Here is a 114,868-nt window from a genome sequence, read left to right on the forward strand (position 1 = left end):
CACCACGACGTAAAACATCGGCACGAAGAAGATGGCGAGGAAGGTGGCGGTGATCATCCCGCCGACCACGGCGGTGCCGATGGAGTGCTGGCTCCCTGCGCCCGCGCCGCTGGAGAGAGTCAGGGGCAGTACGCCAAGCACAAAGGCCATCGAGGTCATGATGATTGGACGGATACGCAGTTTGGCCGCTTCCATCGCCGCTTCCACCAGCCCTTTGCCCTCTTTCTCATGCAGCTCTTTGGCAAACTCGACAATCAGAATGGCGTTTTTCGCCGCCAGCCCGACGGTGGTCAGCAGCCCCACCTGGAAGAACACATCGTTCTCCAGCCCGCGCATCAGCACCGCCAGAATGGTGCCGAGCACGCCCAGTGGCACCACCAGGATCACCGAGAACGGGATCGACCAGCTCTCGTACAGCGCCGCCAGGCAGAGGAACACCACCAGGATTGAGAGGGTATAGAGCGCGGGCGTCTGCGAGCCGGAACTCTGTTCTTCATACGACAGGCCATGCCACTGCACCTTGAAGCCCGCCGGCAGTTTGGCGGCAATCTCTTCCACGGCTTTGGTGGCATCGCCCGAGCTGTAGCCCGCAGCCGGTGAACCCATGATTTCTACCGCCGAGATGCCGTTAAAGCGCTCGTAACGCGGCGAACCGTATTCCCACTTGCCGCTGCCAAAGGCCGAGAACGGCACCATTTCGCCGCTGGTGTTGCGGAAGTACCACTTGTTCAAATCTTCAGGCGTCACGCGTGAACCGGCGTTGCCCTGCAGATAGACCTTCTTCACGCGGCCGTGGTAGATAAACTGGTTCACGTAGGTTGAACCCCACGCGGTGGAGAGCGTGTCGTTGATGTCTTCCAGACTCAGGCCCAGCGCCCTTGCCCGCTCGTCATCAATGATCAGATGGTATTGCGGCTCATCTTCCATGCCGTTCGGACGGGTCGCCATCAGGCGCTTGTCCTGCGCGGCCATGCCGAGGAACTGATTACGGGCGGCCATCAGCGCTTCGTGGCCTTTGTTGTCGGTATCCTGCAGGAAGAAGTCAAAGCCGGTGGCGTTGCCCAGTTCCATGACCGCAGGCGGCACCAGGGCAAAGACTTTGGCATCCTGCAGCGAGCCGAAGTGCGCCATGGTGCGCTGCGCCAGCTTCTGCACGGTCTGTTCGCTGTTACGCTGCGCCCAGGGCTTCAGCAGCACAAAGGACATCGCGGTGTTTTCCCCGCGCCCGGAGAAGCTGAAGCCGTTCGGCGAGAACACCGAGCTGACTTCCGGCTCGTTCTTCAGCAGCCAGGACTGAATATCATCCAGCACCTGCTGCGTTCGTTCGCTGGAGGCGTTGGCGGGCAGCGTGGTCTGCATCATCATCACGCCCTGATCTTCATCCGGCAGGAAGGAGGTCGGCACGCGGGTGAACAGATAGCCGGTGGCCACCACCAGCAGCAGATAGATCACCAGGAACAGGTTACGCTTGGCGATCACATGGCCGACGCTGTTGCTGTAATGCAGCGTGCCGCTGTCAAACTTGCGGTTAAACCAGCCCGCCAGCCCTGTGGTTTTGTGATCTGCCGATCCTGGTTTCAGGATGGTGGCGCACAAGGCCGGGGTGAAGATCAGCGCCATCAGCACCGACAGGGCCATCGCCGAGACGATGGTGATCGAGAACTGGCGGTAAATAACCCCGGTCGATCCGCTAAAGAAGGCCATCGGCAGCAGCACGGCCGACAGCACCAGCGCGATACCAAACAGCGCGCCCTGGATCTGCTCCATTGATTTCAGCGTGGCGGCTTTGGGATCCAGCCCTTCGTCGTGCATCACGCGCTCGACGTTTTCCACCACCACGATCGCATCGTCCACCAGCAGCCCGATGGCCAGCACCATGCCGAACATCGTCAGGGTGTTGATGGTGTAGCCGCAGGCCGACAGGATGCCAAAGGTCCCGAGCAGCACCACCGGCACTACCATGGTGGTGATCAGCGTGGCGCGCAGGTTTTGCAGGAACACCAGCATCACCACAAACACCAGCGCGATGGCTTCGAACAGCGTTTTTACCACTTCTTCAATCGACGAGCTAACCACCGGCGAGGTGTCGTACGGGAAGGTCACCTGCACGCCGTCCGGCAGCGAACCTTTGATGCCGTCAACGGTGGCGCGCACCGCGTTAATCGCATCCAGCACGTTGGCACCACTGGCCAGACGCAGCGCCATACCCGCAGACGGTTTGCCGTTATAGGTCGCGGAAATGCTGTAATCCTGTGGCCCCAAATCCACTTTCGCCACGTCACGCAGGCGCACCTGAGAGCCGTCCGGATTGACCTTCAGCAGGATGTTTTCGAACTCTTTCACCGACTGCAGACGGGTTTTACCGATGATGGTGGCGCTGAATTTCGCCCCCGGAATGGTCGGCAGGCCCGCCAGCTTACCGCTGGAGATCTGCACGTTCTGCTGGGTGATGGCGGTAGAAACATCGCTGGGGATCAGCTGATACTTATACAGTTTGGCCGGGTCGACCCAGATACGCATGCCGTATTCCGAGCCCATCACCATAAAGTCACCCACGCCTTTGGTACGGGAGATCGGATCTTCCAGCTTTGACACCAGCAGGTCGGCCAGGTCACCGTTGCTCATCTTGCCGTTGGTCGAGATCAGGCTGACCACCAACATAAAGTTGGCCTGGTACTTACGCACGTTGATCCCTTGCTGGGTCACTTCGGTCGGCAGCTGAGATTCCGCCAGCGACACCTTGTTCTGCACCTGTACCTGAGCGATATCCGGATCGGTGCCCTGATCGAAGGTGACGATGATGGTGGCGCTGCCGTCGCTGTTACTCTGCGACTCGATATAGCGCATGTTATCGATGCCGCTCAGTTGCTGTTCGATAACCTGCACCACGGTGTTCTGCGCGGTTTCGGCGCTGGCGCCAGGATAGGTGACCTGAACCGAGATCGCCGGTGGCGCAATATTGGGATACTGGTTAATCGGCAGCTTGAGGATGGATAATCCACCGACCAGCATCACAATGATCGCCACCACCCAGGCAAAGATGGGGCGTTCAATGAAGAATTTAGACATCAGATTTCCTTACTGCGCTGAAGGATCGGTGGTGGACAGATTGGCCTGAGGCGCGGCTTTGTCCTGACTTTCGCTGGCATTGACCTTCGCGCCGGAGCGGACGTTCTGTAAGCCATCGACGATCACCCGGTCGCCCGCTTTCAGCCCTGACGTCACCAGCCATTTGCCGTTGATCATCTCGCCGGTGGTAATGGTTTGCTGCGCCACGGTGTTATCCGCGTTGACCACAAAGACGTAAGGATTGCCCTTGGTGTCATGCATGATCGCCGGCTGCGGTGCCAGGATGCCGCTATCGGCCACGCCCTGCGGGAAGCTGGCGTGGACATACATGCCCGGCAGCAGCACCCTTTTCGGGTTCGGGAATGACGCGCGCATGGTCACGCTGCCGGTTCCCTCATCCACCGTCACTTCCGAGAACTCCAGCTTGCCCTGCCCGGCATAGGTCGAGCCGTCTTCCAGAGTCAGCTTCACCGCTGCCGCATTCTCGCCAACCTGCTTTAGCTTGCCGTCGGCCAGCGCCCGGCGCTGACGCAGCAGATCCTGCGAGGATTCGCTGACATCGACATAGATCGGGTCCAGTTGCTGAATGGTGGTCAGGTAACTGGTTTGGCCGTTGGTCACCAGTGCGCCTTCCGTCGACAGCGAGCGGCCGATATGCCCGCTAATCGGCGCGCGTACCTCGGTGTAATTGAGATTCACCCGCGCCGTTTCCAGATCTGCCTGCGCTTCACGCGCGGCAGCGACCGCATCGTCATAGCTCTGGCCGCTGATGGCATGCGCCGCCGCCAGCGGTTTATAGCGCTGCGCCAGCTTGCTGGCATTGGTTAAGGTCGCCTGCGCTTTGTCATACGCCGCCTGATAAGTGGCCGGATCGATCTGATACAGCGGCTGCCCGGCTTTCACTTCCGCGCCTTCGGTATACAGACGTTTAAGGATGATACCGCTGACTTGCGGACGAACTTCGGCTGTCCGCACGGCAGTGGTCCGTCCCGGCAACTGGGTGAACAGCGTCACCGGCTCGCTTTTCAGCGTGGTGACACCAACCGGCGTCGGCGTATTGCTGGCAGCACCGGGCGAGGCATTCTGGTCGCAGGCGGCCAGCAAAAAAATCAGGCTCGCTGAGAGGATCTGTAAGCGCATGGTGAATTCTCAAGGTGAAAGGAAATAGAAATAATAATGAGAGTGATTATTCTCACAAAAGAGGGCAATTATAGGGAGGTCACCCGGTGAGAAGTGTTAAGTTTCCGCTAAGTTATTTATCAAAACGCTTCCGATAAGCTTTCCGTGCTTAATCCCGTGCTGACGGGCGCGCAAACGATTCCTTTTGTGCTTTTTTGGGACTGAATGCGCCCCTTTCAGCGCTACCAACAATGAGAGGGGCTGGCACGCGCCGACGGAATGCGGTGTCGGATCGTGATGGCTTACCTTACCGTGCGAGCACGGTAATGGCTGTTTAGGGAGTGCAAAGAGTCGGTTAAGAGATGTGAGCAAGTTCGGCAAGTCGCGCGGTTTTTGTGCGCTATGAGGTTAAGCCTGGGGGCATCAGAGAGGGTTTCAGGGTGTTGAAGGTGATGAAGGTGATGAAGGTGATGAAGGTGTTGAAGGTGTTGAGGGTGTTGAGGGTGTTGAAGGTGTTGAAGGTAATGAAGGTAATGAAGGTAATGAAGGTGTTGAGGGTGTTGAGGGTGTTAACCGGAGCGTGTGCGATGCAGGGCAGAGTGCTGCCCTGCATCGCCTGAAAGGATTAATCGCTGTGGGTGGAGTACAACGCGTCCGGCGCCACGTTCATATGCTTCAGGACCGGGCCAATGATGTTACCGAACACCGGCGCGGCAACCGAGCCACCGAAGTGATCGCCTGCGGTTGGGTGGTTAATCATAATCACCAGCGCCACCTGCGGATTACTGGCGGGCGCGACGCCGGCGGTGTAGTTGATATAGCCGCCGTCATATTTTCCGCTGTCGCCCATCTTCTCTGCCGTACCGGTTTTAATCGCCAGACGATAGCCCGGCACCGCCGCACGCACCCCGCTTCCGCCCGGCAGCGCATCGCTCTCCATCATATGCACCACCGAACGCACGGTCTCTTCATCCGCCACGCGGTTGCCGATCACCGGCGGCGTCACCTTGGTGATCGACAGCGGGCGATAAATGCCGAAGGAACCGAGCGTGGCGTATTCACGGGCAATCTGCAGCGGCGTGACGCGCAGGCCATAGCCAAACGAGAAGGTGGCACGTTCGATATCCGCCCAGCGCTCACGGTGCAGCGGGAAGTAGCCGACGCTCTCACCGGTCAGCCCGAGGCCGGTCGGTTTCCCCAGCCCGAACGAGCTGAAGGTGTTGACCAGCACTTCGGCAGGCATCGCCAGCGCAATATGCGACACGCCGATATCGCTCGATTTCTGCAGGATGCCGGTCATGGTCAGGCGCGGCCAGTGGCCAACGTCGCGGATCAGATGACCGTTAACCCGGTATGGCGTGGTATCCAGCACCGAATCCGGGCGAACCAGTTTGCGGATCAGCCCTTCCATCACCACCAGCGGCTTCACCGTGGAACCCGGCTCGTAGCTGTCGTTAATGGCGGTATTGCGCATCTGGTTGGCGGAAACGTTGACGAAGTTATTCGGGTTAAATGACGGGTAAGACGCCATGCCGAGGATTTCGCCGGTATCGATTTTGATCAGCACCGCGGCACCGGAATCGGCCTTGTTCAGCAACACGCCGTCACGCAGTTTGGTGTACATGGTGTACTGATCGAATTTATCGATGCTGAGCTGCACGGTTGGCGGCTGACGCGGCGGTTCATAATTGATCATCGCCACGATATTACCGTGCGCATCCTGGCGGTATTTTTCCACCCCGGCAGTGCCCTGCAACACCTTATCAAAGCCCTTTTCTAACCCGGTCAGCCCGGTGTTATCCGCGCCGACAATGCCGAGCAGCGGCCCGGTGGCATCGCTCATCGGATAGAAGCGGCTGTCGTCATAAACGGTACTGATCCCGGCGAGGTGCAGCGTGGCAATATCTTTGGCGATGCCCAGCTCGATTTTGCGTCCCAGATACAGGAAGCGGCGTTTCGGGTTGGCGTTGATTTGCGCGGCAATCTGCTCAGGGCGTTGATCCAGCGCGTGGGCCAGATACTCCCACTTGTCGCTGGTGAAATCCGGATGGGCTTCCAGCACGCGTTGCGGATCGGCAATGATATCGCGCGACGGCACGCTCAGCGCCAGCGCCTCGCCATTGCGGTCCAGCAGCGTTCCCCGGTTGGTGGGCAGCGTGACGGTACGCAGCGAACGCTCATCCGCCTGCTTTTCCAGCATCGGATGGTTTAACAGCTGTAAATTTCCGACCCATATCAGCAGCAAAACCAGACAGCCGAACACCCCGAGGCAGATCAGACGGAAACGGACAGGATGAAACGGTGATTTTGCCTGGTCTTTTGCCAGTATCTTCTTTAAGCGCGACATGGATCTTCTACTGATGAGGACAGGATAACTGACTGGGAGTTATACAAAAAATGCCGGGGAGATGACAGGGAAACTGTGTTTCAGATCGTGAGTGAACTGTTGCGAGATTCAGAGCATTATGCGCATTTTCAACAGGTTATCCAGACAACCCCGTTTTACAGGCAAAAAAAACCTGCGCATCTGCGCAGGTCGGTGAAACAAAGCATAAAAAATCTTTTTGATGTTCACCCATCAATACCTCTGGGACTTAGACTGTAGCAATCTGGCCGCGTCACTCGCCAGCCAGCATTCGCAACAGTTCTCCGCAAACTGTAACCAGCTATGTGATTCTTAGGCAGTTTTGCAATCTTTCGCCTTTTTGATCTCCACCAGGCAGCTCATGGCGTTCGGCCCCTGCGTTAATGACGAGGTACCGATATCCAGCGTCAGCACGTTTGGGTTACCGGCGCGATCGTAAGGTTGCCAGGCTTTACCAAACCCAGGGTCGAACCAGGCACCGGTGGCAATCAGTACCACCCTTGGGCTGATGCCATCCGACAGCCTGACGCCCGCCAGCATCCGCCCGCGATCGTTACTGACGTCAATCACATCGCCATCGGCAATGCCGCGCGCCGCAGCATCGTCCGGGTGCATCCACAGCGTTTCATGCCCGGCGGTTTTATTGGCCTGCACCGACGGCGTGGCGTCCATCTGGCTGTGCAGACGGTCGCTCGGCTGAATCGAGATCATATGCAGCGGGAAGCGCTGGCTGACCTCGGCCCCCAACCACTCTCGTGGCGGCTGCCATTCCGGATGCGGCGCAAAGTCGGGCAGCTGATAGCCGGCGATGGTTTCGCTGAACAGCTCAATTTTGCCACTGGCGGTTTTGATCGGATGGGCAAGCGGATCCTGGCGAAAATCCTCCATAAACACGAACGGCTTGCCGCCCTGGGGCACTTCCACATGCCCTTCTTTCCAGAAGGTGTCGAAATCCGGCCAGTCAATGCCCTTACGCTGGTGAGCCCCTGCGCACTGCTGATACAGATGTTCGATCCACTGCGCTTCATTGCGGTTTTCGGTGAAGGTTTCACGGTAGCCGAGGCGATCCGCCAGGTCAGCGAAAATATCGAAGTCGTTACGCGCCTGATGCTGTGGCTTAATCGCCTGATGCATTGCCAGCACGAAGCGGTCACGGGACGAGCCGCCAATATCGTTACGTTCCAGGGTGGTGGTCACCGGCAAGACGATGTCGGCCATCTTCGCTGCAGGCGTCCAGACAATGTCCTGCACGATCACCGTATCCGGCCGCTGCCAGCCTTCCACCAGCCGGTTAATCTGCTGATGATGGTGGAACGGGTTGCCGCCTGCCCAGTGGATCAGACGGATCTCCGGGTAGGTGTGCATCTGTCCCTGGAAGTGGTACGGCTCGCCGGGATTCAGCAGCATATCGCTGATGCGCGCCACCGGGATCGCCAGATCGGCAATCGGATTGACGCCGGTCGACATCATCGGTGCCGGCCCTTCCACGCGCGGGTTACCCACGCTGTTCATCGAGCCATGGCCGAAGGAGAAGCCCGCGCCCGGCAGTCCCGGTTGGCCAAGCATCGACGACAGCGCAATCATCATCCAGTAAGGCTGTTCGCCACGGTGCGCGCGCTGAACGGAATAGGAACAGGTAATAAAGCTGCGTTTGCCAATTAGCTGCTTCGCCAGTTGCTCAATGCGCTGCGCCGGAATGCCGGTGATGTCGCTGGCCCACTGCGGCGTTTTTGGCGTGCCGTCGGTTTCGCCCAGCAGATAGCTGCGCAGCTGCGGATAGCCCACGCAATGGGAGCTGAGGAAGGCGGTATCCACCGCGTTCAGCCGTTCCACTTCAAAGCCTAACGCCAGCATCAGCGCGACGTCGGTGTTCGGCCGGATCGGGATCCACTCGGCGTTAACAAACTCCGGGCAGTCATCACGCATCGGGCTGATATTGATTACGGTGGTGCCTTTGGCCGCCAGCTCCAGCAGCGCGGGCTTCAGGCTGTGCTGGCCGGCCCCGCCCGAGGCAACCTGGCTGTTTTTCAGCGCCAGCCCGCCAAAGGCAACGAAGATTTCGCAATGTTCCACCACGTTTGGCCAGTCGGTGACCCGGCCGGTCAGCGGCATATAGGTGCCAATCACATACGGCAGGAAGAATTGTGCCGCGCCCCAGCTGTAGTTACCCAGCTGATCGATGCCGCCGCCGCCGGTAAAGTAGAAGCGGCGGATCAGCGTGCGGGCGTGGTTTACGCGGCCCGCCGACGACCAGCCGTAGGAGCCGTTGAAAATCGCCGAGGGACCGTAACGATCGCGCACCCGGCGGTTCTCTTCAGCCACCAGATCCAGCGCGGTCTCCCAGTCGACCTCAACGAAGTCTTCACGACCACGCAGCGTGCGGTCACTTTTTTCGCGCTTGGCTAACCACGAGCGGCGCACCATCGGCTTCCTGATCCGCTTATCCGAATAGACCAGTTCCGGGATGCTGTTGAGCATCGGCGACGGGTCTTGATCGGCGAAAAACGGCTCACAACGCAGCAGTTTCCCGTCTTCGACGACGGCAGTGAAGGCGCCCCAGTGGGCGAGGTGCGGCACTCTTTTAATGGTCATATGGCGATCCGGCAGGCAAACAATTCTTTTTGGAAGGCCAGAATAGCCTTTTTTTGGAAAGCTGAATATAAACACGCCAATCTCACCGCCAGAATGGACTGAAATATCCAGCTTTGCGACACCGCTGGCATTCTGTGTGCTTGAAGTAACAGGGATTTTCCGCAACACTGAACAGCTATGTAAACGCTTACCCTGGAAGGCTCTTACCGATGGCTACGATAAAGGATGTTGCCAGGCTCGCGGGCGTTTCCGTTGCAACGGTTTCCCGCGTTATTAACAACTCACCGAAGGCGAGTGAGGCGTCACGCCTGGCCGTTACCAGCGCAATGGATGAGCTGCAATACCACCCGAACGCCAACGCACGCGCCCTGGCGCAGCAGTCTACCGAGACCATGGGGCTGGTGGTGGGCGATGTTTCCGACCCGTTCTTTGGTGCGCTGGTGAAAGCCGTGGAGCAGGTGGCTTACGAAACCGGCAACTTTTTACTGATTGGTAACGGTTACCATAATGAGCAAAAAGAGCGCCAGGCCATCGAGCAATTGATCCGCCACCGCTGCGGCGCGCTGGTGGTCCACGCGAAAAAAATTCCCGACGCCGACCTGATCCCACTGATGAAACAGATCCCCGGCATGGTGCTGATTAACCGCGCCCTGCCCGGCTACGAGCAGCGCTGTATTGCGCTGGACGATCGCTACGGATCCTGGCTGGCCACCCGCCATCTGATCCAGCAAGGCCATCAGAACATTGCCTACATCTGCTCGACGCACCCGATTTCCGATACCGAAGATCGCTTGCAGGGGTATTACGATGCGCTGAAGGAACATAACCTGCCGTGCAACGACCGTCTGGTGGCGCTGGGCGAGCCGGATGAAGTGGGCGGTGAACAGGCGATGACCGAGCTGCTGGGCCGCGGCAAGCAGTTTACCGCCGTCGCCTGCTATAACGATTCGATGGCCGCCGGCGCGCTGGCGGTGTTAAGTGATAATGGCGTGCGGGTGCCGGAAGAGATGTCGTTGATTGGTTTTGATGACGTGCTGGTGTCGCGCTATGTTCGCCCGCGCCTGACCACGGTGCGTTACCCGATTGTCACCATGGCGCAACAGGCCGCCGCGCTGGCGCTGGCGTTAGCCAATAATCAGCCGCTGCCAGAAGTGACCAATTTGTTCAGCCCGACGCTGGTTCGCCGTCATTCGGTAGGCACGCCGGACTGATTAACCGGCAAGCGATCGCTGGTAAAGCCGGACAGACCGGTCCGGATAATCCAGCGCATCGCCAATATACTGCCAGCCAAAGCGCTCGTAATAATCCGCACAAGCCGCATACAGATACAGTTGATCGTCGCCGCGCCGGCGGCTTTCCGCCATTACCTTAAGCTGCAACTGCTCGCTCAATCCGCGCCCGCGATAGCTTTCGTCCACGTATAACGCGGCCAGCCACGGAGACAGATCCTGACGGCTGATCAGGTCACAGCGCCACAACCCTACGGTTCCCACCACCCGGTCGCCGTCTGTCGCCACCCAAGTGATCGGCAGGTCCGCGCCGCTCAGGCTGCTGGCCAGAATGCTGGCAAAGAAGGGCCGGCTGTTTTCGCTGCCAAAGGCCTGCCATAACCAGTCGGTGACCGTGTCGATATGCTGTTTCGCCTCCGCTAGCGGCACAATTTTCAGCGTGCTCATACCAGCTTGCCCTGAAAAATCGGCACCGACTCAAACAGATACCCGTCAAAATCTGGGGCATCGGCGTCTGACAGTTCCAGCAGGGATTTCTTCACGTTTTCCAGGTGCTGCCACATCGCCTGCCACGAGCCCATCACATCGCGACGGCGCAGCGCGGCAAGGATGGTCTGGTGATCGCCCAGCCACTTCAGGCGGTAGCTGCGGGTTTCAATATGGCTGCGCAACTGCTGCCAAAGCGGGTTGTTCTCATGATGTCGCCAGATGCTGGTAACGGTATCCAGCAGCATCTGATTTTGCGTCGCGCCCGCCAACAGCAGGTGAAACATCTTGTCGTTATCCTGGCTGGCATCGTTGACCGCAATCGCCTTCTGCTCCTGCTCCAGGATGCGCTTCAGGTTCTCAATGTCCGCTTTGGTGGCCATCTTGGCGGCAAAGGCGGCGATATTGCTTTCCAGAAGTTGCCGCGCCTGCAGCATTTCAAACGGGCCGACGTCGCTGCGGAAGAACGCTTCCTCTTCGTTGCTGATCTCAGAAGGAATGCGCATCACGTACACGCCGGAGCTTTGACGGATATCCACCGTCCCTTCCAGCTCAAGCATCAACAACGCCTCGCGCACGATGGTGCGGCTGACGCCCCAGGTTTCGGCAATGTTTCGTTCCGGCGGAAGTCGTGAACCAACGGGATAATGACCGTCGAGAATTTGCTGGCGCAGATGCTGTCCGATTTCCTGATACTGCTTCTTCTCTTGACCCGCCGCGCCCTTTTCCACGTATTCACCCTTAGCTCGTTAAACATCCTGCCGACCGTGCTTTCCATAATTGCGCACTCTCCTGCTGCGGTCGGCAAGGTAATCTGCCTAGTTTACCAAAGCCAGCGCCTGATCGAGTACTTTTGCTCCATTAAGCGTGCCATAAGCCAGGGTATCAATCACCGCGATAGGAATGTGATAGCTGTCGGTCAGCTTGCGGTTCTCTTCCAGCTTGAAGCGAACCTGCGGCCCCAGCAGCACGGCCACCACGTCCGGGCCATAATTTTGCAGCTCGTCGCGCAGATTCTGCTCAGGAATGGCATAAATCTGGTATTCCAGACCGCGCGCGACCGCTTCTTTTTCCATCCGCGTCACCACCATCGAGGTGGACATGCCTGCGGCGCAGGCTAATACGATACGTTTCATGGTCATTCCTTATTTCATTTCATCATCAAGGGAAAGGGTGAGCTGTCGGCTGTCACGGCGCTGGCGATACCAGTGCGCTGATTTTTTCAGGCGGCGCTGGCGGTCGTTCTCCAGCTCGATTTCCACCAGCCCGTAGCGGTTCTTAAAGGCGTTCATTGGCGAGACGTTGTCGGTAAAGGCCCACAGCATATAGCCCAGGCAGTTAGCGCCATCTTCACGCGCCCGCAGCGTCTGGTAGAGATGCTCGGCGATAAAGGCGATGCGATAGTCATCCTGGATCTGCCCTTCCGCGTTTTTGAATTGCGCTTCATCTTCGATGCCCATTCCGCTTTCGGCGACAAACCACGGAATGTTGCCGTAGTCGTTTTTGATGCGCATCGCCATGTCGTAGATGATGGTCGGCTGAATTTCCCAGCCGCGGGATTTGTTCATCCGCCGGCCCGGCAGTTCAAAATGCTCGTAATAGTAAGCGGGATGGAACGGCGTCTCGGGATGCCAGGCGCGGGATGGTGCTTTGACCCGATGCGGGTAATAGAGGTTGATGCCCACCTCATCCACCCGATACTCGGCAATCAGCTGCAGCTCTTCCGCGCTGACATCCCAGCTGACCTGATGTTTCGCCAGCAGCGCCACCAGCTCCGCCGGGTACTCGCCTTTGATCGCCGGATCGAGGAAAACGCGGTTGTAGAACAGATCGTACATGGCTGCGGCCTTCACATCGTGCGGCGCAGACGACCGCGGATAGGTCACTTCCGGATTAAGGATGGTGCCCACCGTGCCGGGATAGCCCTTCTCGCGGTACAGCTTGACCACTTTGGCGGTGGCCAGGTTTTTGTGGTGATTCCACTGCATCCACTTCAAGGTGTTTTGCTCATACGGCCAGCGCAGCGCATCAAGATAGACGCGGGTTTGCACCACAATCGGCTCGTTAAAGGTGAACCAACGGGTGACCTTGCCGGCATAGCGTTCAAAGACTTTTTCCGCATACAGCAGATAGAGCTCAACTACCCTTTTCGAGCCCCAGCCGCCATACTGCTCCAGCAATACCGCCGGCAGTTCGTAATGTTCCAGGCACAGCATCAGCTCAATGCCCTGCGCCTGCATCTCGGCAATCAGCGCGTCGTAATAGCCGGCGTACTCCTCATCCACCACGCCGTTTTCATAGTCGGTAAGGAAGCGCGACCAGTTAATCGAGGTGCGATAGTGGGTCAGTCCCGCCGCCTTCATCAGCGCCACGTCTTCCTTGTAGCGGTTGATAAAGTCGGTGGCGACTGCCGGACCATAGCCGTTGTGCCAGACGTGCCGGTCGTTCTTGTACCAGGCATCCAGCCAGGAGTCCTGTCCGTCTTTTTTCCCGCTCCAGCCTTCGGTCTGCCACGCTGATGCGGCCGCACCCAGCATAAAATCGTCAGGAATGTTGATGGTGACCTTACTCATTACGTCTCCTTAGTTTTGCGCGAATTCAGGTTGCAAGGCTTTCGCTTCAGCGGCTTCAGCACGGCGCGCGGCAATTTTCACAAACGGCACATAGATCACAATGGACACCAGAATGCAGATGATTTGTGTTACCACCGCGCCCATCGATCCGGCGGTGGAAAGCCAGGCATTGATGATGGGCGGCGTGGTCCAGGGCACCATCACCACCGCTTTGCCGGCAAAGCCCATCACCGTGGCGAAGTAGCCGATCGAACCGGTGATCAGCGGCGTGATGATGAACGGGATAGCGAGGATCGGATTCAGCATGATCGGCATGCCGAAAATCACCGGTTCGTTGATATTGAACAGGCCAGGACCGAAGGAGAGCTTGGCAATTTCGCGCATCTCTTTACGTTTGGTCGCCAGCATCACCGCGCTGAGCAGGCCAATGGTCAGCCCGGAACCGCCGATGCTCATATACACATCCCAGAACGGCATGGTGATGATGTTTGGCGCCTCTTTGCCCTGCTCAAAGGCGTTCATGTTGACCAGAATCGCCCCCAGCAGCAGCGGCTCACGGATCGGTTTCACCATCTGGTTGCCGTGAATGCCAATCACCCAGAACATCTGAGCAACAAACATCAGCAGCAGAATGCCCCACAGGCTCTGCACCACCGACTCCAGCGGCTCCTGCACCACTTTGTACACCGCATCGTAGAGATACATGCCGGTGAAGCGATGGAAGATAAAGCCGAAGGTGGCGATAACCGACACGGTGATGATGGCCGGGATCAGCGCCGAAAACGAGGCGGCGACGTTAGGCGGCACGGTATCCGGCATTTTGATTTTCAGCCGTTCTACGTTCTCCAGGCGGCAGTAAATTTCCACCGAGAGGATGGCGATAAACATGCCGAGGAACAGGCTTTTGGTGTCGGAGAACTGTTTCGCCAGCACATCGGTGACCAGATGCATCTGCCCGTCGACCAGCATGGTGAGCGTGGTTGGCGTCACGGCGATAAAACAGATGATCGCCAGCAGGCCGGGAAACAGCGTTTTTATGCCGTTGATTTTGCCCAGTTCAATACCGATCAGGAACACCGCGCCGATATTGAGAAAGCTCAGGGTGGCGTAGTTGATGCTGGTGGTAATCGGTTTCAGCTCGGCGAGAAAGCCCAGTGCCTGAATGCTGGCGAGGCCGTTTTTCCCGTCCAGCACCATATTGGAGATCAGCACCGAGAACGCGCCGACGATGATGACCGGCATCAGGGTAATGAACGACGACTTGATCGCCATGATGTAGCGATAGCTGTTGAATTTGGTGGCGAAGCTGCCTAAAGAGTCGATGAGTCGATCCTGTAGAGACATGCGTAATACCCTCAGAAGTAAGTGGTGAAGCGTCCCGATATTTTTTCGCCCTGCGGAAGTCCGTTCTTGTGGCATACCAAAAATAGCGAAACCGAACTTATTTTCTGTGACAAAACCCGCAGAAGTGCATATTGGCATTCCGATAGGATGTATTTTCACTATTTGGCATACCAATACCGGAGGCAGGAATGGATTTTGAGCAAACCATGATGGAGCTGTTGATCAGTGCAGGCGAGGCGCGGTCTCACGCGATGAGCGCGATTCAGTTCGCCCGCAAGAAGCAGTGGCAGCAGGCGGATGAGGCGCTGGCCGCGTCGCTGGAAGCATCGAAAGGCGCGCACCATATCCAGACCCAGCTGATTGGCGCTGATGAAGGCTGCGGGAAAGTGCCGGTGACGCTGATTCTGGTCCATGCGCAGGACCATCTGATGAATGCGATGCTGTGCCGCGATCTGGCGGAGGAAATTGTGTTGCTGCGGAAGGAGTTACTGGGTGGAGAGCGTCTGACCGAGGCCTGAACCCGGCCTGCGGTTAGCCGCCTGAAACCCAGGCGGCCGGTTCACAACGTCAGGGATGCCGCTTACAGCTCCAGCGCCAGCAGTTCCTGTATGGTTTGCGGGCGGCGGATCTCACGCGGCTGGCCCGCTTCAAACAGCACTTCCGGCAGCAGCGGGCGGCTGTTGTAGTTAGAGGACATCGACGCGCCGTAAGCGCCGGTGTCGTGGAAGACCAGGTAATCACCCGGTTTAACCTGCGGCAGCGCGCGGGTTTCCACCTTACCGCCTTCCAACTGAGTAAACACATCGCCTGATTCGCACAACGGCCCCGCGACCACGCTGTCGACGGTGTTCTGCTCATCCAGCGGGCGGTCATCGCCGGCGATGGCAGAAATATGGTGGTAGCTGCCGTACATCGCAGGACGCATCAGATCGTTAAAGCCGGCATCCACCAGCACAAAGTGACGGCTGCCCATCGCCTTCACCGCACGCACTTTGGAGACCAGCACGCCAGATTCCGCCACCAGGAAGCGACCCGGTTCAATTTCCAGCTTCACCGGGTGGCCGAGATGTTTTGCCACGCGCTGACGGGCCGCATCCCACAGACCGAAATAGTGTTCGGTATTGATCGCCTCTTCACCGAAGCGATAGGGGATCGACAAGCCGCCGCCCGCCGAGATGGCTTCCAGATCGTGACCTAAGCCAATCACCTGATTAACCATCGCATCACACACCTGCTCCAGGTGGGCATAATCCACGCCGGAGCCGATATGCATATGGATGCCGACCAGCTTCAGCCTGTGTTGCTTGATGGCTTCCAGCGCCAGCACCAAATCGGTATACCAGATGCCGTGCTTGCTGTTTTCGCCGCCGGTATTGGTTTTCTGACTGTGGCCGTGACCAAAACCGGGATTGACGCGCAGCCACACCGGATGGCCTTCAGACACCTCGCCCAGCTGGTGCAGCATATCGACGGAACCGGCGTTGACCGGGATTTTCAGCTCGGCCAGACGTGCCAGCGTCGGCTCATCCAGCACGTCGGCGGTGAAGACAATCTCGTCGCCGCCCGGTGTGAAGCCGGCCACCAGCGCACGCTCAATTTCGCCCAGCGACACCGAATCCACCTTCACGCCTGCGGCGCGCATCAGGCGCAGAATATGGATGTTGGAACAGGCTTTTTGCGCAAAGCGCACCACATCAAACTGCTGCAGCTGCGAGATACGTTCGGCAATGACGCTGGCGTCATAGGCCCAAACCGGTCCACCGTACTGGCGCACCAGCGGCAGCAGGTTGTCACGGGTTAAAGCGGTTTGGGTGTTGGTAAGTAAGCGTGGCATCGGGACTCTCCTGAAGATAATAAGGCTATTACGCCACAGCCTGAACAGGATGAAAAATATCTGTTTTAACGGAGTCTATTCATCCATGATATGACTTCAATCGTCTCCAGGATAAAAGTATGGCTGGCATTACGCTGCGACATATCGAAATTTTTCACGCCGTGGTCACCGCGGGCAACCTGACGGAAGCCGCTGCGTTGCTGCATACCTCGCAGCCCACCGTCAGCCGCGAACTGGCGCGTTTCGAAAAGCTGGTCGGCCTGAAGCTGTTCGACCGCGTGCGCGGCCGTCTGCAGCCCACGGTGCAGGGCCTGCGGCTGTTTGAAGAGGTTCAGCGTTCCTGGTATGGCCTGGACCGGATCGTCAGCGCCGCCGAAGGCCTGCGCCAGTTTCGTCAGGGTGAACTGTCAATTGCCTGCCTGCCGGTGTTTTCGCAGTCGCTGCTGCCGCTGTTTTGTCGGCCCTTTTTGCAACGCTACCCGGACGTCAGCCTGAACATTATTCCGCAGGAATCCCCGCTGCTTGAAGAGTGGCTCTCCGCGCAGCGCTACGATTTGGGGCTGACGGAAACCCGCCTGACGCCGGCCGGAACCGAGCGCACCGAGCTGTTTACCGGTAATGAGGTGTGCGTGCTGCCGGACGGTCATCCGCTGGCGGCGAAAGCCTGCTTAACGCCGGAGGATTTTGCCGGTGAGGATTACATCAGCCTGTCGCGAGCCGACAGCTATCGCCAGCTGCTGGACAATCTGTTTCATGAGCAGGGCGTGCAAAGGAGGATGGTGCTGGAGACGCACAGCGCGGCGTCGGTGTGTTCGATGGTCAGAGCCGGCGTCGGCGTGTCGATCGTCAACCCGCTGACCGCGCTGGACTATGCCGGAAGCGGCGTGGTGATCAGGCGCTTCAGTATTGATGTGCCCTTTACCGTCAGCCTGGTCAGGCCACGCCACCGCCCTTCTTCGGCGCTGGTTGAGGCTTTCTGCGCCCATTTACTTGAGCACATCAGCCTGGTTAACCAGCGCCTTGCGGCGTTATTGCATTAAGCGTTGACGGTCTGCGCCTGTCCACGTGACGGACGGAAGGTAATCAGACAGAGGATCAGGCCGCCGACCGCCAGCACGGCCGCCGCCACCGGCACCGCCGTCAGGCCATAACCGCTGCCAATCACCGCACCACCGGCCCAGGCACCAAAGGCGTTCCCGACGTTAAAGGCGGAGATATTCAGCGTCGACACCAGGTTCGGCGCCTCTTTACCGTGACGCACCACGTTGATCTGCAAACCCGGTACGGTGGCAAAGGTGGCCATCGCCCACAGGAACAGCGTCAGTTCGGCCAGCCACAGCGCATGGCTGGTCCAGCTGAAGATCAGTGAAAACACCGCGATCAGCGAGAAGCTCAGGATCAGGCTCAAGGACAGCTTGCGGTCCGCCAGCTTGCCGCCAAGAATATTGCCCACCGTTAACCCGCCACCAATCAGGAACAGCGTCCAGCTGACGCCTTTGTCGCTGATGCCGGTCACCTGCAACAGCAGCGGCGCAATATAGCTGAACAGCGCAAACATCGCGGCGGCAAAGAACACCGTCATCAGCAGTGACAGCCACAGCTTGCCGTTCGCCAGCGCGCCAATTTCGCTGGCAAGGTGCACCGGCTTTTCATCGCGATTGGTGGGCAGGCTGACAATCAGGCCAATAAATGCCAGCACGCCAATCACCGACACGCCCCAGAAGGTGGCGCGCCAGCCGTACAGCTGACCAAACCAGGTGCCCAGCGGCACGCCAAGCACGTTCGCCAGCGTCAGGCCGGTAAACATTAGCGCCACCGCCGACGCCTGCTTGCCTGGCGCAACCAGACTGGCCGCAACCACCGCACCGATGCCGAAGAACGCACCGTGACAGAGGGCAGTAACGACGCGCGCTATCATCAGCAGGTTGTAGCTATAGGCCAGTGCACAGAGCCCGTTGCCAATAATGAAAATCACCATCAGCAGCATCAGCGTGCGTTTGCGCGGCAGCTTCGCCGTCAACAGCGCCATAATCGGTGCGCCAATGGCCACACCCAGCGCATAACCGCTGATCAGCCAGCCGGCGGAAGGAATGGAGACGCCGAGGTCTCCCGCCACTTCCGGCAGCAAGCCCATAATGACAAATTCCGTGGTGCCGATAGCAAACGCACTCAGCGCCAGCGCCAGTAAGGAAACAGGCATGTCACACTCTCCAAATAAATAACGGTCAGGCCAGAAGCCCGAGGGGGCGTTCCCGGTTGCGGGGATTAAAAGTTTGATTCAGATCACATTAGCAATTAAAGCACAGCTTACCGGCGGCTTATAGATCGGGTCTGTCAAAGGTCTGTTGCTGATATCGCAATAATCGGCAAACTTTTCAGCAGTAAGTGTTATCCCGCTGAATTAACGGGTTAAAAAAACAGCGAAATTGCCATTTTTACGAAATCTTTATGGTCTATAATTTGCTTCATCCGGCTGTTACATAATACTTTCTGAACAATAGCTTCTAAGATTGATCTGACTTTTCCCGCTTCGGGCGACGACAGATTGCCATCTGAGTCAGAAGCCGTAGGCTTTGAGCCTTGTTCAAATGATTAAAGTTTTGCGATGAAGAGCCGATACCTCGAATGGATTCACGGGCGTTTCCTGAGCTGTGCTTGATCGATTCATTACCGAGGAAGAAAGATGCGACGCGCTGTTTGCCTGCTTGCCCTGTTAGCCAGTGGCTGTTCGGTAGGAAAATATGAGTACAGCAAAGAAGCCGAAAAGCGGGTGGATATGACTGTCACCGGCATTCCGACCGTGCTCGGCGTCGGCACGCTGGGCACCACCATTCCGCTGACCGCGGACTACAGCCTGACCGCCGCACACGTCGCCAAATTCTCCCTGTATCGCGTCAAATCCTACCATCCTGAATGCGACCTTGCGGTGGTTTACCATAAGAATGGCAACGTCCCGCCGCCGCATTTCCGCAATGGCCACATTGGCGACAAAATCAATCTGTATGGCTACAGCTTTATCTCGGCGATGCCGGTGGCCTCAACCGGCACCAACCTGGTCAATACCGGGCTGAAGAACGACTGGAACAAGGTCAGCTGCGTGGTGGTGGCATCCGATGCGGGCGTGGTGAAGGGCATGTCCGGCGGCGCGGTGTATAACGCCTCGGACGATTCCATTGGCGGAGTGATTGTCGGCTATTCCAGCCGCATCAACGACCTGAAGTCGGGCAAAGAGCTGTATAAAAACGTTTCCCTGTACGTGCCTTATGCCCGCTTTAAAGACTGGCTGAACGACGCGATCAAATCATAGCCTCGCCCACATCATCGATCGGACAGCATAAAATCAACTGCCGCAGCCGCATGGATCGCGGTGGTATCGAACACCGGGATCGGGCAATCTTCCGCCTGCAGCAGTAAGCCAATTTCGGTACAGCCAAAGATAATCCCTTCCGCGCCCTCGGCCACTAACCCGGCAATCACCTGTTGATAATATGCTTTCGACGCCGGGCTAAACTCGCCCAGACAGAGCTGTTCAAAGATGATGCGGTTTACTTCCTGCCGCGCGGCGGCATCGGGCACCAGGGTTTCAATGCCAAACTCGCTGGCCAGCGGCCCGCGATAGAAATCCTGCTCCATGGTGTAGCGCGTGCCCAGCAGCGCCACGCGGGACATCTTTTGCTGCTGAATGGCTTTGGCCGTGGCTTCCGCGATGTGCAGAAAAGGCAAACCGCTTTGCTCGACGATCGGCGCGGCGACTTTGTGCATGGTGTTAGTACAGAGCACGATGCCTTCCGCGCCGGCTTTTTTCAGCGCCAGCGCCGCATCGGCCAGCATCTGCCCGGCCCGATCCCAGTCGCCGCTGGCCTGACAGGCTTCAATCTCATGAAAGTCCACGCTGTACAGCACCAGCCTCGCCGAGTGCAGGCCACCCAGCCGCTGTTTGATCCCTTCATTGATCAGGCGGTAATACGGCACGGTGGATTCCCAACTCATGCCGCCAATCAGTCCCAAGGTTTTCATCATCGCGTCCTGGTGAAGGGCTAAAAATCAGTCCCTCACTATTCCGCATTCTTCGCTGCGGATCAATTTATCAGGCAGGAACCCACGGACCTTTTACTTCGCTATCAGAAAAACCTTCCGCCAGAATGCGTACCGTTGCGTCGCGCGGGGTGTTATCGCCCTGCCCCTGAATGCTGACGATATCTTGCGGGCAGGCGGAGAAGGCCACAAAGCAATCCATCTCGGCACGCAGCACGATGTAATCGCCCGGCCGGGTGACCACCGGTAGCGTTTTCAGGGTGAGGCCATCCGGCTGCACCTGAATATTCATAAAGATATTAAAGGAGGCCAGGTTGCCATGCGGCAGCGTCACACCCAGCTCGGCCATCCCTTCGTGCAGATTGTCATGGCAGTTACGGTGCGGCTCGGTACAGCCCAACAGCTCATAGCGACGGGCATCGCAGGCGGCCATAAAGGTATCGTGGACGCCAGGCGAGGTGTCGGCAACCACGGTCAAAATGGGATGGCGCTGGTTGGTGATAAAGCTGTCGCCGGTCTTCGGGTTCAGGCGCTGGTTCCAGACACGGGTCGCCTCCATACACATGTATTCGCTGACGTCATCGGCGTTATAGGCCCAGCAGTCGACAACCTGGGTGCCGTGGGTATTGATAACCTGCACCGCTTCGCCTTTTTTCAGGCGGAACGCTTTGCCATGACGCGCCGGGACAAGGTGTTCTTCGCGGCAGAGTGAGTCTTGTTGCATCGGATGCTCCTGGTTAGCCCGGCGAACGGGCGAGATAACGGGTCATCCGCCTCTCGGCCCGGCGGGCAAGATGATCGATAACGCTGCAAAGCAGCCAGTAAATCAGCGCCACCGCCAGATAGATCTCCAGCGGCGCGTAGGTTTCGGAAATCGCCTGTTTGGCGGCATACATAAATTCAGGCACCGACACCACCGACAGCAGCGCGGAGTCTTTAATCAGCCCGATCAGCAGCCCAACCAGCGGCGACAGCATCTGCGGCAGGGTTTGCGGCAGGATCACATCGCTGAAGGTGCGGAACCGTCCCAGCCCGAGAACGCGGGATGCCTCCCACTGACCGCGCGGCAATGCCTCAAGCCCGGCACGCAGGACCTGCGCGATATAGGGCGCGTAATACAATGTCAGTGCCACTACGCCCACCACCGGTGAGGAAAGGGTGATGTCGTATTCGGGCAGCACAAAATAGAGCAGATAAATCACCACCAGCAGCGGCAACCCCAGCGTAACCGAGCTGTAGAAACGCAGCAGCGGTTGCCAGAACGGCGCAGCCCGCATCAGTAACAGTGCCAGGGTTGAGCCGGCAATCAGTGAGGCGATCGCCGCCACCACGCACAGTTGCAGCGTCACCAGCATGCCCTGCCCCAGCGAAGGTGCAGCGGTAATAATTGCCTGCCAGTCCATTACGCTCTCCCCCGCTGTTCCAGCCAGCGCGCCGCCCGGATAAGCGGCAGCGCAATCAGTAAGTAACCCAGCGAAACCAGCAGCATCACCTGCGTGGCCTCATAGCTGCGGGCAATGACAATCTGCCCGGCATAGGTTAGCTCGGTCAGGGCGACCACCGATGCCAGCGGCGTGGTTTTCAGCAGGATGGTAAATTCATTGACTAACATCGGCAGGCTGGCGCGCATCACCTGTGGATTGATGATGTACCACCAGGTCAGCCAGCGGCTCAAACCCAGCGTTCTTGCCGCCTCCAGCTGGCCGCGAGAAACCAGACGCCGGTTTACCCGCAGGATTTCGGCGACATAGGCGCCGCTGTTCATGCCAATCGCCACAACGGCGGCCAGCAGAGGCTGGCCGCCCAGGCCTAACAACGGCAAGGTAAAGAACACCACAAAGAGCTGGACGATGGCGGGCGTGCCGCGCATCAGGCTGACATACAGTCGCCCAATCAGACGCGGCGGCCAGCTGCGGCAGAGTTGCAGGTAGCAGCCGATTTGGCCGAGTACCAGACTCACTAACGCCGCCAACGCAGTCAGTTCAAGCGTGACCAGTAAACCCCGGCCCAGCTCAGGCAGTCCTGCGGTGACTTCTGCATCCAGCCCCAACATCGCGTTATCCGCCCGTAAAGTCGTGAAGATTTTCCGCTACCGACAGCAGCAGCGGCGCCGGCTTATCGTTACCTTCAATGCCGGTACAGCAGGCCGAGGCGATAAACAGCGTATCCTGCACCACGCGGCAGGTAATGCTGTCGCCGGCTTGGGTCAGGTTCGGCTGTGGCCGAATGTCACCGTTGCGGGCCAGCTCAACATGCATAAACAGGTTGATCGGATCCGGCAGCTTCGGCACCGCCATCTGCAAACGAACCAGTTCCGCTTGTACCGCGTCATAGCAGCCCTGCTGCCCCTGATAGCCCTGCGCGCTCAGCCATGCCGTGGTCGAGGCGGGCAGCAGCAAATCGTGGCGGCGAACGCTGTCTTTCCCCAGCACCATCACCGGACGGCGGCGGTTGTTGACCATGCGCATCCCCGAGCCCAGCAGATAGCTGTTGCTGAACACGCGGGTGTGGTGGACCGACAGCCAGACATTCGGTTCAGCCAGGCTGAAACCATACAGGGACGCGACGGCACCGGCGTCTGCCGCAGCGATCCGCAGCAGCTGGCCGCGCAGCACTTTGATGCTGCCGACGGTTCCCGCTGCAACCCGGACGGGTTCAGCCAGGGTACGGGGAGTATCAGAGGCAAAGCCTTCTTTCATTAACAGCATTTCAGGCCTCGCTTAGGGTGTAACGGTCAGAAACGGTGATATCAATCGGGGTGACCTGCAGGCCGTTACCCGGAATAATGTCCTGCGGGCAGGAAGAGACGGCGCAAATGAGGTCGCACAGGGCTTCGAACACAATGCTGTCGCCGGCGCGGCTGTTAGGGTCGGTCACTTCCATCCGGCCATCGGCGGTCACCGGGCCATTCTGGAACAGGTTAAACGGCTCCGGCAGGCTGTAGTAAGTGATGCCAAATGGCTTCATGCCTTCCAGCAGGTTATCAACACAATTGCGGTGCCCTTCGACGCCGAAATCGATACTGAAACGCGTACGATCGCAGGCGGGCACGTTGGCATCGTGGATGCCAATGCTGTCCGAGACAATCTTCAGCATCGGCCGGTTTTCACTGGACCACAGCGCATCGCCCGGCTTAAAGAACAACGAGCGCAAGTGCTGACGGGTGTGAACCGGTGAAAGCTTCTCCTGGATATTCTCAGCGCTGACGGCGACAAAGTCGGCCGCCTGCTGGCCGAGGGTGTCGATAACGGTAATAAACTGGCCTTTACGCACGGTGAACGTCTGGCCGTGTCCGGCGGTAACATGGACATGTTGCTGGCACATAGTCTTATTCCTGCGGGATAAAGTTATCGGCAGGCACGACGATCGTGGTACCAAGGTATTGCTGCTGCAGTTTGGCCAGCTCGCCCGATTTCTGCATCGCCAGAATATGGTCACTGATGGCTTTGTTCAGCGCGACATCGTCTTTACGGGTAGCCCATGCCATCCACTGCGACGGACCCACTTCGCCCACCTGGCTCAGCTTAGCCGGGTATTTTTTGGCGACCGGGGCCAGCACCGCAATATCATCGATAACGAAATCGGCACGTTTGGTCATCAGGGCGCTGACCGTCTGATCCAGCGTATCCACGCTGATAATCTCAATCGGCTTCAGGCCTTTGCTTTTCAGCGTTTCGTTGAAGGTTTTCAGCAGCTGCTCGGGCACGCTGGTGCTTTTCGCCGCGCCGCGCAGGCCGGCCAGCGATTCAATGCTCAGCGGCTTAGCGCTGAATTTTCCGGCTTCATCTTTGCGGATCAGAATGCCGTTAACGGTTTTGCTGTAGGGAACGGTGAACAGCACTTTTTTTGCCCGCTCGGCATTGACGTTCAGCGAGGAGCCTTCGGCATTGAACGAGCCGGAAATCAGACCTGGGATGATGCCGTTGAACGCGGTCTTCTGAAAATCGAGTTTCACGCCGAGATCTTTCGCCACCGACTGCATGATCGAGACGCTGTAGCCGATGATTTCGCCTTTATCGTTGGTGTACTCATACGGCGGAAAAGTGGGGTCAATACCGACGGTCATTTTGCCGCTGGCTTTGATGTCCGCCAGAGTATCTGCCTGAGCGAGGCCGCTGGCGCCTAAGGTCAGCATTGCAGCGAGGAGAAGCGTTATTTTTTTCATTGGTGTTTCCCATGGTGTTGGTGAAGTGCCTGTCAGAGCTAATTCACCTTTCGTGCCAGTTTTGCGCTGGCCCGTTTTCACGGGAGAGGAGGAAATTCCTTTTTCCTTTAAAATCACTGAGAAACAATTGTTTCTTTAGTGGGTAATATTTTTTCTCGGGTTTCTTTGGCCCTGTTTTCGCCATTTTTGACGGTGATTGAGGTGAACGTTGACGGTGCAATAACGCGCGGCGATTGCACTAAAAGCGTGCAGCTATTCCAGTTCGTCGAGCCACTGGTGGATGTTTTCGATCAACGCCAGCCGATCGCTACTGGCTTTGCCTTTCTCACGGGCCACCAGCGAGCAGAGAAGATTGCAAATGCCTGACAGAGAGGCGGTGCTGTCAAAGATCAGGCTGCCTTCCGTGTGGCAACGGATGATCCAGCTGGCCTGCTTCGCCGGTTTACCGGAGAGCACATCCGACAGATAAAGCATCGGCACCTTCAGCTCATTTAAGGCGTTCATCGCGCTATTCAGAGCCGGCATACGACGCCGCAGTCCGACGCAAATCGCCACATCTTCCGGGCCTAATGCGGCCAGAGATTCCGCCAGTGAATCCCCTGCTTTTGGCAGCAGCTGTACGTCGCGATGAACATGAACCAGATCGCGGTAGATCAGCGAGGCGATGGTCTGGCTGTGCCGCCAGCCAAGCACCACTACGCGGCGCGCTTGAGCAATCGCGCTGACCACATCGGCCAGCTGTTGGGCATCCAGCGAACGGTAGGTATTAACCAGGTTGGCAATTTCGCGCTCCAGATGGCTCTGGATCAGCGAATCCAGGCCCGAGGTTGCCTGAAACTGTTGCAGATAAAGGGGCGATCCGCCGCTTTGCAGCTCGCGCACCTGACGACGGGCGGCGTCAAAGCTTTCGTAGCCCAGATGTCGGAAAAAACGGGTGGTGGTGGCTTTAGAGACGCCAGCGCTTTGCGCCAGTTCCGTTGCCGTGTTCATGGCCAGCTGACCGGGTGCCGCAAGGATCACATCCGCTAAACGCTGCTCATGGGCTGAGAGTTGATCCCAGCACTGTCTGATGCGGCTCTCAAGCGAGGCCTGTTTCGCGCTCATCTGTCTTCCTGATGAAAAAAACCATCCTGCAAAGCGCGTGCCCGCTTTTCGCAGGGATCTAAAAAAGGGGCGAATTGCTTCGCCCCTTTTGCTGTTTTTTACGACGACATTACTTGCCCGATGGACGCATTGCCGGGAACAGGATCACGTCACGGATGGTGTGGCTGTTGGTAAACAGCATCACCATACGGTCGATCCCGATGCCCAGACCGGCCGTGGGTGGCAGGCCGTGCTCCAGTGCGGTCACGTAGTCTTCGTCATAGAACATGGCTTCGTCATCGCCCGCATCCTTGGCATTCACCTGCTGCAGGAAACGCTCGGCCTGATCCTGAGCATCGTTCAGCTCGGAGAAGCCGTTACCGATTTCACGCCCGCCGATAAAGAACTCGAAGCGGTCGGTGATTTCCGGGTTCTCGTCGTTACGACGCGCCAGCGGGGACACCTCAGCCGGGTATTCGGTAATGAAGGTCGGCTGGATCAGATGGCTTTCTGCGGTCTCTTCGAAGATCTCGGTGACCAGACGGCCCAGGCCCCAGCTCTTCTCGATTTTGATGCCCAGTGACTGCGCGATGGCGGCCGCTTTATCAAAATCGTCGAGGTCGGCGAGGTTGGTTTCCGGACGGTATTTCAGGATCGCTTCTTTCATCGTCAGCTTGTCGAACGGCTTACCGAAGTCGAACTCCTGCTCGCCGTAAGGCACCACGGTGTTGCCGAGAATGTCCTGAGCCAGCGTACGGAACAGGCTTTCGGTCAGTTCGATCAGATCTTTGTAATCCGCATACGCCATATAGAGTTCCATCATGGTGAACTCTGGGTTATGACGTGGCGAAATACCTTCGTTACGGAAGTTACGGTTGATCTCAAACACGCGATCGAAACCGCCAACCACCAGACGCTTCAGATACAGTTCCGGCGCAATACGCAGGTACATATCGATATCCAGCGCATTATGATGGGTGGTAAACGGACGGGCAGACGCCCCGCCAGGGATCACCTGCATCATGGGGGTTTCCACTTCCATAAACTCGCGGCCAACCATAAAGCTGCGGATACCCGCCATGATTTGCGAACGAATTTTGAAGGTTTTACGCGACTCTTCGTTGGCGATCAGATCCAGATAACGCTGACGGTAGCGGGTTTCCTGATCGGCCAGGCCGTGGAACTTGTCCGGCAGCGGGCGCAGAGCTTTGGTCAACAGACGCAGTTCGCTACAGTGGATCGACAGCTCGCCGGTTTTGGTTTTGAACAGCTTACCGCGCGCGCCGACGATGTCGCCAAGGTCCCACTTCTTAAACTGCTCGTTGTAGATGCCTTCCGCCAGATCGTCACGGGAAACGTACAGCTGGATGCGGCCGCCGACGTCCTGCAAGGTGACGAAAGAGGCTTTACCCATGATGCGACGGGTCATCATACGACCGGCCACGCTCACTTCGATGCCCAGCGCTTCCAGCTCTTCGTTCTCGCGTCCGTCGTATTCAGCATGCAGCTGTTCGGAGATGTGGTCACGGCGGAAATCGTTCGGGAATGCCACGCCGTTTTCACGCAGCGCGCTGAGTTTTTCGCGACGTGCTTTCAGTTCGTTATTCAGCTCAAGTGCGACGTCAGCGCCCTGCGGTTGTTGTTCAGACATGTCAGTTCCTTATAGCCCTGCTTTCAAGCTTGCTTCAATAAAACGGTCCAGATCGCCATCCAGCACCGCCTGAGTATTACGGGTCTCTACGCCGGTACGCAGATCCTTGATACGTGAATCATCGAGCACGTATGAACGGATCTGGCTTCCCCAGCCGATGTCAGACTTGTTGTCTTCTAACGACTGTTTCTCAGCATTTTTCTTCTGCATTTCCAGCTCGTACAGCTTCGCCTTCATCTGCTTCATCGCCTGGTCTTTGTTCTTGTGCTGAGAACGGTCATTCTGACACTGGGTTACGGTGTTGGTCGGCAGGTGAGTAATACGTACCGCCGACTCGGTCCGGTTAACGTGCTGACCACCCGCGCCTGAGGCACGGTAGACGTCAATACGCAGGTCGGCCGGATTGATTTCGATATCGATATCGTCATCCACTTCCGGATAAACGAAAGCCGAGCTGAAAGAGGTGTGACGGCGGCCGCCGGAGTCAAATGGACTCTTACGCACCAGGCGGTGAACGCCGGTTTCGGTACGCAGCCAGCCGAAAGCATAATCGCCGATAATCCGCAGCGTCGCGGATTTGGTTCCGGCAACCTCGCCTTCGGACTCTTCAATGATTTCGGTCTTGAAGCCTTTGGCTTCTGCCCAGCGCAGGTACATACGGACCAGCATACCGGCCCAGTCCTGGGCTTCGGTGCCGCCAGAACCTGCCTGAATATCAATGTAGCAGTCCGCGCTGTCGTACTCGCCGGAGAACATGCGGCGGAATTCTAACTCGCCGAGCTTTTTCTCAAGCACGTCGAGTTCAGCAATGGTTTCGTTGAAGGTTTCTTCATCGTCGGCTTCGACCGCCAGTTCCAGCAGGCCCCTGACATCTTCGAGTCCCTGCTCCATCTGATCCAGCGTGTCGACGATGGCTTCGAGCGAGGAACGCTCTTTACCCAGCGCCTGGGCGCGATCGGGTTCGTTCCAGACGTCGGGCTGTTCCAGCTCGGCGTTAACTTCTTCTAAACGTTCTTTCTTGGCATCGTAGTCAAAGATACCCCCTGAGAACGCCACTGCGCTCAGAGAGATCCTGAATTCGGTTCTTTACCGGATTAATTTCAAACATGATTTTAGAATCTTTTAAGGACATGAATGTAACTAAGCAGTTTAACCGAATTTGCCTGCGGATTGTAGCGCTGAAGAGGCGGCAATTTCGGCCAGCGGGAGGAAATTTGCCGCTGGCCGGTGTCGGTGTTTACAGCGGCCAGAGATGATCGATGATCAGCTGCACGCTGCGGTTGCCGCGAAACTCGTTGATGTCCAGTTTGTAAGCCAGCTCAACCTGCCTGACGCTCGGGTCCGGCCACTGGGTGGTGTCGATATTAAAGGCGATACCATCCAGCAACGGGCCGCCGCCCAGCGGTTCGATCATCACCTTAAGGTGACGCTCGCCAACCAGACGCTGCTGGATCAGCTTAAATTTACCGTCGAACTGCGGTTCCGGGAACGCCTGTCCCCACGGACCCGCTTCACGCAGCAGTTCTGCGGTGGTAAGCGTCAGCTCCTGCGCCATCAGTTCACCATCGGACCAGACCACGCCCTGCAGCGCTTCCGCATCCAGCCATTCACCCACCAGATCGCCAAAGTGCTGACGGAACCGATCAAAATTCGCCTCTTCCAGCGACAGTCCGGCCGCCATTGCATGGCCACCAAACTTGATGATCAATCCGGGGTGCAGCGTATCCAGCCGCTCAAGCGCATCGCGCATATGCAGCCCGGCGATGGAACGACCGGAACCTTTTAGCGTGCCGTCGCCGGAAGGAGCAAAGGCAATCACCGGACGGTGGAAACGCTCTTTCAGCCGCGAGGCCAGAATGCCGACCACGCCCTGATGCCATTCCGGGTGATACATGGCGATGCCCAGTGGCAGCGCTTCGTCTTTGCTTTCCAGCGCATCGCACAGGGCCAGCGCTTCGGTCTGCATTCCCTGCTCAATCTCTTTGCGCGTCTGGTTTAACGCATCCAGCTCGCTGGCCAGCATCCGCGCTTGCGCAATGTCTTCACTCAGCAGCAGCGCCACGCCGACCGACATATCGTCCAGCCTGCCCGCCGCATTCAGCCGTGGCCCCAGCGCAAAACCTAAATCACTGGCGGCGAGCTGGCGGGGATCGCGGTTAGCAATCTCCAGCAGCGCCTTAATGCCGGCACGGCATTTTCCGGCGCGGATACGGCTTAAGCCCTGCCAGACCAGAATGCGGTTGTTGGCATCCAGCGGCACCACGTCGGCAACCGTGCCCAGCGCGACCAAATCCAGCAGCTCGGCCAGGTTCGGCAGCACTTCAACGCCGCTGTCGCGCAGACGCGCACGCAACGCCAGCATCAGGTAAAAGGCCACGCCAACGCCCGCCAGCGAGCGGGACGGAAACGCGCAGTCTTCCAGATTCGGGTTAACGATCGCTTCCGCCGCCGGCAGCGTTTCGCCAGGCAGGTGGTGATCGGTGATCACCACCGAAATCCCCTTCTCATGCGCCAGATCCACGCCAGCATGGGAAGAGATGCCGTTATCCACGGTGACGATTAACTGCGCGCCCCGCGCTGCCGCTTGCTCAACCACTTCCGGACTCAGGCCGTAACCATCGTCAAAACGGTTAGGCACCAGGTATTTGATGTTGCGGCCGCCCATGCTGCGCAGCGCCAGCACCGTCAACGCGGTGCTGGTGGCGCCATCGGCATCAAAATCTCCGACAATCATTATGCACAGGTTATCGGCGAGGGCTTTTTGCAGGATTTCAGCAGCGCGCTCAATGCCGGACAGGGAATGGAACGGGTGCAGATTTTTTGCCCCGCGCTCCAGTTCAGCCGCTTGCAGAACACCCCGGTGCAGATACAGACGGCGAAGCAGAGGATGGAGTTCGTCAGGGAGCTCGGCTCCTTCCACCGCCTGGCGGCGGCGGAGTTCGGTTGGGCTAGTCAAAACGATTAGCCACCCGCTTTCTGGCTATCAAGCAGCTGTTTCATTTCCTGCGGCCCCTGATAACCAGGGATCATCATGCCGTTCTGCAACAGAATGGCTGGCGTGCCCTGGATGCCGTACAGGATCCCCAGCTTGTAGTGCTGAGACAGGTCGATTTTGCAATCAATCGGTGACACTTCGCCGCCGTTCATCGCGGTGGTGAAGGCCTTTTTACGATCGGCAGCACACCAGACGGATTCCATGTTTTTCGCCACCTGGCCATTCATCCCTTCACGTGGGAAAGCGAGGTAACGGACGGTGATCCCCAGCGCGTTATAGTCAGCCATCTGTGAGTGCAGCTTGCGGCAGTAGCCACAGGTGATATCGGTGAACACCGTAATCACATGCTGCTCTTTTGGCGCTTTGTAAACGATCATCTGCTCGCTCAACGCCTCGACTTTCTTCTCCAGCAGCTTATTGGTGACGTTGACCGGCTGGCCACCGCTGACATCATACAGCGGCCCCTGAATAAACTGCTTGCCGTCTTCGGTCACGTAGAGCACGCCGCTCTCGGTCAGCACGGTTTTCATGCCTGGCAAAGGGGAAGGCTGGATTTCAGTCTGCTGCAGACCCAATTTCTTCAGCCATTGCTGAATGGCGGCATCGTCTGCGTGTGCCACACCGCTAATGGCGGCGATCAGCAGAGAAAGTACCAGGTAAGGCTTTTTCATCGTTTGTCCTTTAAGGGCCTCATTCGCGGGCCGTTTATTCACTCCGCCAGGTCAGGCCCGCGGATGATGCTGTTGATGTAACTGACGCAGCCGCTCGGTGGCAACATGCGTATAAATTTGGGTAGTGGAGAGATCGCTGTGCCCCAAAAGCATCTGCACGACGCGCAGATCCGCCCCGTGGTTCAGCAGATGCGTGGCAAAAGCATGGCGCAATACGTGAGGCGAAAGCTTCGCGCTGTCGATCCCTGCCAGTGTGGCGTAATGTTTAATGCGATGCCAGAAAGTTTGCCGCGTCATCTGCTGCGCGCGGCTGCTGGGGAACAGCACATCCAGCGTCTGGCCGTTCAGTAGCCAGGGCCTGCCGTACTCCAGATATTGCTCAATCCAGTGCACCGCTTCTTCGCCCAGCGGCACCAGCCGTTCTTTGTCACCCTTGCCAATCACCCGCACTACGCCCTGCCGCAGGCTGACGTTGTTAAGCGTCAGGCTCACCAGTTCCGTCACGCGCAAGCCGGTGGCATACAGCAGTTCCAGCATGGCTTTATCGCGCAGCTCAATCGGCTGTTCAACGCTTGGCGCCTGCAACAGCCGGTCAATTTGTGCTTCGCTCAGGTCTTTCGGCAAACGCTGAGGGAGTTTAGGGGAAGCCAGCAGCGCGCTGGGATCGTCTTCGCGCAGTTTCTCACGATAGAGATACTGAAACAGCCGGCGCATGGCGCTCAAGAGGCGAGCCGAACTGGTGGCTTTATAACCGCCCTCCACTCTTTCCGCGAGGAAGCCCTGCAAATCGACGGCATCGACTCGCAGCAAATTTGATTCATTGTGCTGTAGCCACCCCGCCAGAGACAGTAAATCCAGCCGGTAAGACGCCACGGTATTCTCAGCCAGATTGCGCTCTATCCACAAGGCATCCAGAAATTGCTCAATCAGATCGCTGTCCTGCACCTCTTCCCCTTTTGCTGGCTGCGGTCGCTGACTGCGCCGCAGAGGCTCAATTCTGATATAATCTGCGCCATTGCACCAAGTAAATTGAGTTATCAGATATGAATATCGGGCTTTTTTATGGTTCCAGCACCTGTTACACCGAAATGGCAGCTGAGAAGATCCGCGATTTTATTGGCGAAGACCTTGTTACCCTGCACAATCTGAAGGATGACGCTCCGCAGCTGATGGAGCAGTACGATATGCTGATCCTCGGCATCCCAACATGGGATTTCGGCGAGTTGCAGGAAGACTGGGAGGCAATCTGGACCGAGCTGCCTGCGCTGAATCTGCAGGGCAAAGTCGTGGCGCTTTATGGAATGGGCGATCAGGGCGAATACAGCGAGTGGTTCCTTGATGCGCTGGGCATGCTGCATGACGTGCTGATGCCATCAGGCGTGAAGTTTGTGGGGTACTGGCCGAATGAAGGCTATGAGTTCACCAGCAAAAAACCGCTGACCTCAGACGGCAGCCACTTTGTCGGGCTGGCGCTCGATGACATCAATCAGTTTGATGCCACCGATGAACGCATTGCCCAGTGGTGCGAGCAGATCCTGACCGAAATGGTCGAATCGCTGTAATGGTCGAATCGCTATAATGGCCGGAGCGTTGTAATGGTCGAATCGCTGTAATGGTCGAATCGCTGTAATGGTCGAACAGCTATAGTCTGTTAGCCCGGCGTCAGCAACTGCTGACGCAATGCCCGCCAGTCGCCTTCATCCATGCTGTCGCGGCACAACCACAGTTTTTCCTTCTCGCCTTTCGCTGAGCTTAATTTCAGGAAAATCGCCTGTCGGGTCATCCACGGGCGGCCACAAATCTGCCAGCGCTTCTGCCGCCACTGCATTTGCTGATGCTCAAGCAGCGAAATCACGCCTTCACGACCGCGGATCCGCCGCTGGCTGCGCACGCATTCAAACACCACCAGCGTCAGCAGCAGCATCCACACCAGGGTGAAACTGGCAGGCCAGGGCGCGAGTAACAGCGCAAGGATCACCACGCCGTGCAGCAACAGAGAAATCCACTGGGCACGCCATGAGATCCGTAAATCAGAGTGCCACAGGGCCACGTTGCTGATTTCGCTGTTGGATCAAATTGACTATCCGCTTCAGCTCAGCATCATCCGGCTCACCGTGATTCATCAGCCAGTTAAAGAGGTCAGGATCGGGGCTTTCGAGCAGACGCACGAACTGCTGTTTGTCATTGTCGTCCAGCGTATCGTACTCAAACTTGAAGAACGGCATGATGGCGATATCCAGTTCAAGCATGCCACGGCGGCACGCCCAGTGAACCCGTGCTCTGTTACTAATATCCATTTTATCCATCGTCAGTCAGTCAAACATGGCGGCTAGTGTAGCGCTTTTTTCCGCTGATGTTGATGCCGTCGTGATCGGCATGCGGGCGGGTGCGCAAAGCAGTCGCATCTGTTGCAGGGTTATCACGCGATTTGTGCCTCGTTTCCAGAAAACTGGTTGCAATGCCAGTGGGCTCTTTTAACATGAACAGCATAGCTCCCACATTCAGGATGGAATCATGCCGACACTCTCTTTCCCACCCCGTCATCCCACGGCCTCTTCACGCCTGCCGCTTACGCTGATCTCTTTAGAAGAGTGGGCGCTGGTCACGGTGACCGGTGCCGATCGCGTTAGCTATCTGCAAGGCCAGGTGACGCTGGATGTTGCTGCGCTGGCCAGCAATGGCCATCTGCCTGCCGCCCACTGCGATGCCAAAGGGAAAATGTGGAGCAACCTGCGTCTGTTCCATCGTGGCGAAGGTCTGGCCTATCTGGAGCGCCGCAGCCTGCGTGACAACCAGATCACCGAACTGAAGAAATATGCGGTGTTCGCCAAAGTGGCCATCCAGCCGGATGACGAAGCGGTGCTGCTTGGCGTGGCCGGTTTCCAGGCGCGTTCGGCGCTGAGCGGTTTCTTTACCGCGCTGCCGGACGCAGAAAACCCGGTTATCCAACAGGACGACACAACGCTGCTGTGGTTTGCCGCGCCTGCGGAACGTTTCCTGCTGGTGACCAGCCGCGAAAAAGCCGACGCGGTGCGGAAAGGACTGGAAGGCGAAGCGCAGCTCAATGACAGCACGCAGTGGTTGGCGTTGAATATTGAAGCCGGTCTGCCGGTGATTGATGCCGAAACCAGCGCGCAGTTTATTCCGCAGGCCACTAACCTGCAGGCACTGGACGCCATCAGCTTTAAGAAAGGCTGCTATACCGGGCAGGAAATGGTGGCTCGCGCTAAATTCCGCGGTGCCAATAAGCGCGCGCTTTACTGGCTGGCGGGTGCGGCAGGACGTGTTCCGGCTGCCAACGACGCGCTGGAAATGAAGCTGGGTGAAAACTGGCGTCGGACCGGCACTATTCTGACTGCCTGTCAGTTAGACAATGGCGAGGTCTGGGTTCAGGCGGTATTGAATAACGATCTGGAACCTGACACCGAACTGCGCGTGCAGGGTGATGAAGGCGGCAAGCTGGCGATTCAGCCGCTGCCCTATTCTCTGACCGAATAGCAGTTGTGAACTAAGTAAAAGGGGCCATTCGGCCCCTTTTTCACATCACGTAGAAATAAATTGCCAGGAAGTGGCAGACGCTGCCGCCCAGCACAAACCCGTGCCAGATAGCGTGGTTGTAAGGAATACGCTTCGAGACGAAGAAAATGACCCCGAGCGAATAGATAATCCCGCCGATGGCCAGCAGCCAAATCCCGCCCGCCGACAGCTTCATCGCCAGCTGATAAACCACCACCAGCGACAGCCAGCCCATCATCAGATAGGTGATGACTGACAACGCTTCAAAACGGTGAACAAACGCCAGCTTAAACAGCACGCCGATCAGCGCCAGGCTCCAGATCACCACTAACATGCCGTGCGCCAGCGGCGAATTCAGGCCGACCAGCAGGAATGGCGTATAGGTGCCGGCAATCAGGATATAAATCGCGCAGTGATCCAGCCGTTTCAGCCAGAATTTGGCGCGCGGATTGGGGATGGCATGATAAAGCGTGGACGCGAGGAACAGCAGGATCATGCTGCCGCCATACAGGCTGTAGCTGGTAATCGCCACAGGCGAAGCCTGCATGGCGACGGCCTGAACCAGCAGGAGCACCAGGCCCACAATCCCGAAGATTAAACCAATGCCATGACTGATGCTGTTCGCTACTTCTTCAGCCAGCGAATAGCCCTCAGCCATCAGAGTCTTGTTACTCATAAATATGTTTTCTCCCTGCCCGCAACGGGCCTGAAATCCTTTCTTAACGGGGCTCTCACCGTCTTTCATTAAACGGGTTATCGGCCAGTGCGCCCGAAAAATGAGCAGAAACAGAGTAACTGAGAATAATTTCAGAGTACACATGTAAGCCTAAAAATAAACGGTGATGCGGTGTAACGCCCATTTTTAGGAAAGACCTCCCTCACGCTTTGTCTTACACTGGTTGCCAAATTTTTTATCAGGGAAGTGAAGAGGCCAGCCATGTCAGAGAGCGTATCCGCAGTAGATTTCGGTGAAATGACAGACGTTTTTCAATTTTTAATGGAACTGGATAAGTTGAAAAGCGTTGAAAGGCGCACCCGAGTGATTGGCACGGATCGTCATGAAAACTCGGCTGAACACAGCTGGCATCTGGCGGTGGCGGCGATGAGCCTTGCGCCGTATTGCGGTTTTCCGGTCGACGTGCAGCGCGTGGTGCAGATGGCGCTGCTGCATGATGTGGTGGAGATTGATGCCGGTGATGTGCTGGTGTATGACCTGGCCGCCCGCGAAGCCATTCACGCGCAGGAAGTGGCCGCCGCCGATCGCATCTTCGCCCTGTTACCGCCAGCGCAGCGCGATCGGTTCCGCGCGCTCTGGGACGAGTATGAAGCGGGCGAGACGGCTGATGCACGCTTCGCCAATATGCTTGATCGTGCGCTGCCGATTATCCAGAACCTGCACAATCAGGGCCAAAGCTGGAAGGAAAACGGCATTCGCCTGGAACAGGTGGTCAGCCGCAATGCGGTGATTGCCCAACAGTGGCCGACGCTGTGGGGACACCTGAAGCAGCATCTGCATCGCGCGCAGCAACAAGGCTGGCTGCTGTAATGTTTACCCACCATAACCTGGCCACCCTCAATAGCCTGGAACTGCAGGTGTATAATTTCGCCATTAAGAATCGCGATAAGGTCATGTATATGACCATTCGCGAGCTGTCTGATGCCGCACAGGTGTCCACCACCACGGTGCTGCGCTTTTGCCGCAAAATGAATTGCGATGGCTATTCCGAATTTCGCATCCGTTTTAAGCTCTATCTTGAGCAGGAACAGCAGCAACCGGGTTATTCCGGCGTCAGTGAAATCGTCAGCTTTTTTAAAAGCATTAACAATGAAGAGTTCGAAAGCTTAATTGATCAGGCGGTAAAACATCTGGTCCGGGCGGAAAGGATCATTTTCGTCGGTGCAGGCACCTCAGGAACCCTGGGGAAATATGGCGCGCGCTTCTTTTCCAACGTCGGCAAGTTCAGTAATTATATCGATGACCCTTACTATCCGGTTAATAGCGATATGTATAAGGATGCCGTCGCCATTATATTATCGGTATCTGGCGAAACGCCGGAAATATTACGTCTTGCCAGCCAGTTTAGTTTGCATCAGTGTCAGGTGATCTCGATCACTAATAATGACAATTCGTCGCTGGCGAAGATGGCAGACTTTAACCTCTCCTATCATATGCCACAGCTGCTGGTCTCCGGCGAGTATGACGTCACCACGCAGGTGCCGGTGATCTATATTCTGGAAACTATTGGCCGCAGACTGGCCAGTAAACTGAAATAAAAAACGCCCTGTTTTTTTCATGTGACAAATCACATCGCCGGTGATTTGTTATATCGTGACAATATTCGTTTCCTTGTTAAACTCGCGGTAATAATAATAAACCTGTGACTCCAGTCAGGAGCAAAGGTACCCTACCGAGGAGTAAGACATGGCGTTGAATTATGCTCAGTCTGCAGTGGAAATTGTCGCGTTGATTGGCGGCAATGACAATGTGATCAATGTCACACATTGCGCTACCCGATTACGATTTATATTAAAAGATGGCGCGAAGGTTAATAAGGATCAATTAAAACGGGTTAAAGGGGTCATTACCGTTATTGAAGCGGGCGGTCAGCTTCAGGTGGTGATTGGCAATCACGTCGGCGACGCCTATCAGGAAGTGTTGAAGTTGGTCAGCGTTGATGAGAATGCGCCGGTCTCTGCACCCAACGTCGGGCTGGTCAGCCGCCTGATGGATATCATCTCCAGCATCTTCGCGCCCTTCCTCTATCCACTTGCCGCCTGCGGCGTGTTGCAGGGAATTTTGTCGCTGGTCACCGCCCTTGGCTGGATGGATCAGGCCAGCGGCGCCTATCGCATTCTTAACTTCGTCTCCTGGACGGGCTTCACCTTTTTACCGGTGATGGTGGCCTTTACCGCCGCGAAGAAATTCAACGTCAATCCTTTCACCGCGGTGATTGCCGCCTGTGCGCTGGTCAGCCCGGACTATATGAACATGCTGACCGCCAATAAAATTCTGCTGGCTAACTCGGCGGATCCGGCCCTGCAACAGCTGATGAAAGAGGCTGTCGGTAACCCGGAAATGGTGAAGATCCTGGCGGAGGTGGCGGGCGTGCCGGTTAACGCCGCGCCGCTGGATTTCTTCGGCATCCCTGTTAAGTACCTCAGTTATACCGCCTCGGTGATCCCGATCATCCTGATGGTGTGGATCATGTCCTATATCCAGCATTTCTTTGAACGCATCCTGCCGCTGGTGATCCGCAACCTGTTCACGCCAATGTTCTGCATCGCGATTATGGTGCCGTTGACGCTGCTGGCCTTCGGCCCGATTGGCAATGCGATTGGCGGCGCCATTGGTGGCGTTTATAACACCCTGTATTCCCTCAGTCCGGTGATTGCCGGCTTCGTGGTGGGCGCGGTGTGGATGCCGCTGGTGACGCTGGGCGTGCACTGGGGCATTACCCCGGTAACGGTCGGCAATTATGCCACGCTGGGTTATGACACCTTCACCGGCCTGCAGGCTTCAGCCGTGTTCGCCATGGCGGGCGCCACCTTTGGCGTCTGGCTGAAAACCCGCGATATGGAGATGAAGCGCGTTTCGCTTTCTGCCGGACTGACCGCGCTGTTTGGCATTACCGAACCGGCCTTGTATGGCGTGGCACTCAGGCTGAAACGTCCAATGATTTGCGGCTGTCTGGCCGGCGCGATTGGCGGCTCGGTGGCGGGCTTCTTTAACGCCGTGTCGTGGAGCTATTGCCTGCCGGGCATCGCCGTGCTGCCGGTGTTCTTTAAAGAGGGCCATATGCCCCAGTTTATTGGCTTCCTGATGTCGATAAGCATCGCCTTTGTGCTTGGCGTGGTATTTACCTGGTTTGCCGGGTTCAAGGAGCAGCCGGTGGTGGTTGACCCCGCGCCGCTCAAGCCAGCCAAAGCCTGATTCAACGGGCGGCGCTCGCCGCCCGACAGCATACATTTACCAAAAGGACGGGATTGATGAGCAAACATCAGCAGTTACCAGCAGATTTTCTGTGGGGAGGCGCGGTTGCCGCGCATCAGGTTGAAGGCGGTTGGGATCAGGGCGGCAAAGGCGTCAGCATTGCGGATGTACTTTCCGGCGGTGCGCATGGCGTCGATCGGGTGATGACCGACGGCGTGCTGGACGGCTACAGCTACCCGAATCACCAGGCCGTCGAGTTTTACTCGCACTATAAAGACGATATCGCCCTGTTTGCCGAGATGGGGTTCAAATGCTTCCGCACCTCGATTGCCTGGACGCGCATCTTCCCCAACGGCGACGAACAGCAGCCCAACGAGGCCGGTCTGCAATTTTATGACGACCTGTTTGATGAACTGCTGAAGCACAATATCGAACCGGTGATCACCCTTTCCCACTTTGAAATGCCTTATCACCTGGTGAAAGAGTACGGCGGCTGGCTTAATCGCAAAGTGGTGGATTTTTTTGTGCGTTTCAGTGAGGTGGTGCTGGAGCGCTACAAAAATAAAGTGAAGTACTGGATGACCTTTAACGAGATCAATAACCAGCGCAACTGGAAGTATCCGCTGTTTGGTTACTGCTGTTCAGGCGTGGTATTTACCGACCATCCCCAGCCTGAGCAGGCCATGTACCAGGTGCTGCATCACCAGTTTGTCGCCAGCGCCAAAGTGGTCAGCCTCGGTCACAACATTAATCCCGATCTGCAGATAGGCTGCATGATTGCCATGGTGCCGCTCTATCCCTTCTCCTGCCATCCCGATGACGTGATGCTGGCGCAGGAAGCGATGCGCGAACGCTATCTGTTTGGCGATGTGCATATGCGCGGCTACTACCCGTCCTACATCCTCAACGAGTGGGCCCGCAAGGGATATCATATTGAGATGGAGAATGAAGATGAACAGGTGCTGCGTGAAGGCTGTGCGGATTATATCGGCCTGAGCTATTACATGAGCAACGCGGTGCAGGCCAACGCCGAAGGCACCGGCAGCGCGGTTTCCGGCTTTGAGGGCAGCGTGCCGAATCCGCATGTGAAGGCGTCTGACTGGGGCTGGCAGATTGATCCGGTGGGGCTACGCTACTCGCTGGCCGCGCTGTACGAGCGTTACCAGAAACCGCTGTTTATTGTTGAAAACGGCTTTGGTGCCATCGATAAGCCGGAAGCCGATGGGCAGATCAACGATGACTATCGCATTGCCTATCTGAAAGCGCATATCGAACAGATGAAGCTGGCGGTGTTCTACGATGGCGTCGAGCTGATGGGCTACACGCCGTGGGGCTGCATTGACTGCGTGTCCTTTACTACCGGCCAGTACAGCAAACGTTACGGCTTTATCCATGTTGATAAAAACGATGACGGCAGCGGCACCCTGAAACGTTCGAAGAAGAAGAGCTTCGGCTGGTATCAGCAGGTGATTGCCAGCCAGGGTGAAAAGCTCTGACGGTAAATCGCCGGGGTGGATCGTTAGCGGTTCACCCCGGCCTTCAGTTAGCGCCCACCGGCGGCATCAATAAAGGTGCCGGTGATATAGGAGGCCTCATCGCTTAGCAGCCAGCAAATGGCCTGGGCGATCTCCTCAGGATGACCGCCACGCTTCATCGGGATCGCCGACGCCACCCGATCAACCCGGCCTGGCTCGCCGCCGTCGGCATGCATCTCGGTGTAGATAAAGCCCGGCCGGACGCAGTTTACCCGGATACCTTGCGCCGCCACTTCCAGCGAAAGACCTTTAGTCAGCGTATCCATCGCCCCTTTCGACGCCGCGTAATCGACGTATTCGCCGGGCGCGCCCAAGCGGGAAGCTGCCGACGAGACGTTGACGATCGCACCGCCCTGCCCGCCATGATTCAGCGCCATGCGTTTTACCGCTTCGCGACAGCAGATAAAACAGCCGGTGACGTTGGTGGCAAACACCCGGTTGATGCGCTCTGCGGTCAGCTGCTCCAGCGTGGTCTGCTGAAAGAGAATGCCGGCATTGTTGACCAGCGCGGTCAGCGTGCCCGGTTGGCGGTCGATCAGCGCAAACATAGCTTCCACCTGCTGCTCTTGCGCAATATCCGCCTGCACGCTGAATGCCTGTCCGCCCTGCCGTGTGATTAACGTCACCACCTCTTCTGCCGCCGCCGCGTTCTGATGATAATTCACCGCAACCTGATATCCCCGCTGCGCCAGCAACAGCGACGTTTCTCTGCCGATGCCGCGTCCACCGCCGGTCACTAAAGCCGTTTTCATCACTTCACTCCCATAAAAAAAGGGCACCTCATGTGCCCTTTCTACTGTAGCCAATTTGCCGGATAACTACTCGTATTCGCTCATCGGCACGCAGGAACAGAACAGATTACGGTCGCCGTAGACGTCATCAAGACGCTTCACGGTCGGCCAGTATTTGTTGTCGCTGCCTGCCGGGAACACCGCCAGCTCACGGGTGTACGGATGATCCCAGTCACCGACGATTTCCATCTGCGTGTGCGGCGCGTTGACCAGCGGGTTATCGTCGGCAGGCCATTCACCTGCCGCAACACGGTCGATTTCCATGCGGATCGCCAGCATCGCGTCAATAAAGCGGTCGAGCTCAATTTTGCTTTCTGATTCGGTCGGTTCAACCATTAGGGTTCCCGCCACCGGGAACGACATGGTCGGCGCATGGAAACCGTAGTCGATCAGGCGTTTGGCGATATCCAGCTCGCTGATCCCGGTCTGCTCTTTCAGCGGACGGATATCCAGAATACATTCGTGCGCGACGCGGCCATCACGTCCGGTGTAGAGGATGGGATAGGCCGACTGCAGACGCGTGGCGATGTAGTTGGCATTGAGGATAGCCACCGAACTGGCCTGCTTCAGCCCTTCTGCACCCATCATGCGGATATACATCCAGCTGATGGGCAGAATCGATGCGCTACCGAACGGGGCCGCAGAGACCGCGCCGTTCTGGGTTAACACACCATCAATCTGCACTACGCTGTGACCCGGCACAAACGGTGCCAGGTGCGCTTTCACGCCGATAGGTCCCATACCCGGACCGCCACCGCCGTGTGGAATACAGAAGGTTTTATGCAGGTTAAGGTGGGAAACGTCCGCGCCAATATAGCCAGGCGTGGTGATCCCCACCTGGGCATTCATGTTCGCGCCGTCCAGATAAACCTGGCCGCCGAACTGGTGCACAATCTGACAAACTTCACGGATGGTTTCTTCGTAAACGCCGTGCGTCGACGGGTAGGTAACCATGATGCAGGAGAGAGCATCGCCGGTCTGCTCGGCCTTAACCCGCAGATCGTGCAGATCGATGTTGCCTTGTTTATCACAGGCGACCACCACCACCGACATGCCCGCCATCTGCGCAGAGGCCGGGTTGGTTCCGTGCGCGGAGCTTGGGATCAGGCAGATATTACGCCCGCCTTCGTTACGGCTTTCATGGTAGTGACGGATAGCCAGCAGGCCGGCATATTCACCCTGCGCACCCGAGTTTGGCTGCATACACAGTGCGTCGTAACCGGTTAACTGCACCAGCCACTGGGAAAGCTGGCCAATCATCTGCAGGTAACCTGTCGCCTGGTCGGCCGGACAGAATGGGTGCAGCTCAGAGAACTCAGGCCAGGTGATGGGGATCATCTCGGCCGCCGCGTTCAACTTCATGGTGCAGGATCCCAGCGGGATCATCGCCTGGTTCAACGCCAGATCTTTACGCTCCAGGCTGTGCATATAACGCATCATCTCAGTCTCGCTGTGATGACGGTTAAACACCGGATGGGTCAGGATCGGATCCTTACGCAGCAGCGCAGCAGGCACCGACGTGCTTTCCTCCGCGACCGACGCGTCCAGCGAATCAATATCCAGACCGTGATTTTCGCCCAGCAGAATCGAGAACAGCGCGACGACATCTTCACGCAGTGTGTTTTCAGCAAGCGTAATGCCGACGGCATTAAGAATATCGGTACGCAGATTCACGCCGAAGCTTAACGCACGATCCAGTACGGCCGCTTTATCACTGACTTCAACGGTCAGCGTATCGAACCAGCTGTGGTGACGCAGCGTCAGACCGCCTTTTTGCAGACCGGCGGCAAGAATGTCGGTCAGACGGTGAATACGGGAGGCAATGCGCTTCAGCCCAACCGGTCCGTGGAACACCGCATACAGGCTGGCGATGTTGGCCAGTAAGACCTGCGAGGTACAGATGTTGGAGTTCGCCTTCTCACGGCGGATATGCTGCTCGCGAGTCTGCATCGCCATACGAAGCGCGGTATTGCCTGCGGCATCGCGCGAGACGCCGATAATGCGGCCTGGCATGGAGCGTTTGTGTTCATCACGGGCGGCGAAGAAGGCGGCGTGTGGACCGCCGTAGCCCATTGGCACGCCAAAACGTTGCGCGGAACCAAAGACGATATCCGCGCCGATTTTACCCGGCGCCTGCAACAGCACCAGGGTCATAAAGTCCGCCGCGACGCTGACGATCACCTTGCGGTTTTTCAGCTCGGCAATCAGATCGCTGTACTCATGCGCTTCACCGGTGGTGCCGACCTGCTGCAACAGCACACCGAACAGGTCCTGATGATCGAGCACCTTTTCGGCTTTATCGACCAGTACCTCAAAGCCGAAAGTTGCCGCACGGGTGCGCACCACGTCGAGGGTTTGCGGGTGAATATCGTCAGCCACAAAGAAGCGGTTGGCGTTTTTCAGCTTGCTGACGCGTTTGGCCATCGCCATCGCTTCAGCAGCGGCGGTGGCTTCGTCCAGCAACGAGGCGGAAGCAATATCCAGACCGGTCAGGTCCAGCGTCAGCTGCTGGAAGTTCAGCAGCGCTTCAAGACGCCCTTGAGACACTTCCGGCTGATAAGGGGTGTAAGCGGTGTACCAGCCTGGGTTTTCCAGCATGTTGCGCAGGATAACCGGCGGCGTCAGCACCGGGGTATAGCCCATGCCGATATAGGATTTGTAACGCAGATTCTGACTGGCGATCGCCTTCAGCTCCGCAAGAGCCTGATGTTCAGTCAGGGCATCCCCCACCGCGGGCGGGCTTGGCAACTGAATATCTGCCGGCACGATCGACGCGATCAGGTCATGGAGTGAGCTGGCACCGGTGGCATTGAGCATCGCAGCTTGCTGCTCCTGCGAAGGACCAATATGGCGCTCGATAAACGCGCCGGTGTGTTCAAGCTGGCTGAGAGTCTGAGTCATTAGCGGTAAATCCTGAATCGGGCATGGTAAGCAGAAGCGGGACGAATGGGCTCGTCCCGCAGGGCAATGATTTATTCGTCGATGCTGCCTTTGTAAGCATCGGCATCCAGCAGCGAATCCAGTTCAGATTCATTGCTGGCTTTGATTTTGAACAGCCAGCCTTCGGCGTACGGGGCGCTGTTGACCAGCTCCGGTTCGCCGTCCAGCGCGCTATTCACCTCGATAATTTCGCCGCTGATGGGCGCGTAAATATCCGACGCTGCTTTCACTGACTCGGCCACGGCGCAGTCGTCGCCCTGGCTGTAGGTGTTACCCACATCCGGCAGGTCAACAAACACCATATCGCCCAGCAGCTCCTGCGCGTGCTCGGTGATGCCTACGGTGTAAGTTCCGTCGGCTTCTTTGCGCACCCATTCGTGGCTGTCACGGTATTTCAGTTCATTTGGCACATTGCTCATCGCCAGGCTCTCCTGAGAGGTTATTGTTATCAGACGACCGGTTTACCGGCGCGTACAAAAATCGGTTTAGTGGCCTTAACCGGCATTTCCCGGTTACGGATCTGCACGATAGCCTGCTCGCCAATGCCAGCAGGAACGCGTGCCAGGGCAATACTGCACCCTAAAGTCGGGGAGAAAGATCCGCTGGTGATCACACCTTCACGCAGATTGCCTTCGCCGTCGGTAAAGCGTACCGGCAGTTCATTACGCAGCACGCCTTTTTCAGTCATGATCAGGCCGACCAGCTGCTCGGTGCCTTTTTCACGCTGGGATTCCAGCGCTTCACGGCCAATAAAATTGCGGTCTTCCGGCAGCCACGCCACGGTCCAACCCATATTGGCGGCCAGCGGAGAGACGCCCTCGTCCATCTCCTGACCATACAGATTCATACCGGCTTCCAGACGCAGCGTATCGCGTGCGCCCAGGCCCGCAGGCTTCACGCCTGCCGCCAGCAGCTTCTGCCAGAAATCCGCCGCCTGCTCATTGGGCAGCGCAATCTCGTAGCCTGCTTCGCCGGTGTAACCGGTGGTGGCGATAAACAGCTCACCGGCCTGCACGCCAAAAAACGGCTTCATGCCGGCCACGGCCTGGCGCTGCGCTTCGTCAAACAGCGTCTGCGCCTTTTCCTGCGCCTGCGGACCCTGTACGGCAATCAGCGACAGGTCGTCACGCAGCGTCAGCTCAACGCCGAACGGTGTCGCGTGCTCGCCAATCCACGCCAGGTCTTTCTCACGGGTGGCAGAGTTAACCACCAGACGGAAGAAGTCCTCGGTCATAAAGTAAACAATCAGATCGTCAATTACGCCAGCCGATGCGTTAAGCATGCCGGTATAAAGGGCTTTGCCCGGAACCGTGAGTTTGGCAACGTCGTTGGCAAGCAGATAGCGCAGGAATTCCCGGGTGCGCGCACCTTTGAGATCGACAATGGTCATGTGGGAGACGTCAAACATGCCGGCATCAGTCCGGACCGCGTGGTGCTCATCCATCTGGGAGCCATAATGCAGCGGCATCATCCAGCCATGGAAATCCACCATGCGCGCACCGCAAGCCTGATGCTGTTCGAATAAGGGGGTCTGCTGAGTCATATCATTCCTGTGCTTTACAAGTTGTCATGCGCCTGGTCACAGCCTGTGACGACCGGAACGCAAACGATACCCTGGCTCTGAACTTACCACCGAATGCGGCCATTAACCATAAGTTAAACGGGGGTGAATCTTTTCAGTGCAGGGCGGAACGGCAACAGAGTTTCCAGCATTTTTCACCAGATTTCCGCGGCAAACCGCACATAAACGGCAATCAACCGGCAAAAAGTCAGTTTAAAAGTAAGGGTTTCAGGCGAAACAGATAAAAAATAACTTCAGGTTATCAATTTATCCATTATTAAAAGTAATGCGAAGTGGGCAGTAAAATTAGAATTTTTCAAACGATGGGCCAAAATGGGGCAGCCGTTGCACTCACCTGAAAAAGCGCTTCTGTGGGTAAATAAGTTGGTTTAAAGATTAGCAGCAACAGGGGAAAAGCAGAGGAGGGAAAACGTTCAGGGCAAGGTGAACTTCGCCCTGAACGGCATCGCAAGGTTACCGCAACCACTCGGGAAGATCTTTCAGCCCCATCGCCTGCTTCAGCAGACGTGGCTTCACGCCAGGCAGATTATCGGCCAGGCTCAGGCCAATATCCCGCAGCAGCTTTTTCGCCGGGTTATTGCCGTTAAACAGCTCACGGAAGCCCTGCATTCCGGCCAGCATCATCGCCGCACTGTGCTTGCGGCTGCGCTCGTAGCGACGCAGATACAGGTGCTGTCCGATATCTTTGCCCTGCTGGTGCAGGCGCTTCACTTCGCCAATCAGTTCGGCGGCATCCATAAAGCCGAGATTAACGCCCTGACCTGCCAGCGGATGAATGGTATGCGCGGCATCGCCGACCAATGCCAGACGGTGCGCGGCAAAGTTGCGGGCATAACGTCCCATCAGCGGGAAGCTTTTGCGCTCACTTTCCACCTTACACAGCCCCAGTCGCAGATCGAAGGCCACCGACAGCTGCTGATTGAAGAGATCTTCCGGCATCGACTGTAAACGTGTCGCTTCCTGCGGCGAAACCGACCAGACAATCGAGCACAGATGCGGATCGCTCAGCGGCAGGAACGCCAGAATACCGTCGCCGTGGAAGACCTGACGGGCTACCGCGTCGTGCGGCTGCCCGGTGCGGATATTGGCCACCAGCGCATGGTGGTCGTAATCCCAGAACGCCAGCGGAATATCCGCTTTGTTGCGCAGCCAGGAGTTGGCGCCATCGGCCGCCACCAGCAGACGGGCACTCATCATGCTGCCATCTTTCAGGGTGACAAAGGCTTCGTTGTCGCCAAAGGCCACCTGCTGGAGCTCTGCCGGTGCAATCAGCGTGATGTCGCTCAGCTCGCTGGCTTTCTTCCACAGCGCCTGATGAATAATCGGGTTCTCGATAATGTGGCCGAGGTGCGCCAGCCCTTGTTGACCATCGTCAAAAGCGATGTGACCAAAGCTGTCGCGGTCCCAGACTTCCATACCGTGATAGGCGCTGGCGCGTGCTGCCAGAATCGAGGTCCAGACATCAAGATGCTGCAGCAGACGTTCGCTGGCGGCGTTGATGGCGGACACCCGCAGCGCAGGCTGCTCAGCCACAGACGGTTCTGCGGCAGGTTCACGCTCCAGTACCGCGATTTTCATGCCGCTGCCCTGCAGGCCACAGGCGACCGCCAGTCCAACCATACCGCCGCCTGCGACGATAACATCATAGGTTTGCATTACTGCTTTCTCCTTAGCGCTCAACCCAGCCTAACGTGCGCTCGGCGAGCAAATTACGCACCAGCGGCAGCGAGTCCATCGCCATCAGGCCAAGACTCCTTCCTGCCACCAGCGGTGTATAGCGGTTAGCAAACAACCTGACCAGCGTGTCGGTAATGCCAATGGTCGCCGCGGCATCCGGCTGTCGGCGCTGCTGATAGCGCTGCAGCGTGGCATAACTTCCCACATCTTCGCCAGCGCGCCAGCTTGCCGCTACCGTTTCGGCAAGCGACATTACGTCACGCAGCCCTAAATTAAATCCCTGACCGGCGATCGGATGCAGCGTTTGCGCGGCATTGCCGACCAGCGCCAGCCGGTGTGAAACATGCTGTGAGGCAGCCTGCAGCTGCAGCGGATAGCTGTGGCGCTGCCCGACCTGGGTGATGCGGCCTAAGCGCCAGCCAAACGCCTGCTGAAGCTGGTGAATAAACTGCCGATCGCTCCAGCCATCGATTCGGGCTTTATCGTCCAGCGGATGGCACCACACCAGCGAACTTCTGCCCGCAGACATCGGCAATAACGCTAACGGGCCATGCTCGGTAAAGCGCTCATAAGCCCGGCCCAGATGGGGTTGTTGAGTTGCTACGTTGGCGATTACCGCCACCTGTTGATAATCCTGCGACTGCCACTGCACGCCGCAGGACGCCGCCACCGAGGAGCGCGAGCCGTCGGCCGCCACCAGCAGCTGAGCCGGCAAGGTTTCGCCATTGCTGAGCGTCACCTGCACATCTTGCTGATTGCGCACCAGCCCGGTAACTTTTGCCGGGCAACATACGCGCACGCCGGGCGCCTTCTTCAGCAGCGTAAACAGCCGCTGGCCGATATCGTGCAGCTCAACCACCTGACCCAACGCAGAAATGCCATGGTCGGCAGCATCCAGCGAGACAAAACTGGCATGGCCGCGATCGCTGACGTGAACATGGGTGATGGCGGTGGCGCAATCCTTCAAGTACGGCCAAAGATTAATGGCCGCCAGCTGCTGACAGGTTCCCGCCGCCAGCGCAATCGCCCGGCCATCAAAACCAGGATGGGATCGGCTGGCGGGTTCGGTGGCTTCCACCAGCGTGACCGGCACCTGTCCCTGCGTCAGATGAGAAATGGCCAGCGCCAGCGTGGCTCCCGCCATTCCTCCGCCTGCAATTACGATGCTCATTAGGCTTTCGCTGCCGCCATCAACGCTTCGATCTCGTCCGCCTCTTTCACCACCGTCGCCGTCAGGTTTTCGTTACCTTCAGCGGTGATAATGATGTCGTCCTCGATGCGAATGCCGATGCCGCGATATTCGGCAGGCACATCCGCATCCGGCGCGATGTACAGACCCGGCTCGATGGTGATCACCATGCCTGGCTCAAGCGTGCGGTCGCGATCGTTGCCGTACACGCCGACGTCATGCACGTCCAGCCCCAGCCAGTGGCTCAGTCCGTGCATAAAGAACTGGCGATGGGCCTGCTCTTCGATCAGCGTATCGATATTGCCTTTCATCACGCCCAGCTTCACCAGCCCGGTCACCATGATGCGCACCACGACCGCATTCACTTCACGGATGCTGGTGCCGGGACGGAACAGTTCCAGCGAGGTGTTTAATGATTCCAGCACGATGTCGTAAATCGCGCGCTGAGGTGCGGTGAACTTGCCGTTGACCGGGAAGGTACGCGTGATATCGCCGGCATAGCCTTTCAGTTCACAACCGGCATCGATCAGCACCAGATCGCCATCGCGCATCTGGCACTCATTTTCGGTGTAGTGCAGGATGCAGCCGTTTTCACCGGCGCCAACAATGGTGTTGTAGGACGGGAAGCGTGCGCCATGCTGGTTGAATTCGTGCTGGATCTCACCTTCAAGCTGGTATTCATACATGCCAGGGCGGCATTTCTGCATGGCGCGCGTATGTGCCAGCGCGCTGATGCGGCCCGCTTCGCGCAATACAGCCTGCTCTTCCGCAGATTTAAACAGGCGCATTTCATGCACCACAGGACGCCAGTCGGTGATGGTAGCAGGCGCCGTCAGGTTCTGGCGCGAGCCGCGACGCAGCTTGTCCAGCGCCGCGAAGACCAGTGAATCGGCCTCAGGGTAAAGTCCCTGCGCGTGATACACCACGTCCAGCCCGTTCAGCAGCAGCGGCAACTGCTCGCCGATATGGTCGTAAGGCAGCGCGCGATCGACAGAGAGCTTCTCGGGTGCGGCATCCTGTCCCAGACGGCGGCCAAACCAGATTTCTGCGGTCAGGTCACGCACGCGATTAAACAGCACGCTGTGATTGTGGCTCTCGTCGCTTTTGATGAGCACCAGCACGGCTTCGGGTTCGTTAAAGCCGGTGAAGTACCAGAAATCGCTGTTCTGGCGATAAGGATATTCACTGTCGTTGCTGCGCGTGGCTTCCGGCGCAGCGAAAATCACCGCGGCGCTGGCCGGCGCCATTTTGCTGAGCAATGCAGCGCGTCGACGTAAAAATTCTTGCTGGGTCATCAACTTCTCCTGAGTGTGCGCCCGCTTAGTGCAGGGTCGGTTTTTGTACTTCCACAGCGGTTGGCAGCACATGGGTGAAGGTATCGTGGCAGAGTAACGCCGCAACGCGAACGTACTCGATCACCTCTTCCAGTGACTGCTCAAGCTCTTCCTGATCTTCGTCTTCATCATAGCCAAGCTGAGCAATGGTGCGCAGATCGTCGATCGCTTCGCCGGTCTCGCCTTTCACCTTGTCCAGTTTAGGCTGGGAAACGCCCAGACCCAGCAGGAAGTGGTTCACCCAACCCGCCAGCGCATCGGCGCGATCGAACACGGTGATGTCATCATCTTCTGGCAGATAGAGCTGGAACAGGAAGCCCTCTTCCGCAAGCGTATTTCCGATGGCTTCATGCAGCTGTTGCAGCGGCAAAGCCAGCGACTGGGAAAACGCCATGCCTTCGTTGGTCAGCTCATGAACCAGGGTTTGCCAGCTGCTGTCCTGCGTGCCGCCACAGATCATCCCGCTGAGTAAACCGTGCATTTCGGCAGGTGTCATCCCTACGCCCTGCTGCGTCAGTGCTGAAGCCAGCGCATCATAGCCCGGCATTGTGTTTGATAGTGACATACGTTTTGGTCATCGTTGGCTGGATAAGTTCGTGTTATGCTACCACCAGGTGCCTCAACGATTCCAGAAAAGGGGTTGTTTCTTCTATAAGGCGTAGTTATAGTTGCGCCCCTCCCAACCCATTGAGCGGTAAGGGAGATTGGCGGCGAAGTAATCAGTCAGGATGGTGGCATGTCTGCTCAACCCGTAGATATTCAAATTTTTGGTCGTTCGTTAAGAGTAAATTGTCCGCCTGAACAGCAAGATGCGCTGAATATGGCTGCCGAAGACCTTAATCAACGGTTGCAAGATTTAAAAGTTCGCACTAGAGTCACTAACACAGAGCAGCTGGTATTTATCGCTGCACTCAATATTTGCCATGAGCTGGCTGCGGAGAAATTGAAAACCCGCGACTATGCCAGTAACATGGAGCAGCGCATCCGGATGCTGCAACAGACCATTGAACAGGCGTTGCTTGAACAGGGTCGCATTACGGACCGGACCGGCAGTAAGTTCGAATAACACCTCATCGTTATCTGTGTTAGAGTGACGGTGAAGTACAAAATTTCTCTGAGATGTTTGCAAGCGGGCCAGTCCCCTGAGCCGATATTTAATACCATCAGAGTCTGACGCTCTGTAACCTGTGTGCAAGCTCGGTTCGTCCGAGAAGCCTGATGGTTACGACGGCAGTCTCACCTTGAACCAAGGGTTCAAGGGTTACAGCCTGCGGCGGCATCTCGGAGATTCCACTTCTTTACAGCAGTTCCTTTCTGGTACGATCCTGTCCAACACCCAGCGTGTGATTTCTGTGTTTACCCCTGTCCAGTCTTACTACACGGTGAGCTATGAACCTGAATCTTCTCGATCGCCAGGATATCCGCACCCATGTTCGTCACCTCCGTCGGGCGCTGACACCCGAGCAGCAACAGCTCGCCGCCGTGCAAGCCGCCGAACGCGCGCTTAATTTTGCTCCGATACAACAAGCCAAAAAAATCGCCCTGTTTCTCTCTTTCGACGGTGAGCTGAATACCCGTCCGCTGATTGCCAAACTCTGGCAGCACAAGCAACAGGTGTACCTGCCGGTGCTCCATCCGTTCTCCGAAGGCCAGCTGTTGTTTATTCGTTATGACGAGCACACGACGCTTACACCCAACCGGCTGCGTATTCCTGAGCCGCCGTTGGATATCCGCAATCTGGCCACGCTTAGCGAGCTGGATGTGCTGTTGGTGCCGTTAGTGGCCTTTGATAAGCAGGGACAACGGCTGGGGATGGGCGGTGGTTTTTACGACCGCACGCTGCAAAATTGGCAGCAGCACGGATTTTTACCCGTCGGTCTTGGGCATGATTGCCAGCGGGTTGATGATCTGCCCGTTGCGGAGTGGGATGTGCCGCTTCCAGCGATGATCACGCCGTCGAAAATCTGGCAGTGGTAAGGCTGAATCGCTATAAAAAAAAGCCCCGGGCAATTGCCGGGGCTTTTTTTATGGTGATTAACGGTGCGGGCGTTAACCCGCCAGCTTAATCAGTACAGCAGACGAGCACGGATGGTGCCCGGAATCGCTTTCATCAGCTGCAGCGCTTTATCCGCCACATCCTGCGGTGCATCGACATCAATCACCACATAACCCATCTGTGGGGTGGTTTGCAGGTACTGTGCGGCGATGTTGACGCCCTGGTCTGCAAAGATGTTGTTGATTGCGGTCAGCACGCCGGGACGGTTCTCGTGGATGTGCAGCAAACGGCTCTGGTCGCCATGCATCGGCAGAGAGACTTCCGGGAAGTTAACCGCAGACAGCGTTGAACCGTTATCCGAGTACTTAGCCAGCTTGCCCGCCACTTCGATACCGATATTTTCCTGCGCTTCCTGCGTTGATCCACCGATGTGTGGCGTCAGGATCACGTTATCAAACTCGCACAGCGGCGACAGGAACGGATCGCTGTTGGTCGCAGGTTCTTCCGGGAACACGTCAATTGCCGCGCCCGCCAGATGCTTGTCCGCCAGCACTTTACACAGGGCAGGAATATCGACCACGGTGCCGCGTGAGGCGTTAATCAGCAGTGAGCCTGGCTTCATCATCGCCAGCTCTTCTGCGCCCATCATGTTCTGCGTTGAGAGCGTCTCTGGTACATGCAGGCTGACGACATCACTCATATTCAGCAGGTCAGACAGATGGCGAACCTGCGTGGCGTTACCCAGCGGCAGCTTGCTCTCGATATCATAGAAGAACACGTGCATACCCAGGCTTTCCGCCAGCACGCCCAGCTGCATGCCGATATGGCCGTAGCCGATGATGCCCAGCTTCTTACCACGGGCTTCAAAAGAACCCACGGCCAGTTTGTTCCAGATGCCACGGTGTGCTTTGGCGTTCGCGGCAGGCACGCCGCGCAGCATTAACAGCAGCTCGCCGATGACCAGCTCAGCAACGGATCGGGTATTGGAGAAAGGTGCATTAAATACCGGGATGCCACGGCTGCCAGCAGCAGTCAGATCAACCTGGTTGGTTCCGATACAGAAGCAGCCGACCGCCACCAGTTTTTCCGCCGCAGCGAAAATGTCTTCAGTGAGGTTGGTGCGCGAGCGGATACCGATAAAGTGCGCGTCGCGGATGGACTCTTTCAGAGCGTCGCTGTCCAGCGCACCTTTATGAAATTCGATGTTGGTGTACCCTGATGCGCGCAAATTCTCGACCGCGCTCTGGTGGACGCCTTCCACCAACAGGAACTTAATCTTGTCTTTCTCCAGTGATACTTTTGCCATTTCCCGACCCTATTTTTGCGACTTCAGAAGTGCCAGCTTACCCCTATCTACATCCGGGTATAAGATAGCCTTCTGCCAAAATATCAAAATTTACGGCTGCGGCAATACAAACGATTGCCTGGATGCCAGCACGGCTAACAGGCAAGGCAGCACAATTTGGCAGATAATCGGGGAATGGTGAAAAGGATTAGCAGGATACGCCTGCGCATGAAAGTTATGTGACATAAGTCACCAAATTTCATCGGGTTCAGAAAAGATGTTTTTTATCAGAAAATAACCGACGCCGGGGCGGCGCCGGTAAGATCATTTTACTATGGTCTTCACACCGTTGGCGGTACCAATCAGCGCAACGTCGGCACAGCGTGCAGCAAACAGCCCCACCGTGACCACGCCTGGCAGCGCATTAATCGCTTTCTCCAGCGCAATCGGGTCCAGAATTTTCAGATTATGCACGTCGAGAATAATGTTGCCGTTATCGGTCAGCACATGCTGACGGTATTCCGGCAGGCCGCCCAGCTTCACCAGTTCACGCGCCACAAAACTGCGGGCCATCGGGATCACTTCCACCGGCAGCGGGAAACCGCCCAGCACATCAACCTGTTTAGACTCATCCGCTATACAGACAAACTTATCCGCCACCGCAGAGATGATTTTCTCCCGCGTCAGCGCCGCGCCACCGCCTTTGATCATCTGCATCATGCCATTGATCTCATCAGCGCCATCGACGTAGACCGACAGGGAGTCAATCTCGTTGAGGTCGAACACCTGAATACCCAGGCTTTTCAGCTTCTCTGTTGAAGCCTCAGAGCTGGAGACCGCACCGTCAATCTGGTGTTTGATCGAGCCCAACGCATCGATAAAGTGAGCGGCAGTAGAACCCGTCCCCACACCGACAATGGTGCCCGGGGTAACATAGTCCAGCGCTGCCCAACCGACGGCCTTTTTCAGTTCATCCTGTGTCATGGTAAGTTTAGATTCCGTACAGCTACAGTGTGGCGCTAGTATAAAACAACCCGATGGAAATGACTGCCTTCACGCGGGCTTTGTTGGCACTTTGGAAGCCAGGCCACAAACCTGAAGCGGGATAATGTCGCCTTTGCCCAGGGCAAAGTGACAAAAATATGGCATAGTGCAGTTTCCACACCTGAAAGAGAGTTATCACCCACTATGAAACGCCCGGATTATCGCACGCTTCAGGCGCTGGATGCAGTGATTCGCGAGCGCGGCTTCGAACGCGCAGCACAAAAGCTTTGCATTACCCAGTCGGCAGTCTCACAACGAATCAAGCAGTTGGAGAACATGTTCGGCCAGCCGCTGCTGGTGCGTACCGTGCCGCCACGCCCAACCGAGCAAGGGCAAAAGCTGCTGGCGTTACTGCACCAGGTTGAACTGCTGGAAGAGGAGTGGCTGGGCGATGAGAACAGCGGCACCACGCCATTGCTGCTGTCGCTGGCGATAAACGCCGACAGTCTGGCAACCTGGCTGCTGCCCGCGCTGAAAACCGTATTAACCGACTCTCCGGTGCGTCTGAACCTGCAGGTGGAAGATGAAAGCCGCACGCAGGAACGCCTGCGTCGTGGCGAAGTGGTTGGGGCAGTGAGTATTCAACCTCAGCCTCTGCCAAGCTGCCTGGTGGATCAGCTCGGCGCGCTGGATTATCTGTTTGTCGGCTCGAAGGAATTTGCCGCGCGTTATTTCCCGAATGGCGTGACCCGCTCTGCCCTGCTGAAAGCGCCCGCGGTGGCCTTCGACCATCTTGATGATATGCATCAGGCCTTTTTACAGCAGAACTTTGACCTGTCGCCGGGCAGCGTGCCCTGCCATATCGTTAACTCGTCGGAAGCGTTTGTGCAGCTGGCGCGTCAGGGCACCACCTGCTGTATGATCCCGCACCTGCAGATTGAGCGCGAGCTGGCAGAAGGCGAGCTGATTGACTTAACACCGGGCCTGTTCCAGCGCCGGATGCTTTACTGGCACCGCTTCGCGCCAGAAAGCCGCCTGATGCGCAAGGTCACCGATGCGTTAATCGCTCACGGCCATCGCGTCCTGCGTCAGCCGGAATAAGCCATAAAAAAAGGCTCCCGTTGGGAGCCCTGAATGCAGCCTACACCGGGCGTTGTCACTGACAGCGCCCTTTTTGCGATTACGGGTTACGCTGCAGTTCAAACACCACATCAACCTGATCGTCGAAGTGAATGCTCTGCTTTTCATAGGTTTCCGCCGCAGAGGTCATCGGTGCGGCATCGGCCATTTTATACATGCGCGCGACCGGCATTGGCTGGTAGTTAGCAACGTGATAACGGATGCTGTAAACCGGGCCCAGCTTGGTATTAAAGCCTTTCGCCAGCTCGCCTGCCTGCTGCGTCGCGTCCTGAATCGCCGCCTGACGCGCCTTGTTGCGGTATTCATCCGGATGGGCCACGCCCAGCTCAACGGAGCGGATTTCGTTCAGGCCAGACTTCAGCGCACCGTCCAGCAGCTCGTTCAGCTTATCTAACTGACGCAGAGTCACCTGCACCTGACGCACCGCACGGTAGCCTTTCAGCACCGCTTTGCCTTCTTTGGTGTAGTCATATTCTGGCTGGGTACGCAGGTTAGCGGCATCAATATCTTTCTTCTCAATGCCATTTTTTTGCAGGAAATCAAAGTACTGCGCGACTCGCGTATCGGCCTGAGCCTTGGCTGTCGCGGCATCTTTCGCCGAAATGCTGACTTCAATAGCCAGCGTAGCGATATCCGGTGTGGCTTCAACACTGGACTGGCCAGACGTCACAACGTGTGGGCCATTCGGCAGCTCATCTGCCAGCGCCAGAGCCGGTACGGTTCCAAATCCAATCATTGCGGCCAGGGCCAATTTAGTAAGCTTCACTGGGTTCCTCCGTGGGGTATTTAAGTCACATCAAGGTTTACTGACGGGGAAAATTGCCTCACCGCCAGAGAAATGTTCCGTCAAAACGCAACAAGCTGGCATATGTTATTGCGTTTTCGGGTATCAGGCTATGACCTTTATTCCTGGAGTGAGTTCCTTGTGACTGAAATCATCCCCATCAGACAATTACTGGAAACCTGTTGCCTGCAGCGCCAGCTTTAACGCAATGCCCCACATCATTACCCCAACCAGCGCATTGATGATGCGTTGGGCTTTCGCCGTATTCAGCACCGGTGACAGCCAGGCGGCGAGTGACGCCAGGCCAAAGAACCACAGGATTGATGCGGTGACCGAGCCCAACGCAAACCAGCTGCGGGCTTCCGCCGGAAGCTGTCCGCCGAGACTGCCGAGCACCACAAAGGTATCGATATAGACATGCGGATTCAGCCAGGTCACGGCCATCATGGTGGCGACAATCCGCCAGCGTCCCTGCTTCATCGCGGCGGAGGAAGAGAGGTCAATGTTGCCGCTGAACGCGGTACGCAATGCTCCCCAGCCGTACCACAGCAGGAAAAGCACGCCGCCCCAGGTCACCAGATTGAGCAGCAGTGGCGATTGGGTCAGCAAGGCACTGCCGCCAAACACTCCGGCGCAAATCAGGACGATGTCGCTCAGGGTACAGAGTCCGGCGGTCATCAGATGATATTGACGACGCACGCCCTGATTTAACACCAGCGCATTTTGTGGCCCTAACGGCAGGATTAACGCAGCACCCAGAGCCATGCCCTGAAAGAAGATTGAAAACACGGGAAACACCTCGTCCTGAATAATTGCAGGCGAGTGTATAGCGGAAGGTTCATTAGAGGAAATGGAATAAACTAATGTTATATCAGTTTTACTAATAACGTTAAGGCAAGAAAGGCGAACCGTGGCTCGCCTTTAACTTACTGATTACTCTGGTTTAGGTAACGACGGCGCCACCTCTGGCGTCGCGGTTTTGACTTCAGCCTGCTGATCTTCAGCCGACTTCACCTGATGCAGGTGAACGTCCATCTGCGGATAAGGAATGCCAATCTGATGCGCGTCCAGCGTGCGCTTGAAGTTCTTCATCAGATCCCAGTAGACGTTCTGCAGGTCACCGGCATTACTCCAGCAGCGCACCACGAAGTTCACTGAAGAGGCGGCCAGTTCATTCAGGCCAATCTGGATGCCCATATCGCGCAGCACGCGAGGCTCGGCATCAACCACTTCCTGCAGCAGCTTAATCACCTGATCAACGTCGGCATCATAGGCCACACCGATAATGAACTCATTACGGCGCACCGGCTCCCGCGAGAAGTTAACGATATTCCCGGCGATGATTTTACCGTTTGGCACCACGACAATTTTGCCGTCGGCGGTTTTCAGGGTGGTAGAGAAGATCTGCACGCTCTGCACCGTCCCCATTACACCGATATCAATGAATTCACCGGTACGGAACGGACGGAAGGTAACCAGCAGCACGCCGGCCGCCAGGTTAGCCAGCGAACCCTGCAGCGCCAGACCAATGGCCAGGCCGGCGGCACCGAGCACCGCGATCACCGAGGCGGTCTGCACGCCTACCCTGCCCAGGGCGGCGATCAGCGTAAAGGCGATGACCCCGTAGCGCACCAGCGCTGAAAGGAAGTCGGCTACCGTGGCATCGATATGACGCGCCAGCAGCACTTTATTCAGGGTGTTGGAGATGAGTCGCGCCACAATCATCCCGACGATAATAATCGCAATGGCCGCCACGATATTCACGACATAACTCAACAGCAGCTCCTGGTTACGCACCAGCCAACCTCCTGCGTTGTTAATGCCATGTACCACGTTCAGATCTTCCATTTCGTTTTCCTGTTGTTGTTCCCCTGCGGGAAGTAAGCAGTTTTTTGCCAGACAAACTGACATCCCAAACTCAAAGGGTAACCAATAATGCCGCGCTCTGCCAAATAAGCAGTCAAATTAACAATTTGTTACCGGACAGGCGAAAAAAAAGGCCCCGGTAAAGGGGCCTTTTTCATACTGTCGTTAACGCGGCAAAATTACAGAACGTCGACTGCGTTCAGCTCTTTAAATGCCTGCTCCAGACGAACGATCATTGATGACTGGGATGCGCGCAGCCAGACACGTGGATCGTAGTATTTTTTGTTTGGCTTGTCTGCGCCTTCCGGGTTGCCCAGCTGGGCCTGCAGGTAGCCTTCGTTCTTTTTGTAGTACTGCAGGATACCGTCCCAGGTTGCCCATTGGGTGTCAGTATCGATGTTCATTTTGATCACGCCGTAGCTGATTGACTCTTCGATTTCTGCAGCAGAAGAACCGGAACCACCGTGGAACACGAAATCCAGCGAGTTGTGTGGCAGGTTGTGTTTCTTGCTCACATAGTCCTGAGAATCACGCAGGATGGTCGGAGTCAGCTTAACGTTGCCTGGCTTGTACACGCCGTGCACGTTACCGAATGACGCAGCGATAGTGAAGCGCGGGCTGATGGCATTCAGTTTTTCGTAAGCGTAATCAACGTCTTCTGGCTGAGTGTACAGTGCAGAAGCGTCCATGTGGCTGTTGTCCACGCCGTCTTCTTCGCCACCGGTGCAACCCAGTTCGATTTCTAACGTCATGTTGATCTTAGCCATACGGGCCAGATAGGTGCTGCAGATCTCGATGTTTTCTTCCAGTGACTCTTCTGACAGGTCGATCATGTGAGAAGAGAACAGTGGCTTACCGGTTTTCTCGAAGTGAGCTTCACCCGCGTCCAGCAGACCGTCGATCCATGGCAGCAGTTTTTTCGCGCAGTGGTCAGTGTGCAGGATAACCGGCACGCCGTAATGTTCTGCCATCTGATGCACGTGGTGCGCGCCAGAGATTGCGCCCAGGATTGCTGCAGCCTGTGGCTTGTCTGATTTCAGACCTTTACCGGCGATGAAGCCTGCGCCACCGTTAGAGAACTGAATGATGACCGGGGCTTTAACTTTAGCGGCGGTTTCCAGAACGGCGTTGATGGAGTCGGTGCCTACGCAGTTAACGGCTGGCAGAGCGAATTTGTTTTCTTTCGCTACTTTGAAGATCTTCTGCACGTCGTCGCCGGTGACAACGCCTGGTTTTACGAAATCAAAAATTTTAGACATGTTTTTTGTCCTGTTTCGTCGGTCGTATTAAGAGATTCGGAACCCGTCAAACGGGTAAATCATTCTGGCGGGAAGCAACTTCCCGCCCCAGTAATTACTGTTTTGCACGCGCTTCAAGCATGGCGACTGCTGGCAGTGTTTTGCCTTCCACGAATTCCAGGAAAGCACCGCCGCCGGTAGAGATATAAGAGATCTTATCTTCGATACCGAACAGATCGATGGCCGCCAGCGTATCACCGCCACCTGCGATAGAGAATGCGTCGCTGTCTGCAATCGCATTAGCAATGATTTCAGTGCCTTTGCGGAAGTTCGGGAATTCGAACACGCCAACCGGACCGTTCCACAGGATAGTTTTGGCTTCTTTCAAGATCTTAGCCATTGCCAGTGCGGTTTCATCGCCGAAGTCCATGATCTCTTCATCATCTTTCACTTCGCTGACTTTCTTCACGGTAGACGGTGCAGTTTCAGAGAATTCCGTGCCTACGCGGGAGTCGGTCGGAACCGGGATTTTAAATTCGTCACGCAGTTTTTTCGCTGCATCAACAAAATCAGGCTCATACAGAGACTTACCGACGTTGTTATCAATCGCCACGAAGGTGTTGGCAATGCCGCCGCCGACAATCACGGTGTCCGCGATTTTTACCAGCGAGTTCAGCACGTCAAACTTGGTAGAGACTTTAGAACCGCCAACCACCGCCACCATTGGGCGCTCTGGCGATTTCAACGCTTTACCCAGCGCGTCCAGTTCGTTAGCCAGCAGTGGGCCAGCACACGCGATTGGGGCAAATTTGCCGACGCCGTGGGTAGACGCCTGCGCGCGGTGCGCGGTACCGAAGGCATCCATCACGTAGATATCGCACAGGGCGGCATATTTTTTAGAGAGGGCTTCGTCGTCTTTCTTTTCGCCTTTGTTAAAGCGAACGTTTTCCAGAACGACCAGCTCACCTTCGGCAATGTCCAGGCCGTCAAGGTAGTCTTTCGCCAGGCGAACAGGAGAAGAGAGTTTGTCTTTCAGATAGTTAACAACTGGCAGGAGGGAAAACTCCTCGTTGTATTCACCTTCAGTCGGGCGACCAAGATGGGAGGTAACCATCACTTTCGCGCCCTGCTTCAACGCCGCTTCGATGGTCGGCAATGAGGCACGGATACGTGCATCCGACGTCACTTTCCCTTCTTTCACTGGCACGTTCAAATCAGAACGAATAAGTACGCGTTTGCCAGCAAGATCCAGATCGGTCATCTTAATTACAGACATGGTGAATCCTCTCGTTGATTCTCTAAGTTTTGACAGGCGCAAACCGCGCCCTACCTGAAACCGGTTGCGGCCATCGCTAACGTTGTGTCGATCATTCGGTTAGCAAAGCCCCACTCGTTGTCGCACCAGACAAGTGTCTTGATCAGGTGCTGACCGCTGACCCGCGTCTGCGTGCCGTCCACTATGGCACTGTGCGGATCGTGGTTAAAATCTATGGAGACTAACGGTAATTCCGTATAGTCAACTATACCACTAAATGCCCCTTCTGACGCGTTTCGCAACAAGGCATTAACCTCGCACGCCTGCACCGCCTCCCTCACGCTGACGCTCAAATCAATCGCCGTCACGTTTATTGTAGGGACACGTACCGCTATCGCCTCAAAACGGTCGTTAAATTTAGGAAAAATACGGGTAATGCCGGCGGCAAGACGCGTATCGACCGGAATAATCGACTGGCTGGCTGCGCGCGTGCGTCGCAGGTCGGGATGGTACGCATCTATCACCTGCTGATCGTGCATGGCTGAGTGGATAGTGGTCACGGTGCCCGACTCGATGGTGAAGGCATCATCCAGCAGTTTAATCACCGGAATAATACAGTTGGTGGTGCAGGAAGCGTTGGAGACGATCAGGTGGTCCGGTTGCAGCTCTTTCTCATTCACACCGAAAACCACGGTGGCATCCAGGTCGTTTCCGCCAGGATGGGAGAACAGCACTTTTTTCGCGCCGGCGGCCAGATGGGCTTCGCCATCTGCACGACTGCCATACACGCCGGTACAATCCAGCACCACATCGACATTCAGCTCCTGCCACGGCAGATCGCTGATTTCCGCACGATGCAGCAGACGAATGGTATCTTCGCCGACCCACAGCAGATCCCGCTCCTGGCGGACATCCCAGGCAAATCGCCCGTGGCTGGTATCGTACTTCAGTAAATGCGCCATTCCCGCCGCGTCAGCCAGCTCATTGATGGCCACCACGGTGATCTCTGCACGACGTCCGGTTTCATAAAGAGCACGCAACACGTTGCGCCCGATGCGACCAAAACCGTTTATGGCAATGCGAACCGTCATATCACTCCTGCATCCGAATTCGGTGTAAAACTGGAGCGTTAGCCTGAGCCAGACGTTCAAATTTGTACAGGGAATTCTTGCATCAGAAAAACTGTACTAAGCCCGTATATCTTCAGCAACTACGCAAACTGAAACGGTTCAGCGAGAATAATAGAATGGAGGAATAATAGGAATGACGAGGATCAATTGCTGCGACAATCTTTAGATCTAAGTCACAGATTTAGAAAATTCCACGGCCGGGGATGACGGCGGAAAAGTGAAAACGGGGCGGAAGCAATCCCGCCCCGCTGGGCTTACAGCAGTTCTTTCGCTTTAGCGACCACGTTATCCACGGTGAAGCCAAACATTTCAAACAGCTGCTCTGCAGGCGCTGACTCACCAAAGGTGGTCATACCGACGATTGCACCGTTCAGACCGGTGTATTTGAACCAGTAATCTGCGATACCGGCTTCAATCGCCACACGGGCGCTGACCGCTTTCGGCAGAACCGCTTCACGGTATGCGGCATCCTGTTTGTCGAAGGCATCGGTAGACGGCATCGACACCACGCGCGCCTTACGGCCTTCGGAGGTCAGCTTGTCATACGCGCCCACCGCCAGTTCAACTTCTGAACCGGTGGCGATCAGGATGATTTCCGGCTGACCATCACAGTCTTTCAGCACGTAACCACCGCGAGCCACATTGGCCAGCTGCTCAGCGGTACGATCCTGCTGCGCCAGATTCTGACGGGAGAAGATCAGTGCCGTTGGGCCGTCGAAGCGCTCGATAGCGTATTTCCAGGCAACCGCAGACTCAACCTGATCACATGGACGCCACAGGCTCATGTTCGGGGTGACGCGCAGGCTGGCCATCTGCTCAACCGGCTGATGCGTAGGACCGTCTTCGCCCAGACCGATGGAGTCGTGGGTATAGACCATCACCTGACGGATTTTCATCAGTGCAGCCATACGCGCAGCGTTACGCGCGTATTCAACAAACATCAGGAAGGTCGCGGTGTATGGCAGGAAGCCGCCGTGCAGCGTGATGCCGTTAGCGATGGCGGTCATACCGAATTCACGCACACCGTAATGGATGTAATTACCGGCCAGATCGTCGTTGATTGGCTTAGAACCAGACCACATGGTCAGGTTGCTTGGCGCCAGGTCAGCCGAGCCGCCCAGGTATTCTGGCAGCAGTTTACCGAAGGCTTCCAGCGTGTTCTGCGACGCTTTACGGCTGGCGATTTTTGCTGGGTTAGCCTGCAGCTGTTCGATGAACTTCTGCGACTCAGCCTGCCAGTTAGCCGGCAGCTCGTTGCCCATACGGCGTTTGAATTCTGCCGCCAGCTCCGGGTGCGCTTTAGCGTAGGCCGCGAACTTCTCGTTCCAGCTGGCTTCTTTCGCCTGACCGGCTTCTTTCGCATCCCACTGCGCGTAGATATCCTGTGGGATCTCGAACGGCGCGTGGCTCCAGCCCAACTGCTTACGGGTCAGTGCTACTTCGTCATCACCCAGCGGTGCGCCGTGTGAATCGTGGGTACCGGCTTTGTTTGGTGAACCAAAGCCAATCACGGTTTTGCACATCAGCAGGGAAGGCTTGTCGCTAACCGCTTTCGCTTCTTCAACCGCTTGCTTGATTGCGGCTGCATCGTGACCGTCAACACCGCGCACTACGTGCCAGCCGTAAGCTTCGAAACGCTTGGCGGTGTCGTCAGTGAACCAACCGTCAATGTGACCGTCGATTGAGATACCGTTGTCATCATAGAAGGCAACCAGTTTGCCCAGCTTCAGCGTACCGGCCAGCGAGCACACTTCGTGGGAGATACCTTCCATCATGCAGCCGTCACCCATGAACACATAGGTGTTATGGTCAACAACATCGTGACCCGGACGGTTGAACTGCGCCGCCATCGTGCGCTCGGCAATGGCCATACCTACAGCGTTAGCCACGCCCTGACCCAGTGGGCCGGTAGTGGTTTCCACGCCTGCGGTGTAACCGAATTCCGGGTGACCTGGAGTTTTAGAGTGCAGCTGACGGAAGTTTGCCAGCTCAGCAATCGGCAGATCGTAGCCGGTGAGGTGCAACAGGCTGTAGATCAGCATGGAGCCGTGACCGTTCGACAGCACGAAGCGGTCGCGATCGGCCCACAGAGGATTCGTAGGGTTATGGTTCAGAAATTCACGCCACAGCACTTCGGCGATATCTGCCATGCCCATCGGGGCGCCAGGGTGGCCAGATTTGGCTTTTTGTACCGCATCCATACTTAATGCGCGAATGGCGTTAGCAAGCTCTTTACGAGAAGACATGTTCTACTCCAGGTCGGATTAAACGCTTCGCCGTCCTTAACCTATTTTAATCAATGAGTTATCAGGCAAAGTTGTAAAAGTCGACCCTCAATGTACATGAAAGACGGGTCTGCTGTACATGGCGAAACGTGCAAAATAGCAGGCGTAAACTTGCGGTTTGTGGCTATAACCACTATGCATTCGTAGATGCGCACGTTATAACGCTCTCTTTATAAGCAGCGTTTTTTTCTGCCGGTTTGGCAGGTTCTTGTTTTTACTACCTTGTTACTGATGGATGAAATAATATGAAATTACCCCTCTCTTTCGTTTCTCTGGGACTGATTACCGCACTTTCTGGTTGTCAGGGAGTAGACAGCAACGCGCTTATGCAGTCTGGTGCGCAGGCCTATCAGGCCGCCACCATTAGCGATGAACAGGTCAAAGAACTCAGCGTGAAATCCTGTGCGCAGATGGATAGCGAAGCGCAAATTGCGCCCGACTCCAGCCCGTATGCGCAGCGCCTGGCGAAAATCTCCGCCGCACTGGGTGACAACATCAACGGCACGCCGGCCAACTACAAGGTGTACATCACCAAAGACGTCAATGCCTGGGCGATGGCGAACGGCTGTATCCGCGTTTACAGCGGATTGATGGATATGATGACCGACAATGAAGTCGAGGGTGTGCTGGGCCATGAAATGGGCCACGTGGCATTAGGCCATAGCCGTCGCGCGATGCAGGTTGCTTACAGCACCACCGCTGCCCGTACCGCCATTGGTTCCGTGGGCGGCATCGCCGGTACGCTGTCCCAGTCGCAGCTTGCAGACCTGGGTGAGAAACTGGTTAACGCGCAGTTCTCGCAGAAGCAGGAATCGCAGGCAGATGATTACTCTTTCGACCTGATGAAAAAGCGCAACATCGATCCTAACGGCCTGGTCACCAGCTTCGAAAAACTGGCGAAACTGGAAGGCAGCCATCAAAGCTCGATGTTTGACTCCCACCCGGCTTCCGAAGCGCGCGCTCAGCACATCAAAGAGCGTATCGCTGCCGGTAAATAACCGCGTGTTGCCATAAAAAAAGGGCGCCCTTATCAGGCGCCCTTCTCATTTCTGCTGATGAAACTAGCCTTTGTTAACGGCCTGAACATGCAGCATATCCAGCGCCAGCGTGGCGGCAGCCAGAGCGGTCAGATCGGACTGGTCATAGCCCGGTGCGACTTCCACCAGATCCATCCCGACGATGTTCAACCCCTGCAGACCGCGCACCAGCTTGGTTGCTTTATCGGTGGTCAGACCGCCGATCACCGGCGTGCCGGTGCCTGGCGCATGCGCCGGATCGAGGCAGTCGATATCGAAGGTCAGATAAACCGGCATATCGCCAACGATCTGCTTCACCTGAGCGAGGATGTCATCAACACTGCGGTCGTTAACCTGCGCCGCGTCCAGCACGTTGAAGCCCAGTGAGGCATCAAACTCGGTACGGATACCGATCTGCACCGAGTGTGCCGGATCGATCAGGCCTTCCTTCGGCGCATGGTGGAACATGGTGCCGTGATCGAAGGTCGGGCCGTTGGAATAGGTATCGGTATGGGCATCAAAATGCACCAGCGCCATCTTACCGAAGTATTTAGCATGAGCGCGCAGCAGCGGCAGCGTCACGTAGTGATCGCCACCGAAGGTCAGCATACGCTTGCCGTTGGCCAGCAGCTTCTCGGCATGCGCCTGCAGCTTGTCGGTCAGATCCTGAGAATCGCCAAAGGCGTACACAAGGTCACCGCAGTCGATCACCTTTAAACGCTGACGCAGATCGAAGTTCCACGGCCAGCGGCAGCCTTCCCACGCCAGGTTAGTGGAGATCTGACGGATCGCGCCAGGGCCCAGGCGGCTGCCAGGACGACCGGAGGTCGCGGCATCGAAAGGAATACCGGTGATCACCCACTCAGCGTCGCTGTCGTAAGGCTGGAAGTTGATCGGAAAACGCATAAAACCAAAGGCGTTTGACACCAGCGAGTTGTCGTACTGGTTGCCCAGGGTGTTATTCATACCAAATCCTCTTTAACTGTGAAGCCGGACCAGGCCAGCTTTTGGCTGAAACAGAGATAAAAAAAATCCCCACCGCGTCGTTAAACCCGACGAGGAAGGGATTTTGCAGAGAATTGCCACACCGTCATCGGCGTGGTCAACTCGTCCAGCAGGGGAAGATTATTCGTCTTCCAGATAAGTGTAGCCGTACAAGCCAGATTCGAACTCTTCAAGGAACTGCGCGCGCAGCTCTTCGTCCAGATCGCTCTCTTTAAGCTGGTTGCGGAAGTGCGTCAGCAGCTCCTGCGGATCCAGCTGCACGTATTCCAGCATGTCTGCAACGGTGTCGCCTTCGTCAGACAGATGCACGTCAACGCGGCCATCGGCATAGGCAAACACATCCACCGCTTCGGTATCGCCGAACAGGTTGTGCATGTTGCCGAGGATTTCCTGGTAAGCGCCGACCATAAAGAAGCCGAGCATCGGAGGATTATCCACATCGTACTGCGGCATCGGCATGGTGGTGGCAATGCCATCGCCATCCACATAGTGATCGATGGTGCCATCGGAGTCACAGGTGATGTCCAGCAGCACCGCGCGACGTTCAGGCGACTTGTTCAGCCCTTCCAGCGGCAGCACCGGGAACAGCTGATCGATACCCCAGGCATCCGGCATCGACTGGAACAGCGAGAAGTTGACGTAAATCTTGTCCGCCATACGCTCCTGCAGTTCGTCGATGATGGGACGGTGCGCGCGGTTGGTCGGGTCAAGATGCTGCTGAATATAGTGGCAGATGCTCAGATAAAGCTGCTCAGCCCAGGCGCGCTGCGTCAGGTCATAAGTGCCCTGCGAGTAGCCGGTATGGATATCAAACAGATCCATCTGGCTGTCATGCAGCCATTCGCGCAGCGAGCGACGGTTGTTTGGCTGATGCATCTCCTGCCAGGTATCCCACATGCTGACAATCGGACGTGGCGAATCCGCAGACGGCGTCTGTGGCTCGCTGAATTCGTTACGCTCTACGCCGATGATGTTCGACACCAGCACGGTGTGGTGCGCCGTGACGGCACGGCCAGACTCGGTGATCACCGTAGGGTGCGGCAGATTATGCTCTTCGCAGGCATCGCCGATCGCCCAAATCACGTTGTTGGCATATTCGTTCAGGCCGTAGTTAACGGAGCAGTCAGACTGCGAACGCGTTCCCTCATAGTCCACGCCCAAACCGCCGCCGACATCGAAGCACTGAATGTTGACGCCGAGTTTAGCCAGCTCTACATAGAAACGGGCCGATTCACGCACGCCGGTGGCGATGTCGCGAATATTGGACATCTGCGAACCGAGGTGGAAATGCAGCAGCTGCAGGCTTTCCATCCGGCCAGCTTCACGCATGATATCGACCAGCTTAAGCACCTGCGTCGCCGACAGACCAAACTTGGATTTTTCGCCGCCGCTGGACTGCCATTTACCGGAGCCCTGAGACGCCAGACGCGCACGGATACCGAGACGCGGCACCACGTTCAGGCGTTCCGCCTCTTCCAGCACCAGCTTCACTTCGGTCATTTTTTCCAGCACCAGATAGACCTTGTGGCCCATCTTTTCGCCGATCAGCGCCAGACGAATGTATTCACGGTCTTTATAGCCGTTACAGACAATCACCGAGCGGGTCTGACCGGCGTGTGCCAGTACCGCCATCAGCTCGGCTTTCGAACCGGCTTCCAGCCCCAGCGGTTCGCCGGAGTTGATCAGCGATTCGATAACGCGTTTGTGCTGGTTAACCTTAATCGGATAGACCAGGAAGTAATCGCCGCGATAGCCGTAAGATTCCCGCGCGCGTTTGAACGCGGCGTTAATCGAACGCAGACGGTGCTGCAGGATCTGCGGGAAGCAGAACAAGGCGGGCAGACGCTGGCCTTCGACCTCGCGCTCTTTCACCAGCTTCGCCAGGTCGACCCGGGCTTCCGGGACGTCCGGATTCGGACAGACGCTGACGTGCCCTAACTCATTGACGTCGTAGTAGTTATTACCCCACCAGGCAATATTGTAGGTGCGCAGCATCTTGCTGGCTTCTTGATCGCTCATGGCCACCTCCTGCATAGAGCGGAGTCCACCTTGTTCGCCAGCTGACGAACCCTTCATTGTCTTAATGTCGTCAGACATTGCGAGCCTCAAATTTCAGTGATGCGGAACAGTTAACTACTATCGCAGGGATAACCCGCAACAACAAGCCATCGGCGAGCGGGATATTCAGCATAAAACGCTGAAAGGCCGCGCCAATCGGTCTCTCAAGTATAACATTATGCAATTCCTTAATGTGCGGAATGAGAAGCCTGTCATGAAAATGTTCCACTTTTTACCTGAGCTGAAAAAAGCTTTAAAGAAAAAAGGCTGGCAATCCGATTAATGAGTGACCTAAAATAGCCGTCCAGATGTTAATCCATCTAAATGGTTAACTTCTAAGCGTCACCTGTTATGTACTGCTCATGGCTTTGCCTGAGGGGGCGCTGGGAACCGAAGCCGGTGAGAACTGGCAAACAGTCTTTAGCGCTATGCAGTCGTTATCAACCCGTATTCAGTAAGGTAAAGAATTAATGGCTAAACACCTTTTCACTTCCGAGTCCGTCTCAGAAGGACATCCTGATAAAATCGCCGACCAGATTTCTGATGCTGTGCTCGATGCCATCCTCGAGCAGGATCCGAAAGCGCGTGTCGCGTGCGAAACGTATGTGAAAACCGGCATGGTGCTGGTCGGTGGTGAAATCACCACGTCGGCCTGGGTCGATATTGAAGAGATCACCCGTAACACCGTACGCGAAATCGGTTATGTCCATTCCGATATGGGCTTTGATGCCAACTCTTGTGCCGTACTGAACGCCATCGGCAAACAGTCACCTGATATCAACCAGGGCGTAGACCGTACCGATCCTCTGGAACAGGGTGCGGGCGACCAGGGTCTGATGTTTGGTTATGCCACTAACGAAACTGATGTGCTGATGCCTGCGCCGGTGACCTATGCTCACCGTCTGGTTCAGCGTCAGGCTGAAGTGCGTAAAAATGGCACCCTGCCATGGCTGCGCCCGGATGCAAAAAGCCAGATCACTTTCCAGTATGACGATGGCAAAATCGTCGGTATTGATGCCGTGGTTCTGTCTACTCAGCACGCTGAAGATATCTCGCTGAAAGATCTGCAGGAAGCGGTGATGGAAGAGATCATCAAGCCGGTTCTGCCAGCAGAGTGGATCAACGCCAGCACCAAATACCACATTAACCCGACGGGCCGTTTCGTCATCGGTGGCCCAATGGGCGACTGTGGTCTGACGGGTCGTAAAATCATCGTTGATACCTACGGCGGCATGGCGCGTCACGGCGGCGGTGCGTTCTCCGGTAAGGATCCGTCTAAGGTTGACCGTTCAGCGGCATATGCAGCGCGCTATGTGGCGAAAAACATCGTTGCGGCTGGCCTGGCTGACCGTTGTGAGATTCAGGTTTCCTACGCGATTGGCGTGGCTGAACCGACTTCCATCATGGTGGAAACCTTCGGTACTGAGAAAGTCTCTACCGAGCAGCTGACGCTGCTGGTGCGCGAGTTCTTCGACCTGCGTCCATACGGTCTGATTCAGATGCTGGACCTGCTGCACCCGATGTACCGCGAGACCGCGGCATACGGTCACTTCGGTCGTGAACATTTCCCTTGGGAAAAAACCGACAAGGCTGCACAGCTGCGTGAAGCTGCTGGCCTGAAGTAAGCACCAGCTTGCAGGACACAGGGCACCCGGTGGGTGCCCTTTTTGCTGTCTGACGCTGGCGGAATGGCCATCGCTGTCTACACTTTTTTTGGCTTCAGACGCGTTGATTGTTAACGGTTACACTCAGAAATATTTACCAATATCTGATAATTAAGAATTAACTCTCTTAACAACCTGTAGCCTAATGCGCTATTTTCAGCGCTGTCTGATAGAAGGGCACTCGGGAAACAAGTGAAACTATTTACTACTATGACTAACTGGTTATAAAGCGTAAGCGCGCGTGAAAATGCTGCATTTAGGAATGATCTGGTGTGTAACCGATTACACCAATGTGATCTGCAGCACAGTCTTGTGGGCCAAGGTTTTCTAACATTTATAACAACAATAAGCAGTACCACTTTAATGGAGGCGTTATGCCTGATAATAAGAAAAAGAGCAGGACATCAAACAAGGCGATGACCTTCTTTGTTTGTTTCCTCGCTGCACTGGCCGGCCTGCTGTTTGGTCTGGATATCGGCGTTATCGCCGGTGCCCTGCCATTCATCGCGAAAGATTTTAACGTTACCGCACATCAGCAGGAGTGGATCGTCAGCTCGATGATGTTTGGTGCCGCCGTCGGTGCCGTCGGTAGCGGCTGGATGTCTTCCCGCCTGGGCCGTAAAAAAAGCCTGATGATCGGTGCCATTCTGTTTGTGATTGGCTCGCTGTGGTCAGCGATGTCATCCAACCCGGAAATGCTGATCTTCGCCCGCGTTCTGCTGGGTCTGGCCGTCGGCGTTGCCTCCTATACCGCGCCGCTGTACCTCTCTGAGATCGCACCAGAGAAGATTCGCGGCAGTATGATTTCCCTGTACCAGCTGATGATCACCATCGGTATTCTGGGTGCGTATTTGTCTGATACCGCGTTCAGCTACACCGGCGAATGGCGTTGGATGCTGGGCGTGATCACCATCCCGGCCGCGCTGCTGCTGGTTGGCGTTTGCTTCCTGCCTAACAGCCCACGCTGGCTGGCCGCCAAAGGCGATTTCCGTACCGCTCAGCGCGTACTGGACCGTCTGCGTGACACCAGCGAGCAAGCGAAACGCGAGCTGGACGAAATCCGTGAAAGCCTGAAGATCAAACAGTCCGGCTGGAGCCTGTTTAAAGGCAACAGCAACTTCCGTCGCGCGGTTTACCTGGGCGTACTTCTGCAGATCATGCAGCAGTTCACCGGGATGAACGTCATCATGTATTACGCGCCGAAGATTTTTGAAATTGCAGGCTTCACCAACACTACAGAGCAGATGTGGGGCACGGTGATTGTGGGTCTGGTTAACGTACTGGCGACCTTTATTGCTATCGGTCTGGTTGACCGCTGGGGCCGTAAGCCAACGCTGAAACTGGGCTTCCTGGTGATGGCGGTCGGTATGGGTATCCTCGGCACCATGCTGCACGTGGGCATCCACTCTTCAACCGGTCAGTACTTCGCTATCGCCATGCTGCTGATGTTTATCATCGGTTTTGCGATGAGTGCCGGTCCGTTGATCTGGGTTCTGTGTTCTGAAATTCAGCCGCTGAAAGGCCGCGATTTCGGTATCACCGTGTCTACGGCAACCAACTGGATTGCCAACATGATTGTCGGCGCCACCTTCCTGACCATGCTCAACACCCTGGGCAACGCGAACACCTTCTGGGTTTACGCCGGTCTGAACGTGCTGTTTATCATTCTGACCATCGTGCTGATCCCGGAAACCAAAGGTATTTCGCTGGAACACATTGAACGTAACCTGTTGGGCGGCAAGAAGCTGCGCGATATCGGTCATCGTGACTAAGACTCTCTGGCCGGGGAAACCCGGCCAGCTTTATTGAATTCCCCCCTGCCACATCGTATTCTCTGCCGTATGAAATCCCTCAGACTTCCCATTGCCCTGCAACAAGCCGTGATGCGCTCACTGCGTGAAAAATTGCAGCTGGCAAACCATCGCCTTGAACGCAGCTACCCTGAACCCAAGTTGGTCTACCAACAACGCGGCACGGCAGCGGGCACCGCGTGGCTGCAACACTGGGAGATCCGCCTGAATCCGGTGCTGTTACTGGAAAATCAGCAGGCTTTTATTGATGAAGTGGTACCGCATGAACTGGCGCATCTGCTGGTGTGGAAACACTTTGGCCGGGTCGCGCCGCACGGCAAAGAGTGGAAGTGGATGATGGAAAGCATTCTGGATGTGCCGGCGCAGCGCACCCATAAGTTTGAGATTGAATCGGTGCGCAGTCGCTCTTTCCCCTACCGTTGTGGTTGTCAGCAGCATCAGCTGACGGTACGCCGCCATAACCGTGTCGTCAGGGGCGAAAGCGAGTATCGATGCGTCCGCTGCGGCGATCGCCTCTCTCCCGGCGAGTTCCAACAATCCGAAAAATCGTCCTGATGGCCAATTATTCAGCAATAACTCGCTGATTTTCTGGCACTGATTTCCCGAAGCGAATCGCATCTGTTACTCTCGCCGCCTCGTTTATCAGGCCAGGCCCGCAACATGCTTCGCAAAATTTTTTACTGCTTGTCACTCTCCCTGTTTTTACCGACTTTTTTCGCTCACGGCCTTAGCCTGGATAACTATCACCAGAACAGCTTTGGTCAGGCCAAAGAATATGCGGCTCAAATCAACGCCGATGCGCCAGGATCGTTCTATTGCGGCTGTAAAATCCACTGGAAAGGGAAAAAGGGCGTGCCTGACCTCGCCTCCTGTGGCTATCAGGTGCGTAAAAATGCCAACCGGGCGAAACGCATCGAGTGGGAACACGTGGTGCCGGCCTGGACGTTCGGCCACCAGCGTCAGTGCTGGCAAAATGGCGGCCGCAAACAGTGCGCGAAAGATGCCGGTTACCGCCAGATCGAAACCGATCTGCACAACCTTCAGCCTTCGATTGGCGAAGTGAATGGCGACCGTGGAAACTTTATGTACAGCCAGTGGAACGGCGGCGAGCGCCAGTATGGTCAGTGTGAAATGAAGATCGATTTCAAAAACAAACAGGCCGAGCCCCCTGCACGCGCGCGCGGCGCCATTGCCCGCACCTGGTTCTATATGCGCGATCGCTATCAGATCGACATGTCCAGGCAGCAAACCCAGCTGATGACCGTCTGGAACAAGCAGTATCCGGTCAGTTCATGGGAGTGCGAACGGGACAATCGCATCGCGCGCGTACAGGGCAACCACAATCCCTATGTACAGCAAGCTTGCCAGCGGTAAAATCACTGACCTAAACTAGAGCCCATATTCAGGCCGGATCTGTTTACCGGCCGCTAACATTTATCAGGATTTCCATGCGTATACCCCGCATTTTTCATCCCGAATTGCTTACCGCGGGCAGCGAGATTGCTCTCTGCGACGAGGCCGCTAACCATGTTGGCCGCGTGTTGCGAATGGGTGCCGGACAGGCCCTGGAATTGTTCGATGGCAGTAATCTGACTTTTGCCGCTGAGATCGTGCAGGCCGACAAAAAAAGCGTCCGCGTTTCCCTCGGCGAAAGCCGCGAAGATAGCCGTGAATCCCCGCTTCACCTGCATTTAGGCCAGGTGATGTCGCGTGGTGAGAAGATGGAGTTCACCATTCAGAAGGCGGTAGAACTTGGGGTAAATGTGATCACCCCCTTGTTTTCTGAGCGCTGTGGCGTAAAGCTTGATGCTGAGCGGCTGGCGAAAAAACACCAGCAATGGCAAAAAATTGTGATTGCTGCCTGTGAACAGTGCGGCAGAAACAGCGTGCCTGAGGTGCGTGAAGCGATGATGCTGGAGCGCTGGAGTGCTGAGCAGGACGATGGCCTAAAGCTGAACCTGCATCCCCGCGCCAGCCAGAGCATCAATACTCTGCCGCTGCCCGTTGAACGGGTACGCCTGCTGATTGGCCCGGAAGGCGGCTTAACCGCTGATGAAATCAGCATGACAGCACAATATGGCTTTACAGATATTCTGTTAGGCCCAAGAGTGCTCAGAACAGAAACGACGGCCCTGACGGCGATTACCGCCCTGCAGGTCCGGTTTGGCGATTTGGGCTAACCCATCCGCAAAAAAAAAGAGCTCACTGGAGAAGCAATAATGATTAAGCTTGGCATTGTGATGGACCCGATTACCTCCATCAATATTAAAAAAGACAGCAGCTTCGCCATGTTGCTGGAAGCACAGCGCCGTGGGTACGAAATTCATTACATGGAAATGAACGATCTCTACCTGCGTGGCGGCGAAGCGCGTGCGCGCACCCGCACCCTGAGCGTGGAGCAGAACTACGACAAGTGGTTCGACTTCGGCAGCGAGCAGGACATCGCGCTGGCCGATCTGAACGTGGTATTAATGCGCAAGGATCCACCGTTCGATACCGAATTCATCTACGCCACCTACATTCTTGAACGTGCAGAGGAAAAAGGCACGCTGATCGTCAACAAGCCGCAGAGCCTGCGCGACTGTAACGAAAAGCTGTTCACCGCCTGGTTTGCCGAGCTGACGCCGGACACGCTGGTGACGCGCAGTGCCCAGAAAATCCGCGAGTTCTGGCAGGAGCATGGCGACATCATTCTTAAGCCGCTGGACGGCATGGGCGGCGCGTCAATTTTCCGCATCAAGAAAGAAGACCCGAATCTGTCAGTGATCATTGAAACCCTGACCGAGCACGGCAACTTCTACTGCATGGCGCAAAACTACATCCCGGCGATCACCGAAGGCGATAAGCGCGTGCTGGTTGTGGATGGCGAGCCGGTGCCTTACTGCCTGGCGCGTATTCCAAAGTCCGGCGAAACCCGTGGCAATCTGGCGGCCGGTGGCCGTGGCGAAGCCCGTCCGCTGACCGAAAGCGACTGGGAAATTGCCCGTCGCGTCGGCCCAACGCTGAAAGCCAAAGGACTGATTTTTGTCGGTCTGGACATTATTGGCGACAAGCTGACCGAAATTAACGTGACCAGCCCAACCTGCATCCGTGAGATCGAGGCAGCATTCCCGGTTTCAATTACTGGTATGCTGATGGACGCGATTGAAAAGCGTCTGGCCTGACAGATCGAATGGGGTCAACGGGCCCCTTTATTAACCCGTTAATTACGCCCGGGGCGCCAGCCCTGGGCGGTTAACCCTACTACAGAATCCTGATATGAATTTACAGCATCATTTTTTGATTGCGATGCCCACGCTGCAAGACCCGTTATTTAAGCGCTCGGTGGTTTACATCTGCGAGCACAATGATGATGGGGCAATGGGCGTGATTGTGAATAAGCCAATGGACAATCTGACCGTTGACGGCATTCTCAAGAAGCTAAAAATCAGCCCTACCCCACGCGAAGCCGAGGTCAAACTCGACAAGCCGGTCTTTTCTGGCGGCCCGCTGGCGGAAGATCGGGGTTTTATCCTGCATTCAGCCCAGCGTACCTTTGCCTCCAGCATTCGTGTTTCTGACAACACGGTGATCACCACCTCCCGTGACGTGCTGGAAACGTTGGGAACCCCGGAGCAGCCAAAAGACGTGCTGGTCGCGTTGGGTTATTGCGCCTGGGAAAAAGACCAGCTGGAAAGTGAGCTGCTGGAAAATGCCTGGCTCACCACCCCGGCCAACAGCAATATCCTGTTCAAAACCCCGATCGCTGAACGCTGGCGTGAAGCGGCAAAAAGCATTGGCGTGGATATTCACAATATCGCCAGCGATGCAGGTCACGCCTGATGAGCCATATGACCTTGCTTGCGTTTGATTTTGGTACCAAAAGCATCGGCGTCGCGATCGGCCAACAGTTAACCGGCACCGCCAGGCCGTTGGCGGCATTGAAGGCCCAGGACGGCACGCCGGACTGGAACAAGATTGAAGCGTTGCTGAAAGAGTGGGAACCCGATCGCGTGGTGGTTGGACTGCCGCTGAACATGGACGGCACCGAGCAACCGCTGACTGCCCGGGCACGTAAGTTTGCTAACCGTATTCATGGCCGTTTTGGCGTACAGGTTGACCTTCATGACGAGCGCCTGAGCACGGTAGAAGCCCGCGCCGAGCTGTTCGAGCGCGGGGGTTTCCGTGCCCTGAGTAAAGGCAGCGTCGACTCCCTTTCCGCCGTGATCATCCTCGAAAGCTGGTTTGAAAACAGCTGGTCCTGAGGTCGCACAATCGTCCCTAATCCCCTGCCAGCTGGAGCAGCATTCCCGCTTGTTGCCTCTGTTTGAGGCACTGAGCAAAGGTTTGCATGCCGACCTGCGATCCCGTTTCCAGTAATCCGCCAAGCTGATGGGTTTTGCCCTCACGGATCAGGTTCGCGACCGCTGGCGTATTGACCAACACTTCGAACAGTGCGATGCGGCCCTCGCCTTCCGGCTCCAGCCGTTGCGCGATCACCGCCTTCATGCTCCCGGCCAGCTGGCTGCGGATCAGGTTTTTCTCCGCTCCCGGAAACACGTCCACCAGCCGGTCCACGGCCTGCGTTGCGCCTCGCGTATGCAACGTTGCCAACACCAGATGCCCGGTTTCCGCGGCGGTTAATGCCTGCTGAATGGTATCGCCGTCGCGCAGTTCGCCCAGCAGGATGACATCGGGATCTTCACGCAGCGCGCTGCGCAACCCTTCGCTGAACGACGCGCAATGCGTGCCTATTTCGCGCTGCTGGATCAGCGAGCGTTGGCTGTGATGCAGAAACTCGATGGGATCTTCCAGCGTCAGAATATGCCGCGCCTGCTGTTGGTTGATGGCGGTAATCATTGACGCCAGCGTGGTGGACTTTCCGCTGCCGGTTGCCCCGGTGACCAGCACCAGCCCGGCCTGCAGCTGAAGCAGCGAGCGGGTAATTTCCGGCAGCTTTAGCGCGGCCATATCCGGGCTTTCGCTGGCGATCGCTCGCAACGCCAGCGACAGCCCCTGCCGCTGGCGGAACAGGTTGGCACGCAGCCGCGTTCCGTCCGCCATGGTCAGGGCAAAATCCAGCTGCCCGGCCTGTGCGAATGCCGCCTGCTGGGCGTCGGTCAGCCAGTGCCGCGCATGGCTTTCCAGCATCGCGCTGGTGACCACCGGTGAAGCGCCGATCGGCTCCAGTTGGCCGCAACGGCGCCAGAATGGAGAATGACCACTGCAAAGGTGCAGATCCGAGGCGTTATGCTTTACACTAAGGGCCACCATGTCCTCAATATCCATATAATACTCCCTGACTATGACCTCGATTCAGCACAACCTACAGCAAGTCCGCGAGCGAATCTCCGCGGCAGCCGCAAAGTGCGGGCGCGATCCGGCAGAGATTACTTTGCTTGCAGTCAGCAAAACAAAACCCCAGAGCGCGGTCGAAGAAGCTATTGCTGCGGGCCAGCGGTGTTTTGGTGAAAACTACGTGCAGGAAGGCGTGGATAAGATCCTGGCGCTGGGGAATTCCGCTCTGGAGTGGCACTTTATTGGTCCGCTGCAATCCAACAAGAGCCGACTGGTGGCGGAGAACTTTGACTGGTGCCACACCGTGGACAGGCTGAAAATTGCCACCCGGCTTAACGAACAGCGTCCGGCTGATTTGCCGTCGCTGAATGTGCTGATTCAGATAAACATCAGTGACGAAAACAGTAAATCTGGCATCATGCTGGAGGCACTGAGCGAACTGGCAAAAGAGATCGCCCTGCTGCCGCGCTTAACGCTGCGTGGCCTGATGGCCATTCCGGCACCCGAAGCAGAGTATTCGCGGCAGTTAGCGGTGTGCCAGCAGATGGCAGAGGCGTTTAACGCACTGAAAAAAGACTATCCCGCTGTCGATACGCTTTCTCTGGGAATGAGCGACGATATGGATGCTGCAATCGCGGCAGGCAGTACCATGGTGCGCATTGGCACCGCTATTTTTGGCGCGCGTGATTACAGCGCCGCTCACAACAATAACTGAGGAACCCCATGCTGACGTTGACTTTCCTGGTCAAAACCCTGATCGACCTGTACGTAATGGTGCTGTTATTACGTATCTGGATGCAGTGGTCACGAGCCGATTTCTATAACCCACTGGCGCAGTTTGTCGTTAAAATTACCCAACCGGTGGTGAAACCGTTGCGACGGATCCTGCCCTCCATTGGCCCGGTAGATACCGCGTCACTGTTGCTGGCGTTTGTGCTGACGACGCTGAAATACCCGATTTTGTTGCTGATTCAGGTGGGTGCCTTCTCGGTTGACCCGATGAATCTGCTGGTGGGTCTGTTATCGCTGCTGAAGTCAGCGGGCAACCTGGTGTTCTGGGTGATCATCATCCGTTCACTGATGAGCTGGATCAGCCAGGGCCGTGGCCCGGTGGATCAGGTGCTGATCCAACTGACCGAGCCGCTGATGTCCCCTATCCGCCGGATACTGCCCGCGATGGGCGGTATCGACTTCTCGGCCATGGTAGTGATTTTGATCCTGTATATGCTGAACTACCTGGGCATGGACCTGTTCCCTGGCCTCTGGTATCTGCTGTAACCTGAAAATTCTGGACCTGATATGCAAAAAGTAGTGCTCGCCACCGGCAACCCCGGCAAAGTTCGTGAAATGGCTGATTTACTGGCCGCCTTTGGCCTCGACATTGTGGCGCAAACCGAACTGGGCGTGGAGTCAGCTGAAGAGACTGGCCTGACGTTTATTGAAAACGCCATCCTGAAAGCGCGTCATGCGGCGGCGATAACCGGCCTGCCGGCGATTGCCGATGACTCCGGGCTGGCGGTCGATGCGCTGGGCGGCGCACCGGGCATTTACTCGGCGCGCTATGCCGGGGAAGACGCCAGCGATCGGCAGAACCTGCTGAAGCTGTTGGCGGCGCTGGAAAACGTGCCTGACGATAAGCGTCAGGCGCAGTTCCATTGCGTGCTGGTTTATCTGCGCCACGCAGAAGACCCTACGCCACTGGTGTTTCATGGCAGCTGGCAGGGTGAAATCACCCGCAGCGCCGTGGGCGAAGGCGGCTTCGGCTATGACCCGATCTTCTTTGTACCTAAGCTGGGTAAAACCGCCGGTGAGATGACCAAAGCCGAGAAGCACGCGGTTTCCCATCGTGGCAAAGCCATGACGCTGCTGCTGGAAGCGATGCGCAATGCGTAAGCTGCCGCCACTCAGTCTGTATATCCATATTCCCTGGTGCGTGCAGAAGTGCCCCTACTGCGACTTCAACTCGCACGCGCTGAAAGGGGATGTGCCGCACCAGGAGTATGTGCAGCACCTGCTGGCGGATCTGGATGCCGACCTTCACCTGACCTCCGGGCGCGAAGTCAGCACCATTTTCATCGGCGGCGGCACGCCGAGTTTGTTAAGCAGTGAAGCCATGCAGATGTTGCTGGATGGCGTTCGCGCCCGCCTGCCCCTTTCTGCCACGGCGGAAATCACCATGGAAGCCAATCCCGGTGCCGTGGAAGCAGACCGCTTCAGCGGCTACCAGCGCGCCGGAATCAACCGCATCTCAATCGGGGTGCAGAGTTTCAGCGCGCAGAAACTGGAGCGTTTGGGACGCATTCACGGCCCGGAAGAAGCAAAGCGCGCCGCTCAACTGGCAACAGATTTGAATCTGCGCAGCTTTAACCTCGATTTGATGCACGGTTTGCCGGATCAGTCCCTTGAAGAGGCGCTGGACGATTTACGCCAGGCGATTGCGCTGAACCCACCGCATCTGTCGTGGTATCAGCTGACTATCGAACCCAACACGCTGTTTGCCTCACGTCCGCCAAAACTGCCGGATGACGACGCGCTGTGGGATATCTTCGAACAGGGCGATCGGCTGCTGACGGCGGCAGGTTACGTGCAGTACGAAACCTCGGCCTATGCCAAACCGGGTTATCGCTGTGAGCACAACCTCAACTACTGGCGCTTTGGTGACTACTTAGGGATTGGCTGTGGCGCACACGGCAAGCTGACCCAGAACGATGGCCGCATTATCCGCACCACCAAAACCCGTCATCCACGCGGGTTTATGGCCGGAAAATATCTCGACCGTCAGCAGGAGGTCAGCGACAGCGACAAGCCGTTCGAATTCTTTATGAACCGCTTCCGGTTGCTGGAAGCGGCGCCACGTGCCGAATATCCGCTGTATACCGGCCTGGATGAGTGCAGCATCCGCCCGCAAATCGATCGCGCCCTCAGCGAAGGCTATCTGACGGAAACGGCGGAAAGCTGGCAGGTGACGGAAAAAGGGAAGCTGTTCCTCAACTCGCTGCTTGAGCTGTTCCTTGCAGAAGAAGAGACGCCATAAAAACAAAACGCCTGATGAACTTCATCAGGCGTTTTTTTATCGTGCACGGTTGGGCTTACTTCAGGCCGGCAATCATCGCCTGGCGCTGATCTTCCAGCACCGTCACCCGGTTACAGACTTCATGACCGAAGTTCTGGAAATCCTGCTCCTGCCCTTTCCACTCGTCCTGTAACGACTGCTGTAAACCGCCGAGATTGCCCATCAGCGCCTGCAGCGGATTCCCGCCGTTACCGGCCTGCTTGCTGCCCATCTCGTTCAGGCTGTCCTGCACCACGCCGCCCATCGCACTCTGCACCAGCGCCTCGCCATCTTTGCGCACCTGATCGATGGCCTGATGATGGAAGGTCAGCCCATCGCTGCGATGCTCAATAATCCGGTTCATCTGCTGTTTCAGCTGCGTATCCAGCGAGGTCAGACGGTTACGCACGTTGCTGTCCTGCCCGAGCTTTTCAACAATCACTTTATCCAGCGCAACGCGGCCTTTTTCCAGACGCTGACGTGCACCCTGATCGATCCACGGCAAATCACGACGTAATGCGGTCTGGTAATCAATCGCTTTCTGGCGCGTGGCGGTGTCAACCGTGGCCGCTTTGCCGTTTTGCTGCACGTCGCCGGTTGGGGTGATCACCAGATTGCCGCTGGCACCCACCACCTGCACAGTCTGCGGGGAGATCACGATGTCATCCTGGGGTTTCACGCTACATTGATAGTCAGCCTGAGCCTGACCCGCTGCCAGCAACAGCGCTGCCACCATCATCGCTTTACGCATTTTGCATTCTCCTGAGAAAGAAAAGGCCACGCATGCGTGGCCCCAACAAACATCCGTTTATCCCGACATCCTTTCAGATGCGACGAGGGATACTGACTTAGTCCCACCAGACATCGAAAAGTTCGGTGACCTGAATGTTGTTCAGTTTACGTTCTTCCAGCCATTTGCGCACCAGCTCGCGGTGCTCATCGGTGCATTTGCCGGTCTGCTGCAGGCAAATCAAACCTTCCCAGTGCAGGTAGCCGCTGCCATCAAAGGCCAGGCCGTTCGGGTCGATCACTTCTTCGATCAGCGCATCAACACTTTTGTCGATGGTCTCTTCGCTGGTGCCTTCCGGGAAGGAGAAACCAATTGAGAAACCTAATTCCTGAAACTCATCGATATGCATTTTCTTGCGTAAGCGACGACTGCGTTGGGTAGCCATTATTTAATCCTCTCAAACATCAGATCCCAAACACCGTGACCAAGACGCTGGCCACGCTGTTCAAATTTCGTTAACGGACGCGACTCTGGGCGCGGCACGTAGTCTTGTGTTTCTGACTGGTTTTTATAGCCAGCAATGCTGTTCATCACTTCCAGCATGTGCTCGGCATAGGCTTCCCAGTCGGTAGCCATATGGAACACGCCGCCCAGCTTCAGCTTGCGCATCACCAGCTCGGCAAACGGGGCCTGCACGATACGGCGTTTGTTATGACGCGCTTTGTGCCACGGGTCCGGGAAGAACAGCTGCACCATACGCAGCGAATTATCCGGGATCATCTTCTCTAACACGTCGACCGCATCGTGGCACATCACGCGCAGATTCTCCACGCCGGCTTCCTGCGCGCTGCTCAGGCAAGCGCCGACGCCGGGTGAATGCACTTCAATTCCGAGGAAGTCCTGCGCCGGATTATTCTGCGCCATGGTGACCAGAGAAGCCCCCATGCCGAAACCGATCTCCAGCACCACCGGTGATTCACGGCCAAATAAGCTGACCAGATCAACAGGTTCAGGCTGATACTCAACACCCATTACCGGCCAGTAATTGTCCAGCGCGTGCTGCTGGCCTTTCGTCAGACGACCCTGACGACGAACGAAGCTGCGAATACGGCGCATTGGGCGACCGTTCTCATCAAACTCCGGGGAAATGACATCACTCTTCATATTTCTGCCTGCTGGTCTGCAATCTCTGGAAAGGGGGCATTATGCAAAGTTACAGCGGTTAAGCAAGCCCCGGTAACTTCCGGTTTACAGCATAGTTGGTCTGTGCTGGAATCCCAGCCTGATTTTCACTTATCCAGGATATTTCTCTGACATGATGCAAGCGCCGCAGTTCTCACGGCAGGTACTGGAGTGGTATCAGCGCTTTGGCCGCAAAACTCTGCCCTGGCAGCTGGAAAAAACGCCGTATAAAGTCTGGCTTTCGGAAGTGATGCTGCAACAAACGCAGGTCGCGACGGTTATCCCTTATTTCGAACGCTTTATGGCGCGCTTCCCTGAAATCAGCGATTTAGCCAACGCCCCGCTGGATGAAGTTCTGCATTTATGGACCGGCCTCGGTTACTACGCCCGCGCGCGCAATCTGCATAAAGCGGCGAAAACGGTGGCGGAGAAGCACAACGGCATTTTCCCGCAGACCTTTGACGAGGTGATGGATTTGCCCGGCGTCGGCCGGTCGACGGCGGGCGCGGTCCTCTCTTTATCTCTCGGGCAGCATTATCCGATCCTCGACGGCAACGTTAAGCGCGTGTTGGCCCGCTGCTATGCCGTCTCCGGCTGGCCGGGCAAAAAAGAGGTCGAGAAGCGTCTCTGGGAGATCAGCGAAGAGGTCACGCCGGCAGAAGGCGTCAGCCAGTTTAATCAGGCGATGATGGATTTAGGGGCGATGGTCTGTACCCGCTCAAAACCTAAATGCGAAATCTGCCCGCTGAATCTGGGCTGCATCGCCTATGCCAACGGCAGCTGGGCCAGTTACCCCGGCAAAAAGCCAAAACAGACGCTGCCGGTGCGCACCGGCTGGCTGTTGATGATGCAGCAGGATCAGGAAGTCTGGCTGGAACAGCGCCCGCCGGTCGGCCTGTGGGGCGGGCTGTTCTGTTTCCCGCAGTTTGCTACCCTGCCCGAGTTGCAACAGTGGCTGAGCGACAAACGCATTGATGGCGCAACGCTGAAACAGAGCATCGCGTTTCGTCACACCTTTAGCCATTTCCACCTGGATATTGTGCCAATGTGGCTGGAACTGCCTCCGGCAGGCGCGGTAATGGATGAAGGCGCTGGTCTCTGGTATAACTTAGCGCAGCCACAGTCCGTTGGGCTGGCCGCGCCGGTGGATCGCCTGTTACAACAGCTGCGTCAGCCACAACAGAAAGCGCTGAACATCCGCGCGACAGAAGAGGAAGAGTAATGAGCCGAATGATTTTTTGCACGTTCCTGCAACGTGACGCCGAAGGGCAGGATTTCCAGCTGTATCCGGGTGAGACGGGCAAACGTATCTATAATGAGATTTCGAAAGAAGCCTGGTCACAGTGGATGAGCAAACAAACCATGCTGATCAACGAGAAGAAGCTCAGCATGATGAACCCCGACGATCGTAAGCAGCTTGAACAGGAGATGATCAAATTCCTGTTTGAAGGGCATGAGGTCCATATCGAAGGTTACACCCCGCCAGAAGAATAATCGTTGGGCCTCACAGATGAGGCCCTCTCAATGTGGGCGAAGCACGACAAGATGAATAAGAAACTACTTAGTTTGCTGGTAATAGCGCCGCTGCTGATTTCCTGCTCAGGCAACAAAAAAGCCGGCTTTCCACGAAGAGTGGGTTAAAGACACCAACGGATTCGATATTCTGATGGGACAGTTTGCCCATAACATCGAGAATATCTGGGGCATCAACGAAGTGCTGATCGCCGGCCCCAAAGACTACGTGAAGTACAGCGATCAATATTACACCCGCAGCCACATCAACTTTGAGTCGGGATCGATCACCATCGAGACCATTGCCGGGACCGATCCGATGACCAGCCTGCGTCAGGCGATCATCACTACCCTGTTGATCGGTAACGATCCGGGGAATGTCGACCTGTACTCGGATGCCAATGATATTAAGCTTGGTACCGAGCCGCTGCTTTACGGCCAGGTGCTGGATAACACCGGACAGGCGATCCGCTGGCAAGGCCGTGCGGCCACCTTCGCGGACTATCTGATCCAGAACAAGCTGCAGCGCCGCACCTCCGGGCTGCATGTGATCTACTCGATCACCATTCCGATGGTGCCAAACCATCTGGATAAGCGTGCCCATAAATACCTGCCGATGGTGCGCGAAGCCTCCGCGAAGTATGGCGTCGATCAGTCGTTGATCCTGGCGATTATGCAGATTGAATCGAGCTTTAACCCGTATGCGGTCAGTAATGCCGACGCGCTGGGATTGATGCAGGTGGTGCAGCACACCGCCGGGGTTGACGTGTTCCGCATGAAGGGCAAATGGGGTAAACCGAGCCGCAGCTATCTGCTGGATCCGGAAAACAACATTGATGCCGGTACCGCCTATCTGTCGATCCTGCAGGGCAGCTATCTGGCCGGGATCACCAACCCAACCTCGCGGCGTTATGCGGTGATCACTGCCTATAACGGTGGCGCGGGCAGCGTGTTGAAAGTGTTCTCCAGCGATAAAACGCGGGCGTTTAACACCATCAACAATCTGTCGCCAGCCGAGGTGTATCAGACGCTGACCACCAATCATCCGTCGGCGGAATCCCGTCGTTATCTGTATAAAGTGAGCAGCGCGCAGAAGAGCTACCACTCGTACTGATAGTGAGGCAAAAAAAGGGCAGCTCCGTAAGGGCTGCCCTTTTTTATGGTTGATACGCCCTGCTGTGGGCAAAAATTAACGGCTGATATTTTTGAATTGTTTTGTGGTGTCGGTCAGTGCGGTTTCGGTTGGCAGACGCTCCATTGAGCTGGCCCCGTAAAAACCGTCGCACTGCGGGCAGTTATCCAGAATGTACTGGGCATCTTCCGGGCTGGAAATCGGCCCGCCGTGGCACAGCACAATCACGTTTTCCCGCACGCTTTTCGCCGCCGTGGCCCACTGATTAATCAGCGGCACGCAATCCGCTAACTTCAGCGCGGTTTCTGCGCCAATATTCCCACCGGTGGTCAGCCCCATATGCGGCACGATAATATCGGCACCGGCTTCGGTCATGGCGATGGCATCGGCTTCGCTGAACACATACGGCGTGGTCAGCATCTCTTTCTGGTGCGCCAGACGGATCATATCGACTTCCAGGCCGTAGCCCATGCCGGTCTCTTCCAGATTGGCGCGGAAGTTACCATCGATCAGCCCGACGGTCGGGAAGTTTTGCACGCCCGAAAAGCCCAACGCTTTCAGCTCGTCCAGAAAACGATCGAACTGGCAGAACGGATCGGTGCCGTTGACGCCGGCCAGAACCGGGGTATTTTTCACCACCGGCAGCACTTCCTTCGCCATATCCACCACAATCTCATTGGCGTTACCGTAGGCCAGCAGTCCGGCCAGCGAACCGCGTCCTGCCATGCGATAACGGCCTGAGTTGTAAATGACGATAAGATCGATGCCGCCTGCCTCTTCGCATTTCGCAGAGAGGCCGGTGCCGGCACCGCCGCCGATAATCGGCTCGCGGCGGGCAATCATCTGGTTAAATTTTGTCAGTATTTCCTGACGGGTAAAAGCCATTCTCAGTACTCCTTTGCCAGTTGGCGGAACTGCTCCACAGCAATCTGTGCAAATTCCCGGTCGTTAATGTTATAGGGTACGCGAAGTATTTTACGCTTTGCCGTCTGCACTAAACGGTCTTCCAGCGTGGTAATAAAGGCCCGATCGGCGTCCGGAGACCAGAATGCCTGGCCTGGCGCATCCAGTGCCGAAAATCCGCCTTCCGGGATCAGGAACACAATTTTCCCCTGACACCGGTTCAACTTGTCGGCGATCCAGGTTGCCAGCGCCACATTCTCCTCAACCGTGGTGCGCATCAGCGTAACCTGCGCATTGTGATGATAGAAGAGACGGTCGGCATATTTTTCCGGCACGCTGTCGGCATGGCCGAAGTTGACCATATCCAGCGCACCGCAGGAGATCACGCAGGGCACCTCTGAGCTGGCCAGCGCATCAAAGCGGGTATCATCACAGGCCAGCACGCCACCAAACAGCAGGTCGCACACTTCAGTGGTGGTCAGATCGAGCAGGCCGGACAGCATATAGCTGGCGGTGAGTTTTTCCATCGCCATGCCGCCGCTGCCGGTGGCGTGGAACACCACGCAGTCATAGTCCTTTTCCAGCGCGGCGCTGACGTGCTGAATGCAGGGCGTGGTAACGCCGAACATGGTCAGCCCCAGCGCCGGATTTTCATTCGGATCCTCTTCAACGTCCCACAACACGGCACCCGCCACCTGGTGGGCGGCGTTGGCCAGCACCCGTCGGGAGATGCGGTTCAGGCCCGCCACATCGGTCACGGAATTCAGCATGGTGATATCGCTGGCGCCGACATAGCCGGAGACGTCGCCGGAGGCCATGGTAGAAACCATCACTTTCGGGATGCCGATGGGCAGTGCCTGCATCGCCGGGGTGATCAGCGCCGTTCCGCCGGATCCGCCTAAACCAATCACGCCGAGAAGATCGCTTCTTTTGCTGAGGAAATTCTTAAATGCCAGCGCCATGGCATCAATGGCTCTGCCGCGGTCGCCGCAAAACACCGCGTTGCGTCCATCGGGATGGAAGTCGGCGATCAGTTCCGGGGGGAAATCCGCTTCAGAAGGCATAACTGGTTGAGTTGACAGATCAACTGTTAACACGTCTGCACCGGTTTTGGCGATGCAATCACTGACGTAAAACAGTTCCCTTCCTTTAGTATCTGCTGTAGCAACAGCGTAGATATAACCTGCGTTTATACTCATAGTCGTAACAACACCCTGTTATCAGACGAAATAAGAACTTGAAAAACCAGTAATAAAAACGTACATAACCTGTACGCCTCATTATTTTCAAGGCCACGAGATTACAGTACCACCTTCATTATTGGTAAATCAATTGAATGAAATATGCGTCTCACAGAGATGTTTACTATGCTTACGGCTGAGGTCTGGCTTTTAGATTTGCCCCGAAGTCATCGCGATTTCTTCCGGGCATTATTCGTCAATCGCTTGAATTTCAAGCCGAATTAATTGAACAAATGAGGTTATTGTGGAGCAAAGGGATTCCGCTGGGGTTATGACATTAACCGCTACAAGGGCAAGAACACGACGCTTACTAATTGAAACTGCAATGAAGATGTTCGACAGTGGCGCCTTCCCGTCGATCACCGAAGTGGCTCAGGAAGCACAGCTTTCGCGGGCGACTGCCTACCGTTATTTTCCCACTCAGAGCGCGCTGGTTTCGGCCATCGTGACTGAGACGCTCAGCCCGATCAAAAACTGGCGTCCGACTAAACAAGACACCGGCGACCGCATTGATGAGATGCTGGGATTTGCCTTCCCGCGCATGCTGGAGCATGAAGGCACGTTGCGTGCTGCCCTGCACCTTTCTCTGACGCAGTGGGCACAGTCACGCTCCAGCGAACGGCCTGAAAAAGAGAAGCTGATCAGGGGTAACCGCAAGGCGATGCTGCAGCATGTGGTTGAGCCGTTAAACCAGGAGATGTCGCCGAAGATGGTGGAGCGCGTGGTTCAGTCGCTGTCGCTGGTGTACGGCTCGGAGATTTTTCTGGTGATGAAGGATATCTGGGGCTGCGATAACGTGCAGCTGGAAGATATTGGCAAGTGGATAGCCAAAGCGATCGTCCGTCAGGCGCGTGAAGATGAAAAAGCGCTGACGGCGGACTGAGCTGCCGCAAAAGCACAGGGGCCACAATCGCGGCCCCTGATACTCACCTGTTACTGACCGCCGTTACGCGTTAAGCATGTAGCCAAACAGACGCTTCACGCCATTCTCATCGGCTTCGGCATAGACGCCCTGCAGTTCCGGCGAGAAGCCAGGCAGCAGATTAAGCCCTTCTTCCAGTGCCAGGAAGTAGCGTTGAACCGCCCCGCCCCAAGCTTCGCCAGGCACAACACAGAGCACGCCCGGAGGATAAGGCAGTGCGCCTTCCGCCGCGATGCGTCCTTCCGCCTTCGCAATCGGCACCAGCTCGACGTTGCCACGAATAAATTCGATATTGGCATCCTGCGGGTTCATCATCACTTTTGGCAGGCTTTCCTGACGGAACATCGCCTTCTGCAAATCCTTCACGCCATAGCTGACGTACAGCTGATGCATCTCCTGACAGAGACGACGCAGGGTGTAACCTGCGTAGCGCTTCGCATTCTTGCGGTAGATGGTTGGCAGTACGTCGGATAACAGCGCATCCTCTTTGACGTGCTGTTCGAACTGCGCCAGCTTAGCCACCAGATGGGCCATTTTCTCGACGCTCTCTGCGGGCGTCAGCAGGAACAGGATCGAGTTAAGGTCGCATTTCTCTGGCACCACGCCATTTTCGCGCAGGTAGTTAGCCAGGATAGTGGCCGGGATGCCGAAGGACGCGTACTGACCGTTGGCGGCATCGATGCCCGGCGTGGTCAGCAGCAGCTTACAGGGATCGATCAGGTACTGATCTTTCTCGTAGCCCTCAAAGCCATGCCAGTCAGCGCGCGGCGCAAAGCTAAAGTAGCGGGCATCCGAGGCGATGATTTCGGTTTTCGCATCCTGCCAGGGTTTGCCGTCCACTTCATCGGGAATAAACGGCTTAATCATTTCGCAGCGGGCAAGGATTGCTTTACGGGCATCGATGCCGAGGGTGACGCACTCGTGCCACAGGCGACGCCCTGCTTCGCCCTGATGCATTTTGGCATTCACGTCCAGCGCGGCAAACAGCGGATAGAACGGGCTGGTTGAGGCGTGCAGCATAAAGGCATTGTTGAGGCGTTTATGGCTACAGAAGCGCTTCTGGCCGCGCAGGTGGTTATCTTTTTTATGGATCTGCGAGGTTTGCGAGAAACCGGCCTGCTGTTTATGCACCGACTGGGTAACAAAGATGCCCGGATCGTTTTCATTGAGTTCCAGCAGCAGCGGCGAGCAGGCTTCCATCACCGGAATAAACTGTTCATAGCCGACCCATGCCGAGTCAAACAGGATGTAGTCGCAGAGGTGGCCGATGCTGTCGATCACTCTACGGGCGTTATAGACGGTGCCGTCGTAGGTGCCAAGCTGGATCACCGCCAGGCGGAAAGGACGGGCTTCCTGCGCGCGTTCCGGCGCCACCTGTTTAATCTGCTCGCGGATGTAGTCCTCGTTAAAGCAGCGCGCATCGATACCGCCGATAAAGCCAAACGGGTTGCGGGCGGTTTCGAGGTAGATCGGGGTCGCACCGGCCTGGATCAACGCGCCGTGGTGGTTCGATTTATGGTTGTTGCGGTCGAAGAGCACCAGGTCCCCGCGCGTCAGCAAGGCGTTGGTCACCACTTTATTGGCGCTGGAGGTGCCGTTCAGCACGAAATAGGTTTTATCGGCGTTGAAGACTTTCGCGGCAAACTTTTGTGCATGTTTCGCCGATCCTTCGTGGATCAGCAGGTCGCCCAGCTTTACGTCGGCATTGCACATATCGGCGCGGAAGACGTTTTCGCCGAAGAAGTCGAAGAACTGACGTCCAGCTGGGTGCTTTTTGAAGAAAGCGCCGCCCTGGTGGCCGGGACAGGCAAAGGTGCTGTTATCCATCGCGACATATTTGGTCAGCGTATTAAAGAACGGCGGCAGCAGTTCGCTCTGGTATTCGGACGCGGCGGCTTCGAGTTTGATCGCATCGTCCCCGGCACCGGTCAGCAGGCCGACGTTTTCCGGCAGGTCAATTTCCTGTTCCTGCTCAGGGTAGTCCAGCGAGATAAACACCGGCAGGTTAAAGCCGGTATGGCGCAGCAGCGCCAGCATGCCGCTACGGGAGTCGGCAACAGAAACGACCACCGCCGCCACATCCGTAAAATCAGTTTTCTCCAGCGTAACGACTTCGCGTCCGGTCTGGAGGTGGATAGCCACAGTGGTGCTGGCTGCAATTTTCAGTGGTGTCATAGCACAAATCCTCAGGCGTCAAGGATGAGTGGGTGCCAGAGGCACAGCAATGGGAGACGGCAATAGCCCTCTTCCGGCGAAAGGTGTCAGACAGGTGAACAGCCAACAGGGTCCGGCTTCAACCGATAGACATCAGTAAAATCAGATCGCGTCTGTTTTTACTCATGGCCAACAGTAAGCGTATGAAAACCTCACCGCACGGTGAGAGATTTTTTCGACAGGATGTGACAAGCGGATCGGCGCGCCAGCGACATACGTGAATGTCGGGTACAGGTGCTGTTTTTCAGCAGTGAACCAGGCATGGCGGCGACCTTAAAGTGGCGTGGTGACGTTATCCGTCAGAGTGGGCGCAATGATGGCACTTTTTTTTTTCAGGTTCAAGACGGCGGGTGAATTTAGCGGCTGGCGGCAGGTTGGCTAACCTATTGATATTTAGCAGGTAAAATTGTCGATAAAAATAAAAAAGGTTATTTTTCTGTTGGTTATGCAGTTTTGTTGCAAAGATATTCAACGGGGTGAAGGTCAACACCGGCTTCGTGGTTTGGCGTCAGCATAGAGCGCGGTATCCGAGACGCCGTAAATCCGTCCCTGGAGGCTTGGCTGCGGCATCCCTGCCGCAGACACTCGGCTACCGCGCTCTTTGCCGCCACCTTATAACATTCGTGTAGTTGATAGGTTTGGTGGATACACAGGTCAAAGGCAGGGTTTGTTTGGCTTAGAGCTGGCAGGCAGCACTAATCTGCTTTTGAAGTGTGTTGCCCCTATTTAAGCAGGCGACTTTGAAGCTTAGGGGAAGGGAGAGAGAGTTGATAAGCAAAGCATCGGCGACAGGGATGTCGCCGCTGAGCCCCCAGGGATGGGTGCACGGCGTCTTTGTGTTCAACTCTCTCTTCCTGAGCGTGCCACCAGAACATACAGACGACTTTCCGCATTCCAGCCCACTGTCCCGTCAACCTTGCCACCCCAACTCACAGACGACTTACCGTACTCCACAGCCCACTCTCACCCAATCTTGCCACCCCACCCACAGACGACTTACCGTACTCCACAGCCCACTCTCCTCCTACTTTGCCACCAGAAAAAACAGACGACCTACCAAACCCCAGAGCTACAGCCAGTGCTGCGCCGCGATCTTCTCGCCGTCGCTGAAGCGCGCCATCCGAAATGCCGTGGGATCGACTATCGGTTTTGAACCGATCACCAAATCAGCCATCAACTGCCCTGCGGCGGGCGCGATGCCGAAACCGTGCCCGGAAAAACCGGTGGCGATGAACAGACCGGGCACCGTTGGCGCGCCTGAAATCACCGGGATCGCATCCGGCATCGTGTCGATCATTCCGCCCCAACTTTGCGCGACCTGCACGTTGCCCAGCGCTGGCAACCACTGCTGCAGATTAATCAGGATCTGTTTGAGCACCGCCGGATCGATCTGTGGATCCAACACCCGGATCCGCTCATACAGCGAGACTTTATCCGCCTGACCAGGCCGCCAGTGCAACGCTTCTTCCACAAAACGCTGCCCCAACCGCAACTGTAACGCCTTGCGCTCCTGCCAGAACGCCGGGAAAAAAGCCTTCAGAAAACGTAACGAATCAGGCGTGATATCGGCGGTATTGAGCGCGGAACTGGCGATGGTCAGCCCACCGTCCAACCGCTTGCGCATCGCGACGCCGCCAAAACTGACGCAGGGCGCGATTTCACAATTTACCGGCCGGGTTCTCATCACCGTCGACAAAACCTTTAATTGCGGCAAGGTGATCCCCATTCCCTGCAACAACAACCGGGACCAGACGCCGCCAGCCACCACCACCGACTGACAGGCCACCGCTCCGTGCTCGGTCACCACGTGACTCACCCGTCCGGCAGCACGCTCAATGGTTCGCACGGCGCAATGCTGCTGAATATTCACTCCCAACGCCATCGCGTACATCGCCATCGCGGGCGCGGCTTTTTGTGGCTCGGCCCGACCATCCAACGGCGTCCACATGCCACCGGCTATCGCCTGATTCAGGCCCGGAAGCCTGGCGGCGGTCTGCGCTGCCGACAGCATTTCACTGTGAATATCATACTGACGGGCTTCGTCACACCAACGCTGATGCCGATCGCGCTGCGCTTCAGTGCGTGAGGTGTAGAGAATGCCCTCGCGGCGAAAACCGGTTTCCCGACCCACCAACTGATTCATCCCCTCCCACATTCTCAAACTTTGTTCGATCAACGGCAGCTCGCGCAGATCGCGCCCGGCCCGGCGGCACCAGCCCCAGTTGCGGCTGGATTGCTCGGCGGCAACGGTGCCCTTCTCCAACAGAACAACCTGGATCCCTCGCTGAGCCAGCGACAACGCCGTCGCCACCCCAATAATCCCTCCACCGATCACCACCACTTCCGCCTGTGTCGGGAAGATTGCCGACGATGGCACTAAATCAACGACTGGACCCATGACTTACCCTCACTTAGTATTGATCTTCCACGGTCCAGTTCACCGGGATCTCCGCAATGCTGGTGGTGGTCGGCAGCTCCAGCACCGTGCGCACCAGATGCGCCAAATCCTCGGGCTGCGTCATCTTCTCCGCCGGCACTTCCGTCAGCGCGGTGCCCATATCGGTCGCAACATACCCCGGACAGATGGCGGTGGATCGAATGCCGTCTTCATCACCAATCCGCCGCAGACCGTGAGCCAGCGCCAGTGCAGCAAACTTGCTCATCGCGTACAGGCTTGAACGCTCTGCGCGCACGCGCTTACCGGATAACGAAACCAGCGTCACAATCCGCCCGCTGCCGCTGGCTACCAGATGCGGCCAGGCCTTGCGGCTCAGACGCATCGGCGACTTCACGTTGACGTCAAAAGTGCGGTCAAACTCGTCGTCGGTGGCGGTCAGCACCGAAACCGGCAGCATCATCCCGGCGTTATGGATCACCGCGTCGATGCGGCCAAATTTTGCGATGGTGGCCGCAATCCAGTCGTCTTCGGTGGCGCCATCCAGCGCATCAAATCGACAGACCAGCTGATGCTCAGGATCGGCGTTGGCCACCTCTTCCGGCGTCCGGCATCCCAGGCTCACCGCCCAACCGTTCGCCAATAAATTTGCGGCAATGGCCGCACCAATTCCACGGCTGGCACCGCTGATCAGCGCCACGCGCCGGGTAGAAGCATTCATCAGGTTATTCTCCAGTTAGCTCATTGATGCCCGCAGACGCGTATCCAGCGGACTTAACATCGGTTCTACGCCAGCCACTTCTTCCTGCAATAACGCCACATAGCGCTGCACGGCGTCCGGCGTCAAACGGGGTGACAATACGGTTAAGCCCAGCGATCCCACCACGCCCGCACCCGCCACGCGGATCGGCACCGACACTCCGCCGATCCCCGGCAATAATTCGCCAGGATCCAGCGCGTAACCGCGCGAGGCGGTTTGATCGATCAACGACTGCAGTCGGGTTTTGGTCAGGATCGGCCAATTATTCAGCCGCAGCGCATTACGTTCGAGGATCGCCTGCTGCGTCTCCGCGTCGAGAAACGACAGGATCGCCAGACTGCCGGGACCCAGACCGAGCGGCACCGCGCCGCCTATCGAGCCGGTCAGCGTCTGCATCTGAAAATCACTGTCATAACGGTCGATACACACCGAATCATCACGGTCGCGCGCCATCAGCATCACCGTCTCGCCGGTCAACTGCCGCAGACGTTCCAGCGCCGGCTGGAAGTGGCGACGCAGGCCTGGCCCTTTGGCCGCCTTCGCCCCGTAAATCAGGAGCTTGGTGCCCAGCCGGTAGCACTTATCCCCCTGGGCTTTATGCAACAGCTGATGATCCACCAGCGAATTCAAAATGCGGTGACAGGTCACCTTGTTGAGCCCGGACAGCTCGCACAGCGTTTTCAGCGTCAGACCTTCGCTGCCCACGTCTGAAACCAGGTCCAGCAGCATCACCGCACGGTCCAGAAGCTGGACCCCGTTTTTCCCCTGAGCGTCGCTCATCGCCCCTCCAGAATTCCACTATGTGGAATTTTTAATTATAAGATTTCAATATGTGGTTTTTTGTTGACTAAATTTCTAGCAGATTTCACACTCGGTTGGCAAGTGAGATGCATTTTTAAGCACACCAGGGCTAAAAAAGAATCAGAGCATCGCGCTGCCGACAGACCAAAACCTGAGCCGAAAAGGCCGGAAATCACCTGCAATCACCACGACATCGGAAGGATGTAAACATGAAAAGAAATCGCGCACTGATGGCTCTTTCCCTGCTGATTATGGCTCCTGTTATTACCCATGCTGACACCCTGTCCGATATCAAAAGTCGTGGCGTACTGACCGTGGGTATCAAAAACGATTATCCGCCGTACGGCTTTATGAATGCCGAGGGCAAAACGGTCGGCTTTGAAGTGGATCTAGCGCGATCCATCGCCGCTAACCTGCTCGGATCACCCGACAAAATCAAACTGGTGCCGGTCAACGCCTCTAACCGCATTCAGTTTCTGCAGTCCGGCCAGATCGACCTGATTATGGCCACGCTGGGCGTAACGCCAGAGCGCGCCAAAGAAATTGATTTCACCGTTGAGTATGTTTCGGCAGCGGGCCCGTCGGTGATGGCGCGCAAAGAAGCCAAATTCAACCAGTGGGAACAGCTGAAAGGCCAGAAAATCTGCGGCATTCAGGGCTCTTACTACAACAAAACGCTGACGCAGAAATACGGCATCCAGCTGGTGAACTTCACTGCCCTGCCGGAAGCCTATCGCGCGTTGCAGGATAACCGCTGCGTGGCGATGGTCTTCGATGACATGACCTTGCAGAACAAGCTGGGCGAGCCGGGCTGGAGCGACTACAAAATTGCCATCAAGCCTTACGAGTTCCTGCCGATGGCGGGCGGACTGCGCAAGGGTGACGAGGCGTTCAAAAACGCGGTTAACGCGGCAATCGTGAAAACGGAAGGCGAAAACAAGCTGGTTGAATGGCAGAGCACCTACCATATGCCGCCCTCTGACTACATCACTAAGCGTGCCGAAGCCGCCCGCGCAGCCAAGTAAGCGGCGGGAGCGTAACGATGTTCGGACTCGATTATTCCTGGCTGCTGGATCCGACCTATCAGCAATGGCTGCTTCAGGGCGTGGTGCAGACGCTGGAGCTGGCGGCACTCTCTTCGGTGATTGCCATCGTCATCGGCCTGGCCGGTGCGCTTGGGCTGACCTTCAAAATCGCCTGGCTTGATGCGCTAATCGAGCTGTTTGTAGAGCTGTTTCGCAACACGCCGCCGCTGCTGCAGATGCTGTTTTTCTACTTCACCCTGACGCAGATTGGCTTTACCGCCACCGATCCGGTTACCGGGCTGCAGGTGCCGCTGGTCAGCGCCTTCGCCTCGGCAACCGTCTCGCTCAGCCTGTTTGGCGGCGCGCTGTGCATTGAAGCCTTTCGTTCCGGCTTTGATGCGGTGCCGAAAGCCACGCTGGAGGCGGCGCGATCCCTCGGCTATTCCCGCTGGGGACTGTTTGTGCACGTGCAGGCGCCGATTGCGTCACGCATCTGCCTGCCGCCGCTGACCAACGTACTGACCAATTTATTTAAAACCACCTCGCAGGCGTCGGTAATCACCGTGCCGGAGCTGATGTATGCCGCCGGACAGATCTACAACGACACCTTCCGCACGCTGGAAGTGATGCTGTTAGTGCTGCTGATTTATGTGGTGCTGGTCAGCCTGCTGGTGTGGTTTATCGGCTGGGTCGAGCGTCGTCTCGCCTATCCCGGCTACGGAGGTTAATCATGGATGCGCTCTATCTGAAGCGAAAGCGCCAGACCAAGCAGGCCTTTGCGCTGCTGGCGCTGATCGGACTGCTGTTAAGCATCTTTAACGATCCGGGTGGCGAATGGCATCAGGTGTGGTTGCGGCTGCCGCTGCTGTTAACCGGCAGTCAGCAAGGCTGGCCATGGTCGGGCGGCTTTGTGCTGAATATCTATATCAGCATTGTAAGCATGGCGCTTTCCACCGTGTTTGGCCTGCTGCTGGGGCTGGCGATGATGGCCAAACGCCGCTGGCTCAGCCTGCCGGCCCGCGCGCTGATGAACTTTCTGCGCAACGCGCCCTGGCTGGTGCTGCTGTTCTCGATGCTCTACCTGCTGCCCTATCACGCCTCGCTGTTTGGCATTTCCTTTACCTTCTCACCGCTGTTTAAGGCGATTGTCGGGCTGAGCCTGCCCACCGCCGCCAACTTCGCCGAAGTGATCCGCGGTGCCGTGCAGTCGGTGCACAGCGGTCAGTGGGAATCCGCGCGCTCGATGGGCTACAGCTACTGGCAGATCTACCGACTGGTGATCCTGCCGCAGGCCTTCCGCCGCATCATCCCCGGCTGGATGAACCTGTATGCGCTGCTGACCATCTCCACCGCGCTGGCCACCGTCACCGGCGTGCAGGAAGTGGTCACGCTGTTGCGCACCACGCTGGCGACCGAAGGGGAAAGCACGCTGGTTTACTTCTACGTGACCGTGCTGCTGATGTTCTTCTTTTATTGCTACCCGATTGCGCTGCTGGCGCGTCGGCTGGAAAAAAATACCAAAGGGGAAGCTATATGAGCGAGCGTAACCACGCCCTTATTGAGCTGGACAATATTCACAAGTCGTTCGGCGATACCCATGTGCTGAAGGGGATTTCGCTGAGCGTCAATAAAGGCGAAGCGGTGTGCATCATCGGCCCGTCTGGCTCCGGCAAGTCCACCATTTTGCGCTGCATCAACGGCCTGCTGCCGGTTGATGAAGGCTTCGTTCGCGTCGGCAATCACCGCGTGCATGAGATGACCAGCGAGAAGCAGATGCGTCCACTGCGTCACCAGGTGTCGATGGTGTTCCAGCAGTACAACCTGTTCCCGCATCGCACGGTGCTGGACAACATCATGATGGCGCCGATGCAGGTCCTGAAGCATCAGCGGGATGAGGTGCGCGAGCGGGCGCTCAAGCTGATCGCCAAAGTGCGCCTGACCGGCAAAGAAGATCGCTATCCCGGCGAGCTGTCCGGCGGCCAGCAACAGCGCGTGGCCATCGCCCGATCGCTGGCGATGCAGCCGGAAATCATCCTGTTTGATGAGGTGACGGCGGCGCTCGATCCCGAGACGGTAAAAGAAGTGCTGAACACCATCCGCGAACTGGTGGATGAAGGGATGACCTGCGTGCTGGTCACCCACGAGATGCGCTTTGCCCGTGAAGTGTCGCACCGGGTGTGCTTCACCGATCGCGGCCGGATAGTGGAAAGCGCCCCGCCCGCGCAACTTTTTGATGCCCCGCAGGATCCGCGCACCCGCGAATTCCTCGGCCAGGTTTTGTGATCCTTTTGAGAGACACCATGGCAAGCCAAACTGATGAGTTTTTTACCGCCGACTTCAAAACCAGCCCGTACTGGTGGGAAGCCGCGCCGCCTGAAACGGTTTTAGATCCTCTGCCGGCCACCGCCGATGTGGTAGTGGTCGGCTCCGGCTTTGCCGGCCTGAACGCCGCTATTGAGCTGGCACGTCACGGCAAAAAAGTGGTGGTGCTGGACGCCAACGAACTCGGCAGCGGCGGCAGCACCCGCACCGGCGGTATGATCAGCAGCGGTCAGAAGTTGGTGGTCGGGGGCGCTATCAAAGGCATCTCGCCCGAGCTGTTCAGCAAGATGATTGCCGACTCCATCGCCTCTTTCGACTTTATTCAGCAGCTGGTCAAAAGCGAGCAGCTGGATGCTGACCTGTTTATCGGCGGTCGCTATTTTGGCGCGCACACCAAAAAGCAGCTCGACAGTCTGTATCAGATGGGCGATATCCTGCACCAGGTGACCGGCGTGACCGTGCATAAGGTGAAGCGTAAAGAGCAGGCGTCGATCATCGGTTCTGAGTTCTATCACGGTGGGATTCTGGTCGATGAGTACGGCGGCGTGCATCCAGGGAAATACAATAAGGCGCTGCGCGATTTGGCCCGCCAGTTGGGTGCCACTCTGTTTTCTCACGCGCGCGTGACCGCAATTACGCCACGCGATGGCGGCAAAATCGTTAACACCGAGCGCGGCACCATTACTGCACAAGAAGTGTTAGTGCTAACTAACGGTTATACCGATACGCTGGCCACGCCGAACCTGGCGAAGCGCATTGTGCCGGTGAAAAGCTATCAAATCGCCACCGAACCGCTACCGCCCGAGCTGATGGCGAAGCTGATCCCCGGCGGCAGAATGATCACCGACAGTCGCCGCGATCTGATCTATACCCGCCCTTCTCCCGACGGCACGCGCCTGCTGTTTGGCTCGCGTCCTGGCATAATGGACTGCGACGATAAAACCGCGGCGATTAAGATCCGCGAGAGGATGTTGGCAATTTGGCCGGAATTGGCGGGCTACAAAATCAGCCACGCCTGGAGCGGTTATGTCGGCATGACGCACGATAAAACCGCCTATGCCGGGGTGATGGACAACGCGCGCTTTGCGGTGGGCTGCAACGGCAACGGCGTGGCGCTGATGAGCTGGCTGGGATACCGTACGGCGCAGAAGGTGCTAGGCACGGAACCGCGTCCGCTGTCGTTCGATCGCCCCACCTTTAAGCGCATTCCGCTGTACGATGGACGCCCGTGGTTTGTGCCCTTTGTCAGCGGCTGGTATCGCCTGCGTGACGCGGTGGACAAGCGGCTGGATTGAGGTGGGTTAGCCGCCAGAACCTTTAAGGCACGAGAAAACGTGCGGGTGTGCAGGAAAACAACGGTGCGTGCGGCTTAAAATTTCGACTGACTGCACAGGAAATTATCACTTCATCATCAGGTTGATGGAAAAGAGTGCAATCAGTTGCGTTTTGACGACAAAGCCATTGACGCCCCGCTGCCAGTAAGGTTTAATGCGCCGCGTTGCCCGGATAGCTCAGTCGGTAGAGCAGGGGATTGAAAATCCCCGTGTCCTTGGTTCGATTCCGAGTCCGGGCACCATACATCGAAGCACGCTGGTTAGGTCTCAGAAGCCTAACGGGTGTCTAAACGAAGATGGTGTTCAAAGCAACGGTGACTGCATTTGCAGATGCATCATCCAAGATTGAACATAAAAGTCTTCAAGAAAGGGTACTAGTTAGCGCTAGTGCCCTTTTCTCGTTGGCGTAAATAATTGCAAGCATCACGACACCTGTCAACACAACCTCAGATTTTGTCAATTATCGCTACCCCTCATCTGCACCAAGAATCGTTTTTGCTATGACAAATATGAATTATCCTTTAGGGTTTATCGTAATGTCCCCATGTCCGCGAACATCATTTCAACGGCCATTTGAGTTCAATGCTCTAATTCGATAAGAAGCACCATAATGTCCGCTAAGTGCGGTGAGTTCAACGGGTCGACGCAACGCTATCCTTAAACAAGGGGGGACGTTGCCATGAAACGAAGAACGCGCATTTACTACACGCCAGAACAGAAAGCGATTATCTGGGACAGGTATAAGCAAGGTGATTCCCTGCATGATATCGCCAGAATGTTCGACAGATATCACTCTTCTGTTATGCCCACTATTCACCAAACTGGTGGTTATCGCCCTTCTGTCAGAAAGCGACACCGGCTGGCTCTTTCACTTGATGAAAGAGAGGAAATATCCAGGGGGCTGGTAGCAAAAAGTAGCATCAGGGACATCGCCGACAAATTATCAAGAGCCCCTTCAACTATTAGCCGCGAGATCAAAAGGCATGGAGGTGCAAAACATTACCGAGCTGCAAAAGCGGATAAGGACGCGTGGGACAGTGCCCTTAGGCCAAAACCTTGCAAGCTAATTGGATGCCCCGCATTGTGTAAAATCATTGCAGAGAAGATGTATCAGGACTGGTCGCCGGAACAAATCGCCGGTTGGCTTAAACGCTGTTATCCGGATAATCAGGAAATGCAGGTGTCACACGAAACGATTTATAAAACGCTTTTTATACAAACCCGGGGAGCTTTAAAAAAAGAGCTGCAGCAGTGCCTAAGAAGCGGGAGAGTAGTACGTAAATCCAGAACGACATCACTTAAAGGAAAGGGATTAGGCTCAATACCGGATGCAATACCCATCAGCGAAAGGCCATCTGATGTTGCAGACAGAGCTATACCAGGTCACTGGGAGGGAGACCTAATACAGGGCTCTAAAAACTCATATATTGTCACGATGGTAGAACGCCATTCCCGCTTTGTTATGCTTGCCAAAATCAGTGATAACAAGACAGCCACAGTCATATCCGCACTAATCAAACAAGCCCGGCAGCTGCCTGTTGAACTTTATAAAACATTAACTTGGGATCGAGGGGCGGAAATGACTAATCACACCCTTTTTACTGTAGCAACAGAAATTGAGGTCTATTTTTGTGATCCACAATCTCCCTGGCAACGCGGCTCCAATGAAAATACGAACAGATTGCTTAGGCAGTATTTTCCAAAAGGAACTGACTTATCGGTTCACAGCCAGCAAAGACTAAACAGTGTTGCCAGGCAGCTCAACGAGAGGCCAAGAAAAACGCTAGACTATGAATCACCCGCAGAGCGTTTTAACCAGTGTGTTGCATCCATCGGTTGAACTCACAGCCAAAAGCGGGCGTTGCTAACACCGGCATGTACTGATCTGCGGGTAGCATGTCAGGGTAATATTAGGCAGGTGATTAGACCTTACACTAGACCATAACGCTGGCATAACTTAGTACTGTTTTATTGCTTGCAACAGTGTGCGAACTCACGCTAGCGCACTGTTGTCACTCTGACTAATATTCTCCGCATGAAATTTGACTATTCTTCAAGAAGTTCATTAATTTTCATCATTCGTATATGGGAAAAAACTATTTTAATAAGTTGAATAGAGAATGCCATATACAGAACGAAAACGAAGAAAAACTTGATTGCATTAATTGCCATTATAAAAAATTCATTAATCATTAACTGATGTTCATTTTTCTGGAATGCTTTAGCTACTTGATAGTTATGCACTAAGACTTCCGTATAATGTAATGTACCAAAGAAACAAGCAACTACTACCGCCATACAAAGAGCCATACAACCTATGCGGCGGGGCCATGTTGCAAAAAGCCATGTGTATTCGAAACCAAGAACATCACAATTTATAACTGGTTTAATTAACTCCAATATCCCCCTACACCTAGAAAGATTTAACATTATCTCAAATGAGTTATCTTTTTTTAGTATCAACAATGCATCTGTAAAAGGTATTGGGCGCATGCGATGAATTTTACTGATCAGGCTTTCAACAACATAAGGACAAGGGTGTTCACTAGATATTTCTTTAGACAATTCACTCAGCAATCCGATATTGTCTTTTTTGATTGATTGCATAAAAACGAGAAATGAGATGACTATGGGAAGTGCAGCTAGTAAAGTAGTTAACATTTAATAAATCCAAAATATTCATGGTCATATACTATCGGCAGCAAACTTTAAATGTTTAACATTCAAGTTATTAATAATAGATGTAATTGGGTTGCAACTAGCTTACCTAGGTGCGGCAACGGTATTAGTACCTCCCAACACATGGATTGAAAGATTAACAGTCTGCCAAGCACCATAGGTGGATATGTAAGTATCCCAGCTTTAGTTCCACACACTTTTTGAGATTTCCGGTTTCTCAGCCATCAGCCGGTATTCTTACGGTGTCAGGTTATTCAGGGATTCATGGGGCCGCTCACTGTTGTATTCATTCAGCCAGCGCTCTGTGATTTCCCGTGCTTCGTTCAGCGTTCTGAACAGGTAAAAGTCCAGTATTTCTGTCCGGTACGTCCTGTTAAACCTCTCAATAAACGCGTTCTGTGTCGGCTTACCCGGCTTGATAAATTCCAGCATCACACCATGGTCTTCAGCCCATTGCGCCAGAGCCAGTGATATCAGTTCCGGGCCGTTATCCATCCGCATCTTCAGCGGATATCCGCGATTCGCCACTATCCTGTCCAGAACCCGCACCATTCGTTGCGCAGGAATATTCAGATCGATTTCTATCGCAAGGGCCTCGCGGTTAAAATCATCCACCACGTTGAAGGTCCGAAAACGCCGACCACAGACCAGCGCGTTGTGCATAAAATCGATAGACCAGCTCTGATTGAGCGCTTCCGGCGTTGCCAGCGGAGCCGGATTGCGCACCGTAAGACGTTGCTTACCATTGCGTCGAAAATTCAGTTTCAGCAGACAGTAAATCCGGTGTACGCGCTTGTTGTTCCAGACGTGCCCCTGCCTGCGCAGCACCTGAAAAAGCTTCTTAAAGCCGTAGCGGGGATAGCGCTCTGCCAACCCGGTCAGCACCTGGATCACCGCTTCATCACGCCGGGTACCGGGCTGGTAACAATACACCGTCCTGCTCAGCGATAACGTCCTGCATGCCTGGCGTATGCTCATCGTAAACTGCGCGGTCAGATAGTTGACGAGCTCACGCTTTATCGCTGGTTTTAAAGCTTTTTTTCGATGACATCTTTCAGTGCACGGCATTCAAGACTGAGATCGGCAAACATTTGTTTGAGACGGCGATTTTCGTCCTCAAGATCCTTCATCTTTTTGATATCAGAGGCTTCCATCCCGCCGTACTTTGCTTTCCAGTTGTAGTACGAGGCCTCAGATATTCCCGCTTCGCGGCAGACATCTTTGACGGTGCGTCCGGCTTCGACGGATTTCAGAACGGCGATGATTTGGTGTTCAGTGAATCGGGCTTTTCGCATGGTGATCTCCTCGAAGGACATAATCAATATGTCGGAAGATCTATAAAAGTGAATGGTCCGGTTAAACGGTATACTTACAATAATTCCTTAAAAAAATTAACCATGAGTGCAGACTTAAATCAAATTACAGTTCCAGTGACTTTAAAAAAGATCATGTTTATCAATTGGTTGAAATCCTGCCACTTGATGCCTCTTGTTCTTAGCATAAAAAAAAGGTAAAAAAAATTATTCAATTTGTTTGCGTGCTATAAGGAAATAACTGTATGTATCTAAAAAGTTTAGTTATTCATAATTTTAGGAAATTTAGCAATTCTAATAATAAAGTCTGTTTCGTTAAAGCTGGGAAAACCTCACCTGAACAATCACCAGTTGCTGCGTCAACAACAGTAGTCATTGGAAAAAACAACTCAGGTAAAACAACGATAACAAACTCCTTAGCATTATTATGTTCAGATACAGATAAATTAAACGGAAATGACTTTAACCATAATTATTTGAGGCGGATTCTTTCTGCATTTCTTGCGTCAGATTTTTCAATATACCCGGAAATAAAATTCGAAATGGAGTTCATCCTAGATGATATAAATAATGATAGCACTAGTAATTTCTCACCATTCATAGATGTATCATCATTGAGTAGTATCCCAAGAGATGATACCAAAGATACAACAGCATATATAATGATAATCTTTAAAATTTATGATGAGGAAATTTTTCGGGATGCAGTGGATGATTTAATTAAAGAAAAAAAAGACAGTGGTTACAATGATAATGAGTTTTTTAGACGTTTTTTAGATTTGATATCAGAGACGGAATTTAAAAGAGTCATTAAGAATATAGATAATAAATTAATTGATAAGGCCAAGGTGAAAAACCTGATCGACCTTCGGATCATTAAGGTTGCGAATAATATTCATGACCAAAGGCTACTAGCAAAATCCTTCAATAGAATTATAAAGTTCATGTATGAGAAAAATAAAGATGAACTAAAGAGTATTTTGCATCTGGTTGATGGGAATAACCACAGCCTTACTGAAAAAATAAAAGTAAGTCATCAAGATAATGTCGAATCAGTTTTAAACACAATTATTCTTGATGAAAGTCTAGGTATTGAATTAAGAGCCAACTTAACTTTCGATAGATTAATGGGAGATCTCATAACATATGAGCACCGTGATGGCGAAAATCTAATTCCTGAAGGTCAATTCGGATTAGGATATGCGAATCTTATAAATATAATTAGTGAAATAATTGATTATTCTAATAGAAGCTTGCATGAAGAAAAACAGCTTAAAATCCAGCTTTTATGCATTGAGGAGCCTGAGGTTTTTATGCATCCTCAGATGCAAGTTAATTTCATTCGTCATATTGAAGAGGCTTTGATAAAGATATTAGGACTAAACTCTAAAGACATTAGTTCAATTAAAAGCCAAATTGTAGTTACTACTCACTCCTCACATATATTGAATAGTATTATTCATGGAAGCGGAACATTCAATGAAATTAATTACATTAATAGTTCAAAAGGAAATAGTGAGAGTATAATTTTGAACGATAATGATCTTTGCGAGGGTGGCAAGGAATTTGATTACTTTAAATTTATTAAAAAACATGTAAAACACCAAGTTCCTGAGCTTTTCTTTTCTGATGCAATAATTTTAGTTGAAGGAATAACTGAAGAACGTGTCATAAATTATTATATTGATAGAAACACGTTCCTAAGTAAAGGCAATATTTCAGTTTTCAGAATTGATGGCGCGCACAGAAAAGTGTATTCAAACCTTCTGAAAAGAATAAATATTCCAACATTGATAATAACGGACATAGATTTCAAACGGGATAACTCCCTTTTCAAACAAGTGATAATACAAGATGATGGCTCGGAGATTACTACTGAACATTTTCCGCAAATGGAATTATTGGATGATTCAATCGAAACAACAAACTCTACCTTAACTCATTTCTTAGGAAGCAAAAAAGTTATAAATTTCCCCGAGCATCACATATCTGATAATATATATCTTGCTTACCAGTTGGAAAAAATATCTCTTGATATACCTGACGGAAATAAGGCGAGTTATTATGCAACTTCATTCGAAGAAGCGTTGATTCTCAAAAATTATAGAAATGATTTATTAAGAGGTGTTTTACTAAAAGTTGTTGGAAAGGACTATTTAGATATTATTTCAGATGAAAAGGAAAAACATCACATTCTTGCGATGAACTCATTCAAGATACAGAAAAAACTATCAGACAGTAAAAGTGCATTTGCTAACGCCATCATTTATGAATTACTAACTAGCGAAGATGTTAAACCAGAATTGCCTTCATACATAATAAATGGATTGTCGTGGCTTGGAAGTCAAAAGCGTAAAGTTAGAGGAGGTGACTATGTATGAATTAGACGCAGAAAAAGAAAAGACAGAGCATGAAATAATTGAAAGTATTTATCATTCAATTAATGAGGAAAAGTCATTTTATTTCCAGTCTGGTGCAGGTGCTGGGAAAACATATGCGTTAGTTAAAGCCATTAAATACGCAGGGCAATTATGTGCTATTAAGAAAAATAATTCATCTAGAAAAATACTATGTATAACATATACTAACAACGCCACAAATGAAATCGCCGAGCGGTTGCCGTCCTCAGAGCATTATTATGTTTCAACGATTCATTATTTTATTTGGGATTTATTGAAGAATTATAACAAAGAGTTGATTGAGACCCATGTTTCATTCCTTGGGGATGAAATAAAAAGATTAGAGTATATAGTTTTTCACGATCCTGATTTACATAAATCATATAAAAACTTTAGAAGCCTTTCAATTGAAGAGCTAGATTTTTTAATTGAAAAAATACGCGAAGATAAAATAAATTACTATGAAGTCGCTTTTGGCCCCGCCGTGCCGTATTGGAGTTATTTAGAGTCTGTGATTGGTATAGACTTGTTAAGAGCAATCAAGTCCAACAAACAAGATGTATACGATGCAATAAAGATATTACTGACCATTAAGAATTATAAAAACTGTCTGGATTCAATAAAGACTGGCGATCCTAAATATAAGGATATAACTTACAAAGCCAATCAAAATATTGAAATACTACATCTAAGTGTGATTGGGCATGATACATTACTTAAATATGCAAAAATATTATTATTAAAAAACATAGGTTTGTCTAGAGTGGTAATTGACGCTTATCCTTATGTTTTCATCGATGAGTGCCAAGATACAAACCCAGATATCATTGATTTTTTCTCTGAGATTTATACGTATTCAAAAGGTTCAAGTGACTGATTTATTTTAGGTTTTTTTGGCGACCCGATGCAAACCATTTTCTCGTGGGATATAGTCAAAAAACCATTTTATGAAAGTTTGAATTTAATAAATAAAGATTTTAATAGACGATCATTTGATGAGATTATAAATTACATTAATATAATAAGAGGTAATCATCAACCTATTATCCAAACTTCTATCTATAAAAATAAACAAGGTGGCGAGGTCAAATTCCAGCAACTAGGTGAAGAGTGCAATGAACAGTCAATAATAATGGATATAATTAATGATCATAAGCGTGAATGGCATTTGTCTCCTGATAGTTCTTTCGCGTGCCTAGTTCTTAAAAACAAAATGCTCGCTACCTTATGTGATTTCGATAATATATATAAATTAGTTTCTAAAATTTATACTGCCGAAAACCCCTCTTATCATAATAAGGTTAATGAGGAGTTTGTAGTTAGGGAGCTAAAGAAGGCGGGTAGACTGGCAATGACCCTTCATAATATCTTGCTCCCTCTATTTCTTATTGTTAGGAATAAAACTTTATCTCTGAGTGAGCTATTTCCGATTGTAACTAAAAGTCAATTCAGTCTGAAAGAGGTTCGTGAAGCCATATCATTTCTCCAAGGTTTTTCAAATTGCACTTTACTTGAATATGTTGATGGTGTCAGGAGGGATATAAATGGGAGTATTTCACCTAAAACTAAAGAAATAATAGAATCTCTATTTCCGCAAAAAATGATTGATCCTAACGCTAGCATTGATTCGACCATTTTAGAATTATCTAATTTTAAACGAGTGGCTGATTGTTCAGTTTTTTTATCTGAACTTCTTTATATTAATATTGATGAGTTTTTAAACTGGATGGATTATCTGCACGGTGAGTCAAAACTATCCGGTATTGATTATATGACATGCCACTCAGCGAAAGGCCTTGAGTTCGATAACGTTCTGATTTTTTTAGAGGATTCAATGTTACATGATAAAAATATTTTCTCTGAACTTCTGACATCTGATCTTAATGTGACGTTAAATGAAAAGTTAGAAAGGGCAAGGCGTATTTTATATGTATCAGTTTCGCGTGCTATCAAGAATGCTAGCATAGTATTGTTCTCTAAAAATAATATGGACTTCAATACATAAAGTAGAATATGGTGATAATTACGCCCCGGGATATTGGGGCGTAATTATTAGAATGAGTCGGCAGAGTATGTTTTCTCCGCTTTTCTCTCATTAGGTTAGGAAGGTTCTGTCTTTTCTGCTTTGTAAACCATCGCCTGACCAATCTTGATCCAATCGACCTTAATCAGTCTGGCCTTCAGGCTAACCCGCTGTTCGCCTGCATGATCACCTTTGTTGAGTGTGAAAATGTCAGACGTCAGGTTGCTGAGGGTAAACCCAAGTAGCATTCTCTGGTCTTCGTCTACGGCTTGCTGGCAGCGGCTTATAAGGTCCGTTGCTTCCTTACCCGCGACAGTGGCATCAAAGCGCACATAGGTAGGGCTGTCAGCGGTACCACTCAGCACATTAATCACCACGCTAAGAAAGCCACCATTCAAGGTTTCAATTCTGCGAATGTTGCTCAGATACCCCAGGCCCTTGATGTTGAGATTGAAGTATTCAGCTTCGGTGGAGGTTGTGTTGGCTTTGTTTGCAGCGTTGTTGGTAGTGGTCGCAGTCATGATGTTTACTCCAGGAGTGGGAAATAGTGGCGGAGAAACATTCATCCCTGACGGATAAATGCCTTCCGTCAGGAAGCGCGGATAGCTATGCCACGTTGGCTGGTCAGTACAAAGAACCTCATCACACAGGTGATATCCGCATTAAGAGGTTGAGCGGATCGACCACTGCAAAAGCAGCACTTCTCTCAGGTCATGAAGTTTTAGATGGCAACCGCGTAAGCGTCTCTCTCAGGCTGCTGAAACATTGGTTGGTTGTTGAGACAACAACAATAATGCCGTTCCAGTGTCCTGCCGCTAAAAGCGGATGTCAGCGATAAAGTAGTTTTGCGGGGATGAAAATAAAAAAGCGCCAGCAATTGCCAGCGCTCAAGGCCTGCACGAAGACCGGTAGTGTATTCGTAACTCCGGGAGTTGAAGCTCCGGCGCGGTTTTCACGGAGGGCGTGCGCCTTACAGACCAAATCGGTTGTGCAGTGATTTGCCTGCCGGACTGATGTTTTTCTGTCCCCGTAAAAGACATCCACCCCTCCCGCAGTCACGGGGGCAACATCTCAGCCTGTTAACCTTATCAGCGTCGCTGAGGACAAAGTTTGGGGTTTTGGTAATTTTCTGCCCGTTTATCTGAGGCAGCGAAGATACTTTTCGCCTGAACGCCGCACGATCTCGTCTGCGTTAGCAGTAATATCCTTTCCTTCAAACGCGCCATAAAGTTTCTTAAATTTCACCGAACTCAGGCGTTGAGTGATGTCGCTGACCGTTGCGGCGGGCAACGGCAGCATATTAGGGTAACTCCACATAAAGGAGACGCCCTTCCCGCCAGGCGCTACCTGGACGATGTCGCCGGAAAGCACGATGCCCTCCTCTCGCGCCCAGTGCAGAACGCAGCCGCCCGCAAAATGCCCGCCAAGACGTATCACGCGGACATCACCGGTCAACTCGAGGGTGTCGCCTTCCCAAAAGGTAATCCAGGGGCTGTCGCGCATCACCCATTCACGGTCGCTGGCATGAAGGTAAATGGGGGCGTTAAATTCTTCAGCCCAATCTTGCATGGTGGTGTAGTAATGCGGATGCGATATCGCGATAGCCTTGAGTCCTCCCAGTGAGGCCACTAACGTTTTCGTGGCGTCATCCAGCGTGGCAATGCAGTCCCACAGAATATTGCCCTCAGGTGTACGCAGAATAAATGCGCGCTGATCAATGGCAAAATTTGGCACGGTGTGGATGCTGAGGAGAGCGCTGTCGTGTTGTTGCCACTTATTGCTGTGCGAAGCACAAAGGGCATTAAAATCAACCCATTGCTGCCCGGTCGCGGGGACATACTGTCGTTCATCCTGGCATATCTTGCATTGTGCTGGCGGGGAATCGGTTATCTCATAAGATGTACCGCAGGCTTTGCATAACGTGATCATTGAGTGTTCCTCATTCTTACGCGGGATCCAGGGCAAGGGAGCGGTCTGCTCAGTTTGTCAGCCTCCGTATCTAATACTTTAGCCGCCGATCGAAGCGATAGATCAACCCCACCGCCAGCCCCAGCAATAATACCGGCGGCACCAGCGTGGTTAGCTGGGCATTGATTGAGAACAGGATCCCGAGGTTCAGAACGATCTGGTAAACAATCCAGGTCACCAGTCCGACGATTACGCCCAGCGCTAAGCGACTTCCCAGTCCCGGCGCACGCGGCGTGCTGAAGGTGAAGGGAACCGCCAGCAGGATCATCGCCAGAATCAAAATGGGTCGCCCCGCTTTTTGCCACAATGCACTTTCATACTCGAGGCTTGGCTGCCCGGTTTTGTGCAGATAGACAATATAGTCAGCGAGCTGTCGGGCCGAGAAGCTTTCTGCGGGTAACGTGAGCCTCTTCAAATCTTCACCCGAAAACAGCGAATGCCACTGCATTTCTGGCAGGTTATTGACGGTTTCCTGCTGCTTATCCCAGCGCTTTTCGGTGACGTTGTGCAGCGTCCACATGCCCTTTCCGGCGATGGTCGCGCTCTGCGCAAAAATATAGGACTTCAACGTCAGGTCGGGCTGCCAGCTGAAGATTTCGATCCCCACCGGCTGGTTGCGATTATCCAACGATTGCACCGTCACAAAGTCATCCTGACTCCTGGCCCACAGCGCATTTCCGGCGTCTGAGTCACTTTCTGCTTTCGCCATTGCGACATTCTTTATCTGCAACGCCCGCTGTTGCAACGGAGCGGCCACCCACTCATCTACCGCGCCGAGCGTCAGAGTCATCACCAGCCCGGCGCAGAACATTACCCGCGCAATGCGGGAGATCGAAAACCCGGCGGTGCGGATAGCGGTAAGTTCCAGGCTTTTGGATAGCTGTCCCAGCCCGACAATGCCGCCCAGCAAGGCAATAAAGGGCGCAAGATCCACCAGGCTACGCGGTAAGGTCATCACCACAACCAGCAGCGCCTGCGTCCAGCGATAGCCGCCTGGGGCCACATCATCCAGTTCGTTGATCAGGTTGAAGGTGGTAAACAGCGGGATCAGCAAACCGGCGGCCGCAGCAAATCCGATAAAGATATTCCGCATCAGATAGCGGCTGAAAATAGTCATCGGGAGAATTTCCGCAGCAGTGAGAAATCGCGCGCCAGACAAAACGCCAGGCCAGTCAGCATCACCAGCGGAACCAGCCACACGCCGGGGATGGCAGGCAGCGATCCGTTGGCTACCAGCGTGCGGCAGACGTTGCCACCATAAAAAATGGCGGTAAACAGCAGCGTCAGCGGCAGCAAGGTGGCGTAACGTCCCTGTCGCGGTTTGGTGCGGCTGAGTGGAATGGCTAACAGCACCATCAGTAGGGTGCTGAGGCCGCGGCTTTCCCGCCACTGCAGCTCTGCTTTATCCGCCGGATCCGACGAGCACCATAAATCGGCCACGGGAGCCGACTTACGCCTGACTTCCTGACTTTCAATAAAGGGTTTCAACGCGATATTAAGGCTGTGATAGTGCTGCATATTGTCCTGCGCGCCCTCGCGATCCAGCACATACGCGGTGCCGTTCCTCAGGTTGACGCTGGGAGTGGCCGGAGAAGGATCGGTGACCACCACCGAATGCGCCCGGTACAGGTTGGTATTTTTCCCGGAGCGGGAGTAAATCAACGCGTCGGTAAGCTGATGGCTGGCGGGATCGATACGGCTGGCCATCACCATTCTGCCGCTGCCATTGACGTTAAATTTATTGGCCTGTAAATGGCTGACATCCAGCACCGACTGCGACTGTTGCTCCAGCCGGTAGATATTGCCATACGCCCACGGACGGCCGTAAAGAGACAGCAGCGTCACCACCACCGCCAGTGGAATCGCTAAAAACAGCACCGCTTTATACAGGCGAACCGGGCTGGCACCGGCCGCAAATATTGCGGTGATTTCAGAGTCAGTGTAAAGCTGGCCCAGCGCGACGGCCGTGGCAACATACAGTCCAACCGGCAGCAGCATCTCCAGCGCAATCAATACTTTGTAGCAGACGACATCAAACACCACCTGCAGCGCAAGTGTGCCATTAGCGGCATCGGTCAGGTAGCGCTGTGCGGAATAACTGGCGAACATCACCACCAGAAAACCGACGATAACCATCACCAGTCGACGAATTTCAACCGTGATATAGCGTTCAATCAGCGACACAACGGTTCTCCTTTCGCGCCCGGCCAGCCGCTTTTCTCAACAGGGCTCATCGTCAGGTTGCACATCATGATTGGCCGCTGCCGATCAGCTTTTGCACCAGGCCGATCACATCGCTGACTTCGGTTGGGCTCAGCGACCCATCCTTGGCCCAACGTACGCGCCCTTCCCGATCGAGCACTAAAATGGTGGAGCTCTCTTCAGGCAGCTGCCAGGTTTTCCGCCCGATGCCGTCGCTGTCGACAACGAACTGTGCCCAGGGATAATTCCTTTTGTTCTTCTCAATCTTCCCGCGGACGAAGAAACCGGAGCCGGGGATCGCGTCATCGGTGTTGACGATGGTGGTGGGCTGGAAGCGATCCTCGGGAAACTGTGCCTCTTTAACGGCGGTGATCAGCAGCGAGTTTTTCTTTTTCGCCGACGTACGGCCCGCGATGTACTGCACAACCCGCACCTTTCCCGCCAGTTCGCCGCTGTTCCAGTTTTGATAGCTGAATTCCCCTTCCCTGAGGATCAACTCGCCACGGTCGGCGATAGCCACGGGCGCAACGGGTTGGCCATAAACAAAGTTATGAGCGGAGGCCGCCAACGGCAGCAACAGCAAGACCAGGGTCAACAGCTTGCCCAGCATCCCGGCGTTGATCACTGCGCGTGAAACCTGGCGAGCAGGGATTCCAGCCGCTGGCGGATATCGATATCCAACACCGCAGGCGCGTCGTAGGATTTACCGCCAGACAGCTTGTCGGCCACCATCACATCATGCCGGTCACCCATCAGCCCGTTAATGGCGGCCATAAAGCGGGAAATTTTCCGCGCTTCGACGTTATCAGGATCGAGGGATCTGAGGGTGTCGTAAAAGGACACCTGCTGACTGACGATTTTGCGGACGTCGTGAAACTCTTTGCCGGTCAGCATCGGGTTGGCAATCAACGTTTGCAGTTGCCGCAACTGATCCTGACGATAGGCAATAAATCCGCTTTCGGTTTCTAACTCTAAATGACGCAGGCCATAGCTGACCTGTGACCAGATCGGCTTGCTGAGGAACACCCGCAGAATATTGCCGTAGAGATTCAGGTTCTTTTTATTGCCATTACGGAACGCATCCTGGAAGTGGCCAAGAAGCACGGTGGTCAGATGGAACAGATGGCCCGACTGATGTTTTTTACCGTACAGGCGCTGAGCAAAACGTAAATGCTTATAGCGCGCGCGAATATATTTGTAGCGTAAACGCGTCGACGCCGACATTTCGCATCCCCGGAGGAAATCATTAACCAGACCCAGTAACTCCTCACGGGTGAAGCCGTCCTCCCAAAATTGCAGGCAGAGCGCATAATTATTTCCCAGTCCTTCCTGAGAGCATGGCAAAGCGATCTGCTGCGGCAGACTGAAATTCGCGTCAACGATGTCATCCTCTTCCACCGCGGCAAATAATAACTCCGTGGTTTCTACAGGAAATTTCTTCCAGCTATTATCCATTTTGTTGGCTCTCTTGAGGCAGGGTAAACCGCAGGGCATTGCGATGGCGCCAGGCATGTAACGTCGGGATCATCGTTAATAATACGTCTAAGGATTGCCCAGCAAAATAGGCAAGCGCCGCGCCCTGAACGCCGAAAAAGTGCGACATGCCGATCAGCAGCGCAATATAACAGGCCGAAGAAATCGTCTGCACAATCAGGAATGCCCGCTGCTTGCCCGCCATAAACAGCAAGGATTCTTGCGGGAAGCCCAGCATAGAAACGATGATCGCACCGAGCATAATTTGCATCAGGTCATAGGCCTGCAAATATTTATAGCCGAAGACCACGGAAATAAGCGGCTTGCCGACGACCAGCACCAGCACGGCCACCGCCACCCCGATTCCACCGGCAAACAGCGCGGAGCGCAGGCCGAGCTGCCACGGCTTGCTGGTGCGCGGATCGAGGCGCATGATTTCAGGGTAAAAGCTTTTCTCCATCAGCTTGGCGGGCGTGCCGGTGGCATCAAAGAAGGTCAGCGCAATTTTAAACAGGCCGGCCGCCGCCGGACCTAAAACGATCCCAACCAACACCGTACTGCAGGAGTTTCGCGCCGCCCAAATCGTATGGGCGAAATTGGTTGTCCAGACAAAGTCCCACGCGCCTTCAATCCGGCGAGCGGTGTTCATCAGTCGGGGAGTTAACGCATTATGAATCTCTCTGGATCGCAACTCGCGCGCGGCGAACCACCAAAACAGCGAGCCACCGATCAGGTTGGAAACGTACCAGGTAATAATAAAGCCGGGGAAACCCAGCTCGAAATAGAAGCAGAAGAGACTGCCGACCGCCTGCAGGAACGGCTTAATCGCCTGCTGTACGGCAATTAAGTCGAAGCGGTTAAACGCCCGCAAAATACCGGTCGGCGTGGACGAGGTCATCGACGGAATTAACGTGCAGTAAAGCACCGCCAGCCACAGGCTGTGAGTATCCAGTCCCAGCGAGTGAGAAAGGAAAGGCAGCAGCGCCATTCCACCCAATACAGCCACGACGCTGCTAAGGATATCGAGCCCGAAAGAGAATGAAATCACGTCGCGGAAGCGGGAGATATTCTTGCCTTCCAGTGCCGGAGTGCCGAATTGCACCACGAATTGCCAGGTCTGGAACTTAATTAAATCACTGACCGCTTTGGTATAGGCCTGAATAACCACCAGTACGCCAAACATTTCTGTCGACATGCCTTTGCCGGCACAGGAAAGCGCCACCAGGCCCAGCAAGGCACTTGCCACACTGCCGGATCCCAGATAAGCGGCATTTTTCAGCATCGTGCGAAAGGCGCCATCCTTAAACCAGTGCTTCATGATGTGGAACCGGCGGCAACAGCCGTGATCGAATCCAGCGCTTTCGCCAACACTTCATCGTAAGGCGCGCGGGCATCCAGTTCGATAATGCGCGAACCGTTGTACTGAATTCTGACCATGGCAGAAATTTTATCTTCTAACTCTTCATAACTGTGGTCCGGTTTACGCGCATAGGCGGTATCCACATCAATATCCAGACGCAAAATAAGCTGCGGACGAATCAGCGCCATCTGCTGATATAAGCGTCGCTCACTTTCGGCCAGTCGGCTCATTAACCAGCCTTTGGCCCGTTCCACGCCAATGCCGGGACCATCATAATAAAAACCCGATATTTCAGCCTGAGGATAACGATCGCTGATCACCAGTACGCCGCTCTGCGCCAGGCGGATCGCTTTCTGTAAATTAGACGAACGCCACAATGAAAAACCGTACATGATCAGAGCCGCCCACAGTGCCGGAGGCTTATTACTCATGCGCTGGGTTTTATCCGACTTTGCCGCCAGCCGACGTTCAAGCCAGACACCAATAACCGGTAATCGTTTAATTTTATCGCCATCCTCACCGGATATCAGGCCTAAATAACGGCGTTCAGTTACCCTTTGCTTTTGCAAATTCCTGACTAAATCAGCCGTCAGCGTGGATTTTCCGGTACCGTCACTGCCGACAACCGCAATAAGCCCCGAAATACAGGAATAACACTCATCCACGTCATCTTCTGCACGCTCGGTGTTAATTTTCTTCAGCATGATGGTCATGAAATAACTCTGTCTCTGAATAGGTTAATGAGGCCTGAATCGCACGTAATGATTCATCCAGAATTTTATTCTCCGGCTCTCTGCCATCGAGATCGAGAATGGTTGCGCCATTGAAGTTCAGATGCGGAATAACGGCAATTTTCTCGTGCAGGGCGGCGAGCGAATGATCGGGTTTGCGGGCATGCGCGGTCTGCGCATCAATATCCAGACGGATTAATAATAATGGCGGATATGAGGCCATCCATTGGTAGAGCTTTTGCTCTTTATTTCTGAGCCAGCCAATCCAGCGATTTCCGCCGTGGGTTTTGGCCAACTGCGGTCCATCAAAACGAAAACCTGGCACTTCGGCCTGCGGGTAGCGATCGGCGATCAGCAACTGACCCGGGCGATTTTTTCTTAGCATTTTCCGAAACTTATAAGCTCGCCAGAACGAGAGCAGAAAAATCACCAGCGCGGTAACATTGCCGGGAGGCGTGGCAGGACGCTGGTGAACGCGATCGGATTTCTTCAGCAAATAGCGGCCAAACGGCGCACCAATTATTGGCAGATCGGCGATCCACTTTCCTATCAATCCTGATGACTGACCGAGATAGAGAAATTCCGTCGGCTGTTGCGAAGAGAAGTGCTTAACCAGACTGGCAGCTAACGTCGATTTTCCGGAACCATCACAACCTGTAATAGCGATTACGCGCACCGGGGAATAACGCGACTGG

The 114,868-nt window shown here is 55.1% G+C and carries 108 protein-coding genes, 1 tRNA gene, 1 other RNA gene and 1 pseudogene (2 of these 111 cut by a window edge); 41 read left to right on the top strand and 70 right to left on the bottom strand.

Translation table 11 applies throughout. The features are described from left to right. The 5 genes from EBC_RS19730 to EBC_RS19750 all read right to left on the bottom strand — a co-directional run. Positions 1–3,069 carry the 5' portion of an efflux RND transporter permease subunit gene (locus EBC_RS19730; RefSeq protein ID WP_013203613.1) on the bottom strand. Its footprint begins 51 nt before the window's first position, so the window shows 3,069 of its 3,120 coding nt (coding positions 1–3,069); it begins with the start codon at positions 3,067–3,069; its stop codon lies beyond the left edge, outside the window. A 9-nt stretch (positions 3,070–3,078) separates the two neighbouring features. Continuing rightward, a complete protein-coding gene (locus tag EBC_RS19735) occupies positions 3,079–4,209 on the bottom strand; it encodes an efflux RND transporter periplasmic adaptor subunit (RefSeq protein WP_013203614.1) in 1,131 nt (376 codons plus the stop codon). A 379-nt stretch (positions 4,210–4,588) separates the two neighbouring features. Then, positions 4,589–4,801: a hypothetical protein gene (locus EBC_RS26200; protein ID WP_013203615.1), complete on the bottom strand. Its 213-nt coding sequence runs from the start codon at positions 4,799–4,801 to the stop codon at positions 4,589–4,591. 12 nt (positions 4,802–4,813) lie between these two features. Continuing rightward, on the bottom strand, positions 4,814–6,535 hold the full coding sequence (locus tag EBC_RS19745; RefSeq protein WP_013203616.1) for a penicillin-binding transpeptidase domain-containing protein: 1,722 nt from the start codon (positions 6,533–6,535) through the stop codon (positions 4,814–4,816). A gap of 330 nt (positions 6,536–6,865) precedes the next feature. Then, entirely contained in the window at positions 6,866–9,145 is a 2,280-nt protein-coding gene (locus EBC_RS19750) for a molybdopterin guanine dinucleotide-containing S/N-oxide reductase (protein WP_013203618.1), read from the bottom strand. Positions 9,146–9,354: 209 nt separating this feature from the next. Between EBC_RS19750 and galR the strand changes: the two genes are divergently transcribed. Beyond that, entirely contained in the window at positions 9,355–10,356 is a 1,002-nt protein-coding gene (gene galR, locus EBC_RS19755) for an HTH-type transcriptional regulator GalR (RefSeq protein ID WP_013203619.1), read from the top strand. Here the strand turns inward: galR and EBC_RS19760 are convergent, their stop codons facing one another. From EBC_RS19760 to EBC_RS19780, 5 genes are all read right to left on the bottom strand, one after another. Continuing rightward, positions 10,357–10,821, bottom strand: coding sequence for a GNAT family N-acetyltransferase (locus EBC_RS19760; protein ID WP_013203620.1), 465 nt, complete (start codon positions 10,819–10,821; stop codon positions 10,357–10,359). Further along, complete coding sequence (locus EBC_RS19765; protein ID WP_013203621.1) at positions 10,818–11,591, bottom strand: FCD domain-containing protein; 774 nt, start codon at positions 11,589–11,591, stop codon at positions 10,818–10,820. Before EBC_RS19765 ends, EBC_RS19760 begins: the two co-directional genes overlap by 4 nt. An 87-nt stretch (positions 11,592–11,678) precedes the next feature. Then, complete coding sequence (locus EBC_RS19770; RefSeq protein WP_013203622.1) at positions 11,679–11,996, bottom strand: PTS sugar transporter subunit IIB; 318 nt, start codon at positions 11,994–11,996, stop codon at positions 11,679–11,681. A gap of 9 nt (positions 11,997–12,005) precedes the next feature. Further along, positions 12,006–13,433 (bottom strand): glycoside hydrolase family 1 protein, encoded by a 1,428-nt coding sequence (locus tag EBC_RS19775; RefSeq protein WP_013203623.1) that lies wholly within the window; start codon positions 13,431–13,433, stop codon positions 12,006–12,008. Between the two features lie 9 nt (positions 13,434–13,442). After that, complete coding sequence (locus EBC_RS19780) at positions 13,443–14,777, bottom strand: PTS sugar transporter subunit IIC (RefSeq protein WP_013203624.1); 1,335 nt, start codon at positions 14,775–14,777, stop codon at positions 13,443–13,445. Positions 14,778–14,965: 188 nt separating this feature from the next. Here EBC_RS19780 and EBC_RS19785 point away from each other — a divergent pair, with 188 nt between their 5' ends. Continuing rightward, positions 14,966–15,295, top strand: coding sequence for a PTS lactose/cellobiose transporter subunit IIA (locus tag EBC_RS19785; protein WP_013203625.1), 330 nt, complete (start codon positions 14,966–14,968; stop codon positions 15,293–15,295). Positions 15,296–15,357: 62 nt separating this feature from the next. On the opposite strand, the gene lysA is transcribed toward EBC_RS19785, so the two are convergent. Then, entirely contained in the window at positions 15,358–16,611 is a 1,254-nt protein-coding gene (gene lysA, locus EBC_RS19790; protein WP_013203626.1) for a diaminopimelate decarboxylase, read from the bottom strand. A gap of 119 nt (positions 16,612–16,730) precedes the next feature. Here lysA and EBC_RS19795 point away from each other — a divergent pair, with 119 nt between their 5' ends. Further along, positions 16,731–17,651 (top strand): LysR family transcriptional regulator, encoded by a 921-nt coding sequence (locus EBC_RS19795; RefSeq protein ID WP_013203627.1) that lies wholly within the window; start codon positions 16,731–16,733, stop codon positions 17,649–17,651. On the opposite strand, the gene EBC_RS19800 is transcribed toward EBC_RS19795, so the two are convergent. Further along, positions 17,648–18,811, bottom strand: a complete 1,164-nt coding sequence (locus tag EBC_RS19800) for an MFS transporter (RefSeq protein ID WP_013203628.1) — start codon at positions 18,809–18,811, stop codon at positions 17,648–17,650. The genes EBC_RS19795 and EBC_RS19800 overlap by 4 nt on opposite strands. A gap of 483 nt (positions 18,812–19,294) precedes the next feature. Here EBC_RS19800 and EBC_RS19805 point away from each other — a divergent pair, with 483 nt between their 5' ends. Next, positions 19,295–19,918 (top strand): hypothetical protein, encoded by a 624-nt coding sequence (locus EBC_RS19805; protein WP_013203629.1) that lies wholly within the window; start codon positions 19,295–19,297, stop codon positions 19,916–19,918. 11 nt (positions 19,919–19,929) lie between these two features. Here EBC_RS19805 and EBC_RS19810 read toward each other — a convergent pair whose 3' ends face one another. The 13 genes from EBC_RS19810 to xerD all read right to left on the bottom strand — a co-directional run bounded on the left by EBC_RS19810 (position 19,930) and on the right by xerD (position 32,156). Continuing rightward, positions 19,930–20,628 carry an amino acid racemase gene (locus tag EBC_RS19810; RefSeq protein ID WP_013203630.1) on the bottom strand — a complete coding sequence of 233 codons (699 nt, stop codon included), beginning with the start codon at positions 20,626–20,628 and terminating at the stop codon, positions 19,930–19,932. Between the two features lie 70 nt (positions 20,629–20,698). Beyond that, positions 20,699–21,370: a DUF1989 domain-containing protein gene (locus EBC_RS19815; RefSeq protein WP_013203631.1), complete on the bottom strand. Its 672-nt coding sequence runs from the start codon at positions 21,368–21,370 to the stop codon at positions 20,699–20,701. Positions 21,371–21,383: 13 nt separating this feature from the next. Then, the gene (locus EBC_RS19820) at positions 21,384–22,049 is read right to left on the bottom strand and encodes an amino acid ABC transporter permease (RefSeq protein WP_013203632.1); all 666 of its coding nucleotides are present in this window, start codon (positions 22,047–22,049) and stop codon (positions 21,384–21,386) included. Then, a complete protein-coding gene (locus tag EBC_RS19825; protein WP_013203633.1) occupies positions 22,049–22,699 on the bottom strand; it encodes an amino acid ABC transporter permease in 651 nt (216 codons plus the stop codon). The genes EBC_RS19820 and EBC_RS19825 overlap by 1 nt, the downstream gene beginning before the upstream one ends. Before the next feature lie 4 nt (positions 22,700–22,703). Continuing rightward, on the bottom strand, positions 22,704–23,354 hold the full coding sequence (locus EBC_RS19830; protein WP_013203634.1) for an urea carboxylase-associated family protein: 651 nt from the start codon (positions 23,352–23,354) through the stop codon (positions 22,704–22,706). Position 23,355: 1 nt separating this feature from the next. Then, the gene (locus tag EBC_RS19835) at positions 23,356–23,970 is read right to left on the bottom strand and encodes a DUF1989 domain-containing protein (protein WP_013203635.1); all 615 of its coding nucleotides are present in this window, start codon (positions 23,968–23,970) and stop codon (positions 23,356–23,358) included. A 4-nt stretch (positions 23,971–23,974) separates the two neighbouring features. Next, positions 23,975–24,811 (bottom strand): transporter substrate-binding domain-containing protein, encoded by an 837-nt coding sequence (locus EBC_RS19840; RefSeq protein WP_013203636.1) that lies wholly within the window; start codon positions 24,809–24,811, stop codon positions 23,975–23,977. Between the two features lie 252 nt (positions 24,812–25,063). Then, entirely contained in the window at positions 25,064–25,915 is an 852-nt protein-coding gene (locus EBC_RS19845) for a MurR/RpiR family transcriptional regulator (protein WP_013203638.1), read from the bottom strand. A gap of 109 nt (positions 25,916–26,024) precedes the next feature. Continuing rightward, positions 26,025–27,545 carry a lysine--tRNA ligase gene (gene lysS / locus EBC_RS19850; protein WP_013203639.1) on the bottom strand — a complete coding sequence of 507 codons (1,521 nt, stop codon included), beginning with the start codon at positions 27,543–27,545 and terminating at the stop codon, positions 26,025–26,027. Positions 27,546–27,554: 9 nt separating this feature from the next. Continuing rightward, positions 27,555–28,653, bottom strand: a protein-coding gene (prfB, locus tag EBC_RS19855; RefSeq protein WP_105760302.1) for a peptide chain release factor 2 whose coding sequence is annotated in 2 segments (ribosomal slippage) — positions 27,555–28,577 and positions 28,579–28,653 — 1,098 coding nt in all. Because the reading frame shifts where the segments join, the coding sequence is not laid out codon by codon here. Positions 28,654–28,782: 129 nt separating this feature from the next. Continuing rightward, positions 28,783–30,501, bottom strand: coding sequence for a single-stranded-DNA-specific exonuclease RecJ (recJ, locus tag EBC_RS19860; RefSeq protein ID WP_013203641.1), 1,719 nt, complete (start codon positions 30,499–30,501; stop codon positions 28,783–28,785). A 5-nt stretch (positions 30,502–30,506) separates the two neighbouring features. Further along, positions 30,507–31,211, bottom strand: coding sequence for a bifunctional protein-disulfide isomerase/oxidoreductase DsbC (dsbC, locus tag EBC_RS19865; RefSeq protein WP_013203642.1), 705 nt, complete (start codon positions 31,209–31,211; stop codon positions 30,507–30,509). A 51-nt stretch (positions 31,212–31,262) separates the two neighbouring features. After that, positions 31,263–32,156 (bottom strand): site-specific tyrosine recombinase XerD, encoded by an 894-nt coding sequence (gene xerD, locus EBC_RS19870; RefSeq protein WP_013203643.1) that lies wholly within the window; start codon positions 32,154–32,156, stop codon positions 31,263–31,265. A 98-nt stretch (positions 32,157–32,254) separates the two neighbouring features. Between xerD and fldB the strand changes: the two genes are divergently transcribed. Further along, on the top strand, positions 32,255–32,773 hold the full coding sequence (gene fldB / locus EBC_RS19875; RefSeq protein ID WP_013203644.1) for a flavodoxin FldB: 519 nt from the start codon (positions 32,255–32,257) through the stop codon (positions 32,771–32,773). 89 nt (positions 32,774–32,862) lie between these two features. On the opposite strand, the gene EBC_RS19880 is transcribed toward fldB, so the two are convergent. From EBC_RS19880 to EBC_RS25850, 3 genes are read right to left on the bottom strand one after another with little or no spacing between them, the layout of a single operon-like run. Continuing rightward, positions 32,863–33,261, bottom strand: coding sequence for a protein YgfX (locus tag EBC_RS19880; protein ID WP_041692112.1), 399 nt, complete (start codon positions 33,259–33,261; stop codon positions 32,863–32,865). Then, complete coding sequence (sdhE, locus tag EBC_RS25235) at positions 33,242–33,508, bottom strand: FAD assembly factor SdhE (protein WP_013203646.1); 267 nt, start codon at positions 33,506–33,508, stop codon at positions 33,242–33,244. The genes EBC_RS19880 and sdhE overlap by 20 nt, the downstream gene beginning before the upstream one ends. A 19-nt stretch (positions 33,509–33,527) precedes the next feature. Continuing rightward, positions 33,528–33,701, bottom strand: coding sequence for a hypothetical protein (locus EBC_RS25850; RefSeq protein WP_157868033.1), 174 nt, complete (start codon positions 33,699–33,701; stop codon positions 33,528–33,530). A gap of 24 nt (positions 33,702–33,725) precedes the next feature. On the opposite strand from EBC_RS25850, the gene ygfZ reads away from it, so the two are divergent. Beyond that, positions 33,726–34,709: a tRNA-modifying protein YgfZ gene (gene ygfZ, locus EBC_RS19890; protein ID WP_013203647.1), complete on the top strand. Its 984-nt coding sequence runs from the start codon at positions 33,726–33,728 to the stop codon at positions 34,707–34,709. A gap of 40 nt (positions 34,710–34,749) precedes the next feature. On the opposite strand, the gene trhA is transcribed toward ygfZ, so the two are convergent. Next, positions 34,750–35,403: a PAQR family membrane homeostasis protein TrhA gene (trhA, locus tag EBC_RS19895; RefSeq protein ID WP_013203648.1), complete on the bottom strand. Its 654-nt coding sequence runs from the start codon at positions 35,401–35,403 to the stop codon at positions 34,750–34,752. 261 nt (positions 35,404–35,664) lie between these two features. Between trhA and EBC_RS19900 the strand changes: the two genes are divergently transcribed. The 4 genes from EBC_RS19900 to EBC_RS19915 all read left to right on the top strand — a co-directional run bounded on the left by EBC_RS19900 (position 35,665) and on the right by EBC_RS19915 (position 40,154). Next, positions 35,665–36,273, top strand: a complete 609-nt coding sequence (locus EBC_RS19900) for an HD domain-containing protein (RefSeq protein ID WP_013203650.1) — start codon at positions 35,665–35,667, stop codon at positions 36,271–36,273. Further along, positions 36,273–37,001 (top strand): MurR/RpiR family transcriptional regulator, encoded by a 729-nt coding sequence (locus tag EBC_RS19905; RefSeq protein WP_013203651.1) that lies wholly within the window; start codon positions 36,273–36,275, stop codon positions 36,999–37,001. The genes EBC_RS19900 and EBC_RS19905 overlap by 1 nt, the downstream gene beginning before the upstream one ends. Positions 37,002–37,149: 148 nt before the next feature. Continuing rightward, a complete protein-coding gene (locus tag EBC_RS19910; protein WP_013203652.1) occupies positions 37,150–38,658 on the top strand; it encodes a PTS transporter subunit EIIC in 1,509 nt (502 codons plus the stop codon). Between the two features lie 56 nt (positions 38,659–38,714). Beyond that, positions 38,715–40,154, top strand: coding sequence for a 6-phospho-beta-glucosidase (locus tag EBC_RS19915; RefSeq protein WP_013203653.1), 1,440 nt, complete (start codon positions 38,715–38,717; stop codon positions 40,152–40,154). A gap of 47 nt (positions 40,155–40,201) precedes the next feature. Here the strand turns inward: EBC_RS19915 and EBC_RS19920 are convergent, their stop codons facing one another. From EBC_RS19920 to EBC_RS19955, 8 genes are all read right to left on the bottom strand, one after another. After that, the gene (locus EBC_RS19920; protein ID WP_013203654.1) at positions 40,202–40,945 is read right to left on the bottom strand and encodes an SDR family oxidoreductase; all 744 of its coding nucleotides are present in this window, start codon (positions 40,943–40,945) and stop codon (positions 40,202–40,204) included. A gap of 66 nt (positions 40,946–41,011) precedes the next feature. Next, positions 41,012–43,885: an aminomethyl-transferring glycine dehydrogenase gene (gene gcvP / locus EBC_RS19925; protein ID WP_013203655.1), complete on the bottom strand. Its 2,874-nt coding sequence runs from the start codon at positions 43,883–43,885 to the stop codon at positions 41,012–41,014. A 71-nt stretch (positions 43,886–43,956) separates the two neighbouring features. Next, positions 43,957–44,343, bottom strand: a complete 387-nt coding sequence (gene gcvH / locus EBC_RS19930; protein WP_013203656.1) for a glycine cleavage system protein GcvH — start codon at positions 44,341–44,343, stop codon at positions 43,957–43,959. 29 nt (positions 44,344–44,372) lie between these two features. Further along, the gene (gene gcvT / locus EBC_RS19935) at positions 44,373–45,467 is read right to left on the bottom strand and encodes a glycine cleavage system aminomethyltransferase GcvT (RefSeq protein ID WP_013203657.1); all 1,095 of its coding nucleotides are present in this window, start codon (positions 45,465–45,467) and stop codon (positions 44,373–44,375) included. 492 nt (positions 45,468–45,959) lie between these two features. Next, entirely contained in the window at positions 45,960–47,162 is a 1,203-nt protein-coding gene (gene ubiI / locus EBC_RS19940; protein WP_013203658.1) for an FAD-dependent 2-octaprenylphenol hydroxylase, read from the bottom strand. Between the two features lie 13 nt (positions 47,163–47,175). Further along, the gene (gene ubiH, locus EBC_RS19945) at positions 47,176–48,354 is read right to left on the bottom strand and encodes a 2-octaprenyl-6-methoxyphenyl hydroxylase (RefSeq protein WP_013203659.1); all 1,179 of its coding nucleotides are present in this window, start codon (positions 48,352–48,354) and stop codon (positions 47,176–47,178) included. Continuing rightward, on the bottom strand, positions 48,354–49,667 hold the full coding sequence (gene pepP / locus EBC_RS19950; RefSeq protein WP_013203660.1) for a Xaa-Pro aminopeptidase: 1,314 nt from the start codon (positions 49,665–49,667) through the stop codon (positions 48,354–48,356). Before pepP ends, ubiH begins: the two co-directional genes overlap by 1 nt. A gap of 25 nt (positions 49,668–49,692) precedes the next feature. Further along, positions 49,693–50,271 (bottom strand): YecA/YgfB family protein, encoded by a 579-nt coding sequence (locus tag EBC_RS19955; RefSeq protein WP_013203661.1) that lies wholly within the window; start codon positions 50,269–50,271, stop codon positions 49,693–49,695. A 171-nt stretch (positions 50,272–50,442) separates the two neighbouring features. Between EBC_RS19955 and zapA the strand changes: the two genes are divergently transcribed. The 3 genes from zapA (at position 50,443) to EBC_RS19965 (ending at position 51,683) form a co-directional block, all read left to right on the top strand. Beyond that, entirely contained in the window at positions 50,443–50,772 is a 330-nt protein-coding gene (zapA, locus tag EBC_RS19960) for a cell division protein ZapA (RefSeq protein ID WP_013203662.1), read from the top strand. Positions 50,773–50,814: 42 nt separating this feature from the next. Then, positions 50,815–50,998: non-coding RNA, 6S RNA (ssrS, locus tag EBC_RS24840), on the top strand. A gap of 97 nt (positions 50,999–51,095) precedes the next feature. After that, positions 51,096–51,683, top strand: a complete 588-nt coding sequence (locus EBC_RS19965; RefSeq protein ID WP_013203663.1) for a 5-formyltetrahydrofolate cyclo-ligase — start codon at positions 51,096–51,098, stop codon at positions 51,681–51,683. A gap of 89 nt (positions 51,684–51,772) precedes the next feature. On the opposite strand, the gene serA is transcribed toward EBC_RS19965, so the two are convergent. Both serA and rpiA read right to left on the bottom strand, forming a co-directional pair. After that, positions 51,773–53,008: a phosphoglycerate dehydrogenase gene (gene serA, locus EBC_RS19970; protein WP_013203664.1), complete on the bottom strand. Its 1,236-nt coding sequence runs from the start codon at positions 53,006–53,008 to the stop codon at positions 51,773–51,775. Between the two features lie 303 nt (positions 53,009–53,311). After that, on the bottom strand, positions 53,312–53,971 hold the full coding sequence (gene rpiA, locus EBC_RS19975; RefSeq protein WP_013203666.1) for a ribose-5-phosphate isomerase RpiA: 660 nt from the start codon (positions 53,969–53,971) through the stop codon (positions 53,312–53,314). Between the two features lie 204 nt (positions 53,972–54,175). Here rpiA and EBC_RS19980 point away from each other — a divergent pair, with 204 nt between their 5' ends. After that, on the top strand, positions 54,176–55,072 hold the full coding sequence (locus tag EBC_RS19980) for a LysR family transcriptional regulator ArgP (protein ID WP_013203667.1): 897 nt from the start codon (positions 54,176–54,178) through the stop codon (positions 55,070–55,072). Between the two features lie 79 nt (positions 55,073–55,151). On the opposite strand, the gene EBC_RS19985 is transcribed toward EBC_RS19980, so the two are convergent. The 7 genes from EBC_RS19985 to tkt form a co-directional block, all read right to left on the bottom strand. After that, positions 55,152–55,877, bottom strand: a complete 726-nt coding sequence (locus EBC_RS19985) for an oxidative stress defense protein (protein WP_013203668.1) — start codon at positions 55,875–55,877, stop codon at positions 55,152–55,154. Positions 55,878–56,063: 186 nt separating this feature from the next. Next, the gene (gene argO, locus EBC_RS19990; RefSeq protein ID WP_013203669.1) at positions 56,064–56,684 is read right to left on the bottom strand and encodes an arginine exporter ArgO; all 621 of its coding nucleotides are present in this window, start codon (positions 56,682–56,684) and stop codon (positions 56,064–56,066) included. A gap of 144 nt (positions 56,685–56,828) precedes the next feature. Further along, entirely contained in the window at positions 56,829–57,743 is a 915-nt protein-coding gene (gene mscS / locus EBC_RS19995) for a small-conductance mechanosensitive channel MscS (RefSeq protein WP_013203670.1), read from the bottom strand. A gap of 197 nt (positions 57,744–57,940) precedes the next feature. Further along, positions 57,941–59,020 carry a class II fructose-bisphosphate aldolase gene (gene fbaA, locus EBC_RS20000; RefSeq protein WP_013203671.1) on the bottom strand — a complete coding sequence of 360 codons (1,080 nt, stop codon included), beginning with the start codon at positions 59,018–59,020 and terminating at the stop codon, positions 57,941–57,943. Positions 59,021–59,114: 94 nt separating this feature from the next. Beyond that, entirely contained in the window at positions 59,115–60,275 is a 1,161-nt protein-coding gene (gene pgk, locus EBC_RS20005) for a phosphoglycerate kinase (protein WP_013203672.1), read from the bottom strand. Between the two features lie 50 nt (positions 60,276–60,325). Beyond that, positions 60,326–61,345 carry an erythrose-4-phosphate dehydrogenase gene (gene epd, locus EBC_RS20010; RefSeq protein WP_013203673.1) on the bottom strand — a complete coding sequence of 340 codons (1,020 nt, stop codon included), beginning with the start codon at positions 61,343–61,345 and terminating at the stop codon, positions 60,326–60,328. Between the two features lie 293 nt (positions 61,346–61,638). Continuing rightward, the gene (tkt, locus tag EBC_RS20015) at positions 61,639–63,630 is read right to left on the bottom strand and encodes a transketolase (RefSeq protein WP_013203674.1); all 1,992 of its coding nucleotides are present in this window, start codon (positions 63,628–63,630) and stop codon (positions 61,639–61,641) included. Positions 63,631–63,914: 284 nt separating this feature from the next. Between tkt and loiP the strand changes: the two genes are divergently transcribed. Further along, complete coding sequence (gene loiP / locus EBC_RS20020) at positions 63,915–64,667, top strand: metalloprotease LoiP (RefSeq protein ID WP_013203675.1); 753 nt, start codon at positions 63,915–63,917, stop codon at positions 64,665–64,667. Positions 64,668–64,730: 63 nt separating this feature from the next. Here the strand turns inward: loiP and speB are convergent, their stop codons facing one another. From speB to EBC_RS26360, 3 genes are all read right to left on the bottom strand, one after another. Beyond that, positions 64,731–65,651 (bottom strand): agmatinase, encoded by a 921-nt coding sequence (gene speB / locus EBC_RS20025; protein ID WP_013203676.1) that lies wholly within the window; start codon positions 65,649–65,651, stop codon positions 64,731–64,733. A 159-nt stretch (positions 65,652–65,810) separates the two neighbouring features. Then, positions 65,811–67,787 carry a biosynthetic arginine decarboxylase gene (speA, locus tag EBC_RS20030; RefSeq protein WP_013203677.1) on the bottom strand — a complete coding sequence of 659 codons (1,977 nt, stop codon included), beginning with the start codon at positions 67,785–67,787 and terminating at the stop codon, positions 65,811–65,813. Next, a complete protein-coding gene (locus EBC_RS26360; protein ID WP_225309839.1) occupies positions 67,780–67,881 on the bottom strand; it encodes a virulence promoting factor in 102 nt (33 codons plus the stop codon). Before EBC_RS26360 ends, speA begins: the two co-directional genes overlap by 8 nt. Before the next feature lie 337 nt (positions 67,882–68,218). Between EBC_RS26360 and metK the strand changes: the two genes are divergently transcribed. The 8 genes from metK to ruvX all read left to right on the top strand — a co-directional run bounded on the left by metK (position 68,219) and on the right by ruvX (position 75,467). Then, complete coding sequence (gene metK, locus EBC_RS20040; RefSeq protein WP_013203678.1) at positions 68,219–69,373, top strand: methionine adenosyltransferase; 1,155 nt, start codon at positions 68,219–68,221, stop codon at positions 69,371–69,373. Between the two features lie 413 nt (positions 69,374–69,786). After that, on the top strand, positions 69,787–71,184 hold the full coding sequence (locus EBC_RS20045) for a sugar porter family MFS transporter (RefSeq protein ID WP_013203679.1): 1,398 nt from the start codon (positions 69,787–69,789) through the stop codon (positions 71,182–71,184). A 69-nt stretch (positions 71,185–71,253) separates the two neighbouring features. Further along, the gene (locus EBC_RS20050; protein ID WP_013203680.1) at positions 71,254–71,778 is read left to right on the top strand and encodes a SprT family zinc-dependent metalloprotease; all 525 of its coding nucleotides are present in this window, start codon (positions 71,254–71,256) and stop codon (positions 71,776–71,778) included. 105 nt (positions 71,779–71,883) lie between these two features. Then, entirely contained in the window at positions 71,884–72,597 is a 714-nt protein-coding gene (gene endA, locus EBC_RS20055; protein WP_013203681.1) for a deoxyribonuclease I, read from the top strand. A gap of 74 nt (positions 72,598–72,671) precedes the next feature. After that, positions 72,672–73,403: a 16S rRNA (uracil(1498)-N(3))-methyltransferase gene (rsmE, locus tag EBC_RS20060; RefSeq protein WP_013203682.1), complete on the top strand. Its 732-nt coding sequence runs from the start codon at positions 72,672–72,674 to the stop codon at positions 73,401–73,403. Positions 73,404–73,442: 39 nt separating this feature from the next. Then, positions 73,443–74,387 carry a glutathione synthase gene (gshB, locus tag EBC_RS20065; protein WP_013203683.1) on the top strand — a complete coding sequence of 315 codons (945 nt, stop codon included), beginning with the start codon at positions 73,443–73,445 and terminating at the stop codon, positions 74,385–74,387. A 94-nt stretch (positions 74,388–74,481) separates the two neighbouring features. Next, positions 74,482–75,045: a YqgE/AlgH family protein gene (locus tag EBC_RS20070; protein ID WP_013203684.1), complete on the top strand. Its 564-nt coding sequence runs from the start codon at positions 74,482–74,484 to the stop codon at positions 75,043–75,045. Then, positions 75,045–75,467, top strand: a complete 423-nt coding sequence (gene ruvX, locus EBC_RS20075) for a Holliday junction resolvase RuvX (RefSeq protein ID WP_013203685.1) — start codon at positions 75,045–75,047, stop codon at positions 75,465–75,467. The genes EBC_RS20070 and ruvX overlap by 1 nt, the downstream gene beginning before the upstream one ends. 16 nt (positions 75,468–75,483) lie before the next feature. Here the strand turns inward: ruvX and EBC_RS20080 are convergent, their stop codons facing one another. Next, positions 75,484–76,491 carry a type IV pilus twitching motility protein PilT gene (locus EBC_RS20080; protein WP_013203686.1) on the bottom strand — a complete coding sequence of 336 codons (1,008 nt, stop codon included), beginning with the start codon at positions 76,489–76,491 and terminating at the stop codon, positions 75,484–75,486. Positions 76,492–76,507: 16 nt separating this feature from the next. Between EBC_RS20080 and EBC_RS20085 the strand changes: the two genes are divergently transcribed. From EBC_RS20085 to hemW, 4 genes are read left to right on the top strand one after another with little or no spacing between them, the layout of a single operon-like run. After that, positions 76,508–77,215 (top strand): YggS family pyridoxal phosphate-dependent enzyme, encoded by a 708-nt coding sequence (locus EBC_RS20085; protein WP_013203687.1) that lies wholly within the window; start codon positions 76,508–76,510, stop codon positions 77,213–77,215. Positions 77,216–77,223: 8 nt separating this feature from the next. Next, positions 77,224–77,778, top strand: coding sequence for a YggT family protein (locus tag EBC_RS20090; protein ID WP_013203688.1), 555 nt, complete (start codon positions 77,224–77,226; stop codon positions 77,776–77,778). A gap of 21 nt (positions 77,779–77,799) precedes the next feature. Further along, positions 77,800–78,393 (top strand): XTP/dITP diphosphatase, encoded by a 594-nt coding sequence (locus EBC_RS20095; protein WP_013203689.1) that lies wholly within the window; start codon positions 77,800–77,802, stop codon positions 78,391–78,393. Further along, the gene (gene hemW / locus EBC_RS20100; protein WP_013203690.1) at positions 78,386–79,534 is read left to right on the top strand and encodes a radical SAM family heme chaperone HemW; all 1,149 of its coding nucleotides are present in this window, start codon (positions 78,386–78,388) and stop codon (positions 79,532–79,534) included. Before EBC_RS20095 ends, hemW begins: the two co-directional genes overlap by 8 nt. Before the next feature lie 55 nt (positions 79,535–79,589). Here hemW and EBC_RS20105 read toward each other — a convergent pair whose 3' ends face one another. From EBC_RS20105 to trmB, 3 genes are all read right to left on the bottom strand, one after another. Next, a complete protein-coding gene (locus tag EBC_RS20105) occupies positions 79,590–80,303 on the bottom strand; it encodes a YggN family protein (protein WP_013203691.1) in 714 nt (237 codons plus the stop codon). A gap of 97 nt (positions 80,304–80,400) precedes the next feature. Further along, entirely contained in the window at positions 80,401–80,727 is a 327-nt protein-coding gene (locus EBC_RS20110) for a YggL family protein (RefSeq protein ID WP_013203692.1), read from the bottom strand. Next, complete coding sequence (trmB, locus tag EBC_RS20115) at positions 80,727–81,446, bottom strand: tRNA (guanosine(46)-N7)-methyltransferase TrmB (protein ID WP_013203693.1); 720 nt, start codon at positions 81,444–81,446, stop codon at positions 80,727–80,729. The genes EBC_RS20110 and trmB overlap by 1 nt, the downstream gene beginning before the upstream one ends. 151 nt (positions 81,447–81,597) lie before the next feature. Between trmB and mutY the strand changes: the two genes are divergently transcribed. The 3 genes and pseudogenes from mutY (at position 81,598) to mltC (ending at position 84,090) form a co-directional block, all read left to right on the top strand. Then, positions 81,598–82,686, top strand: coding sequence for an A/G-specific adenine glycosylase (gene mutY / locus EBC_RS20120; protein WP_013203694.1), 1,089 nt, complete (start codon positions 81,598–81,600; stop codon positions 82,684–82,686). Beyond that, positions 82,686–82,958, top strand: coding sequence for an oxidative damage protection protein (locus EBC_RS20125; protein WP_013203695.1), 273 nt, complete (start codon positions 82,686–82,688; stop codon positions 82,956–82,958). Before mutY ends, EBC_RS20125 begins: the two co-directional genes overlap by 1 nt. Positions 82,959–83,009: 51 nt before the next feature. Beyond that, a pseudogene (gene mltC, locus EBC_RS20130) lies at positions 83,010–84,090 on the top strand (membrane-bound lytic murein transglycosylase MltC). A 75-nt stretch (positions 84,091–84,165) separates the two neighbouring features. Here mltC and EBC_RS20135 read toward each other — a convergent pair. Next, a complete protein-coding gene (locus EBC_RS20135) occupies positions 84,166–84,993 on the bottom strand; it encodes a phosphoenolpyruvate hydrolase family protein (protein ID WP_013203698.1) in 828 nt (275 codons plus the stop codon). 2 nt (positions 84,994–84,995) lie between these two features. Then, on the bottom strand, positions 84,996–86,210 hold the full coding sequence (locus EBC_RS20140) for a Tm-1-like ATP-binding domain-containing protein (RefSeq protein WP_013203699.1): 1,215 nt from the start codon (positions 86,208–86,210) through the stop codon (positions 84,996–84,998). 313 nt (positions 86,211–86,523) lie between these two features. On the opposite strand from EBC_RS20140, the gene EBC_RS20145 reads away from it, so the two are divergent. Then, positions 86,524–87,135, top strand: coding sequence for a TetR/AcrR family transcriptional regulator (locus tag EBC_RS20145; RefSeq protein WP_049789626.1), 612 nt, complete (start codon positions 86,524–86,526; stop codon positions 87,133–87,135). Positions 87,136–87,198: 63 nt separating this feature from the next. On the opposite strand, the gene EBC_RS20150 is transcribed toward EBC_RS20145, so the two are convergent. The 4 genes from EBC_RS20150 to EBC_RS20165 all read right to left on the bottom strand — a co-directional run bounded on the left by EBC_RS20150 (position 87,199) and on the right by EBC_RS20165 (position 93,323). After that, positions 87,199–89,349 (bottom strand): ornithine decarboxylase, encoded by a 2,151-nt coding sequence (locus EBC_RS20150; protein WP_013203701.1) that lies wholly within the window; start codon positions 89,347–89,349, stop codon positions 87,199–87,201. 1,108 nt (positions 89,350–90,457) lie between these two features. Beyond that, complete coding sequence (locus tag EBC_RS20155; RefSeq protein WP_013203703.1) at positions 90,458–91,786, bottom strand: NAD(P)/FAD-dependent oxidoreductase; 1,329 nt, start codon at positions 91,784–91,786, stop codon at positions 90,458–90,460. A 13-nt stretch (positions 91,787–91,799) separates the two neighbouring features. Then, positions 91,800–92,504 (bottom strand): SDR family NAD(P)-dependent oxidoreductase, encoded by a 705-nt coding sequence (locus EBC_RS20160; RefSeq protein ID WP_013203704.1) that lies wholly within the window; start codon positions 92,502–92,504, stop codon positions 91,800–91,802. Between the two features lie 15 nt (positions 92,505–92,519). Continuing rightward, the gene (locus EBC_RS20165; RefSeq protein WP_013203705.1) at positions 92,520–93,323 is read right to left on the bottom strand and encodes an IclR family transcriptional regulator; all 804 of its coding nucleotides are present in this window, start codon (positions 93,321–93,323) and stop codon (positions 92,520–92,522) included. A 230-nt stretch (positions 93,324–93,553) separates the two neighbouring features. On the opposite strand from EBC_RS20165, the gene EBC_RS20170 reads away from it, so the two are divergent. From EBC_RS20170 to EBC_RS20200, 7 genes are all read left to right on the top strand, one after another. After that, positions 93,554–94,369 (top strand): transporter substrate-binding domain-containing protein, encoded by an 816-nt coding sequence (locus tag EBC_RS20170; protein ID WP_013203706.1) that lies wholly within the window; start codon positions 93,554–93,556, stop codon positions 94,367–94,369. A gap of 17 nt (positions 94,370–94,386) precedes the next feature. Next, the gene (locus tag EBC_RS20175; protein WP_013203707.1) at positions 94,387–95,097 is read left to right on the top strand and encodes an amino acid ABC transporter permease; all 711 of its coding nucleotides are present in this window, start codon (positions 94,387–94,389) and stop codon (positions 95,095–95,097) included. A 2-nt stretch (positions 95,098–95,099) separates the two neighbouring features. Further along, positions 95,100–95,906 carry an amino acid ABC transporter permease gene (locus EBC_RS20180; RefSeq protein ID WP_013203708.1) on the top strand — a complete coding sequence of 269 codons (807 nt, stop codon included), beginning with the start codon at positions 95,100–95,102 and terminating at the stop codon, positions 95,904–95,906. Continuing rightward, positions 95,903–96,652: an amino acid ABC transporter ATP-binding protein gene (locus EBC_RS20185; RefSeq protein WP_013203709.1), complete on the top strand. Its 750-nt coding sequence runs from the start codon at positions 95,903–95,905 to the stop codon at positions 96,650–96,652. Before EBC_RS20180 ends, EBC_RS20185 begins: the two co-directional genes overlap by 4 nt. A gap of 17 nt (positions 96,653–96,669) precedes the next feature. Continuing rightward, the gene (locus tag EBC_RS20190) at positions 96,670–97,986 is read left to right on the top strand and encodes an NAD(P)/FAD-dependent oxidoreductase (protein ID WP_013203710.1); all 1,317 of its coding nucleotides are present in this window, start codon (positions 96,670–96,672) and stop codon (positions 97,984–97,986) included. A 205-nt stretch (positions 97,987–98,191) separates the two neighbouring features. Beyond that, a tRNA-Phe gene (locus EBC_RS20195) sits at positions 98,192–98,267 on the top strand. A 437-nt stretch (positions 98,268–98,704) separates the two neighbouring features. Then, on the top strand, positions 98,705–99,865 hold the full coding sequence (locus EBC_RS20200) for an IS30 family transposase (RefSeq protein ID WP_013203711.1): 1,161 nt from the start codon (positions 98,705–98,707) through the stop codon (positions 99,863–99,865). A 206-nt stretch (positions 99,866–100,071) separates the two neighbouring features. Here EBC_RS20200 and EBC_RS20205 read toward each other — a convergent pair whose 3' ends face one another. Both EBC_RS20205 and EBC_RS20210 read right to left on the bottom strand, forming a co-directional pair. Beyond that, complete coding sequence (locus tag EBC_RS20205) at positions 100,072–100,686, bottom strand: hypothetical protein (RefSeq protein ID WP_041692116.1); 615 nt, start codon at positions 100,684–100,686, stop codon at positions 100,072–100,074. A gap of 255 nt (positions 100,687–100,941) precedes the next feature. Beyond that, positions 100,942–101,999, bottom strand: a protein-coding gene (locus EBC_RS20210; protein WP_231853672.1) for an IS3 family transposase whose coding sequence is annotated in 2 segments (ribosomal slippage) — positions 100,942–101,747 and positions 101,747–101,999 — 1,059 coding nt in all. Because the reading frame shifts where the segments join, the coding sequence is not laid out codon by codon here. 263 nt (positions 102,000–102,262) lie between these two features. Here EBC_RS20210 and EBC_RS20220 point away from each other — a divergent pair. The 3 genes from EBC_RS20220 to EBC_RS20230 are packed head-to-tail and all read left to right on the top strand — an operon-like array spanning position 102,263 to position 106,421. Beyond that, positions 102,263–104,398, top strand: coding sequence for an ATP-dependent nuclease (locus tag EBC_RS20220; RefSeq protein WP_013203715.1), 2,136 nt, complete (start codon positions 102,263–102,265; stop codon positions 104,396–104,398). Next, the gene (locus tag EBC_RS20225) at positions 104,391–105,293 is read left to right on the top strand and encodes a UvrD-helicase domain-containing protein (protein ID WP_013203716.1); all 903 of its coding nucleotides are present in this window, start codon (positions 104,391–104,393) and stop codon (positions 105,291–105,293) included. The genes EBC_RS20220 and EBC_RS20225 overlap by 8 nt, the downstream gene beginning before the upstream one ends. Positions 105,294–105,320: 27 nt before the next feature. Continuing rightward, positions 105,321–106,421, top strand: coding sequence for a 3'-5' exonuclease (locus tag EBC_RS20230; protein ID WP_013203717.1), 1,101 nt, complete (start codon positions 105,321–105,323; stop codon positions 106,419–106,421). Between the two features lie 95 nt (positions 106,422–106,516). Here EBC_RS20230 and EBC_RS20235 read toward each other — a convergent pair whose 3' ends face one another. The 9 genes from EBC_RS20235 to EBC_RS20275 form a co-directional block, all read right to left on the bottom strand. Next, positions 106,517–106,960: an STY4534 family ICE replication protein gene (locus EBC_RS20235; protein WP_013203718.1), complete on the bottom strand. Its 444-nt coding sequence runs from the start codon at positions 106,958–106,960 to the stop codon at positions 106,517–106,519. Between the two features lie 616 nt (positions 106,961–107,576). Continuing rightward, positions 107,577–108,368, bottom strand: a complete 792-nt coding sequence (locus EBC_RS20240; RefSeq protein WP_013203719.1) for an MBL fold metallo-hydrolase — start codon at positions 108,366–108,368, stop codon at positions 107,577–107,579. A gap of 70 nt (positions 108,369–108,438) precedes the next feature. Further along, complete coding sequence (gene lptG, locus EBC_RS20245; RefSeq protein ID WP_013203720.1) at positions 108,439–109,524, bottom strand: LPS export ABC transporter permease LptG; 1,086 nt, start codon at positions 109,522–109,524, stop codon at positions 108,439–108,441. Next, positions 109,521–110,591 (bottom strand): LPS export ABC transporter permease LptF, encoded by a 1,071-nt coding sequence (gene lptF / locus EBC_RS20250; protein WP_013203721.1) that lies wholly within the window; start codon positions 110,589–110,591, stop codon positions 109,521–109,523. The genes lptG and lptF overlap by 4 nt, the downstream gene beginning before the upstream one ends. 64 nt (positions 110,592–110,655) lie before the next feature. Further along, positions 110,656–111,219, bottom strand: a complete 564-nt coding sequence (locus tag EBC_RS20255) for a YtfJ family protein (RefSeq protein WP_013203722.1) — start codon at positions 111,217–111,219, stop codon at positions 110,656–110,658. A gap of 11 nt (positions 111,220–111,230) precedes the next feature. Continuing rightward, a complete protein-coding gene (locus EBC_RS20260; RefSeq protein WP_013203723.1) occupies positions 111,231–112,064 on the bottom strand; it encodes a hypothetical protein in 834 nt (277 codons plus the stop codon). Beyond that, positions 112,057–113,400, bottom strand: coding sequence for a lipopolysaccharide biosynthesis protein (locus EBC_RS20265; RefSeq protein WP_013203724.1), 1,344 nt, complete (start codon positions 113,398–113,400; stop codon positions 112,057–112,059). Before EBC_RS20265 ends, EBC_RS20260 begins: the two co-directional genes overlap by 8 nt. After that, positions 113,397–114,146 (bottom strand): nucleoside/nucleotide kinase family protein, encoded by a 750-nt coding sequence (locus EBC_RS20270; protein ID WP_049789671.1) that lies wholly within the window; start codon positions 114,144–114,146, stop codon positions 113,397–113,399. Before EBC_RS20270 ends, EBC_RS20265 begins: the two co-directional genes overlap by 4 nt. Continuing rightward, on the bottom strand, positions 114,130–114,868 hold the 3' portion of the coding sequence (locus EBC_RS20275) for a nucleoside/nucleotide kinase family protein (RefSeq protein WP_013203726.1). It continues 20 nt past the right edge of the window; only the last 739 of its 759 coding nucleotides appear in the window; its start codon lies off the right edge, out of view; its stop codon occupies positions 114,130–114,132. Before EBC_RS20275 ends, EBC_RS20270 begins: the two co-directional genes overlap by 17 nt.

Origin of the sequence: Erwinia billingiae Eb661 (assembly GCF_000196615.1) — a bacterium.
GTDB lineage: Bacteria > Pseudomonadota > Gammaproteobacteria > Enterobacterales > Enterobacteriaceae > Erwinia > Erwinia billingiae.

Excerpts from the sequence above, each read along its gene's own strand:
- EBC_RS19840 (WP_013203636.1), bottom strand. The coding sequence starts at position 24,811 with ATGAAAAAAATAACGCTTCTCCTCGCTGCAATGCTGACCTTAGGCGCC.
- EBC_RS20070 (WP_013203684.1), top strand. The coding sequence starts at position 74,482 with ATGAATTTACAGCATCATTTTTTGATTGCGATGCCCACGCTGCAAGAC.
- tkt (WP_013203674.1), bottom strand. The coding sequence starts at position 63,630 with ATGTCTTCTCGTAAAGAGCTTGCTAACGCCATTCGCGCATTAAGTATG.
- dsbC (WP_013203642.1), bottom strand. The coding sequence starts at position 31,211 with ATGAAAAAGCCTTACCTGGTACTTTCTCTGCTGATCGCCGCCATTAGC.
- EBC_RS26360 (WP_225309839.1), bottom strand. The coding sequence starts at position 67,881 with ATGCTGAATATCCCGCTCGCCGATGGCTTGTTGTTGCGGGTTATCCCT.
- EBC_RS20205 (WP_041692116.1), bottom strand. The coding sequence starts at position 100,686 with ATGTTAACTACTTTACTAGCTGCACTTCCCATAGTCATCTCATTTCTC.
- EBC_RS20050 (WP_013203680.1), top strand. The coding sequence starts at position 71,254 with ATGAAATCCCTCAGACTTCCCATTGCCCTGCAACAAGCCGTGATGCGC.
- EBC_RS20165 (WP_013203705.1), bottom strand. The coding sequence starts at position 93,323 with ATGAGCGACGCTCAGGGGAAAAACGGGGTCCAGCTTCTGGACCGTGCG.
- EBC_RS20170 (WP_013203706.1), top strand. The coding sequence starts at position 93,554 with ATGAAAAGAAATCGCGCACTGATGGCTCTTTCCCTGCTGATTATGGCT.
- speB (WP_013203676.1), bottom strand. The coding sequence starts at position 65,651 with ATGAATAACACCCTGGGCAACCAGTACGACAACTCGCTGGTGTCAAAC.
- EBC_RS19760 (WP_013203620.1), bottom strand. The coding sequence starts at position 10,821 with ATGAGCACGCTGAAAATTGTGCCGCTAGCGGAGGCGAAACAGCATATC.
- EBC_RS20220 (WP_013203715.1), top strand. The coding sequence starts at position 102,263 with ATGTATCTAAAAAGTTTAGTTATTCATAATTTTAGGAAATTTAGCAAT.
- EBC_RS20150 (WP_013203701.1), bottom strand. The coding sequence starts at position 89,349 with ATGACACCACTGAAAATTGCAGCCAGCACCACTGTGGCTATCCACCTC.
- EBC_RS19820 (WP_013203632.1), bottom strand. The coding sequence starts at position 22,049 with ATGGACTGGCAGGCAATTATTACCGCTGCACCTTCGCTGGGGCAGGGC.
- EBC_RS20225 (WP_013203716.1), top strand. The coding sequence starts at position 104,391 with ATGTATGAATTAGACGCAGAAAAAGAAAAGACAGAGCATGAAATAATT.
- EBC_RS20200 (WP_013203711.1), top strand. The coding sequence starts at position 98,705 with ATGAAACGAAGAACGCGCATTTACTACACGCCAGAACAGAAAGCGATT.
- gshB (WP_013203683.1), top strand. The coding sequence starts at position 73,443 with ATGATTAAGCTTGGCATTGTGATGGACCCGATTACCTCCATCAATATT.
- EBC_RS20095 (WP_013203689.1), top strand. The coding sequence starts at position 77,800 with ATGCAAAAAGTAGTGCTCGCCACCGGCAACCCCGGCAAAGTTCGTGAA.
- lysS (WP_013203639.1), bottom strand. The coding sequence starts at position 27,545 with ATGTCTGAACAACAACCGCAGGGCGCTGACGTCGCACTTGAGCTGAAT.
- lysA (WP_013203626.1), bottom strand. The coding sequence starts at position 16,611 with ATGCCACGCTTACTTACCAACACCCAAACCGCTTTAACCCGTGACAAC.
- EBC_RS19750 (WP_013203618.1), bottom strand. The coding sequence starts at position 9,145 with ATGACCATTAAAAGAGTGCCGCACCTCGCCCACTGGGGCGCCTTCACT.
- EBC_RS19965 (WP_013203663.1), top strand. The coding sequence starts at position 51,096 with ATGAACCTGAATCTTCTCGATCGCCAGGATATCCGCACCCATGTTCGT.
- epd (WP_013203673.1), bottom strand. The coding sequence starts at position 61,345 with ATGACGGTTCGCATTGCCATAAACGGTTTTGGTCGCATCGGGCGCAAC.
- metK (WP_013203678.1), top strand. The coding sequence starts at position 68,219 with ATGGCTAAACACCTTTTCACTTCCGAGTCCGTCTCAGAAGGACATCCT.
- sdhE (WP_013203646.1), bottom strand. The coding sequence starts at position 33,508 with ATGGATATTAGTAACAGAGCACGGGTTCACTGGGCGTGCCGCCGTGGC.
- EBC_RS26200 (WP_013203615.1), bottom strand. The coding sequence starts at position 4,801 with ATGCAGGGCAGCACTCTGCCCTGCATCGCACACGCTCCGGTTAACACC.
- pgk (WP_013203672.1), bottom strand. The coding sequence starts at position 60,275 with ATGTCTGTAATTAAGATGACCGATCTGGATCTTGCTGGCAAACGCGTA.
- EBC_RS20185 (WP_013203709.1), top strand. The coding sequence starts at position 95,903 with ATGAGCGAGCGTAACCACGCCCTTATTGAGCTGGACAATATTCACAAG.
- zapA (WP_013203662.1), top strand. The coding sequence starts at position 50,443 with ATGTCTGCTCAACCCGTAGATATTCAAATTTTTGGTCGTTCGTTAAGA.
- EBC_RS20105 (WP_013203691.1), bottom strand. The coding sequence starts at position 80,303 with ATGCGTAAAGCGATGATGGTGGCAGCGCTGTTGCTGGCAGCGGGTCAG.
- EBC_RS20230 (WP_013203717.1), top strand. The coding sequence starts at position 105,321 with ATGCAAACCATTTTCTCGTGGGATATAGTCAAAAAACCATTTTATGAA.
- mscS (WP_013203670.1), bottom strand. The coding sequence starts at position 57,743 with ATGGAAGATCTGAACGTGGTACATGGCATTAACAACGCAGGAGGTTGG.
- EBC_RS19955 (WP_013203661.1), bottom strand. The coding sequence starts at position 50,271 with ATGTCACTATCAAACACAATGCCGGGCTATGATGCGCTGGCTTCAGCA.
- trhA (WP_013203648.1), bottom strand. The coding sequence starts at position 35,403 with ATGAGTAACAAGACTCTGATGGCTGAGGGCTATTCGCTGGCTGAAGAA.
- EBC_RS19815 (WP_013203631.1), bottom strand. The coding sequence starts at position 21,370 with ATGCAACAAGACTCACTCTGCCGCGAAGAACACCTTGTCCCGGCGCGT.
- EBC_RS20235 (WP_013203718.1), bottom strand. The coding sequence starts at position 106,960 with ATGACTGCGACCACTACCAACAACGCTGCAAACAAAGCCAACACAACC.
- mutY (WP_013203694.1), top strand. The coding sequence starts at position 81,598 with ATGATGCAAGCGCCGCAGTTCTCACGGCAGGTACTGGAGTGGTATCAG.
- EBC_RS19910 (WP_013203652.1), top strand. The coding sequence starts at position 37,150 with ATGGCGTTGAATTATGCTCAGTCTGCAGTGGAAATTGTCGCGTTGATT.
- EBC_RS20080 (WP_013203686.1), bottom strand. The coding sequence starts at position 76,491 with ATGGATATTGAGGACATGGTGGCCCTTAGTGTAAAGCATAACGCCTCG.
- speA (WP_013203677.1), bottom strand. The coding sequence starts at position 67,787 with ATGTCTGACGACATTAAGACAATGAAGGGTTCGTCAGCTGGCGAACAA.
- EBC_RS20160 (WP_013203704.1), bottom strand. The coding sequence starts at position 92,504 with ATGAATGCTTCTACCCGGCGCGTGGCGCTGATCAGCGGTGCCAGCCGT.
- EBC_RS20085 (WP_013203687.1), top strand. The coding sequence starts at position 76,508 with ATGACCTCGATTCAGCACAACCTACAGCAAGTCCGCGAGCGAATCTCC.
- EBC_RS19830 (WP_013203634.1), bottom strand. The coding sequence starts at position 23,354 with ATGCTGTTAATGAAAGAAGGCTTTGCCTCTGATACTCCCCGTACCCTG.
- EBC_RS20175 (WP_013203707.1), top strand. The coding sequence starts at position 94,387 with ATGTTCGGACTCGATTATTCCTGGCTGCTGGATCCGACCTATCAGCAA.
- ruvX (WP_013203685.1), top strand. The coding sequence starts at position 75,045 with ATGAGCCATATGACCTTGCTTGCGTTTGATTTTGGTACCAAAAGCATC.
- gcvT (WP_013203657.1), bottom strand. The coding sequence starts at position 45,467 with ATGACTCAGCAGACCCCCTTATTCGAACAGCATCAGGCTTGCGGTGCG.
- EBC_RS19900 (WP_013203650.1), top strand. The coding sequence starts at position 35,665 with ATGTCAGAGAGCGTATCCGCAGTAGATTTCGGTGAAATGACAGACGTT.
- EBC_RS20135 (WP_013203698.1), bottom strand. The coding sequence starts at position 84,993 with ATGGCTTTTACCCGTCAGGAAATACTGACAAAATTTAACCAGATGATT.
- EBC_RS19775 (WP_013203623.1), bottom strand. The coding sequence starts at position 13,433 with ATGAGTAAGGTCACCATCAACATTCCTGACGATTTTATGCTGGGTGCG.
- trmB (WP_013203693.1), bottom strand. The coding sequence starts at position 81,446 with ATGAAGAGTGATGTCATTTCCCCGGAGTTTGATGAGAACGGTCGCCCA.
- EBC_RS20140 (WP_013203699.1), bottom strand. The coding sequence starts at position 86,210 with ATGAGTATAAACGCAGGTTATATCTACGCTGTTGCTACAGCAGATACT.
- EBC_RS19770 (WP_013203622.1), bottom strand. The coding sequence starts at position 11,996 with ATGAAACGTATCGTATTAGCCTGCGCCGCAGGCATGTCCACCTCGATG.
- fldB (WP_013203644.1), top strand. The coding sequence starts at position 32,255 with ATGAATATCGGGCTTTTTTATGGTTCCAGCACCTGTTACACCGAAATG.
- EBC_RS20265 (WP_013203724.1), bottom strand. The coding sequence starts at position 113,400 with ATGAAGCACTGGTTTAAGGATGGCGCCTTTCGCACGATGCTGAAAAAT.
- EBC_RS25850 (WP_157868033.1), bottom strand. The coding sequence starts at position 33,701 with ATGCTGTTCATGTTAAAAGAGCCCACTGGCATTGCAACCAGTTTTCTG.
- EBC_RS19785 (WP_013203625.1), top strand. The coding sequence starts at position 14,966 with ATGGATTTTGAGCAAACCATGATGGAGCTGTTGATCAGTGCAGGCGAG.
- EBC_RS19835 (WP_013203635.1), bottom strand. The coding sequence starts at position 23,970 with ATGTGCCAGCAACATGTCCATGTTACCGCCGGACACGGCCAGACGTTC.
- EBC_RS20255 (WP_013203722.1), bottom strand. The coding sequence starts at position 111,219 with ATGCTGGGCAAGCTGTTGACCCTGGTCTTGCTGTTGCTGCCGTTGGCG.
- EBC_RS20270 (WP_049789671.1), bottom strand. The coding sequence starts at position 114,146 with ATGCTGAAGAAAATTAACACCGAGCGTGCAGAAGATGACGTGGATGAG.
- endA (WP_013203681.1), top strand. The coding sequence starts at position 71,884 with ATGCTTCGCAAAATTTTTTACTGCTTGTCACTCTCCCTGTTTTTACCG.
- galR (WP_013203619.1), top strand. The coding sequence starts at position 9,355 with ATGGCTACGATAAAGGATGTTGCCAGGCTCGCGGGCGTTTCCGTTGCA.
- EBC_RS19795 (WP_013203627.1), top strand. The coding sequence starts at position 16,731 with ATGGCTGGCATTACGCTGCGACATATCGAAATTTTTCACGCCGTGGTC.
- EBC_RS20155 (WP_013203703.1), bottom strand. The coding sequence starts at position 91,786 with ATGGGTCCAGTCGTTGATTTAGTGCCATCGTCGGCAATCTTCCCGACA.
- EBC_RS20045 (WP_013203679.1), top strand. The coding sequence starts at position 69,787 with ATGCCTGATAATAAGAAAAAGAGCAGGACATCAAACAAGGCGATGACC.
- lptG (WP_013203720.1), bottom strand. The coding sequence starts at position 109,524 with ATGACTATTTTCAGCCGCTATCTGATGCGGAATATCTTTATCGGATTT.
- EBC_RS19845 (WP_013203638.1), bottom strand. The coding sequence starts at position 25,915 with ATGAGCGCGAAACAGGCCTCGCTTGAGAGCCGCATCAGACAGTGCTGG.
- EBC_RS20180 (WP_013203708.1), top strand. The coding sequence starts at position 95,100 with ATGGATGCGCTCTATCTGAAGCGAAAGCGCCAGACCAAGCAGGCCTTT.
- fbaA (WP_013203671.1), bottom strand. The coding sequence starts at position 59,020 with ATGTCTAAAATTTTTGATTTCGTAAAACCAGGCGTTGTCACCGGCGAC.
- rpiA (WP_013203666.1), bottom strand. The coding sequence starts at position 53,971 with ATGACACAGGATGAACTGAAAAAGGCCGTCGGTTGGGCAGCGCTGGAC.
- hemW (WP_013203690.1), top strand. The coding sequence starts at position 78,386 with ATGCGTAAGCTGCCGCCACTCAGTCTGTATATCCATATTCCCTGGTGC.
- ubiI (WP_013203658.1), bottom strand. The coding sequence starts at position 47,162 with ATGCAAACCTATGATGTTATCGTCGCAGGCGGCGGTATGGTTGGACTG.
- EBC_RS20190 (WP_013203710.1), top strand. The coding sequence starts at position 96,670 with ATGGCAAGCCAAACTGATGAGTTTTTTACCGCCGACTTCAAAACCAGC.
- EBC_RS19780 (WP_013203624.1), bottom strand. The coding sequence starts at position 14,777 with ATGTCTCTACAGGATCGACTCATCGACTCTTTAGGCAGCTTCGCCACC.
- EBC_RS19800 (WP_013203628.1), bottom strand. The coding sequence starts at position 18,811 with ATGCCTGTTTCCTTACTGGCGCTGGCGCTGAGTGCGTTTGCTATCGGC.
- ygfZ (WP_013203647.1), top strand. The coding sequence starts at position 33,726 with ATGCCGACACTCTCTTTCCCACCCCGTCATCCCACGGCCTCTTCACGC.
- EBC_RS19735 (WP_013203614.1), bottom strand. The coding sequence starts at position 4,209 with ATGCGCTTACAGATCCTCTCAGCGAGCCTGATTTTTTTGCTGGCCGCC.
- EBC_RS20240 (WP_013203719.1), bottom strand. The coding sequence starts at position 108,368 with ATGATCACGTTATGCAAAGCCTGCGGTACATCTTATGAGATAACCGAT.
- EBC_RS19805 (WP_013203629.1), top strand. The coding sequence starts at position 19,295 with ATGCGACGCGCTGTTTGCCTGCTTGCCCTGTTAGCCAGTGGCTGTTCG.
- gcvH (WP_013203656.1), bottom strand. The coding sequence starts at position 44,343 with ATGAGCAATGTGCCAAATGAACTGAAATACCGTGACAGCCACGAATGG.
- EBC_RS20260 (WP_013203723.1), bottom strand. The coding sequence starts at position 112,064 with ATGGATAATAGCTGGAAGAAATTTCCTGTAGAAACCACGGAGTTATTA.
- loiP (WP_013203675.1), top strand. The coding sequence starts at position 63,915 with ATGAAATTACCCCTCTCTTTCGTTTCTCTGGGACTGATTACCGCACTT.
- EBC_RS20125 (WP_013203695.1), top strand. The coding sequence starts at position 82,686 with ATGAGCCGAATGATTTTTTGCACGTTCCTGCAACGTGACGCCGAAGGG.
- EBC_RS19905 (WP_013203651.1), top strand. The coding sequence starts at position 36,273 with ATGTTTACCCACCATAACCTGGCCACCCTCAATAGCCTGGAACTGCAG.
- ubiH (WP_013203659.1), bottom strand. The coding sequence starts at position 48,354 with ATGAGCATCGTAATTGCAGGCGGAGGAATGGCGGGAGCCACGCTGGCG.
- rsmE (WP_013203682.1), top strand. The coding sequence starts at position 72,672 with ATGCGTATACCCCGCATTTTTCATCCCGAATTGCTTACCGCGGGCAGC.
- EBC_RS20090 (WP_013203688.1), top strand. The coding sequence starts at position 77,224 with ATGCTGACGTTGACTTTCCTGGTCAAAACCCTGATCGACCTGTACGTA.
- gcvP (WP_013203655.1), bottom strand. The coding sequence starts at position 43,885 with ATGACTCAGACTCTCAGCCAGCTTGAACACACCGGCGCGTTTATCGAG.
- EBC_RS19915 (WP_013203653.1), top strand. The coding sequence starts at position 38,715 with ATGAGCAAACATCAGCAGTTACCAGCAGATTTTCTGTGGGGAGGCGCG.
- EBC_RS19920 (WP_013203654.1), bottom strand. The coding sequence starts at position 40,945 with ATGAAAACGGCTTTAGTGACCGGCGGTGGACGCGGCATCGGCAGAGAA.
- pepP (WP_013203660.1), bottom strand. The coding sequence starts at position 49,667 with ATGACCCAGCAAGAATTTTTACGTCGACGCGCTGCATTGCTCAGCAAA.
- EBC_RS19745 (WP_013203616.1), bottom strand. The coding sequence starts at position 6,535 with ATGTCGCGCTTAAAGAAGATACTGGCAAAAGACCAGGCAAAATCACCG.
- serA (WP_013203664.1), bottom strand. The coding sequence starts at position 53,008 with ATGGCAAAAGTATCACTGGAGAAAGACAAGATTAAGTTCCTGTTGGTG.
- EBC_RS20145 (WP_049789626.1), top strand. The coding sequence starts at position 86,524 with ATGACATTAACCGCTACAAGGGCAAGAACACGACGCTTACTAATTGAA.
- EBC_RS20110 (WP_013203692.1), bottom strand. The coding sequence starts at position 80,727 with ATGGCTACCCAACGCAGTCGTCGCTTACGCAAGAAAATGCATATCGAT.
- EBC_RS19810 (WP_013203630.1), bottom strand. The coding sequence starts at position 20,628 with ATGAAAACCTTGGGACTGATTGGCGGCATGAGTTGGGAATCCACCGTG.
- EBC_RS19980 (WP_013203667.1), top strand. The coding sequence starts at position 54,176 with ATGAAACGCCCGGATTATCGCACGCTTCAGGCGCTGGATGCAGTGATT.
- EBC_RS19825 (WP_013203633.1), bottom strand. The coding sequence starts at position 22,699 with ATGTTGGGGCTGGATGCAGAAGTCACCGCAGGACTGCCTGAGCTGGGC.